This is a genomic window from Bacteroidales bacterium (genome assembly GCA_035647615.1).
Classification (GTDB): domain Bacteria; phylum Bacteroidota; class Bacteroidia; order Bacteroidales; family 4484-276; genus SABY01.
In genome coordinates this window covers 288,358-403,700 of record DASRND010000036.1, presented here as the reverse complement: position 1 = coordinate 403,700, position 115,343 = coordinate 288,358, and the positions used below count along the sequence as shown (strand labels likewise).

At 46.6% G+C, this 115,343-nt stretch carries 91 protein-coding genes and 5 tRNA genes (2 of these 96 only partly in view); 33 read left to right on the top strand and 63 right to left on the bottom strand.

The annotated features are described in order from the left end of the window. Positions 1–2,429: the 3' portion of a TonB-dependent receptor gene (locus VFC92_13750; GenBank protein HZK09243.1), read on the top strand. 142 nt of this gene lie to the left of the window's left edge; only the last 2,429 of its 2,571 coding nucleotides appear in the window; its start codon lies beyond the left edge, outside the window; its stop codon occupies positions 2,427–2,429. A 352-nt stretch (positions 2,430–2,781) separates the two neighbouring features. Here VFC92_13750 and VFC92_13745 read toward each other — a convergent pair whose 3' ends face one another. The 13 genes from VFC92_13745 to VFC92_13685 all read right to left on the bottom strand — a co-directional run bounded on the left by VFC92_13745 (position 2,782) and on the right by VFC92_13685 (position 17,748). Continuing rightward, a complete protein-coding gene (locus VFC92_13745) occupies positions 2,782–3,849 on the bottom strand; it encodes a DUF4340 domain-containing protein (protein HZK09242.1) in 1,068 nt (355 codons plus the stop codon). A 52-nt stretch (positions 3,850–3,901) separates the two neighbouring features. Then, a complete protein-coding gene (locus VFC92_13740; GenBank protein HZK09241.1) occupies positions 3,902–5,950 on the bottom strand; it encodes a tetratricopeptide repeat protein in 2,049 nt (682 codons plus the stop codon). Between the two features lie 39 nt (positions 5,951–5,989). Beyond that, positions 5,990–7,762 carry a gliding motility-associated ABC transporter substrate-binding protein GldG gene (gene gldG, locus VFC92_13735; protein HZK09240.1) on the bottom strand — a complete coding sequence of 591 codons (1,773 nt, stop codon included), beginning with the start codon at positions 7,760–7,762 and terminating at the stop codon, positions 5,990–5,992. Next, entirely contained in the window at positions 7,756–8,487 is a 732-nt protein-coding gene (gldF, locus tag VFC92_13730) for a gliding motility-associated ABC transporter permease subunit GldF (protein HZK09239.1), read from the bottom strand. The genes gldG and gldF overlap by 7 nt, the downstream gene beginning before the upstream one ends. A gap of 517 nt (positions 8,488–9,004) precedes the next feature. Beyond that, complete coding sequence (locus VFC92_13725) at positions 9,005–9,250, bottom strand: hypothetical protein (GenBank protein HZK09238.1); 246 nt, start codon at positions 9,248–9,250, stop codon at positions 9,005–9,007. A gap of 10 nt (positions 9,251–9,260) precedes the next feature. Next, positions 9,261–9,518, bottom strand: coding sequence for a hypothetical protein (locus VFC92_13720; GenBank protein HZK09237.1), 258 nt, complete (start codon positions 9,516–9,518; stop codon positions 9,261–9,263). A 42-nt stretch (positions 9,519–9,560) separates the two neighbouring features. After that, on the bottom strand, positions 9,561–10,988 hold the full coding sequence (hydG, locus tag VFC92_13715) for a [FeFe] hydrogenase H-cluster radical SAM maturase HydG (protein ID HZK09236.1): 1,428 nt from the start codon (positions 10,986–10,988) through the stop codon (positions 9,561–9,563). Positions 10,989–11,206: 218 nt separating this feature from the next. After that, positions 11,207–11,845, bottom strand: a complete 639-nt coding sequence (locus tag VFC92_13710) for a redox-sensing transcriptional repressor Rex (protein HZK09235.1) — start codon at positions 11,843–11,845, stop codon at positions 11,207–11,209. A 10-nt stretch (positions 11,846–11,855) separates the two neighbouring features. Then, positions 11,856–13,025 carry an ATP-binding protein gene (locus VFC92_13705; GenBank protein HZK09234.1) on the bottom strand — a complete coding sequence of 390 codons (1,170 nt, stop codon included), beginning with the start codon at positions 13,023–13,025 and terminating at the stop codon, positions 11,856–11,858. A gap of 5 nt (positions 13,026–13,030) precedes the next feature. Continuing rightward, complete coding sequence (locus tag VFC92_13700; GenBank protein HZK09233.1) at positions 13,031–13,417, bottom strand: response regulator; 387 nt, start codon at positions 13,415–13,417, stop codon at positions 13,031–13,033. Between the two features lie 140 nt (positions 13,418–13,557). Then, a complete protein-coding gene (locus VFC92_13695; protein ID HZK09232.1) occupies positions 13,558–15,279 on the bottom strand; it encodes a [FeFe] hydrogenase, group A in 1,722 nt (573 codons plus the stop codon). 61 nt (positions 15,280–15,340) lie between these two features. Further along, the gene (locus tag VFC92_13690) at positions 15,341–17,284 is read right to left on the bottom strand and encodes an NADH-ubiquinone oxidoreductase-F iron-sulfur binding region domain-containing protein (protein HZK09231.1); all 1,944 of its coding nucleotides are present in this window, start codon (positions 17,282–17,284) and stop codon (positions 15,341–15,343) included. Then, complete coding sequence (locus VFC92_13685; protein HZK09230.1) at positions 17,284–17,748, bottom strand: NAD(P)H-dependent oxidoreductase subunit E; 465 nt, start codon at positions 17,746–17,748, stop codon at positions 17,284–17,286. Before VFC92_13685 ends, VFC92_13690 begins: the two co-directional genes overlap by 1 nt. Positions 17,749–18,143: 395 nt before the next feature. On the opposite strand from VFC92_13685, the gene VFC92_13680 reads away from it, so the two are divergent. Next, on the top strand, positions 18,144–20,009 hold the full coding sequence (locus VFC92_13680; protein HZK09229.1) for a [Fe-Fe] hydrogenase large subunit C-terminal domain-containing protein: 1,866 nt from the start codon (positions 18,144–18,146) through the stop codon (positions 20,007–20,009). Between the two features lie 84 nt (positions 20,010–20,093). Beyond that, positions 20,094–21,278, top strand: coding sequence for a SpoIIE family protein phosphatase (locus VFC92_13675; GenBank protein HZK09228.1), 1,185 nt, complete (start codon positions 20,094–20,096; stop codon positions 21,276–21,278). A gap of 227 nt (positions 21,279–21,505) precedes the next feature. Here VFC92_13675 and VFC92_13670 read toward each other — a convergent pair whose 3' ends face one another. Next, on the bottom strand, positions 21,506–24,544 hold the full coding sequence (locus tag VFC92_13670; protein HZK09227.1) for a S8 family serine peptidase: 3,039 nt from the start codon (positions 24,542–24,544) through the stop codon (positions 21,506–21,508). A 382-nt stretch (positions 24,545–24,926) separates the two neighbouring features. Between VFC92_13670 and VFC92_13665 the strand changes: the two genes are divergently transcribed. The 5 genes from VFC92_13665 (at position 24,927) to VFC92_13645 (ending at position 28,337) form a co-directional block, all read left to right on the top strand. Next, positions 24,927–25,595, top strand: a complete 669-nt coding sequence (locus VFC92_13665; protein HZK09226.1) for a TIGR02594 family protein — start codon at positions 24,927–24,929, stop codon at positions 25,593–25,595. 198 nt (positions 25,596–25,793) lie between these two features. Further along, positions 25,794–26,066: a hypothetical protein gene (locus tag VFC92_13660; protein HZK09225.1), complete on the top strand. Its 273-nt coding sequence runs from the start codon at positions 25,794–25,796 to the stop codon at positions 26,064–26,066. A 68-nt stretch (positions 26,067–26,134) separates the two neighbouring features. Then, positions 26,135–26,857 carry a hypothetical protein gene (locus tag VFC92_13655; protein HZK09224.1) on the top strand — a complete coding sequence of 241 codons (723 nt, stop codon included), beginning with the start codon at positions 26,135–26,137 and terminating at the stop codon, positions 26,855–26,857. After that, positions 26,850–27,284 carry a hypothetical protein gene (locus tag VFC92_13650; GenBank protein HZK09223.1) on the top strand — a complete coding sequence of 145 codons (435 nt, stop codon included), beginning with the start codon at positions 26,850–26,852 and terminating at the stop codon, positions 27,282–27,284. Before VFC92_13655 ends, VFC92_13650 begins: the two co-directional genes overlap by 8 nt. Positions 27,285–27,287: 3 nt before the next feature. Further along, positions 27,288–28,337, top strand: coding sequence for a DUF481 domain-containing protein (locus VFC92_13645; protein ID HZK09222.1), 1,050 nt, complete (start codon positions 27,288–27,290; stop codon positions 28,335–28,337). A gap of 260 nt (positions 28,338–28,597) precedes the next feature. On the opposite strand, the gene VFC92_13640 is transcribed toward VFC92_13645, so the two are convergent. From VFC92_13640 to VFC92_13615, 6 genes are all read right to left on the bottom strand, one after another. After that, entirely contained in the window at positions 28,598–30,574 is a 1,977-nt protein-coding gene (locus VFC92_13640) for an adenylate/guanylate cyclase domain-containing protein (GenBank protein HZK09221.1), read from the bottom strand. Next, the gene (locus VFC92_13635; protein HZK09220.1) at positions 30,564–31,622 is read right to left on the bottom strand and encodes a chemotaxis response regulator protein-glutamate methylesterase; all 1,059 of its coding nucleotides are present in this window, start codon (positions 31,620–31,622) and stop codon (positions 30,564–30,566) included. Before VFC92_13635 ends, VFC92_13640 begins: the two co-directional genes overlap by 11 nt. Before the next feature lie 30 nt (positions 31,623–31,652). After that, positions 31,653–32,108: a chemotaxis protein CheD gene (locus VFC92_13630; protein ID HZK09219.1), complete on the bottom strand. Its 456-nt coding sequence runs from the start codon at positions 32,106–32,108 to the stop codon at positions 31,653–31,655. A gap of 6 nt (positions 32,109–32,114) precedes the next feature. After that, positions 32,115–33,005: a HAMP domain-containing sensor histidine kinase gene (locus VFC92_13625; protein ID HZK09218.1), complete on the bottom strand. Its 891-nt coding sequence runs from the start codon at positions 33,003–33,005 to the stop codon at positions 32,115–32,117. Between the two features lie 309 nt (positions 33,006–33,314). Continuing rightward, positions 33,315–34,172 carry a protein-glutamate O-methyltransferase CheR gene (locus VFC92_13620; GenBank protein ID HZK09217.1) on the bottom strand — a complete coding sequence of 286 codons (858 nt, stop codon included), beginning with the start codon at positions 34,170–34,172 and terminating at the stop codon, positions 33,315–33,317. A 44-nt stretch (positions 34,173–34,216) separates the two neighbouring features. Beyond that, the gene (locus VFC92_13615; protein ID HZK09216.1) at positions 34,217–36,223 is read right to left on the bottom strand and encodes a urocanate hydratase; all 2,007 of its coding nucleotides are present in this window, start codon (positions 36,221–36,223) and stop codon (positions 34,217–34,219) included. Between the two features lie 229 nt (positions 36,224–36,452). On the opposite strand from VFC92_13615, the gene VFC92_13610 reads away from it, so the two are divergent. Continuing rightward, complete coding sequence (locus tag VFC92_13610) at positions 36,453–36,620, top strand: 4Fe-4S binding protein (protein HZK09215.1); 168 nt, start codon at positions 36,453–36,455, stop codon at positions 36,618–36,620. A 326-nt stretch (positions 36,621–36,946) separates the two neighbouring features. On the opposite strand, the gene VFC92_13605 is transcribed toward VFC92_13610, so the two are convergent. From VFC92_13605 to VFC92_13590, 4 genes are all read right to left on the bottom strand, one after another. Further along, on the bottom strand, positions 36,947–38,569 hold the full coding sequence (locus tag VFC92_13605; GenBank protein ID HZK09214.1) for a T9SS type A sorting domain-containing protein: 1,623 nt from the start codon (positions 38,567–38,569) through the stop codon (positions 36,947–36,949). A gap of 92 nt (positions 38,570–38,661) precedes the next feature. After that, positions 38,662–40,209, bottom strand: a complete 1,548-nt coding sequence (gene rny, locus VFC92_13600; protein HZK09213.1) for a ribonuclease Y — start codon at positions 40,207–40,209, stop codon at positions 38,662–38,664. Positions 40,210–40,479: 270 nt separating this feature from the next. Continuing rightward, positions 40,480–40,803, bottom strand: coding sequence for a cell division protein ZapA (locus VFC92_13595; protein HZK09212.1), 324 nt, complete (start codon positions 40,801–40,803; stop codon positions 40,480–40,482). A gap of 24 nt (positions 40,804–40,827) precedes the next feature. Continuing rightward, positions 40,828–41,115 carry a hypothetical protein gene (locus VFC92_13590; GenBank protein HZK09211.1) on the bottom strand — a complete coding sequence of 96 codons (288 nt, stop codon included), beginning with the start codon at positions 41,113–41,115 and terminating at the stop codon, positions 40,828–40,830. A gap of 122 nt (positions 41,116–41,237) precedes the next feature. Between VFC92_13590 and VFC92_13585 the strand changes: the two genes are divergently transcribed. Then, positions 41,238–42,515, top strand: a complete 1,278-nt coding sequence (locus tag VFC92_13585; GenBank protein HZK09210.1) for a DUF2851 family protein — start codon at positions 41,238–41,240, stop codon at positions 42,513–42,515. Positions 42,516–42,519: 4 nt separating this feature from the next. Here the strand turns inward: VFC92_13585 and VFC92_13580 are convergent, their stop codons facing one another. The 6 genes from VFC92_13580 to sucC all read right to left on the bottom strand — a co-directional run bounded on the left by VFC92_13580 (position 42,520) and on the right by sucC (position 49,972). After that, complete coding sequence (locus tag VFC92_13580) at positions 42,520–43,422, bottom strand: DMT family transporter (protein HZK09209.1); 903 nt, start codon at positions 43,420–43,422, stop codon at positions 42,520–42,522. Between the two features lie 260 nt (positions 43,423–43,682). Then, on the bottom strand, positions 43,683–45,287 hold the full coding sequence (locus VFC92_13575; GenBank protein ID HZK09208.1) for a hypothetical protein: 1,605 nt from the start codon (positions 45,285–45,287) through the stop codon (positions 43,683–43,685). A 22-nt stretch (positions 45,288–45,309) separates the two neighbouring features. After that, entirely contained in the window at positions 45,310–46,695 is a 1,386-nt protein-coding gene (locus tag VFC92_13570) for a Mur ligase family protein (GenBank protein HZK09207.1), read from the bottom strand. A 21-nt stretch (positions 46,696–46,716) separates the two neighbouring features. Then, entirely contained in the window at positions 46,717–47,448 is a 732-nt protein-coding gene (locus VFC92_13565; GenBank protein HZK09206.1) for a 2-phosphosulfolactate phosphatase, read from the bottom strand. Positions 47,449–47,514: 66 nt separating this feature from the next. Beyond that, entirely contained in the window at positions 47,515–48,606 is a 1,092-nt protein-coding gene (gcvT, locus tag VFC92_13560; protein ID HZK09205.1) for a glycine cleavage system aminomethyltransferase GcvT, read from the bottom strand. Positions 48,607–48,781: 175 nt separating this feature from the next. Continuing rightward, the gene (sucC, locus tag VFC92_13555; GenBank protein ID HZK09204.1) at positions 48,782–49,972 is read right to left on the bottom strand and encodes an ADP-forming succinate--CoA ligase subunit beta; all 1,191 of its coding nucleotides are present in this window, start codon (positions 49,970–49,972) and stop codon (positions 48,782–48,784) included. A 498-nt stretch (positions 49,973–50,470) separates the two neighbouring features. On the opposite strand from sucC, the gene VFC92_13550 reads away from it, so the two are divergent. The 7 genes from VFC92_13550 to VFC92_13520 all read left to right on the top strand — a co-directional run bounded on the left by VFC92_13550 (position 50,471) and on the right by VFC92_13520 (position 58,378). Next, positions 50,471–51,520 (top strand): lytic transglycosylase domain-containing protein, encoded by a 1,050-nt coding sequence (locus VFC92_13550; GenBank protein ID HZK09203.1) that lies wholly within the window; start codon positions 50,471–50,473, stop codon positions 51,518–51,520. Between the two features lie 160 nt (positions 51,521–51,680). Beyond that, entirely contained in the window at positions 51,681–51,971 is a 291-nt protein-coding gene (locus tag VFC92_13545) for an STAS domain-containing protein (GenBank protein ID HZK09202.1), read from the top strand. A 13-nt stretch (positions 51,972–51,984) separates the two neighbouring features. Then, the gene (locus tag VFC92_13540; protein HZK09201.1) at positions 51,985–52,359 is read left to right on the top strand and encodes a response regulator; all 375 of its coding nucleotides are present in this window, start codon (positions 51,985–51,987) and stop codon (positions 52,357–52,359) included. A 17-nt stretch (positions 52,360–52,376) separates the two neighbouring features. Further along, the gene (locus tag VFC92_13535; GenBank protein ID HZK09200.1) at positions 52,377–54,515 is read left to right on the top strand and encodes a chemotaxis protein CheA; all 2,139 of its coding nucleotides are present in this window, start codon (positions 52,377–52,379) and stop codon (positions 54,513–54,515) included. Further along, on the top strand, positions 54,512–55,045 hold the full coding sequence (locus VFC92_13530; protein ID HZK09199.1) for a chemotaxis protein CheW: 534 nt from the start codon (positions 54,512–54,514) through the stop codon (positions 55,043–55,045). The genes VFC92_13535 and VFC92_13530 overlap by 4 nt, the downstream gene beginning before the upstream one ends. 12 nt (positions 55,046–55,057) lie before the next feature. After that, positions 55,058–57,088, top strand: coding sequence for a methyl-accepting chemotaxis protein (locus VFC92_13525; protein ID HZK09198.1), 2,031 nt, complete (start codon positions 55,058–55,060; stop codon positions 57,086–57,088). Positions 57,089–57,229: 141 nt separating this feature from the next. Next, positions 57,230–58,378 (top strand): DUF4831 family protein, encoded by a 1,149-nt coding sequence (locus tag VFC92_13520; protein ID HZK09197.1) that lies wholly within the window; start codon positions 57,230–57,232, stop codon positions 58,376–58,378. A gap of 145 nt (positions 58,379–58,523) precedes the next feature. Here the strand turns inward: VFC92_13520 and VFC92_13515 are convergent, their stop codons facing one another. The 3 genes from VFC92_13515 to hydF all read right to left on the bottom strand — a co-directional run bounded on the left by VFC92_13515 (position 58,524) and on the right by hydF (position 61,395). After that, positions 58,524–58,949: an energy transducer TonB gene (locus tag VFC92_13515; GenBank protein ID HZK09196.1), complete on the bottom strand. Its 426-nt coding sequence runs from the start codon at positions 58,947–58,949 to the stop codon at positions 58,524–58,526. Positions 58,950–59,059: 110 nt separating this feature from the next. Further along, a complete protein-coding gene (gene hydE / locus VFC92_13510; GenBank protein ID HZK09195.1) occupies positions 59,060–60,136 on the bottom strand; it encodes a [FeFe] hydrogenase H-cluster radical SAM maturase HydE in 1,077 nt (358 codons plus the stop codon). Between the two features lie 44 nt (positions 60,137–60,180). Continuing rightward, a complete protein-coding gene (gene hydF / locus VFC92_13505; GenBank protein HZK09194.1) occupies positions 60,181–61,395 on the bottom strand; it encodes a [FeFe] hydrogenase H-cluster maturation GTPase HydF in 1,215 nt (404 codons plus the stop codon). A gap of 177 nt (positions 61,396–61,572) precedes the next feature. Here hydF and VFC92_13500 point away from each other — a divergent pair, with 177 nt between their 5' ends. The 6 genes from VFC92_13500 to radC all read left to right on the top strand — a co-directional run bounded on the left by VFC92_13500 (position 61,573) and on the right by radC (position 69,191). Continuing rightward, positions 61,573–65,220, top strand: a complete 3,648-nt coding sequence (locus VFC92_13500; protein HZK09193.1) for a S8 family serine peptidase — start codon at positions 61,573–61,575, stop codon at positions 65,218–65,220. A gap of 77 nt (positions 65,221–65,297) precedes the next feature. Further along, positions 65,298–66,455: a porin gene (locus VFC92_13495; protein ID HZK09192.1), complete on the top strand. Its 1,158-nt coding sequence runs from the start codon at positions 65,298–65,300 to the stop codon at positions 66,453–66,455. Continuing rightward, on the top strand, positions 66,455–67,183 hold the full coding sequence (locus VFC92_13490) for a DUF169 domain-containing protein (protein HZK09191.1): 729 nt from the start codon (positions 66,455–66,457) through the stop codon (positions 67,181–67,183). The genes VFC92_13495 and VFC92_13490 overlap by 1 nt, the downstream gene beginning before the upstream one ends. Positions 67,184–67,497: 314 nt before the next feature. Further along, on the top strand, positions 67,498–68,031 hold the full coding sequence (locus VFC92_13485; GenBank protein HZK09190.1) for a TlpA disulfide reductase family protein: 534 nt from the start codon (positions 67,498–67,500) through the stop codon (positions 68,029–68,031). 109 nt (positions 68,032–68,140) lie between these two features. Then, positions 68,141–68,392, top strand: coding sequence for a 30S ribosomal protein S20 (gene rpsT / locus VFC92_13480; GenBank protein ID HZK09189.1), 252 nt, complete (start codon positions 68,141–68,143; stop codon positions 68,390–68,392). A gap of 100 nt (positions 68,393–68,492) precedes the next feature. Further along, positions 68,493–69,191, top strand: a complete 699-nt coding sequence (gene radC / locus VFC92_13475; GenBank protein ID HZK09188.1) for a DNA repair protein RadC — start codon at positions 68,493–68,495, stop codon at positions 69,189–69,191. Positions 69,192–69,278: 87 nt separating this feature from the next. On the opposite strand, the gene VFC92_13470 is transcribed toward radC, so the two are convergent. Then, complete coding sequence (locus VFC92_13470) at positions 69,279–70,586, bottom strand: polysaccharide deacetylase family protein (GenBank protein HZK09187.1); 1,308 nt, start codon at positions 70,584–70,586, stop codon at positions 69,279–69,281. Between the two features lie 146 nt (positions 70,587–70,732). On the opposite strand from VFC92_13470, the gene VFC92_13465 reads away from it, so the two are divergent. The 3 genes from VFC92_13465 to argF all read left to right on the top strand — a co-directional run bounded on the left by VFC92_13465 (position 70,733) and on the right by argF (position 74,805). Beyond that, on the top strand, positions 70,733–72,502 hold the full coding sequence (locus tag VFC92_13465; protein HZK09186.1) for a DNA polymerase III subunit gamma/tau: 1,770 nt from the start codon (positions 70,733–70,735) through the stop codon (positions 72,500–72,502). A 299-nt stretch (positions 72,503–72,801) separates the two neighbouring features. Then, positions 72,802–73,749 (top strand): carbamate kinase, encoded by a 948-nt coding sequence (gene arcC, locus VFC92_13460; protein ID HZK09185.1) that lies wholly within the window; start codon positions 72,802–72,804, stop codon positions 73,747–73,749. A 54-nt stretch (positions 73,750–73,803) separates the two neighbouring features. Further along, positions 73,804–74,805, top strand: a complete 1,002-nt coding sequence (argF, locus tag VFC92_13455; GenBank protein ID HZK09184.1) for an ornithine carbamoyltransferase — start codon at positions 73,804–73,806, stop codon at positions 74,803–74,805. Between the two features lie 78 nt (positions 74,806–74,883). Here argF and VFC92_13450 read toward each other — a convergent pair whose 3' ends face one another. Next, entirely contained in the window at positions 74,884–76,380 is a 1,497-nt protein-coding gene (locus VFC92_13450; GenBank protein ID HZK09183.1) for a T9SS type A sorting domain-containing protein, read from the bottom strand. A gap of 29 nt (positions 76,381–76,409) precedes the next feature. Further along, a complete protein-coding gene (locus VFC92_13445; GenBank protein ID HZK09182.1) occupies positions 76,410–79,685 on the bottom strand; it encodes a T9SS type A sorting domain-containing protein in 3,276 nt (1,091 codons plus the stop codon). A gap of 566 nt (positions 79,686–80,251) precedes the next feature. Between VFC92_13445 and VFC92_13440 the strand changes: the two genes are divergently transcribed. Then, on the top strand, positions 80,252–81,355 hold the full coding sequence (locus tag VFC92_13440) for a hypothetical protein (GenBank protein ID HZK09181.1): 1,104 nt from the start codon (positions 80,252–80,254) through the stop codon (positions 81,353–81,355). Between the two features lie 164 nt (positions 81,356–81,519). On the opposite strand, the gene VFC92_13435 is transcribed toward VFC92_13440, so the two are convergent. The 27 genes from VFC92_13435 to VFC92_13305 all read right to left on the bottom strand — a co-directional run bounded on the left by VFC92_13435 (position 81,520) and on the right by VFC92_13305 (position 109,187). Next, positions 81,520–82,272, bottom strand: a complete 753-nt coding sequence (locus VFC92_13435) for a tetratricopeptide repeat protein (protein ID HZK09180.1) — start codon at positions 82,270–82,272, stop codon at positions 81,520–81,522. A gap of 12 nt (positions 82,273–82,284) precedes the next feature. Continuing rightward, positions 82,285–84,126: a BatD family protein gene (locus VFC92_13430; protein HZK09179.1), complete on the bottom strand. Its 1,842-nt coding sequence runs from the start codon at positions 84,124–84,126 to the stop codon at positions 82,285–82,287. 63 nt (positions 84,127–84,189) lie between these two features. Then, complete coding sequence (locus VFC92_13425) at positions 84,190–84,966, bottom strand: tetratricopeptide repeat protein (GenBank protein ID HZK09178.1); 777 nt, start codon at positions 84,964–84,966, stop codon at positions 84,190–84,192. Between the two features lie 24 nt (positions 84,967–84,990). Continuing rightward, on the bottom strand, positions 84,991–86,034 hold the full coding sequence (locus tag VFC92_13420) for a VWA domain-containing protein (protein HZK09177.1): 1,044 nt from the start codon (positions 86,032–86,034) through the stop codon (positions 84,991–84,993). Positions 86,035–86,206: 172 nt separating this feature from the next. Continuing rightward, positions 86,207–87,190, bottom strand: coding sequence for a VWA domain-containing protein (locus tag VFC92_13415; GenBank protein HZK09176.1), 984 nt, complete (start codon positions 87,188–87,190; stop codon positions 86,207–86,209). 16 nt (positions 87,191–87,206) lie between these two features. Further along, the gene (locus VFC92_13410) at positions 87,207–88,229 is read right to left on the bottom strand and encodes a hypothetical protein (protein ID HZK09175.1); all 1,023 of its coding nucleotides are present in this window, start codon (positions 88,227–88,229) and stop codon (positions 87,207–87,209) included. A gap of 18 nt (positions 88,230–88,247) precedes the next feature. Continuing rightward, the gene (locus tag VFC92_13405) at positions 88,248–89,123 is read right to left on the bottom strand and encodes a DUF58 domain-containing protein (GenBank protein ID HZK09174.1); all 876 of its coding nucleotides are present in this window, start codon (positions 89,121–89,123) and stop codon (positions 88,248–88,250) included. Between the two features lie 64 nt (positions 89,124–89,187). Then, the gene (locus tag VFC92_13400) at positions 89,188–90,180 is read right to left on the bottom strand and encodes an AAA family ATPase (GenBank protein HZK09173.1); all 993 of its coding nucleotides are present in this window, start codon (positions 90,178–90,180) and stop codon (positions 89,188–89,190) included. A gap of 255 nt (positions 90,181–90,435) precedes the next feature. Next, the gene (locus VFC92_13395; protein ID HZK09172.1) at positions 90,436–90,747 is read right to left on the bottom strand and encodes a DUF3467 domain-containing protein; all 312 of its coding nucleotides are present in this window, start codon (positions 90,745–90,747) and stop codon (positions 90,436–90,438) included. Between the two features lie 80 nt (positions 90,748–90,827). Continuing rightward, on the bottom strand, positions 90,828–95,138 hold the full coding sequence (gene rpoC, locus VFC92_13390) for a DNA-directed RNA polymerase subunit beta' (protein HZK09171.1): 4,311 nt from the start codon (positions 95,136–95,138) through the stop codon (positions 90,828–90,830). Between the two features lie 73 nt (positions 95,139–95,211). Then, positions 95,212–99,018 (bottom strand): DNA-directed RNA polymerase subunit beta, encoded by a 3,807-nt coding sequence (gene rpoB / locus VFC92_13385; GenBank protein ID HZK09170.1) that lies wholly within the window; start codon positions 99,016–99,018, stop codon positions 95,212–95,214. Between the two features lie 128 nt (positions 99,019–99,146). Further along, a complete protein-coding gene (rplL, locus tag VFC92_13380; protein HZK09169.1) occupies positions 99,147–99,521 on the bottom strand; it encodes a 50S ribosomal protein L7/L12 in 375 nt (124 codons plus the stop codon). 59 nt (positions 99,522–99,580) lie between these two features. Next, positions 99,581–100,108 carry a 50S ribosomal protein L10 gene (gene rplJ / locus VFC92_13375; protein HZK09168.1) on the bottom strand — a complete coding sequence of 176 codons (528 nt, stop codon included), beginning with the start codon at positions 100,106–100,108 and terminating at the stop codon, positions 99,581–99,583. A 1-nt stretch (position 100,109) separates the two neighbouring features. Beyond that, complete coding sequence (rplA, locus tag VFC92_13370) at positions 100,110–100,829, bottom strand: 50S ribosomal protein L1 (protein ID HZK09167.1); 720 nt, start codon at positions 100,827–100,829, stop codon at positions 100,110–100,112. A 47-nt stretch (positions 100,830–100,876) separates the two neighbouring features. Beyond that, entirely contained in the window at positions 100,877–101,320 is a 444-nt protein-coding gene (gene rplK, locus VFC92_13365) for a 50S ribosomal protein L11 (GenBank protein HZK09166.1), read from the bottom strand. Between the two features lie 70 nt (positions 101,321–101,390). Then, a complete protein-coding gene (gene nusG, locus VFC92_13360; protein ID HZK09165.1) occupies positions 101,391–101,933 on the bottom strand; it encodes a transcription termination/antitermination protein NusG in 543 nt (180 codons plus the stop codon). 69 nt (positions 101,934–102,002) lie between these two features. Further along, positions 102,003–102,200, bottom strand: a complete 198-nt coding sequence (gene secE / locus VFC92_13355) for a preprotein translocase subunit SecE (protein HZK09164.1) — start codon at positions 102,198–102,200, stop codon at positions 102,003–102,005. A 21-nt stretch (positions 102,201–102,221) separates the two neighbouring features. Further along, positions 102,222–102,297, bottom strand: a tRNA-Trp gene (locus tag VFC92_13350). An 88-nt stretch (positions 102,298–102,385) separates the two neighbouring features. Further along, a complete protein-coding gene (tuf, locus tag VFC92_13345) occupies positions 102,386–103,573 on the bottom strand; it encodes an elongation factor Tu (protein HZK09163.1) in 1,188 nt (395 codons plus the stop codon). A gap of 52 nt (positions 103,574–103,625) precedes the next feature. Next, positions 103,626–103,697, bottom strand: a tRNA-Thr gene (locus VFC92_13340). A gap of 10 nt (positions 103,698–103,707) precedes the next feature. After that, positions 103,708–103,780 (bottom strand) — tRNA-Gly (locus tag VFC92_13335). Between the two features lie 94 nt (positions 103,781–103,874). Continuing rightward, positions 103,875–103,959: transfer RNA gene (locus tag VFC92_13330), tRNA-Tyr, on the bottom strand. Positions 103,960–103,986: 27 nt separating this feature from the next. After that, positions 103,987–104,062 (bottom strand) — tRNA-Thr (locus tag VFC92_13325). Positions 104,063–104,197: 135 nt separating this feature from the next. Continuing rightward, positions 104,198–104,497 (bottom strand): ribosome-associated translation inhibitor RaiA, encoded by a 300-nt coding sequence (raiA, locus tag VFC92_13320; protein HZK09162.1) that lies wholly within the window; start codon positions 104,495–104,497, stop codon positions 104,198–104,200. Positions 104,498–104,515: 18 nt separating this feature from the next. Continuing rightward, a complete protein-coding gene (locus VFC92_13315; GenBank protein ID HZK09161.1) occupies positions 104,516–105,406 on the bottom strand; it encodes a tyrosine-type recombinase/integrase in 891 nt (296 codons plus the stop codon). A 101-nt stretch (positions 105,407–105,507) separates the two neighbouring features. Continuing rightward, positions 105,508–105,702 (bottom strand): 30S ribosomal protein S21, encoded by a 195-nt coding sequence (gene rpsU / locus VFC92_13310; GenBank protein ID HZK09160.1) that lies wholly within the window; start codon positions 105,700–105,702, stop codon positions 105,508–105,510. Between the two features lie 167 nt (positions 105,703–105,869). Then, complete coding sequence (locus VFC92_13305) at positions 105,870–109,187, bottom strand: hypothetical protein (protein HZK09159.1); 3,318 nt, start codon at positions 109,185–109,187, stop codon at positions 105,870–105,872. A gap of 172 nt (positions 109,188–109,359) precedes the next feature. Here VFC92_13305 and VFC92_13300 point away from each other — a divergent pair, with 172 nt between their 5' ends. The 6 genes from VFC92_13300 to VFC92_13275 all read left to right on the top strand — a co-directional run. Then, positions 109,360–110,571, top strand: a complete 1,212-nt coding sequence (locus tag VFC92_13300) for a PKD domain-containing protein (protein ID HZK09158.1) — start codon at positions 109,360–109,362, stop codon at positions 110,569–110,571. 52 nt (positions 110,572–110,623) lie between these two features. After that, positions 110,624–111,301, top strand: coding sequence for a hypothetical protein (locus VFC92_13295; protein HZK09157.1), 678 nt, complete (start codon positions 110,624–110,626; stop codon positions 111,299–111,301). 125 nt (positions 111,302–111,426) lie between these two features. Beyond that, positions 111,427–112,011 carry a hypothetical protein gene (locus VFC92_13290; GenBank protein HZK09156.1) on the top strand — a complete coding sequence of 195 codons (585 nt, stop codon included), beginning with the start codon at positions 111,427–111,429 and terminating at the stop codon, positions 112,009–112,011. 100 nt (positions 112,012–112,111) lie between these two features. Next, positions 112,112–113,446 carry a signal recognition particle protein gene (ffh, locus tag VFC92_13285; protein ID HZK09155.1) on the top strand — a complete coding sequence of 445 codons (1,335 nt, stop codon included), beginning with the start codon at positions 112,112–112,114 and terminating at the stop codon, positions 113,444–113,446. 175 nt (positions 113,447–113,621) lie between these two features. Continuing rightward, the gene (locus VFC92_13280) at positions 113,622–114,506 is read left to right on the top strand and encodes a bifunctional 5,10-methylenetetrahydrofolate dehydrogenase/5,10-methenyltetrahydrofolate cyclohydrolase (protein HZK09154.1); all 885 of its coding nucleotides are present in this window, start codon (positions 113,622–113,624) and stop codon (positions 114,504–114,506) included. After that, a protein-coding gene (locus tag VFC92_13275) for a hypothetical protein (GenBank protein ID HZK09153.1) crosses the window boundary here: on the top strand, positions 114,507–115,343 show its 5' portion. The gene runs 387 nt beyond the window's last position; the window shows 837 of its 1,224 coding nt (coding positions 1–837); it begins with the start codon at positions 114,507–114,509; its stop codon lies beyond the right edge, outside the window.

The window sequence follows — 115,343 nt, the reverse complement described above, 5'->3', positions numbered from 1 at the left end:
AAAAGGGTCGGCCACTGGAGCTTGTTAACGTTTCGATATTTGGCTTGCCGGGTGGAACGGCAACCGACCAGCGCGGTGATTACACGCTGCGTGTTCCGGCAAACGAAGAGCTGCGCATCATCTTTTCTTTTGTTGGTTTTGAATCTTCAGAAAAAAAAGCACGTCTTTCGCCCGGTGAAAGCCTGACGATAAATATTACCCTGGTGCCATCGGCCGAGATGCTCCCCGATATCACCATACAGGATGAACGCATCCGCAATACCAATCTGCAACGCATCGATCCCAAAGGAGTAACGGTGATTCCCAGCGTGACAGGCAGTGTGGAGTCGTTGATAAAAACCCTGCCCGGCGTAGCCAGTAACAATGAACTGAGTTCACAGTATTCGGTGCGCGGTGGCAACTTCGACGAAAACCTTGTGTATGTAAATGGTATAGAGATTTACCGCCCTTTTCTTATTCGCTCAGGACAGCAGGAGGGAATGAGTTTCCTTAACTCCGACCTGACGGCTTCCATACTTTTTTCGGCAGGTGGTTTCGATGCCAGGTATGGCGACAAGATGTCGTCGGCGCTGGATATAAAATACAAGCGCCCGCAGGAGTTTGGTGGCTCGGTAACAGCCAGCTTGCTGGGAGCTACGGCACATCTGGAAGGTGTCGATAAGTCAAACCGGTTTTCGTATCTGGCCGGCGTACGGTACAAAAGCAACCAGTATGTGTTGAAAGGCCTGGAGACCAAAGGAGATTACCAGCCTGTGTTTTTTGATGTGCAAACGCTTTTGCGCTATCAGTTGAGCGAAAAGTTGGAGCTGTCATTTTTGGGCAATTATGCCGATAATAAGTTTGAGCTGGTTCCCACTACGCGCGAAACAAATTTCGGAACCATCAGCGAGGCCAAGCGGCTCACGGTTTATTTCGATGGCCGCGAAACTGACCAGTACAAAACCTACATGGGAGCGCTCAAACTTATTTACAATCCCACTAAACAAACCCAACTCAATTTTATCACCTCTGCCTTTAACAGCGACGAAAGCGAGACCTTCGACATCCAGGGACAATACTGGATCGGGCGTGTGCAGTCCGGATTGGGCCAAAGTGACTTTGGCGATGTGGTGAGCACCGATGGGGTTGGGACGTTTCTGAATCATGCCCGCAACTACCTCAACGCAACCGTGATGACTGCCGAGCACCGTGGCTCCTGGGAGTCGGCTTCCAATTATCTTACCTGGGGCGTTAAATACCAGCACGAAATTATCGATGATGCATTGCATGAATGGGAACTCATCGACTCGGCCGGCTTTACTCTGCCGCATCCGCCCAACGATATCGGAGCGCCTTTCCAGCCTTTGACGCCGCTGACGATGAATTTCTTTGCCTCTTCGGATGTAAAATTGTCGTCGAATCGCTACAGCGGATTCATACAAAATACCTGGAATCTGGGCAACAACCGCCGCGACTTTGCCGTCACTGCCGGGGTGCGCAGCCAGTATTGGGACTATAGCGAGGAGTTTTTGGTAAGTCCGAGGGCTTCGCTTTCGTACCATCCCAAATGGACACACGATATTTTGTTCCGGCTGGCTGCCGGATATTATTATCAGCCGGCCTTTTACCGGGAGCTGCGCAATTTTGATGGTCAGATAGTGGAAGGGCAAAAAGCCCAGAAGTCGATCCATCTGGTGGGCGGCGCCGACTGGAACCTTACCATCTGGGGACGCCCGTTTAAGTTTGTTACTGAAGTTTATTATAAATTCCTTGATGATCTGATCCCTTACGAGGTGGACAATGTGCGCATTCGCTATTACGCCAACGAGCGCGCCCGCGGATATGCTACGGGTATTGATGTGAAAATAAACGGGGAGTTTGTGCCCGGCATCGAATCGTGGGCAAGCCTTTCGGTGATGAAGACACAGGAAGATATTTATGGTGATTTTTATTATCAATATTTTAACGCAGAGGGCGAAGAGTCGGGGACAGGCTCGATACCCAACCCTGAAGCGTATGTAAATGAAAAGGTGGAGCCGGGTTATATCCCTCGTCCTACTGACCAGCGCGTAAGGTTCAGTATGTTTTTCCAGGATTACCTGCCAATGAATCCTACCTACAAAATGCATCTGGCTTTATATTTTGGCACCAGCCTGCCGTTTGGACCGCCTAAGTCGCAACGCTACCAGCAGGTATTCCGAATGCCTTCCTATCGCCGTGTCGATATCGGCTTTTCAAAGCAGCTCATCGGCAGTCATACGAGTTTTAAAGAAGGAAATCCGCTGGGGCATCTGAAGTCGATGTGGCTGAGTTTGGAGATTTTTAACCTCCTGCAGGTCAACAATACAATTTCTTATCTCTGGATTACCGACGTTTCGGGGCGCAAATATGCTGTACCTAATTTCCTCACACCTCGCCAGATAAACCTGAAACTTGTTGTGCAGTTTTAGGGAATGCCGCTTGCTTTCTCACCACAAAGCCACAGAGGCGCGGAGAAATACAAGAAATCAGATTTACCGCAGAGACGCGTAGGCGCAGAGAAAAGCCAAATTATTCTTCACCACAGGCAACAGAGGGAAATCAAAAATCTTTTATCGTCATAAAATGGCGGGGAGGAAAATCTACTTTACCTCTGAGGGTTTATTTGGCGAAAGCCGAGAGAAATTTATAACCAACTTTTTTCTACTTTTTCCACGAATTATCACCAATTAAGCGAATTGGCGCCAATTATTTTTCATGCTCGAAAACCGTCCATCGTCATTCATCCATTGTGCATCGTCATTCCTCTCTACTTAATACCTACTACCTACTTTCTTCGTCTTCCCCTCTAAACCAGTCGAGCGGTCTGGTGATGGGATCGAACACGAAATATTGTATGATCACCAGATCGTTGCCTTCGGGCAGCAGGGCATAAAGGCGGTCGATGTCGTAGGGCAGCAGATTGCCGTCGAAGTCTTCCTGCAAATTCAGATTATCGCGACGGTAGGTGGTGATGGTGCGGCTGTTGCCGGTGGTGTCGGTTATGGTAATCCGGTGCACAGGTGGTTGCTGCAGGATGGAATCTTTGTAACTTTTGGTGATGTTTTCGAAGGCTGCCTCGAAACGGATATTGCGAAAAGCATTGAAAAACTCAATGACGCGTGTAGTGTCAAAGTTGTCGAGAGGCTTCCCACTAGCGGCAGGTGTTAATATTACTTCGCTGGCGCTAGGCTTTTCGAGCGTATAAGATTGGTCGGGTTCCTGAAAGAAATCCAGTTTTATCTTACGAATTTCCGCAGGGTTTTTAGCAAAGATGGAGTGGTCGCGCCAGTCGCTGGCAAAGGCGGTATAGCGTGCCGAAACGTAACCTCTGAGCCCTGGCAGGTACACCACAAAAGGCGTGTCGCTGCCTTCTTTGAGCATGAACGATCCCTGGTTGTCGGGCGTGGAACTTCCCACGTAATAGGTACGGACAAGTTTTTCGTGCGGAAACCATTTGATGCGGTTAAAAAGTTTGATGCGATATTTCTGTTGATAAATCTCCACTTTTATCGAGGTGGACGCCAGGCGTTTTATCACCGTGTTGTAACTGGCGCGTGGCACGGGAGCTTTTACAGCCAGCCTTGACATGGTGTTCAGCAGCATTTCTACACCATCAATTCGGGCTGTCATGCTGTCGTTGAGGGTCCAGTGCGATGGCGTTTCTTTTTTCAGCAGCACCTCGTTGCCTTGCATATCGGCCATATAAATTTTCGTCACGCTACTGGTGTCGTTGATGGCAAATTCTACCCGATCCGTTCGCAACGTGTTTCTTCGGTTTTGGAAGATTAATATTATCGCTGCTGCGGCCAGCACCACTGCGATGATGATTAATATCTTGTTTCTTTTCATGCTTATCAGTATCTTTTTTATTAAAATCTTTTCATTATTAATCTGCTGTTTGCTACCTGGACGGACTTTGGCTGTAGTACTGCTGCATTTTTGCGTTGCCAATTAACCCATAAAGATGGCTGAGCTTGCTGCGAGCTTCACTGTTGTCGGGTTCTTGTTGAATTACCTCGCGGAAAGCAATAATGGCATTGTTGTAATCCTGTAGCGCATAATACGTATTTCCCAACTGGATGAGCGCTGCTATGAAATCGGGTTTCAGATCGGCAGCCTGGCGAAATTGCACCAGCGCCTCCGGGTAGTTTTTCATGTCGATGAGCAGGTTGCCCAGCTCGTAATGATGCTGTGGGTCGTCGGAAGGATTTCGTTTGAGCATCTGCAATTTCTGGTCGAAGGCACGCTCCACCAGCGGCAGGTTGCTGCGGGCGGTGCTATTATGTGGGTCAAGCTCCAGCGAGCGGTTCAGCAGCCGCAAAGCCTCGCCATGCTCCCCTTTCATATAATAAGCCAGCGCCATATTCGACAAGTTCATCGAGTTGTTTTGATTTGTCTTTTTATAACAAGAAATCGACTTTTCGTAATCACGTAGCTGATAATACGCATATCCGAGCTTGAACCACGCTTCGCTGAAAGCAGGATTGATTTTTAATGATTGCTCCACCTTTGCAATGCCGCGTTGCATCAACGAGTCTTTCTCTGCCTGATCGGTGGCGGCCACTGACTGGTTGATGAGTTCGCTGCCATAGTGTTTGGTGAGCAAAGCGCTGTTACTTCCGTAACGAACATCATGGGTAAAAAGCGTGAAGTTGTTTTTCCAGTCAGGGTTGCGGGCAATGGTGCGGACGCTGTAAAACACCAGGAGCAGCAACAGCGACGCAGCCATCACTTTGGAAGCCATTGGTCGGAAATCGTAGATAATCGTTTTTGTTTTGGCATCGCGTGGTAAAAGTTTAAACAGCAGATAAGTCACCGCCAACGAAAAGCCCAGCACCGGCGCATACAAAAAACGCTCTGCCATTATGCCGCCGCGCAAGAGCACAAAAGCCAATCCCACCGAAAGGGTGATTCCAAAATAAAAGATGGAGAAGGAGATGATGTTTCTTCGTTTTAATCTTTTAAAAGCAATTACGATTAGCGTTATCGCAATGAGCAAACTCAGCCACACAACAGGACTTGCCCAGGTAGCTGCCGGAATCTGGTTGTACGAATAGTCGTAAAGTAAGCGCACCGGAACGACAAGCCGCCACAGGTACATGCCGAAGATGTAAAGTGTGGTGGGGATACGCACAGCCGTTTCCTGATAAGGATACACGTTGATTTCATTGGGCGGGTTGCCGGACAAAGTGCCGATGAGAGCGTATTTCAAAATTAAGAACAGTCCAGAGACGATCACAAACGACAAGGTGATGCTTGCTATGCGACCGGCTTTTTTGGGTGTGAAAAAATAAATCATAAATGGCACCAGCGCCAGGGTCGTCATGGCGGTTTCTTTGCTCAGGAGTGCCAGGAAATAAAATATCCACGAAAGGATGAGCGCCGGCAAATATTTGTTTTTACTGTAATTAAAAGCAAGCCACAGTGCCAGCGTGCCGTTGAGAAAACTCAGGATTTCGTCGCGGCTTTTGATGTTGGCCACTACTTCGGTATGCACCGGATGCGCCATAAAAAGCAGCGTGGCCACCAGCACAAACCACGGCATGCGCCTAAAGAGTGCCGATAGAAACAAAAATACCACCATCCCCGTAAGGGCATAAAGCAGCACATTGATAAAATGCATGATGTGCGGATTGTTGCCGTGCAAAGCATTTTCGATGGCAAACGAAACGTGCGATAACGGACGGTAATAGCCCAGATTTTCGTTGCTGGCGCTCCAGTAGTTGGTGCTTATCAGCTCGCCGATGCCCGCCCAGCCCTGCTGCACATAGCGATGGGTAGTGATCTGCGGAATGTCGTCGAGAGCAAACTCGTTGTTGATGCTGTTGGCATACAACACAAAAGCAAAAACAAATGGCACCCACACAAGGTATTTGGTGATACGCTTTTGCGGCTCCGGAAGCTTTTGCTGTTGCGCTTGTCGCGATTTGTTCGTTGTCGTGGTTTTCATATTAATAAAAAAAACAGCATTAACAATTCATTTTGCAAACTACTTTGTGTAACGCCTGCGTCTCAGCCATGCCTGCACCAGCCCAAAAATGAGCACCAGCAGGATGGGTAGCCCGATGTTGAGCACCTGCCAGAAGAGGCGTTCGTTTTCTATTTTGGCCTGGTCGAGGAGGCGTATTTTCAGCTCACGCGAACGGATAGAAATCAGCCCTGAGTCGTCGGTGAGATAGTTCATCATGTTGAGCAGCAAATCCTTGTTGCCAAACTGTTGCCCGGTATATTTGTCGTAGCCCAGTGGCAGTGGCAAGTTTTTGCCCGCTGAGCGTTGCATCTGGTTGCGGATCAGATCGCCATCAGCCACCACAATCATCTTGTTGGCGGGGCTTTCCGATTTGAAATCGATCTCTTTGCTTTTCAATATTTCCGGTGGCATCCGTTGGTCGTACATCGATTTAAATTTACCTTCTATCCTTGCTGCCACAGGAATATATTTTTTACTGTAAAGCCTTTCGTCTGCCGGTTTCCCTAGCATTTCCAGTGAAATGAGCACAGGAGTATTTACCGTTCGCGAGTAGCGCGAGCTTGTCAGGAGTACTTCTTTTTGAAGCTCGGCAGTGGTTTCTACAAAATCGATGCTGCTGATAAACTCTGTTTTTATAGCGTTGAGATTTTTTACAATGGGATCATCGGTGGCAGGCGTCAGAATGGGGAAGTAAAACCACGGGAAGAAATCGAACTTGGGCTGCCCGGCAGTTTGCCCTACTTTTACAGGAATGGGCAGGGCGCTCAGATCCATCACCAGGTTGTTGTTGATGCGAAAGCCATAATTGAAAAACAGATCAGTAAGGTTGAGGTCTTTGGCCATGGCAATAAACTCCTGGTTGGTTTGCAGGCTGTCGAGGCTGGCAGCCACCGGATCGATGAGCCACAAAACGCGACCGCCACGCATGATGTGTTGATCGATGATAAATTTGTCTTTGTCAGAAAAAGCTGAGTCGGGTTGTGCGGTGATAAGAGCCTGAAATTTATTGCGGATGCGTGTGTTTAATGTGTCGGAGCCTTCGCGCTCGCTGAGGCTGGTGAGCTTGCCGTCGAGGCGCACGCGTTGCACGCTGTAATATTCGTTCAGTGCCAGATAAGCGTCGGCGGTTTCTTCGGCGGTAAGTTCTCCGTGCCCTTCGATAAAAGCGATCGCAGGGCGCTTATTGCTGATGACCTTGCGAATGGCGTCGGCAAGGGCAAACTCCAGGTTTTGAATGGAGCTGTTCAGTACCTCTTCTGGGCCTACACCACGGCGGGAGGCAAGCAACGAAACTGCCATCTCACGTCCCTGAAATGCAACAATAGCACCCGGAAAAATCATCGTACTGGACGTGCCTTCTTTGGTCTTCACTTGCAGGTCGGTAGGTTCCAGACCTTTTTCGACCAACATGCTGAAGATGCGTTGCCGCTCCGTAGCATTGCTGCTGGCCGTCGGATTTATAAATTCGTATTCTATATTGGAGTTGTAAGCTCTGAATTCATTGAGCATGTCGATGGTTTCGCGCTGCAGTTTCTTAAAGCCTGCTGGAAATTCTCCTTCCAGATAGACCCGGAAATAGACCAGGTCGTCGATTTGCGCAAGCATATCTTTGGTGGCTTCCGACAAAGTGAAACGCTTCTCGCTGGTCAGGTCGAAACGTGTGAAGATGCGCGCGCTGATGATGTTGACAAGTATGATGATGATAAGCCCCAGCGCCAGCGCCGTCAGATTGTTGCGTCGCAATTTGCGGGTATTGGGAACTGATGGGTTGTTATGATTTTCTTTTACCATTTTCTGCTTTCGAGTGAGATGCGCGTGATAAGGATAAAAAAGGTGATGATGCTCACAAAATAAATGAGGTCGCGTGTGTCAATAACGCCGCGGCTCATGGAGATATAATGCGTGTTGATGCCAAGCGATTTTACAAATAAATCAACCGGGCCAAACAATTCGAGCGAGTGGATAAAATCGAAACCAACGTAAAAAAAGAGGCTCAGAAACACAGCGATGATAAACGACACGATGACGTTGCTGGTGAGCGATGATGAAAATAGTCCGATGGCTACGAAGGTGGCACCAAGAAACAACAGTCCGATGTACGAGCCCCACATGCCGCCGGTATCGAGGTTGCCTTTGGGCATGCCCAGTTGATAAACCGACCAGGCATAGATGAGCGTGGGTAAAAGCGAAAAAATTACCAATACCACACCGGCAAAATATTTGGCCAGGATGATGCTGTTGTCGCTCAGCGGACGGGTGAAGAGCAACTCGATGGTGCCGCTACGCTTTTCGTCGGCAAACGACCGCATGGTGATGGCCGGGATGAGAAACAAAAACACAAACGGCGCAATCATAAACAACCCTTCCAGAGTGGCGTAGCCAAAATCAGGGATGTTGAAATCGGAGGCAAAAACCCACAGAAACAAGCCATTGATAAGCAAAAACACTGTGATTACAATGTAGCCGATCAACGAACTTAAAAAGGCACTCACCTCTTTTTTGAGCAATGTGATCATAATTTATCTCTTCTTTTTTCTTTGAAAACGGGTGCCGTTACATTGGCCTGATTAGAATTCAGCCTGAAGAATCGCACACTTTTAATTCGTCTGCGAAAATAATTTTAAAAACGGCACCAGCCTCCACCAATAATCATTGTTCGTCCAACGTCTGTGCTGCAAACCTATGGTTTTCCTATGCCATAGGGCGATGCAGCAACTGCTGATTAAATAATTAATACAGTTGAGCGAACGCGGACACGTGTTCATTATTACAGATAAATAGCAGATGTGGGGAATTTTTGAATGTAACGCGCTTTGCGTCCGGTGGGGTGGAATTACAGAATAGACACTACTTAGGTTGGTGGGCGTAGTTAAAACCAGCCAAAGCTAAATTTAAAAGTATCGCAGGTTGAGCGCAGTCGAAGCCAGATTCTGGATAAAGATTCGGACGAGGGCTTCGACAAGCTCAGCCACCGAAGCCTCGTCCGAAATATTTTTTACAAGCTTCTGCCTGTTTTAATCACAAAAAAACTGATCAGGATTCGAACGACATATTCTGAAGTTGCAAGCCTTCAATTTTTTCGAGGGCAGCTTTCAGGTTTTTTATTTCCGTGCTGTTGCCAAAAAGCTCAAGCAGAATTATGCCGTAAGCACAACTGGTGGCACTAAGCCCCAGCCGGGTGCGGATAATGTGGCCATATTGCGTAAGCACCTGCTGCAGCGGGTTTTTGTCGTCCACTCTTTTGCCGACATATAATCCTAAAATTTCTATCATTTCCATAGTGCTTGTTTTAATATTGAAATAACATTTCCTGAATTTCTATTCCGCTGATGGTTTTCAGCTCCTCTTCCAAAGCCCGCCATTCGTCGGGCATATCGTGAAGTACCAGCGTAATAATGCCGGCTCTGCTGTTCGATGCATCGTCCAGCTCATGAAAACCCAGCCGGGAACGGATGAGGTGGTGATAATTAGAGAGCACTTGCTGTGTGCGGCCTGCCTCCTTGATACGATCCTGTATCAAAAGACCTAAGATCTTAGTTTGCTTCATTACGATTAATGCTGTATTAATAAAAAAGAATCCATTTTAAATTTAAAAATAAAGATCACGTTCACCATTTTTTATGCGTTCGATGCGCTCGTTGAGCTCCTCCAGCCGGTCAAACCCTGCAAGCTCTTTTTTGTTCTCTTCGATCACTTTCCAGCCTTTGGTCACCACTTCGGGTTTGGCGTAATCTTCGAGGTATTCGGCAAGGGTAAGCATGGCGTTGGGGGTGCAGAACCGTTTGATAAATCCAGGCACTGAGAACTCCATAAAATGCTCGCCGGTGCGCCCTTTGCGGTAACAGGCCGTACAAAACGACGGCAGATAGCCATGATCGAGCAGCTCATCCACAACTTCGCCAAGCGAGCGCGGATCGTTTATCTTGAACTGCTCGCGGTTGAGGTTTTGCTCCTCGTTGAGTGAATCGGAGTAGCTGCCTATTTCAAGCTTGGTGCCGCCGTCGATCTGAGATACACCAAACTGCATCACCTCGGTACGAACGTGCTGCGCTTCACGGGCTGTAAGTATCATCCCGGTGTAGGGCACTGCCAGACGGAGGATGGCGATGATGCGCACAAAGTCGTCATCGTTCACCTCATATTTCGGATTGATATCAAATTCGGAAGCGTCCTTAATGCGCGGAAAAGAGATAGTGTGTGGGCCAACATTGTAAACTGCTTCGAGGTGGTTGGTGTGGCGAACCAATCCCATCACTTCAAAGCGCCAGTCGTAGAGGCCAAACAGAGCGCCGATGCCCACGTCATCCACACCGGCTTCCTGAGCACGGTCGAGTGAGGTGAGGCGGTATTCGAAGTTACTCTTGGGGCCGCTGGGATGGTATGTTTTATACTCTTCCGGGTGATAGGTCTCCTGGAAAACCTGGAAGGTGCCGATGCCGGCTTCTTTCACGGTGCGAAAGCCTTCAATTTCAAGTGGCGCTGCGTTGATATTTACACGACGTATTTCTCCATTACCTTTTTTTACTCCATAAACCAGTCGCACGGTATGCGCAATGTATTCGGGGCTGTATTTCGGATGCTCGCCGTAAACCAGGATCAGCCGCTTCTGTCCGTTGTCTTCGAGGGCTTCAGTTTCTTTTATAATTTCCTCGTCGGTGAGCGTTCGCCTTACGGCAAATTTATTAGAAGCTTTAAAGCCACAATATTTACAATTGTTGATGCAATGATTGCCGATGTACAAAGGGGCGAAAAGCACGATGCGGTTGCCGTACACTTTTTTCTTCAGTTCGCGGGCACCATTTTTTATCTCTTCTATCAGTTCCGGCTCATCAGCCAGGATGAGCGCCGCCGTTTCTGCCAGGGTCAGTCGTTCTTTGTTGAGCGATTTGGCAATAATTTCGCGTACACGCGCTGCATCAGGTTTGGGTTGCTGCAGGTGTCCCCACAGCTCGTCAGCATCGATAAAAGGTTTCATCCGTTCATCGGCAATGGCGCATTTTTCTGGATTGAATTTCATTTTGTTAAAACTTAAATTTGCTTTAACAAAGGAACGAACATTAGAGCAAAACTGGGCGAAACGTGTATTACAAAATTGGACGGTGTAACCGGTTATTCCTGCAAAGTAATTTTTAATCCGTCTTAGGCAGGTTGGATGTATGCAGGCAGTCTTTTGCACAAATCGGCATGTTTGCCAATAAAATGGCATCCTTCATCATTTACAATCCATTTCTCAATTTACAACATATTAATATCAAGAAGCGCCTTGGTGTGGTACGCCACTTTTTCGATGGAGGTGAGCATGTCATATTCCTCGAGGTACACATGAGCAGGCACCCTGAGCGGGCACGAGGTGTAGTTAAGGATGCCCGTCACGCCGGCGTTAACGAGTCTTTCGGCTACTTCTTCGGCATTACCCTCAGGTACGGAAATGATGCCGATGGAGATATTTTGTTGTTTGACAATCTCGTTGATTTGCGACATCGGATAGGTTCTGACTCCGGCAAAGAGATGGCCGTATTTTTCCGGGTCGTTGTCGAAGGCAGCGATGATGCGAAGCTTGCTGCGCTTGCCGTTGAAGTGGCTGATGATGGCTTTGCCCAGGTTACCGATTCCTGCAACGGCCACATTTTTCCCGTCGTGGCTGTCAATGATGTTACCGATACGCTCCACCAAATCACCGATATGATAGCCTTTGCGCATGGTGCCGCTATATCCTATCAGCATGATGTCGCGGCGTACTTGCACCGGTGTGGTGTGCATGAGCGCTGCCAGTTGGTGCGAAAAAAGGTATTTGGTGCCGCTATTTATAACAGCCATCAGGTTGCGCCGATACATGCTCAGCCGTTCGATGGTTTTGTCAGGTATGGGCTTCATGGCTCCAGGATTAGGAAGTTGCGCTGGCAGAGGTGGATAAAGGTTTGTCATCTTTCCTGTCGGGTACGGGCAGCCAAATGCTGAAGGTGCTTCCCTGGCCGGGTTGGCTTTCTACCGTGATATGACCTTTATTGAGTTCCACCACCTTTTTCACGATCGACAATCCCAGGCCGCTGCCGGTGATATTTTTGGTTTGACTGGTTTTTATACGGACGAAATCTTTGAAAAGCCTTTCCTGATCTTCCTGGCTGATGCCTATGCCCGTATCCTTTACACTTATCATGGTTTGATGATCTTCGGATCGTAAAGTGATATCTATGGTGCCGCCCTGGTGGTTGTATTTGATGGCGTTAGAAATAAGGTTGTTGAAGATGATTTCTATCTCGTTGGCATCAAACATCATCACGAGCTTTTCGGGAGCGTCCAGGTTTACAGTTACCTCTTTTTGAATGGCGAAAGGCATTATGGTATCGATGGCGTTGCGGGCAATTTCAACCAGGTCAGTATTTTTGGGTCGTTGGCTTCGCACACCCGATTCTATTTTGGAAAGATCCAGCAGATCTAAGATCAGGCTGCGCATTCCATGAAGTCTTTTTAGCGAGCGGTCTATCAGTTCGTTGTAATCGTTAAGATTGGTCCCCAGCTGGCGTTCTTTTACCATGTTCAGATAGCCTTCCACGGCATTGAGCGGGGCTTTAAGCTCGTGCGACAGCACCGAAAGAAACTGAAACCGTACCTGTTTGTCTTTGGGCGCCATCTTGCGCGCCATGCGTTTCAGGTATATTTTTTTGGTAATTGTTTTGAGCGACGACTTGAGCTCCTGTGGTGTAATTGGTTTTTGAATAAAGTCGACAGCATCGTCGTTGGCAATCTTAACGGCCAACTCCGACGAGGCATATTCAGTGATCATCACCACAGAAATATCTAATTTTTTGTTGCGGATGTCTTCGAGTACCATCACGCCCTTTATGCCCGGAAGTTTGTTTTCGAGCAGCATAATGTCGGGCTGCTTCCGGTCGATTTGTTCGATGGCTTCCTCGCCTGTGCCTGCCTCCGAAATTTCAAATTCGTACACCTGATCCATAAAAGGATAATCCACTTTGAAGTTGCGCAGGATGCGTGTCACCCTCGAACGGATGTCCGGCTCATTGTCGACCACCAGGATTTTTAATGTTGCCATAGCAGCTATATCTTCAATAGCTTCTTAATCTCCTTCTCCAATTGATCGCCGCGGAAGCCTTTGTCGAGAAACAGGTCGGCTTTGATCCATTGATGATCGCTCTCTTCACTCAGATCGAACGACATACCGGTTTCGGCTGTAACGCAGCTAGCTATTATTATGGGTACATCGGGATACTTTTTTTTCATCTTGTAGCTGAGTACAAAGCCACTGTCTTCATTTTCCATCATCAGATCAAGAATAGCCAGGTCGGGCTTAAAGGTTTCTATCAACTGCTCGCCTTCGTGCTGGCTGTCGGCGGTGACAACCTCAAAGCCGAAACCTTCTATTTTCAACTTTAGCTGATATAGATAATCCATGTCGTCATCTACAATAAGAATTGTCTTTTTCATGATCAGTTATTTTTGGAATTCATAGTCAAGTTTATTTCAACGTCTCAGGTGCAGGGCAGTTTGATACGGAAAGTAGTTCAGTTTTTAAAAATCAAATCATTTATTAATAAAATAAAAGGCCTGTTGGCAATGATAAAACGCTATCGCATCACTTCGCGCGGGCGGAAAGATGTCTTGAAATTCTCCCGAAACGATTCATATTCGCGCCCCTGATATTTTTCGAGAAGATCGATAACTGATGGATTTTTGTGAGATACCTTGATCGATTCTTTGTCATCGATATCATAAAGTGTTTTTATGCGCGCATTGATGGCATTGGTGTTTTTGGTCAGTGGTTGTCCGCCACCGTTTATGCAACTGCCCGGGCAGGCCATCACCTCGATAAAATGAAGGTCGTCGCGTCCGGCTTTGATTTGTTTTATCAGATCAAAAACATTGGCCAGCCCGTTTACCGCTGCAAAGCCAATTTTGGTATTTCCTATTTTCGCATGCACTTCTTTGATGGCTTTGTTGCCACGCAAAGCAGTGACTTTGAAATTGACCATTTGTTTGCCTGTAAGCTTGAAATATATCGTCCGGTACACGGCTTCTGCCACGCCGCCACTGGCACCCACAATTTTTCCCGCCGAGCTGCGGATTGCAAAAGGCGAGTCGGGCAGCTCGGGGGCAACCTGCTGTATGTCGAGGCCGTAAAGGCGGATAAGTCGCGCCAGCTCGCGGGTGGTGAGTACAGTATCCACATCGGATATGCCGCGGTGGGTATTTTCGTCGCGTTGTGCTTCAAACTTCTTGGCAGTGCAGGGCATCAGCGACACCGAATGGATGGTCTCGGCCTTGATTTTCTGCTGACGTGCAAAGTGATGTTTGATAAGACTGCCGGTAATCTGCTGCGGTGATTTGGATGTGCAAAGGTGATCCAGCAGGTCGTGGTGGTACTCTTCCATGTATTTTACAAAAGCAGGACAGTCGCTCGAAAACATGGGCAGGAGCGTGTTATCTTCGATGCGTTGCATCAGCTCGTCCACAATTTGCAACACCATCATATCAGCGCCAAAAGCTGTTTTAAAAACTTTACGGAAGCCTATTTTTCGCAGTGTGGCTACCAGCAGGCCATCGAGCTCACGGCCGGGTTTTACATTAAACTCTTCGGCCAGTGACACCGATACCGTTGGTGATACTTGCACTACGGTATATTTTTCCGGGTCTTGCAGTGCGTGCTGCACCTGGCTAATGTTGTCCTTTTCGTGCAGTGCTCCCGTGGGGCACATCATGATGCATTGCCCGCAGTTGATGCAATTGGATACGTTTAGCTGGTTGTTGAATGTAGGACCCACAAGGGTTTTCATCCCTTTGCCAATAAAGTCGAGAGTGGAGATGCCGATGCGTTCTTTGCAGAAGCGCACGCAGCGTCCGCACAAAACGCACTTGGCTGAGTCGCGCACTACGCTGGCGCTCGATGGGTCTTGTTTCAAAAAAGTTTTCACCATGGGCAGGCGGCGCTCGCGGATGCCCAGCTGCTCGGCCAGGTCCTGCAGTTCACAGTTTCCGTTGCGGATGCAGTAAAGGCAGTCGTCGGGATGGCTCGACAGCAGCAGCTCCACAATTGTTTTGCGGGCATGGATTACGCGTGGAGAATGGGTATGGATTTTCATCCATTCTTCTACAGGATATGAGCAGGAGGGAACCAGGTCGTTGCGTCCTTCGATCTCTACCACGCAGATGCGACAGGCTCCTGTGGGCGTAAATGTCTCCATGTTGCACAGCGTTGGTACGGTGATACCGTTGCGCCGAAGCGTCTCCAGTATTGTGTCGCCTTTGCGTGCTTTTATCGTCTTTTGGTTTACTTCTATATTAAATATCATGAGCTTTCTGCCTTATTGTTGTGAAGCCGATGGCGTTGAAATTCCGCAATGAATTGTATTTTTATAAAATATCGATAGCTGTAAATTTACAAACGTCGAAGCAGATACCGCAGCTATTGCATTTTTCCTGAATGATAAAATGCGGCTGGTGTGCTGCTCCTACAATAGCATCTTCGGGGCACTTGCGAAGGCAAACCATGCAGCCGGTGCAGCGCTCGGCACTGATGATGAAGGTGCGCAGATCCTTGCATACATTGGCACGACAGCGACGCTCGTAGATATGCTCTTCAAATTCCTCTCTGAACCACTTTAATGCCGTCAACACCGGGTTGGGTGCCGTCTTGCCCAGTCCGCACAGCGAAGTTTCTTTGATTACCGATGCCAGGCTTTCGAGCTGCATAATGCCCTTGAAACGCGACAACGATTCATGTCTGGCGTCCTCTACGGGGCGGTGAGTGATGGCTTCCAGGATTTTAAACATCCGGTTGGTGCCTTCGCGGCAGGGGATGCATTTGCCGCACGATTCCTTTTGCAGGAAGTTGATAAAGTATTTTACGATATCGACAATGCACTTGGTTTCGTCCATTACTACCATGCCTCCCGATCCCATGATGAGGTTTTCTGTGCCGAAACTTTGATAGTCGATGGTGATGTCGGTTTGGCTCTCAGGAATCAAACTTCCCGAGGGTCCACCAATCTGTACTGCTTTTAGTTTTTTGTCTTCTTTTAATCCGCCGCCGATGTTATAAATGATGTCGTGAACAGTTGTGCCAAAGGGCACTTCCACCACTCCGGTATGGAGGGTGTCGCCGCTAAGTGCAAATAGCTTGGTGCCTGTGCTGGTGGCGGTACCCATTTGCCTGAACCACTCCGGGCCATGCAGCAGGATCAGCGGCACATTGGAGAGCGTTTCGACATTGTTGATGGCGGTAGGTTTATTAAAAAGGCCTTTTTCGCTGGGATAGGGAGGCTTGTTGGTGGGAACGCCGCGCCGGCCTTCCAAACTTTTTATCAACGCAGTCTCTTCCCCACACACAAAAGCGCCGGGTCCTTCGCGCAGATAAACCTGCAGACTAAAGCCGCTCTTGCCGATACTGTTGCCCAGGAAACCAAATTTATAGGCTTGTTCGAGGGCAAGCTTCAGGCGTTTTACAGCTATGGTATACTCGCAGCGTATGTAAATGTATGCCTTGCTGGCGCCAATGGCATAGGCAGCAATGGCAATGCCTTCGAGCAGGCGGTGCGGATTTCCTTCTACCAGTGATCTGTCCATGTACGCGCCTGGATCGCTCTCGTCGGCATTACAAATCAAATATTTCTGGTCGTCAGCACTGTTGCGCACTTTTTTCCATTTTTCGCCTGTGGAATATCCCCCACCGCCACGCCCGCGCAGGCCACTGCTCACAAGGATTTCACAAACTTCTTCGGGCGGGTAGTTAAGGATGGCTTTCATAAAGGCTTTGTAGCCATCGCGTGCCAGGTACTCGTCGAGGCTGGAAGGTGCTATCTCACCACAATCGTAAAGCAGGATGCGTTTTTGATGTTTAAAAAACGGCAGGTCGTTAATGATGGGCAGGTCGTGATAATATTCATGGTTTTCGTTGCGAACCTGTCCCAGCACATGGTTACCGGAGAGCTGGTTGTGGAAGCACTCGTCGAGCAGGCCGGGAACGTCGGCAGGGTGAACTTTCTGAAAGCTCACACGTGCTTTTCCAGGCATCTGAAAGTCCATGAGTGGCTCGGCACTGCACAGACCAAAGCATCCAACCTCCACCACCTCGGCGTCAATCCGGTTGTGGGACAGGTATTCTGTTATCGCTGCGAGGGTTTGTTCGGCTCCGGCGGCAATTCCGCAGGTTCCCATCCCGACATAAATTACTGGCTTGCGCAGGTTGTCGTGCAGCAGTAGCTCACGGCGCATATGTACTTCGTCGCTGTATTCGTTGGTAAAGTTGAGTACCAGATTGTCAATCAAAAAGCGGGTGTTGGCAGTGGCGTCTTCCATTATTTCTCCTCCTGATTTTTGATGGAATTGAGTAGTTCAGCAACCTGTTCGATGGTGACACCGGTGTGGAAATCGTTGTTGATCCTTACTACCGGAGCTTTTCCGCAGGCGCCCATGCACGTTGAAGTGTTGAGGCTAAAAAGCTTGTCGCGGGTAATTTGTCCGGTGGTAATGCCCAGTTGTTTTTCAAATTCCTTAATTAATAATCCGGATTTTTCCATGTGACAGGCCGTTCCGTCACACAGACAGATTGCATATTTGGCACCGGGAGCGAACCGGAACCTTTCGTAAAATGCCGATACAGAATAGACTTTACTGGTAGGAATTTTCAGATAGTCGCTGATCATAATTACCGCTTCCGCCGGAATGTAACCTTCGCTGCGTTGCACCTCCTGGAGGATGGGCAACAGCAAGCTGCGATCAGGGGTTGGGTATTTACGTAAAATGTTTTGGATAGTGCTCATGCAGCCGTTTTTATCGTTTTTGTTGAACCACTGCCAAAAATAATATATTTATGTTATTAAATTCACAACGTGATTTTTTTAACGTTAAAAAAATCTTGCGTCGTTTTTTTATGGATATTTGCTCACGCAATTTTTAATAGATTCATGCTACAGAAAACAGAAATCGTAATTTGTTTGGGAAGTTCCTGCTTTGCACGGGGGAATAAGCATTTGGTTCAACTAGTTAAAAGTTATTTGTCCGAGCGCCAGCTTACCCACAAAGTAAATTTCAAAGGGAAACACTGCTTTGGCAATTGCGAAAGCGGACCGGCAATTGAAATCAACCAGCATCGTTACAATAATATTACATCGGAAACCATCATCGACATACTTGATAAAGCTTTATTCAACAAAACATGAACCTTATCCGGATCGATACAGAAAAATGCACCGACTGTCAGCAATGTGCACGGGTATGCCCGGTGCATGCTATTCGCATTGTTGCGGCCAACGAGCCACCGGTAATCGAGCATGAGAGGTGCATAGGTTGCGGCGCCTGTGTGCGCGCCTGTGCCGATGGCGCTATAACTTATCTCGAATCGATTAGCCAGGTGAGACAGTTGCTGCAATCCAACGAAAAAGTGGCCGCTCTGGTCGATCCAAGTATCTCTGGCGAATTTCCCGACATCACCGACTATCGCAAGTTTGTAGAGATGATTCGGCAGCTTGGCTTCGAGGTAGTAGCTGATGCTTCCTTTGGCGTCGATTTGGTGGCACGCGCCTATAAAAATCTTTTTGAACGGACCCGTGGCAAGTTTTATCTTATGGCCAACTGCCCGGCCATGGTGGCTTTCGTTACGAAATTTTATCCGCATCTTACCGACAACCTTGCGCCTATCGTCGCTCCTATGCAGGCCATGGCGGGCGTAATGCGGCAGAAGTTTGGGGAAGAACTTCGTACGGTTTACATTGGTCCGTGTATCGCCGCAAAGGCGCATGCTGGTGCTGACGGCGAAAATGGTGTGGATGCAGTGATCACTTTTACGGAGTTGCGCGCTTTGTTTCAGGAGCATCACATCCATGAAAGTCAGCTTGAATATTCTGATTTTGATCCGCCGCACGGACGCATGGGTTCGTTGTATCCCATCAGCAGCGGTATACTGGAGGCGGGCGGCATCTGCCAGAATCTGATTGATGGTACTGCATTAACGGCGGAAGGTGATCCGGAAGCATTGCAGGCCGTGGCGTCTTTTGGCAAAAACATCGACCAGATCCGGCATCATTTCAATATTTTTTATAACAATGGTTGTGTAATGGGGCCAGGCATGACCGCGGGTGGCGACAAGCATCTGCGCGACGCTCTGGTAACAGGATATTCGCAGCGACGCTTGGCAGGAACCGATGAAGCTGTCTGGCAGCAGGCTATGGAAGAATTTGCCACGCTCGATCTCAGCCGCATCCACGTGCCCGACGACCAACGGCTGCCCGCTCCACCGCAAAAGCGAATTGATGAGGTGCTGGCGCTGCTCGGGAAAACTGGAAAAGCCACTACAACGGAGGCATGTCACGGATGTGGATTCGAAAATTGCTATGCCTTTGCCAAAGGCGTGGCACAAGGGCTTACCCGTACGGATATGTGCCTGGAATTTAATATAAAAAATAAAAATAATTATATCGCCACCCTGCGCGAAAGCAACACGCGTCAGACAGCAGAACAGGAGAAGCTGAAACACGAAATGCTCGAGCTGAGTGCTACTAGTGAGCTGATCAATGATAAGCTGGAAACTTCGCGCGCCATCCTCAACCAGATTCCTTCGGGGGTGGTGATTGTGGATGAAAAGCTGAAGATAGTCTCTTCGAATCGAAGCTTTGTAGAGCTGCTGGGCGACGAGGCACACGAGATCGACGAAATCATTCCCGGACTGCGTGGTGCCAATCTGAAGACACTGGTGCCGGTGCAGTTTTATAAAGTTTTCCAGAATGTGCTCGACACCGGTGAGGATATTTTGAGCCGTGATGTGAAGATTGAAGAGGCTTTTTTAAACCTGAGTGTTTTCTCGATAAAGCCAGGCAAAGTGGCCGGTGGCATTGTGCGCGATATGTTTTCGCCCGAGGTGCGCAACGAACAGATTATCCAGCGCGTGACCGAGGTGATCGATCAAAACCTGGAGATGGTGCAGCAAATCGGGTTTCTGCTGGGCGAAGGCGCTTCCAAGACCGAAGCCATGCTCAACAGCATCATACAGTTGCACCGGAAGAAAAAGGGGGAAGGAAGAGGTTAAAAATTAATAAGTAGCAGGTAGAAAGGGAGAACCTTTTGCTCTTTGCGCCTCGCGCCATGCGTTTTTGGATTTTTTTTTAAAATTATGTCTAAGAATTTCCATATAGAAGTCAACTGCCAGCAGCGCAACCACCATGGCGAGCGCATCTGCGGCGACGTGTTTGTGCACCGTAAGGTTAAAGAAGAAAACAGACTCATCGCAGTATTGAGCGATGGCATGGGACACGGCGTAAAAGCCAACATGCTGGGAACACTCACGGCTACCATGGCGCTCAACTTTACCGAAGAGCACCAGGACTTCAGCAAGATTGCCGAAATCATCATGAATACGCTGCCCGTTTGTAGCGAGCGCAAAATCAGCTATGCCACTTTTACAATTGTCGATATAGAAATAGGTGGCCGCGTGAGCATTCTTGAGTACGATAATCCGCCGACTTTCATCATCCGCGATGGCAGCTTGTTCGATCCCGGGTGGGAGGAAGTAGTGCTCGAAAGCGAAAAAAACCAGGGCAAAGAATTACACGTTTGTTCTTTTCTTCCCGAAAAGGAAGACCGCATCGTATTTTGCTCCGATGGCATTACGCAGTCGGGGATGGGTAGCGAGAAATTTCCTTTTGGATGGGGACGCGACGACTTTTCGGAGTTTATGCTGGGCGAAGTTATCAAGCAGCCTGTTATTTCGGCTTATGAGCTGGGCGAGCGCGCTGTAAAACGCGCCACTCTCAACGACTCATTTACGCTGAAAGACGACACCAGTTGTGCGGTAATTTATTTCCGGGAGCCGCGTAAGATGCTCATCTGCACCGGCCCTCCTTACGAAAAAGATAAAGACGAGGAATATGCCCGGAGGGTAAGAACCTTCAACGGATTGAAAGTGCTCAGCGGCGCCACCACCGCCGACATCATCTCGCGGGAGTGGGGCAAAGAAATCACCGACTCTTTCGAGTTTGAAGATCCCGACCTGCCACCCACCTCCTCCATGGATGGTGTCGATCTGATCACAGAAGGCATCCTTACGCTGACAAAAGTTGCCAACCAGTTACGCCATTACACCAACCAAACGGTGCCGGGCAATGGCCCCGCCGACAGCATCGTGAAGATGATTCTGGAAAGCGACGAGATTAACTTTATCGTCGGCACGCGCATCAACATCGCACATCAGGACCCCAACCTGCCCGTGGAACTCGAGATACGTCGCACCGTAGTGAAACGCATTGCCGCCCTGCTCGAAGACAAATTCCTCAAGACGGTGACGATAGATTATATTTGAGAGAGGCAAGACACAGGGCGCTAGTCGTGTAATGTATGGCGTAAGCAGGATAAAAACGGATGCATTTTTCATATTCATCACAAAAAATTTTCTTTTTGACGGTTATTACATTCCGTCCGGCTTTTATAAAAAAAAGCCCCGATCCATTCCGCTGGTATGGCAGAACGAATCGGGGCTATCAAAAAGTCAGGGTATGACTTTAAGTCATGCCCTGACTAACTTACAATTTATTCAATCACCAGCTTTTTGGTCATTACATTATCCTGTGTGAATATTTTTACAAAATAGATTCCTGAGTCGAATGTTGAAACATTCACATTCAGGATTTTTGAGTTGAATTTGCCTTCGAAAACAAATTGTCCGGCCTGGTTGATTATAGTAAGATGTGTGATCTCAGCTTCGGATTGAATTTCCACCTCATTGCTGGAAGGATTGGGGCTGATTCTTACTTGTGCGTATTGCGCTCCATCAAGGCCGGTGATTAGTTTTGCAGGCTCCAGGTAAAATGTGTGATTTGTAATTTCACCATCAACAATTGCTACATCAGTTATAGTATTTGTTTCGTAACCAGCAGACTCGCAGGAAACTGTATAAAGACCTTCGGGTAGTAACATACTGTAATGTGAACCAAATGGTGTTTCAGCAGTATATAGGTGATCATCTGCATTCGTAGCAGTAATCACGGCAGCATCAATGGACAGGTTGTTTTCGGCATCGCGTACAAAGCCCTGTATTTTACCTTCTGTCAAATTTGTCCCAACCAGAATGGTATAATCTTCCACTTCACCAAAGGAGAAGTTATTTTCGCAGGCACCGGCAGGATCTGAGCCATATTTCAAAAACGCCCGCATTCTTACTGATCCGGGAACTGCATCAGCAGGCACCAACACACTTGCAGTTAGTGTCCCCGGCCCACTGGTTTGTCCTAAGTCATAAATTTCTCCCGGATCATTAAAATCACAGTCCTGATTCCAATCAAAAAACACCCAGATATTCTCCGTCCAGTTTCCTGTTGATCCACAAGATATGGATATATCATGCGTTGATCCTGGTTCAACTTGTGTGGATATGGAAGTGTAATCTGTGTAACCTGGCCCTGCCACCGAAGAATTATCTATAGTATTGAAACTAACATTGCTGATCCACTCATCCGTACCATTATTACTTCCGGCAGGACAATACACACAAGTAATAACATTGATATAATCTTCTTTTGTTTCACTGTCTGACCCGGCAACATTTGATACCTCAAGAGTTACTGTATAGAAGCCAAGTTCAGCAAATTGAACTTCGGGGTTTTGTGAATTTTCATTGGTACCATTAACAAAGGTAAAGGTTTCTGGCGTAATTGTCCATGTCCATGCTGATGGGCCACCGTAAGTGAGGTCAGTAAAAATAACATCTGCATCCGTGACAGGGCTTGTGTTGTCGGCTTCAAAATCAGCAATTGGTGCCGGGATACCAATGTTAAAGTTGCGAATAAAATCATCGCCACCCGTTCCATTTTCATCACCATCCAGGGCTGTACCAAAGGGGTTGCTCAAACCGCCGGAGAAAAAGGTAATACGATGTAAACCATTGATAAAGGGAGGGCCGGAAACTTCAAAAGTCACGTAATTTGTCCCATACATATAAGGAGCAGAAATAGTAAGTGTGTACAAAACATCATCAGCATTTCCAAAGGTATCATCCGGGCCGGCACCTCTCAGCTCGTAATTAGCAATATTATTTACCGTTGCAGGATCCATTACCTGTGAAAAAGCCACGGTAAACTCATCAATCTCATCGGGAGGAACTGTGCTTCCTTCATTTGGCATTCCTTCGGTTGATTTAAGGATAGGGGAGCCAAGCGTAGTTGACATAGCCGAATAGGTGTTAACCCTTCCTGCTCCGAGCAGCCCGGCATAGGCTGGATTTATACCGTCAATATCATCGGCAGTAGCTAAAAGCTGGGCTGCAACCTGATAACTATTCCAGCTCGGGTTGGCACTCCATATCAGAGCTGCTGCACCGGCGGCATTGGGAGTTGACATACTTGTACCTGATTTATATCCATATCCATTGGATGTTATGGTAGAATAGATATCGGTACCCGGAGCAGAAATATCCATACCTGTTCCGTAATTGCTAAAACTACTTTTCGTATCCGAAGCAGTTGTACTCGCAACTAATAACGTCTGGTGAAAAGCCTGACGTGCTGGATTTAATTCGCCGCCATTTCCACCCGAATTAAAGTGTAGCACCCCGGCATCGTGCATATATTGCATGCCGGCAGTAAACACAGGATCGCCCACAAAGCCATTAATATTATAGCTTGTATTAACAATGTGTGCTCCATTGTCGGCAGCATAAGTAAAAGTCTCGTTGCAAACTGTAGCAGTCCAGGCGCCTACACCATAAAACTGTAAAGGTAAGATGGTTGAATGTCCTGAAACACCTGCAATTCCGATTGAATTATTGGTGCGTCCTGCACTAATACCTGCTACGTGTGTTCCATGATCATCGTATGTTGAATTTGGATTGGGGTTATTGTTTCCTGAGGCGAAGTCCCAACCATTCACATCATCAATATATCCGTTATTGTCATCATCAATTCCATTACCGGGTATCTCGCCGGGATTTACCCAAATATTAGGGTTCAAGTCGCTATGCGAAAGTTCTACACCATCGTCAGTAATTCCTATGATGATATCAGGATTGCCATAGGTATAATCCCATGCCAGGTTGTTTTGCATCAAAGGATGGTGGTATTGGGTACCATAACTGGGATCATTGGGGATAACTTCACGGGGATCTCCCTCAAAATAAAAATTTGGGGAACTCCAAAGGATATCGGGCTTTCCATCCAGCATTTGCATGGCTCCAAAAACGTCCATATCCTTGGTGAGGGATAAGTGTACCAGCGACACACTTCTTTGTTCAGTTTGTTGCTTGGTCATCAGATAGGCGATAGGCCTTACATTTTTGTTTCCAAAAAATTGTGACCAATCATATTCCTGAATTTGCAAAATCGCTTCTGCCTTTGAGGCCTTAAGCACTACTGCTACTACAATTTCGCCCTGCATGTATGGATGATATTTGGCACGCTCGATCATGTCCTCAGGCGTAACAGCATGCCTTACAAAAGCATCACTTATCGCTTTCGGGGTGTGCGATTTTACTGCGGATTTTTCCTGTCCAAAAACGGGAATACAAAATAAACTAATTGTTAAATAAAAAATGACTGGCAATGAAGTAATTGCCGCTTTGTAGATATGTCTCATCATAAAATAGAGTTTTTAAGATTTAAATATTAATATAAAATTTTAATTGTTAATGTTTTAAATGGCAATGACAAGGAACAAGAAATTGAAACTATTTGTTTAGCAAGAAGAAAGATTATCCCTGGCACCACAATGTTATTATCTTTTTCATGAGTTTCAGAAAGCGGCTTCCAGGGTCCGGATATGAACCGTAATTAATAATTCTCACTCTTCAGATCATTCCGATCCCGCGTTTCTAAAATGATAATGTTTTGTTAATTTTTTTCTGCCTTTCAAAAATTCTGTACTTTTATTTTTTAAAAAAACAATGCGTTGATCCCAAATCTTTGGGGTGCCATGTGTAGATGTGGAATCACAAACAAAACAATTTAAAAACCTCAACATTATGAAAGATTTATTTCAAATTGCAGCCTCCGAAATCGGGGTGAAAGAAACCAAAGGCGCCGAGCATACGCCCCAAATTGTAAAATATGCGCAGGAGGCAGGCTTCAGGGAAATTACCGACGACGAAACTCCCTGGTGCAGCATTTTTTTAAATTGGTGCAGCATGAAAGCCGGCCTGCAGCGCACCAACAAAGCCAACGCGCAAAGCTGGCTCAGCGTGGGTGTGCCTGTGGACGATCCGCGTCCGGGCGACGTGGTTATATTTTGGCGCGAAAGTCCGAAATCGTGGAAAGGCCATGTAGGAATATTTGTTGGCTTTAGCCGCGACCAAAAACAAGTATTTACCCTGGGTGGAAATCAAAAAGACAGTGTAAGTATCCAGGGCTTCGACGCACAAAAAGTACTGGGCTTTCGCCGACTGAGCAACGAGGGGAATATGGAAATACCTTCGGGAAATCCGCATTTGAAATTGGACAGCATCGGCCAGGAGGTGGTGAAACTGCAGCGCGTTCTCAATGAGCTTGGCTATCATTGCGGCGCAACCGATGGCGCGTTTGGCACACGTACTCAGGAGCAGCTCATGAAATTGCAGAAAGACGAAGGAATAGAACAGGATGGCGTGTACGGCGAACAAACCAAAGCACTCATCGAGAATATCTTTCAGCGATAGATGGTGATAATTTTCAAGTAAAAATGAAACAAGGTTCAAATAAATTTCAATAATTAAATTTCAAAAATCCAAACTTCATACGTATTTGAAATTGTCTGCAACGATTACCGATGGTTGTTTTTTGAGATTTATTTGGTTTTTACGTCGTTTCTTATCAGGAAGTAAAATTATCTATTCATCAATAAAAAAATCAACATTATGACAAAAATTGAAGAAATTCTGCAAAGAATCGAGAATGGCATCATGGACATCACCCAGCTTAAAATTCAAACGGTGATGGGTCGGCTCGAGATCGACGACAAGAACGAAATCGAATTCTCGCCGGGTCAGGAAATTGAAGGCATCATCAGCAAAATAGATTTGCTCGATGGCGATATTACCACCCAGATCACCGAGAAGTTTTACCAGAAATATCCGGAGCTGGTGCAGTTTCATCAGTCGCGCGAGGCACGCGGTCACGAAATTATCTAAGGCAATATGCTTGCGCTTGGCACCATTGTGCGCACCCTGCGCAACATGTACAGCGAGAAACCCACGCCATGAGCGACGACAAAAAGAGTGTGATTGGTAAGTTGCTCGACGATCTGACACATATCGAGATCAACACCATCATAAAAAAAGGAATGACCTCGGCGCCGCAGCCCGACAGTATCGAGGAGAAGCTGCGGGTGCTGCTGTCGGATTATATCGAGAAACTCGCCTCCATTATCAGGCGCAACGACCTGCCGATGGATTTTCAGTTGAAAGGTAAAACGGTTTCGATACGCTGCGCTGAAATAAAGTCGTACGAAAAGCTTTACGCTGATCTGGATGCACTCGATGATTACATGTCGCTGAACCATATCCGCATCGAAGAAAAGGACTATGTGATCATCATCCGCATGAAGTCGTTTTGCAATTACCTGCGTTCGCGAAGCAGCGATATGCTATTTACACAGAGCAAAAATCTGGCTTCCGACGTCAATCTTTATAGCGTTGACATGGATCGTTGTGCTGATTTCAAAATAAAGATCAACGACCGCGACAAGGTGATGATTACGCGGGTTTTTGATCTGGGCACCGAACGCATCGTTATGCAGACGCGCATTGGAATCGACGGCGACATCATCACCAGAATAGAACAGGACTTTGCCGGCATGCCCAAGCAGGTGGTACTCGATGCGCATGACAAGCATACCAATCTGGCGCTGAAATACTGGCAGGACATCATCAATGTGGTGAAGGATATTGTGAGCAGTAAACTGAGTAAAAAAAATGTTTAGGTTCGATTATTTTCCTTTTGTAATGAATCTGTTTCGTCGCGGCTATTACCGCTGGAACACCGAGTGTACAGATAAAGCGCTGGCATTGCAAACTACTTTTTATCTGCAAGGGGATTTTCTCTGTTTCTTCATCCTATCAGAAGGGCACCAGGTGGACGACTTCTCTGATGAGGATTTCCAAAAACATCTTACCAAAATCAATCACGACATGGCGGGGCTTACCACCTTTGTAAGGCAAATCGGATTTTTGATAGTGGCCGCCATTGCCGGAGTTTCCTTTTGGGTTAATCCCGAGCGAGCGGTGTTAAATATTGTCATAACGTCGGTATCGGCAGTGGTGCTGGTGGCTTTTCGCAAATATTTCAAAATGGCCCTAAACAAAGCGCTGGGGGCGTTGTTGGGCTTGTTTATCAGGAAATATTTTTGAAGAATGAAAATCGGAATTTTAAAAAAAGGCATTGTCCCTGCAGCCCTCATCACTTTCTTTTTTTTAATAATAACAACTCAGCAGGTTTTTGCTGCCGCCGACTCGCTGGTGATGCAAAATGGCGAAACGCTCCTGGGCAAGATCAAGTCGTTGGATCGCAATGTGCTGGTGTTTTCTACCGGCTATTCAAGCAGCGACTTTAAAATAAAATGGCAGAAGGTGACCGAAATTTATAGCGACAAGATGTTTCTGGTTACCGATGCTTCGGGCCAACGCTATTATGGCTCCATCAACACCGATTCCCTGAGTCACGATCAAGTACTCTTAGGCAGCGGCAGCGAATCGGTGCTCATTCCGATTGAGAAAGTGGTTTATATCCGACCCATCAAAAAAGACTTTCGAAGCCGTTTCGATGCTTCCCTCAGCGTCGGCTTTAATTTGGCGAAAGCCAACGACCTGCAGCAATTTACTATTCGTAGTAATTTTGGCTATGACGCCGAACGATGGAATTATAAAACGAGTTTTAATATGGTGCGCAGCTCGCAGGAAGATGCCAACAATGTGCGGCGAACGGATGCAACTCTAGGTGTGCAATATTTCCTGCCCAAAGATTGGTTTGTGCTGGCCTCGTCGGATTTCCTGCAAAACGATGAGCAAAATCTAAAGCTGCGAATCACGGCCTCGGGCGGTGTTGGGAAATATCTTATCCATACCAACCGCACAACCTTTACCCTGGCGGCAGGCGTTGCCTGGAACAACGAAACCTATACAGAGGCTGATCTCGGTACACGCAACAGCGCCGAAGGTTACAGCGCCGTCGATTTGAATATGTTCAACATTGGCGACCTGAGCATTCAGAGCTCATTAAGCGTTTTTCCGGGCATCACTGAGCAGGGGCGTGTCCGTGGCGATTTCAAGTTTGACGTGAAATACAATCTGCCGCTTGACTTTTTTATCAAAGCGGGCACCACTTTCAACTACGACAACCGGCCTGTTGCCGGCGCATCCGAAACGGATTATGTGGTGCAAGCAACTTTTGGATGGGAGCTTTAGGGGATGTTTCTTACTGTTGGAAAAATCAACATTCCTGAAACCCTACAAAAATTTTAATGGAGGGCGTGCAGTTTTTCATTTTTTCTGTTGTGAATTTTTGGGATGTGTTTTTCTGATGAAATTATGTTCCGTTGCCCTGCACCGGAGGAAAAATTACCACCCATCAAGGACTGCCGACTGCCAACTGTTGACTGCCGACTGCCAACTGTTGACTGCCGATTGCCGACTGAGAACTGAAGACTGCCAACTGAGAACTGCATTTAATTCTCAACCTCTTCTTCCACAAAATACATCTCAAACGAAAGTCCGTTTTTCACTTCAATCTGTCCGCGTGGGGTGCATTTGAAATCATCTTTCACCAAAAGCCACGTGGCGTGCGAAATATTTACTTTACCCACCTCGCCCCCCGATTCCATGCGTGAGGCAATGTTGACGGTGTCGCCCCAGATGTCGTAGGCAAATTTGCGGTTGCCCACGATGCCCGCTACCACCGGGCCGGTGTGCAATCCGATGCGCGCCTCGAACCACGGCATTCCGGCAGTCTGACGTTGTTGTTTGTAGCCTTCCATAAACCGCCGGATGGCGCAGGCGGCACGCACGGCATCCTGGGGGTTGGTGTCGTTGGCAACAGGCAGTCCGGCAGCGCACATGTAAGAGTCGCCGATGGTCTTGATTTTTTCGACGTGGTACTGCGTTATGATGTCGTCGAAATGTTTGTAGCAATAGTCAATTTCGGCCACCAGCTCTTCGGGAGTCATTTGTCCGGCCATCTGAACAAAACCTTTGAAGTCGGTAAAAAGAACCGTCACCTGATCATATTTGCGTGCCTTGGAGGTGCCGCTGTTTTTGAGTTCCTCGGCGGTCTCTGATGGCAAAATATTCAAAAGCAGGTCGTCGGAGCGTTTGCGTTCGTGCGTGATCACCAGGTTTTTATTTTCCAGCTCGCGACGTGTGCGCTGCACATAGCGGTAGCGGTGCAGCAGCAACAGAGCAACAGCTAAAAACAGTGCTCCGATAAGGATGATCAGGTTACGCAACTGTTTTTGGCGCCGGAGCTGGAGCTTTTGCATTTCAATATTTTTAGTAAAAAGCTCTATTTCCTTATCCGTTTTATTTTTGGCGTAAGCATTTACCCGCATCTGCGACTTGTTCTTTTCGATGTTTTGCAGCGAGTCGCGCAAAGCGATGTATTTTTCGTTGTATTCAAAAGCGTACTTAAAATCGCCCATACCGCGATAGGCTTGGCTCAGTTCTTTGTAAGTATCCACCAGGATGCTCCGATAGTTCATTTCTGATGCCAACCGCTGCGATTCTTTAAGCACCTGAATTGCCTGGGTGTGTTTGTCATTTCGGATGAGCAAAACGCCCCGGGCAATCATTAGACTTAACAAGCCATAGCGGTCGTTTACCTGGTGTGCCAGATCAAATGCTGTGTCGAGGGCGCTCTCGGCAAGGTCTATTTCACTTTTGTCGAGATATAGATACACAAGCGCCTGATAGCCATATTGCATCTTATAGAGGTCGTGATTTTTGCGGTGCAGCGCGATGGCTTTCTGATGGTAATAAAATGCGGAGTCGTAATGTTCGAGCGCCTGAAATGCCACGCCGATATTAGAAAGATTGGTAGCGTATTTGGCTGTGTCGTGGCTCTTCAGGTTGTAATCCATCGCTTTGTGAAAATAATCCAGCGCCACTTCGGGGTTTTTCATTTCGTGGTAACGCAGCCCGATGTTGTTGAGCGCCACGGCCATGCGCATGGTGTCGTTCATGCTTTCGGCCAGCGAGAGCAACTCCAACAGGTAATCTATCGAAACGGAATAGTCGCCCATCTGCGAATAGACAATGCTTAGATTGTTGTAAACAGCGGCAGCAATAAGGCGGAGATTGTTCTCTTTAGCTATCGTAAGGCTTTGCTCATATTTGGCTATCGCTGCAGGATAATCGCTTTGCTCGAGCATCATCCCCTGCAGGTTGAGTGCTGTGGCTATCCCGGGAAAATAATTTGCCTGCCTGGAAAGTTCAAACAACTTTTCTGCATAATACCACGCTGTGTCGGGATGGTAGGTGTTAATATCGTGCACCGCCGCCATCAGGTTCTCGATGCGCGAAGTGTCGCCAGGATGTTGCAGCATTTCTAAATATAAGCTGTCGCAAAGTGTGATTTTCTTTTCGGCCTGCGCATTGGGCAGCAGTACCATCCACAGCAAAAGCACCAGAAAAAGTTTTTTAGCGTGCATTTTTTATTTTATTAATTACAAATTCGGCGATCTGATTTATGGGCAGCACGAATTGAGCAGCGCCGATTTTTTCGGCTTCTTTGGGCATTCCGTACACCGCGCTTGTGGCTTTATCCTGAGCAATGGTTAGCGCTCCGGCCTGTTTCATTTCGAGCAGTCCGGCAGCTCCGTCAGCGCCCATTCCGGTGAGCAAAATACCTGTTGCGTTGCTGCCTGCTGCACGCGCCACCGAACTAAAAAGTACATCCACGGCAGGTCGGTGACGATTTACCAGCGGGCCGCTGTAAGCATGCGTGTACAAACCGGCAGGAGATCGTTTCACGGCGAGATGATATCCACCGGGAGCTATCAGTACTTTGCCCACGGTAAGCTCTTCGTCATTTTCAGCTTCTTTCACCCGAAAGGGGAACAGGCTGTCGAGCCTTTCGGCGAAAGTGCGGGTAAAGCCGGCAGGCATGTGTTGCACGATAATTACCGGCGGCGTGTTGGCGGGCAGTCCGGCCAGGATGGTTTGGATGGCTTCGGTACCGCCGGTAGAAGCGCCGATGGCAATGATTGTTTTGTTATTAAAATCAAAAGCTGGCAATGCCGTAGCCCGGAGAATTGAAGGTTCTGGCCGGGTACTAATATTACGACGCGCCGGTCGTGACATGCTGGCGGCTATCACGGCATCGATGATCTGGATGCTGCTTTCGTCAATATTTTTCTGATTGATGAGGTTGGGTTTGTGAATAACATCCACGGCGCCATATTCCAGCGCTTTGATCACTTCGGGCGAGCCTTTGCGCGTAAGACTCGAAATTACCACCACCGGCACAGGGTATTGTGTCATAAGGCGATGAAGAAACGTGAGGCCATCCATGCGGGGCATGTCCAGATCGAGGGTGATTACATCCGGGATTTCTTTTTTCATGCAGGCCGCCGCCACATAAGGGTCGGAAGCTGTGGCAATAATTTCTATCTGCTCTGAGTGCTCCAGTATTTTGGTAAGCGACTGCCTGATTACAGCGGAATCATCAACTATTAAAACACGAATTTTTTTCCTCATAAAACCGGGCTGTTATCTTTTGCCGGACACTCAAAGGTATTTCTGCATCACCTCGCCGGTATGTGTGTTAAAAAATATTTTACGTCCCCGATTGCCACCGGTGCTGCCTTTGGCTATTTCGATGCCATAGGCTGCATAAATCTCAAAAGCAAGCTCAGTGTTACGCTGACCAATATCAAAAATCCTTGCGTTATCGTCGAGCATTTGCGCACCGCCAAAAAATTTGGCGATAAGATTTTCCATATTACTACCCTGAGCCAGCATTTTTTTTACCAGCAGTTCGTTGGCAATATTTCCATATTTGGGCGAAGCAAATCCCTCACCATTCCAAAGCGGCAACATATAATGGTTCATCCCTCCGGTGGCTCTCTCACTGTCCCACAAGCATACGGCCACGCACGATCCCAAAATAGTATTGAGGATGATGGGCTCATGGGCCACAAAAAGGGCTGATGAGTAAATGTATTTCGCCTGCAGGTTGTTCATTGTTTGTTAAAACAATTCGCTTTGGTCGAAAAGAAAATCCTGTCCGTGCGCTGCTGAGCCGCTGCTGTCGATGGTATGTGTATGATCGGGGATACGGATGGTAAAAGTGCTGCCATGATCGCGCTGGCTTTGCAGTATTATTTCGCCGCCGAGGAGTTCGATGTAGGATTTTATCAGTGGAAGCCCCAGCCCATGCCCCTGGCCGGGTTCAGCCACGTCAGGGCTTATTCGGGTAAACCGGTCGAAGACGCGTTCATGATCGGAACTATCGATACCGGAACCGTGATCGGTCACTGCAAGAGATACTGTTTCTTCTTTGTACGTTAGTGAAATGTGCACCTCGGTACCATGATAAGTGTATTGTACGGCATTCATGATGAGATTTTCGAGGATGAGCTGCAATTTTTGTGGATCGCTGCGAATGATAAGTTTTTCAGGGGAGAAGCCGCTATAGACAAAGCGAACATTTCTATCGGCAGCAATTTTCTTAAACTTTGCAGTAATGTCTTTGACAGCTTGCATGAAATCAAAATCATAAAACTCTATCACCACATCGCCGGCTTCTATTTCGGCAGACGCAAAAATGTTGTGCCATTGAAAATCGAGATGCACCGTCTCCTGATATATCAGCGCCGCCCGGCGACGAATCTCTTCTGCAGTGAGGTTTTCGTTCGCGCCAAGCGATTCCGACAAACTGAGGATCGACGTTAGTGGATTGATGATTTCGTTGCGTGCATTCGACAGGAAGTTCGTTTTCAGTCGCTCCGCTTCAATGAGTTTGTGGTTCACCTGCTGAAGCGTCCGGTTGAGTTTTTCCAGTTCGCGGTAGGCCTCACTGCGCTGCTCGATGCGGTGCCGGAGCTCGTCGATAAGTTGCTGGTCGGTAAGTGGTGTCATGATTTATGGTTTTAACGATGGCAAAAATCCCAAAAAAACAAATTCCAAATCTTAAATCTCATCCGCCGCTAGTCGGAAGGAATATCTCTAGAGCCAGACGATTCAATAACCCCGGACACCAGGCCGAGGCTAACAAGTATCCAAGACATTAGCGGGCTTTAGCCCAAACCTTTTTCAAAAATAAAATCCAAAAAACAAAATCTAAATCTCAAATAAATCCAAAAAAAAATAGTGAAGACATGCAGCGTTTGCTTTTTGATAATTGAGATTTATTTGTGAATTGTTTTATTGTTATTTGCTTTTTGCAGTTTAAATTTTTTGATAAACAGCGGGCGCTACTCTCTTCAGCGGAAGCCACAAGTCGCTGAATAAAGACTCCGAGTGCCCGATAAAAAAATATCCTCCTTTACGTAGTTTGTCAAGCAGCGCCCGAACTACCCGTAATTGCACTACGCGATCAAAATAAATCAGCGTGTTGCGGCAAAAAATGACATCAAAATCACTTTCATGGAATTTGTCGGTGTGCATCAGGTTTTGCCGCTCAAAGTGCACTTTCTGTCGCAGTGCCGAAACGATCCGCACTGTTTTAGCTGTCCGGTCGCAGCTGCGCAACAGGTAGTTCTTGCGCAGGCTCAGCGGGATTACCTGCGTTTTGCTTTCCGGATAAATCGCCGTGGTAGCTTGTCGCAAAGCCGTTGCCGAAACATCGGTAGCTACAATCTCAAACTCGAACTGATGATGCGAAGCTTTGAATTCACTCAGAATGATGGCCATGGTGTAGGCCTCTTCGCCTGTGGAACATCCGGCGCTCCATATTTTGAAAGATCTATTTGTCGAATGTTGGTAATGATCAATAAACACGTTTCTGTATAAAAAATCAAAATGATCGGGCTCGCGGAAGAAGTCGGTTTTATTGGTGGTAACCGCATCGATCATGTGGATAAGCTCAACCTGTTGGCCACGGCTGCTGAAGAGGTAGGCGATATAGGTGGCAAAGTCGAAGCAGCCGTTTATTTTAAGGCGTGAGCGCAGGCGGCTCTGGAGCATAAGCTTCTTGTGTGGCGGCAGGTGGATGCCATACTCGCGAAAGATAAATTCGCTGAGCCGCTCAAAGTCGGAATCGCTCAGCTCTGCCTGATAGAGCTTATGTAGATCGTTGGCTTGCACCGGTTTTAGTTGGTTTCCGAAACTGTTTTATTAAATGATTTGCATCACACTAACTTTTTCAGCATCGACTCGTCGGCTTCGTTGGGAAGTGTCACCTTTAGGTTTGGGTTCTCTTTCATGGCTCGCTTTATAGCGAAAATAGCGCCGGGGTTACGTGCCCAGTTACGGCGGGCAATACCATTATTAACATCCCAATAAAGCATCGATTTCAAACGACGGCCGGCATCTTCGGAGCCGTCGAGCAGCATGCCGAATCCGCCGTTGATTACTTCGCCCCAGCCCACGCCGCCGCCGTTGTGTATCGATACCCAGGTGGCGCCACGGAAAGCGTCGCCGATAACGTTTTGGATGGCCATGTCGGCAGTAAATTGTGAACCGTCGTAGATGTTGGAAGTTTCGCGGTAAGGCGAGTCGGTGCCGGACACGTCGTGGTGGTCGCGCCCCAGCACTACCGGAGCTGATATTTCGCCTGAGCGAATGGCCTGGTTAAAGGTTTCTGCAATGCGGATGCGTCCTTCGGCATCGGCGTAAAGTATCCGTGCCTGCGATCCAACCACCAGCTTGTTTTCTTTGGCTCCTTTTATCCATCTGATGTTGTCGTGCATTTGTTGGGTAATTTCTTTGGGCGCCGTGGCGGCAATTTCTTCGAGCACTTTTATAGCAATTTTATCGGTGGTGTCGAGATCTGCCGGATTGCCCGAAGTGCAAACCCAGCGGAAAGGGCCAAAGCCGTAATCGAAACACATCGGACCCATGATGTCCTGCACATACGACGGATAACGGTAGCCGCCTTTGTTGTCGAAAATGTCGGCTCCGGCGCGCCCCGATTCCAGCAAAAATGCGTTGCCATAATCAAAAAAGTACATGCCCCGGGCAGTCATTGCGTTGATGGCTTTCACCTGCCGGCATAGCGATTTCTTTACCGCTTCGGTAAACTGTTTCGGGTTGTCGACCATCATTTTATTGGATTCTTCAAAAGAAAGACCGGCCGGATAATAGCCACCAGCCCAGGGATTGTGTAGCGAAGTTTGGTCTGATCCCAATTCCACTTTTATATTTTCTGCTAACAGTTTCTCCCACAAGTCCACAATGTTCCCTACATAAGCCAGCGATACTGACTCTTTGTCCTCACGCGTCCGGCGAATGCGCTCTATCAGTTTTGGCAACTCATCATAAAGCTCATCTACCCAGCCCTGTTGGTGACGTTTGCGGGCGGCAGCTTCGTTCACCTCAGCTATCACACCTACAGCTCCGGCTATCACAGCCGCTTTGGCTTGTGCGCCCGACATGCCGCCAAGACCGGAGGTAACAAATAATTTTCCAGCCAGGCCTTCGTCACTTCCATGCGCCAGCATCCTTCCGGCATTGAGCACGGTGATGGTGGTGCCATGAACGATGCCCTGCGGCCCGATGTACATGTACGATCCGGCGGTCATCTGGCCGTATTGTGAAACGCCCAGCGCGTTGAATTTTTCCCAATGGTCGGGGGTGGAGTAGTTAGGAATCACCATGCCGTTGGTTACAACCACACGCGGCGCATCACGGTGCGAGGGGAAAAGCCCCATGGGATGCCCCGAATACATCGTCAATGTTTGCTCATCAGTCATCTCCGCGAGGTATTTCATGGTGAGCAGATATTGCGCCCAGTTTTGAAACACAGCTCCATTGCCGCCATAAGTAATCAGTTCGTGCGGATGCTGCGCTACGGCAGGGTCGAGGTTGTTTTGAATCATTAGCATAATGGAAGCTGCTTGCCGGCTACGTGCAGGATAATCGCCGACAGGGCGGGCATGCATGGAGTAGGTCGGTCGGTAGCGATACATATAAATGCGCCCATACTTTTGCAGTTCGTCGGCGAATTCCGGTGCCAGCTGTGAATGCAACGCAGCAGGAAAATAGCGAAGCGCATTTTTTAGTGCTAACACTTTTTCGTCGGTTGTGAGGATTTCTTTGCGCCGGGGTGCATGCGAAACATTTGTATCCCACTGCGGCATGGTGGGGAGTTCGGCAGGGATGCCTTGCAGAATCTTTTTTTCAAAATCATTCATCATATTCTTCTTTTATAAAACACACTATGTATGTGAAAACGCAAAAGTACATAAAAGCCTCATTCATCGAAATGGCCGTTAAGCTGCTTCTATCGTTGCAAGGCCGATGGCTGTTTGATAATGTCAATTTAAAACAGCCTTAAATGTTCAAACATTTTGATTTTAAAAGTCGTTTGAATGAAAATAATGCAAACTTTGCAGCAATAATTATTAATTCAAAAACCAAAAGAAAATGGCATACGTAATTTCAGATGATTGTACCGCTTGTGGTACTTGCATTGACGAATGTCCTGTAGAGGCAATCTCAGAGGGCGAAATTTACAAAATTGATCCTGATGTATGTACCGATTGTGGTGCATGCGCTGATGTTTGCCCCGTAGAGGCAATTCATCCTGAATAATTCAGGAGAGGATAAAAATCCAATTTTTTAAACCAAGCAAAGGCTCGGGTAGCAGGACTATCCGGGCTTTTTTTATGCTGATAATTGTAAATCTTTAATTCTCAACCCTAAGTTCTCATTAGTCAATCCAGGGTAATCCTTATTGGATTGTTATGACCTCTTTTACTTTTAATTTTTCTGAAGCACTCGTTTTTTGAATATCGAACCGCAGAATATCGAATACAGAATGATGAAGTAAAGGAAAGTCAAGCAGGGTGGGAGCCAAAATTTTTGTGGAGTTTCCTGCTGACTGGTTTCTTCCGGCTGAAAGCTGTGAACTTCTTCTGCTAAAGCACCACCAGCTTAGTCGTGCTCGTGGTTCCATCGCTGAGGCGGATAATTACAAGATAAATCCCCGGGCTTAGGTTATCGCGGGTGAAGCTTGCAGTTTGGCTATTAGTGAAAACTTCTTTTACCAGGGTTCCACTCAGATTACGAATTTGAAAAAGTTGGATACAGGCTGTGGTATTTTCGATGGTTATGGTGGCAACCGCATGCATCGGGTTGGGAAATACTTTTGCACGGGCTCCATTTTGTTGTGGCGTCGGGGTGCCGCCGGTTGTTACCAATTTAATTTTAGCTAGATAAGGGAAAATAAAACTGGTGGCAGAGAGTGTAATATCGTCAAGATAGAGTTGTCCGAAGGCGGTGCCGGTAACATAAATTTCGTCGGGAGAGAAGGCGTCGAGGGTTTGTGCATCGAGGGCGCCAACTGCAGTTTTTACCCAGCGGTAGTCGCCGTCGGGGTTATAAGCCATTACGAAAAGCCCGCGCGCACCCACATCGGTTTGCCATAGTTCCGACCATTCTATCTGTCCGCGTGAGAAGCCGCACAGATAGGGGAATCCATAATAGTCGAGCGAGAGGTGACTGTGTTTTCCTGTTGTAGCGTCGCCATCCGGCACTTGTGGTACCTCACGCACCCATTCAAAAGTGCCTGTTGTATCCATTCTGGCTAAGAAAAAGTCGTAAACCCAGGAAGGGCCATTGGTAGGGATATCACCAAAAGTTAACGGTGCTGAGAGTCGTCCCGAGAGAAAGATTTTATTGATTGGGCTCCATCTTACTTGCGGCCGTATGCAGCTGACATCTTCAACAAATTTAACCCACACCGGCTCACCGGCGCTGTTATAGCGGGCTACATAGATGCTGTAGGTAAAGCCGGAGTTGTAAGGCACGCCGCCAAAAATCGCATTGGCTCCCGGGCAAGAGCCGGCCACATAAATATCGCCGTCGGCGCTTACGTCGACAGAAGAAACTATAGAAACGGAATTTTGCAGGATATCTAGCATTTGCTCCCCCTCCGGCGAAAATTTGCTGATCGTTGAGTTGCCGGTAGCATTTGCCGACCAGGCCACATAAATATTGTCCTCCTCATCCAGCGCCAGACCTTTTATCTGATCAGAATAATTATAAAACGCAGAAAGATTTTTCATCCAGATTACCTGACCTTGTTGTGTGAATTTTACAACAAAAGTATTAGTGCCGTTTCCGGCATAGGTCAATGTATCTCCCACCGCAAAGACCACATCGGTGCGCATCATTCCGGTCATTACAATATTATTTTGGTGGTCGGATGCCAGGTTAGCGATAATGCTTTGGCCAGCCATTAGTTTATGAAACATCTGGCTGCCGTTGGCATCGTACTTAACAAAGAAGCTTTCGCCAAATGCATTACTGCCAAAGGAAGCAGCATAGGTTTTTAATCCGGCATAGTAAACATATCCCCACCCATCGGTGGTAACGGAATAGTTGAGAAACTCAGGATTCAATTCAAATTCGATGTCTTCGGCCACAGCCCATTCAAAAGTTTGAGCCTGTGCGGCAAAAGGCCAAAGCCATGCTGCAAAGAGCAAGGCTGTGAGCAGGCTGCATGGAAACGACTTGAAAAGATGTTTTGACAATTTCATAGGATGTGGTGTGGAGAGAAATGACCCAAAGAAAATTCATGAACTTCCGGTATTCTGAGAGAAAAGTTCATGAATTTTCTAATGTAGTCGGCTTATCGGGCGAAATTGATGGCGCGTGTTTCTCGGATCACCGTAATTTTAATTTGTCCAGGATACGTCATTTCGTCCTGGATTTTCTTCGACAAGTCGTACGAGAGCAATCTTGCTTCTTCGTCCGAAACGGCTTCGGCGCCTACAATTACGCGCAGCTCACGGCCGGCTTGAATAGCATACGTCTTCACTACGCCAGGGTAGGAGAGTGCCAGGGCTTCGAGGTTTTTGAGACGCTGGATGTAAGCTTCCACCACTTCGCGGCGAGCGCCAGGGCGTGCTCCGGATATTGCATCGCAAACCTGCACGATAGGCGCGAGTAGTGTGGTCATCTCTACCTCTTCGTGGTGTGAACCGATGGCATTGCAAACCTCATCGTTTTCTTTGAATTTCTCGGCCAGCTTCATGCCCAAAAGTGCGTGTGGTAATTCCGACTCATTATCAGGCACTTTTCCAATATCGTGCAGCAGTCCGGCACGTTTGGCTTTTTTGGGATTTAACCCCAGTTCGGCTGCCATAGTTGCGCAAAGGTTGGCTACTTCGCGCGAGTGTTGCAGTAGGTTTTGTCCGTAAGAGGAACGATATTTCATCTTTCCTACCAGCCGCACCAATTCGGGGTTCATGTTGTGGATGCCCAGGTCGATACAGGTACGTTTTCCGGTTTCGATAATCTCCTGTTCGACTTGCTTGATCGTTTTTCCCACCACTTCCTCGATGCGTGCGGGGTGTATGCGTCCGTCGGTGACGAGCTTGTGCAGTGAGAGGCGTGCAATTTCGCGACGTACCGGGTCGAAGCCGGATAGGAGGATGGCGTCGGGGCTGTCGTCGATGATGATCTCGATGCCGGTGAGCGCCTCCAGGGTGCGGATGTTGCGCCCTTCGCGACCGATGATGCGGCCTTTGATTTCGTCGTTATCAATATTAAAAACCGAAACAGAATTTTCTACAGCATTTTCTGTCGCTGTACGCTGAATGGTCTCTACGATAATTTCGCGGGCTTTCTGGTTGGCAGTTAGTTTGGCTTCGTCGAGGACGTCCTGTATGTAAACCATAGCTTGGCTTTTGGCTTCGTCCTTGAGTGTTTCAATAATCTGTGCTTTGGCTTCTTCGGCCGTGAGGCCTGAAATAGCCTCAAGTTGCGCTACTTGTTTGGTTACAAATTTGTCGAGCTCTTCCTGTTTTGCGTTGATCACTTCGAGCTGTGAAGTGAGATTTTTGCGTAGGTTGGCGAGTTCTTTTTCTTTTTTGTTGAGTTCTTCAAGTTTCTGTGTGGCTGTGGTTTCTTTTTGCTTAAGCCTGTTTTCGTTTTTGAGCAGGTTGTTGTTGCGTTCGTTTACAACTTGTTCGTGCTCGGTTTTGAGTTCCAAAAACTTCTCTTTGGCCTGAAGGATTTTCTCCTTCTTCATCATTTCAGCCTTCTCTTGTGCATCGAGCAGCAGGATCTGGCTTTTTTTTGTCACTTTCTTACGCAGCACTGTGGAAGAAAGCACTATTCCGAGGGCTATTCCTAGAACCCCCACGAAAATCGCAATCAAGTAAGTATCCATCATTTTTCGTGTTTTAGGTGAGGGCATCAGAAAAAGAAAAAAACCCGCAAGTATTCCAGTGGAGTTTAGTAAACCCCTTTCTTAAAGATTAGGGTCACCGGCAGCATCAAACGTCCACTGACCCGCCGGATGGCGGATTTCCGCCGAAGCGGAATGAGGCCTGCTTTTAACTGCCTGCGTTTTCCCTTGAGTGTAAAATGTTGAGTTTACAAACAAATATGGAACAAATGCGGGTTAAATCATTCCACCGCGGTCAGGGTTTTCTGCCCTGCTTTAGCGGCGTTTTTCAAAGAACGTTGGTTGAATTTCGTCGGTCAAATGTTCGGTTAGTACTCTGTCGATCTCTTCTAATTTCTCGCTCAGCTTATCCTGTTGAAAGTTCAACTGGATATCCATGTGCTTGTTGCCGATGGCGTTTTGAAGCACCACCATGGCAAGCAAATCCTGTGTGTCTTTAAACTCGTAGCTTTCTGCATATTTTCTGAGGTCATCATTGATTTTTTTTACTACTTCCCGCACCAGCGCCTCATGCTTTCTTTCGATGTGCAACCGGTATTCTCTCTCGGCTACCCGTACGGTTATAAAAAATTTATCCATCACAGAGTATTATAAAAATGCGTTTTAATCATTCATCAGGCCGATGCATCTGTCAACTTCCCGCAACAGCCCGTTAACGAGCTGCTTTGCTTCTTTCGATCCTTTTTTTCTTTCTAATGCCTTTGCAATTTTAATTATCTGATTAGTGTATTCTAATTGTTTAACTTTTAATTTTAGTTCATTATTTTCTTCAAGTAATTTTTTGTTGTGGATTTGTAAAGTGTCAATTTGCTTTTCGTAGCTGCGAAGCTGACTTGATAATTGTCGGGTTTTAAATTCAATGCCACTTACCAACGCAACCAAATCCTTCATAATCCACTTCTGTAATTGATCAAATCACAACCTGACAAAATTAGAATATTTTATCAACTAAAAAATATTTCCATGCAGATTTTATGAAATGTTTTTTAGTTTTGTAGTCAAAGCTATGGCAGATGAACGAAAGTTTCCTGAATTTTGTATGGCAATATCGTCTTTATCATCCTGATTTGCGCACCACCGATGGACAGCAGCTTGAGGTGATTCACCCCGGCATTCTCAACAGTGACGCAGGTCCTGATTTTGCCAATGCCCGCATACGCCTCGATGATACTGTGTGGGCCGGCAATATCGAGATTCATCTGAAGTCGGCCGATTGGTACCAGCACAATCACCAGAACGACGAAGCTTTTTCCAATCTTATCCTCCATGTGGTTTTCGACGATGATCGCATCATCCACGACCGCAACGGAATGCCTGTGCCAACGCTCGAGTTGCGCGGCCTCATCAACGAAGATGTCTATCGCCGGTATCAATATTATATCAATAACCACCACTGGATTCCCTGCCAGACGGATATTGGCCGTATCAGGCCACTGACCATGAAAAGCTGGCTGGAGCGGCTGCTGATAGAACGGCTGGCGCGCAAAAATCATGAGCTGGAAACTTTGCTTGCACATAACATAAACAACCTGAGCGAGACTTTTTATCAGATGCTTGCCGGCAACTTTGGCTTTAAAGTGAATGAGCAGCCTTTCCGGATGTTGGCGCGTTTGCTTCCCGCTAATATTCTGGCAAAGCACAAAAATTCGTTGTTTCAGATCGAAGCGATGCTTTTTGGAACTTCAGGTTTGCTCAGCAGCAATTATCACGATGAATATCCGATGGCGCTGCTGCACGAGTATAAATTTTTACAAAAAAAATATGACCTGGTAACGATGGAGACGCATCTGTGGAAATTTCTGCGGCTGCGGCCCGTCAACTTTCCTACCATCCGCATTGCGCAACTGGCTGCATTGGTGCACGAAAGCGAGAGCATGTTTTCACGACTTATCGATACAACCGGAGTGGATGAGCTTCGGGGCTTTTTTGCGGTGGAGGCAAGTGAATATTGGCACACGCATTATAATTTTGATAAAGAAGTGGCCGCCAAACCCAAGCCGCTGGGCCGCAGCGCCACCGACAACATCCTGATGAATACCATCGTTCGGTTTCTGTTTTTCTATGCCGGCCATACCGGTCAAGCTGAATTTCGCGACCGGGCGATAGATTTGCTGCTGGCGCTGCCTGCCGAAAAAAATCAAATCATCAGCCATTGGGGTGAACTGGGCGTGGTGGCTGCCAATGCTTTTGAATCGCAGGCACTCATCGAACTTAAAAACAATTATTGTCGCACCCGTCAATGTTTGCGATGCAGCATCGGGAGTAAGCTGCTGCGCAGTGAGGAAGTGTGATGCATCAACGACGCTTCCACTTTAGCCTTTTCCCAAGCACCAGCAGCATTGCCCCCGAAATAGTGAGCGCACCACCGATAAGTTGATATTCAGCCGGGAAGCGTCCAAAAATAAAATATGCTCCCACCAGAACAAACAGTGCTGTTGTGCTCTGTATGATGGCTGCACGTGAGGCTTCGATGTATTTTAGCGAACTGTATTGGCAGATAGAAGTGATAAATGGCCCGAAAAACGAGCCAAGAGCTATGTTTATCAATGCTGAGGTTGGAATGACAAAACTTTGCCCCATGATTTTGAAAATCAGCAGCGAAAATAAAACTAAAAAAATAGCTCTGTTGATGGCCAGCATAGTGGGAGTAATGGCCTGGATGTTCTTTTTGGCTATGATAGTGCGAGCGCCGTAAAGCAGAGTGGTAGCAAGCATTAGCCCTGATGTTCCTGTAAAGTAGGATGATAACGGGGCGCCTTTCTGGAAGCTGATTACGAAAGCGCCTGTAAACGTGAGAACAATTCCCAGAACTTCAGCACTTGAAAACCTTTCTCTGAGGAAAAAAACGCCGAACAAGGTTACGAAAATATATTCCATGTTGCGCAGAAAAGAAGGTATCGCAGGATTCTCGGTTATTTCGATGGCTCCGTAAAATGAGGAGGTGGCAAGAATTTCTATTCCGCCAAGGATAAGAAGTATTTTAAATGATTTTAAAGGAATACGATGAAAACGCCGATGTTCAGCCGATCGCATTTTGAACAATGTATTCCAGAGTAATGCGCCGGCAAACCAGTAAACTCCGAACTGTGGCAATGTCACCTCCTGAAGGGCGGCCTTGCTAAAAATGTAAACTGTCGATACCGAAACAGTAGCAATCAAAGCCAGGGCATAGCCTTTTATTTTGGGTTGGATGATCATCTATTGTTAGTCGTGTTTCGTCGCGCCAAAGGTCTTATCTTTCACTTTACAAAATCCATATTTTATAAAATGGCGATCAATACATGGCATTTTAAAATCCTCTGATAATGTGCTTATTTTCTTGTAGTACCAATAATCCGGTCAGCCATCGCGTGCATATCTATCCCATCAAAACGCCGGAGCTCATCGTCAAAAGATTGCTGCTGGCATAATTTTGCGAAAGCAAAAATTCCTGCAACTGTTCTTTCCAAGGCGTTTTTTCAATCCTGAGCATCAATAAAGTAGGGGCGTGAATCATAGCCATACGTCCGTCGAAATTTGAAGGGCGGCAAGATCATTACCTCCGTCTTGCCATTACTCACCATTTTAATTTCCGCCTCAGGATCTAAAAATTCTTTCCAGGCATCTTTATTCTTTATGGTGCTCATTACCGCAAAATTAAAAACATGGTCCGGGTGGATATAATTTTGGAGCGAGGTAGCGTGGAAATAAGGAACAAGCCCGTCGTGAGCATGATAAACTTTAAGTCCCTGACGCGAAAAAACCGTGATGGGCTTGGCATACCAAAACGTGGCAAGCCCGTATTGCAAATTTTCTTCCTCAGCAATTTCGTCGAGCTCGCGCACAAAGTCAGGATAATAATTGAAAAAACGATGCAGACCCTCCGAGGATATTTTTGAAATCCCAATGGTAAACATTGTTAGCAGCAGGACAACAGAAATGGCTTTGGCACCAAAGACAAGTCGGGTTTTGTACGCTTTCTTTTCCAGAAAATAGCCCAATAAAAATCCGAGATTAAGAATAACCATAAACATTGCGCCAAAGTTGTACCGCATGGTGGCCAGGCCGGTAAAGGTTCCCGTAAACACAGGCATAAGGAAGACGGCGGGAATAAAGATGATTGAGAAAAGGAGGTAAAAGGCCAGGGGCGAATCGCATTGGTTTTTCACAATCAGCTTAATAGCAATAAATACTTGCAGGATATAAGATGTAAGTGCCGCAATGATAATAAACGAAAAAACAATCCATCGCAAAAAACGCTCCTTCATCAAGTCCATCAAAATAAAAAAGGATTCCCCGATTTTGTCGAAGTTGGTGATTTTGGGTAGATGCAGGACGTGCAGCCAGGTTCTTTCGATCACACCAAGTAGCCACATCCCCAGCAGAAGCGAAATCAATGCCGAGGCCAGGAGGAGGATTGCTGTCCGTTTTCGATACCTCACGGCCATAAACAAGGTAACGATTACCACCGGAATCGAATACATGAGAATATAGAGCCGGTCGGATAATATGCTGAGTATGGAAAGCACAAAGAGGAATACCAATGTGCTGGTTTTTGGCTTATTTAAATAAAGCAGGCTCATGCCAATGGTGAGGATGGTCATCGTAAAAACACCAAAATGCACCGTACTGCTCAAGGTCAAATTAGCATACCAAAAGCTGTTTGCGACCACGGCATCCAAAAAGTACAGAAGCACCATCAAAGCTGCGAAAGTTGCCAAAAACCATTGTTCTTTTTTAAAAATTTGCTTGAAGATTAAAACCATCCCAAACAGGATAATCCAGTTTTGCACAATCCCAAATAAAAACATCGACCATACTGCATCGCCGCTTACAATGCGAAGGATGAAAAACACCACCACATCAGGAATAAATAGTATCGAAGGGTTTAAAGCCCAAAGGCTGAGGCTATGGCCATCAATAAATAAGCTATGGTAAAGTGTGGGTAGATAGAGCGCATCCGAATTGAAAAAATAAGTCCAGCCTTGTTGCGGGCCCGAAAAAATGGCCAGCACCAACACTAAAAGACAGCCGAGTGTCAAAAGAAAAAATGCCTTGTTCCAGCCTTGTTTTATTGCTTTCATAATAAAAGTGCAAATTTATAATTTATTCCGCGCATATTTCTGCTACAATATCCTCGAGTGGCAGTCCGCCGAAATTCCCCGAGCTCATCAGCAAAAGCACGGTCTTATTGTAGTTTTGTTTTTTTAGGAAGTCGGCCAGCTCATCAGTATCAGTCAATACATTTAAGTTCTCCTGGCAGAAACCCTGTTTCACGGCTTCGGAACTTAGCTCGGGCAACTTTTTTAGGTGCAGCGCATGACTGCTGTAAAATACTACGGCCACATCTGCAGGCTGCAAACTACCCCGGTAATGGTGCAGAAAGCTTTGGCTGAGGCTGCTAAAGGTGTGCAGCTCCATCACTGCAATTAGCCTGTGATCGGGATATTGTGTCCGAACGGCATGTACCGTAGCTTTGAGTTTGGAAGGTGCATGGGCAAAATCTTTATAAACGATACAACCATCCGATTCGCCTATTTTCTCGAGCCGCTTTGCCGCACCTTTAAAGGTTGAAATAGCCTTATAAAAATCGTGTGCATCTACACCCAGGTTTTGACAAATCAGTCGGGCTCCTTCAAGGTTTTGCAGGTTATGGTTTCCAAAAACATCCAAGGCTATTTCCGAATGGCATTTGGGAGTAAGGTAGGTTTTCCCATCCACAATCTTAAAATCAGGAAGATGATAGGACTCTGTAGTAGCCGGCACAGCTGCTTTCCTTGCATCCACCACATCCGCAAGTTCGTTATCATCCTTGCAATAGATTAAGGTTCCCCCGGGATCGGTATCGTCAATCAAGAGGTCGAACTGTTTTTTATAGCCTTCGTACTCCGGGAAAACGTTGATATGATCCCAGGCAATGCCGCTTATCAGCGTGATATTGGGTTTGTAATGCAAAAACTTAGGACGCGGATCGGTGGGCGAGGTGAGGTATTCGTCGCCTTCGATGACCATGATTGGAGCGTCGGTGAGTTTTACCATCACATCAAAACCTTCTACTTTGGCGCCTACCAGATAATCGAAATCCTTACCGACGTGTTGCAGCACATGCATCACCATAGAAGTAATGGTGGTTTTGCCGTGACTTCCAGCGATGACCACACGGGTTTTTTGTTTGGAATGTTCGTAGAGATATTCCGGAAAGGAATAAATTTTCAATTCCAAAGCGGTGGCTTTTTCAAGCTCAGGATTGCCTTTTTTGGCGTGCATGCCCAGAATCACTGCATCGATGTCGTGTGTAATTTTTTCGGCAAACCAACCTTGCTTTTTGGGCAATAATCCGTGGCTGGCAAGATTGGATCGGGCGGGTTCGAAAATCTCATCGTCGGAGCCGCTTACCCTGTGCCCTTTGTTGTGAAGGGCAATGGCCATGTTGTGCATCACTGCGCCACCGATGGCGATGAAATGTATCCGTTGGTTTTTATTATCCGACATAAAAATGGGTTAATAATTTTGTTACGAATTCTGGTTTACGTCCACCAATTCGCCATCGCGCATCATGGGCACCACAGCAGAAGTATCGTTACGAAAGGAAAACTCCAGCACGTCATCCACACCCAGCACATGCAGGCGCTGACGGTGGGCGGCCTTTTCGATGTATTGCATCACGTCGGTTTTGGCGATGTTCCAGAGGTCGATGGCGGCGTAGGCTGAGTCGTTGGTAATTTTGTATTCCTTTTGCTCCAGCAGCTTTTCGATGAAGGCGCCGGCAAAGATGGTGTCTTCGAGGCCAAACGTGTTTTTCCAGCCGGCGCACAATATTAGCACATCACTCTCCTGCTTAGCGATCCGTTGGGCAAGTGCGCTGATATTGGAGAAAGCGCCTACTAAAACCGTCTGGCTTTTGCGGCAGGCGGTTTCGATGGCTAAGGTGCCGTTGGTGGTGGTGAAAACGAGTTTTTGATTTTTCACTTCTCCCTTTTGAAAGGCAAAGGCAGAGTTGCCAAAGTTGGCAAAGCTTAGCATTACACCATCGCGCTCGGCAGCAACCGGGAAACCGATTTTTTTTAGCTCCATTGCTTTCTCTATCGACAAAACGGGAATCACCGATCTGGCGCCATGTTCGAGCGCAGAAACCATCGCGGTGGTGGCACGCAAAATATCCACCACCACTATTGCAGTGTTGTTGCTGATGGTGAGGTGTTCGGCCTCCGCAGGCGTAAAACAAACGTCTACATTAAAACTCATTATGTAATTATTAAAAAAAGAAAGGATGGCCTGCTTTGGCAGTACCATCCTTGCTGGTGGAGTTTTTTATCCCTTATAAAAAGGCACCTTTACGATTTTGGCGCGCAGAAGTTTGCCCCTTATGCTGATGAAGATTTCATTGTCAAAACCGGCATGCTCGCTGTCGATGTAACCCAGGCCAACGGGCTTCTTGAGTGAAGGAGCCATGGTTCCGGAAGTTACTTCGCCAATTACGTTTCCTTTCTCGTCGCAGATTTCGTAGTGCTGCCGCGGGATGCCTTTGTCGATCATCTCGAAACCACGCAGTCTGCGTTTTGGGCCTTCTTTTTTGATCTTCTCGTGATATTCGCGAAAGATGAAAGGCTTGTTGTCAACAAATTTAGTGATCCATCCCATACCGGCTTCGATGGGTGAAGTAGTCTCTCCGATGTCGTTGCCGTAAAGGCAAAAACCCATTTCGAGACGCAGTGTGTCGCGTGCACCCAGTCCAATGGGTTTGATGCCAAATTCTTCGCCGGCCTCAAAGAGCGCCTTCCAAAGTTTTTCGGCATCGTCATTACCAAAATAAATCTCAAAACTATTTTTCTCACCTGTGTAGCCGGTAGCTGAAATGATGACGTCGGGTACGCCTGCAACTGCGGCACGGCGGAAGTTGTAGAAGCCGATAGTGCTAAGGTCGGTGTCGGTAAGTTTTTGTAGTGTGGCCATGGCTTTGGGGCCCTGAATGGCAAATAGCGAAGTTTCGTCGGATGCATCGTAAAGAGTGGCGCCATTGGTGTTGTGCTCGTTCATCCATTTCCAGTCTTTTTCGATGTTGGATGCATTCACCACCAGGAGGTAGTTTTCGGCATCGAAACGATACACGATCAGGTCGTCGACGATACCGCCCTGGCTGTTTGGAAAGCAAGAATATTGCGCGTGGCCATCTTCGAGTTTCGTTATGTCATTGGTGGTGATGCGCTGCAGCAGCTCAACGGCTTTGGGGCCTTTCACCCATATTTCGCCCATGTGCGAAACATCAAATACTCCTACGCTGGTGCGCACGGTTTCGTGTTCGGCGTTTACACCTTCGTACTGAATAGGCATGTTGTAGCCTGCAAAAGGAACCATCTTGGCTCCCAGAGATTCATGGATTTTGGTTAATGCTGTATCTTTCATATGGATTACGGATTTTTTGAGTGGCAAAAGTAAGGATTTGGTGATTATCAGCGACGGCAAATTCTTTCATTATTGTACTTATCCCGATCTACATTCGGGAATTGCGTTTTAATACACAACCTTCACAGATGCATAGCCGGCATCTGTGAAGGTTGTGCTTTATAGTGGCTATTCTTTAGGCCAACAGCTCGTTAATGAGTTGTGCGGCGTCATCGAGTGCGATGGCAGAATGAACTTTCAGTCCCGACTGGTCGATGAGTTCTTTGCCTTCGATGGCGTTGGTGCCTTGCAGACGCACGATGATAGGCACTTTGATATTGCCAATGTTTTTATAAGCATCAACGATTCCCTGTGCCACGCGGTCGCAGCGTACGATGCCGCCGAAAATGTTTACAAGAATAGCTTTCACGTTCTCATCTTTAAGGATGATGCGAAAGCCTTCTTCTACGCGCTTGGCGTTGGCTGAGCCTCCTACGTCGAGAAAGTTGGCCGGATCGCCGCCCGACATTTTTATCATATCCATGGTGGCCATGGCCAGGCCGGCGCCATTGACCATACATCCCACGTTGCCATTAAGTTTTACATAGTTCAGATCGTATCGGCTGGCTTCTACCTCCATGGGGTCTTCTTCGGCGAGGTCGCGCATGTGTGCGATGTCAGGATGGCGGAACAAAGCGTTGTTATCGATGGAAACCTTGGCGTCGACAGCAAAAATTCTTTCATCGGAAGTACGTAACACCGGGTTGATCTCGAACAGCGAAGCATCGCTGCCCACATAAGCTTTGTACAATGCTGTTGCAAATTTCACCATATTTTTGAATGAGTTACCGCTCAATCCAAGATTGAAAGCGATGCGGCGTGCCTGATAGGATTGCAGCCCCATGCACGGATCGATTTCTTCGGTAAAAATCTGATCGGGAGTTTCTTCGGCCACCTTCTCGATGTCCATGCCGCCACGTGGCGAGTACATCAGCATATTACGTCCCGTTTTGCGGTTGAGCAGCACACTCATGTAATATTCCTGAATTTCGGCTTCACCGGGGAAGTAGATGTCCTGCTGAATCAGGACTTTGCTCACCAGCTTGCCTTGCGCCGAGGTTTGCGGTGTCACCAGATGCATCCCGATAATTTTATCGGCCAGCTCCTTTACCTCGTCAAGGGATTTAGCCAGCTTGACGCCACCGCCTTTGCCACGCCCACCGGCATGTACCTGTGCTTTGACCACCCACATGGTGGTGCCGGTTTTCTCTTGTAGGGTTTTGGCAGCTTCTATCGCTGCTTCGGGTGAGTCGGCAACGATGCCTTCGGGGACGGCTACTCCGTAAGATTGTAAAATGGATTTGCCTTGGTATTCGTGTAAATTCATGCGTGTAGATTATTAAAGTTTTATTCTGATGTGGCAGCAAAATTATTACTTTTCGCCATAGCGCGCACCGCAGTTTCATACTAAAACCAGCCAATATCAAATATTATTATCTGTGGCTGCTCAGTAGGTGGCTATCTGACCAAACTTTGCGGATTTAAAACAAGCTAAATGCAAGATGCGTTTTTTAACAAAATTTACTGATTGGACTTTTTTGTTGGCTTTTACCGAATGTCGTGACGCTGGAAAATTGGCCGAACCAAAAGCAAAAAGCTTTTTCACTTTGTTGGAAAAACAAAGGCTGTTAATCTGATCGATATGTTGTTGAATAATTTCCATTTTCGGGTTCAAAAACAAACATTTTTTTAAAGCCTGCTGTATGGCATCTATCAAAATAGTACGACTTTTGTCCGTAACCAGATTGCATCAGAGATTGTGCAGGTGCTTTTTTGTTTGTGATTCAGGGTTTTAAAAAGTATTAATCTTCATCGAATCAACTTCATGCTAAAATATATTTCCTGGTTAGCGCTGCTGCTGGCTGTGTTGGCCATTGCATATCAATTATTCACCACTCCTGTTCGGCAGGTTGTGATGCCGTCGCAGCCGCCACCGCCTGCAATGGTTTATGTGGCTGAGCTGCCACCTGTGCCAGAGGAAGAGCCGGAGGTAAAAGAAGTAGTTCGGAAAACGTTGGTGCCAGCCATGAGTGTGAAAATTCCTGTAACAGCTTATTTTGCCGGCGAAAGCGTGCCCCTCGACACCTTTTATGTTCGTGAAGGCTTTGAACGGGAACTCATCGTCAACACTTATTTTCATTCTTCCACGCTTATGCTGATGAAGAAGGCGCACCGCTGGTTTCCGGTCATCGAACCGATTCTGGCAAAGCATAACATCCCGGAAGATTTCAAATTTATAGCACTCATCGAGAGTGGGCTCGAAAATGTGACCTCGCCGGCCGGAGCTTCAGGCTTTTGGCAATTCCTAAAAGGCACTGCCCGCGACTACAACCTGGAGGTAAACGACCACATCGACGAACGCTATCACGTGGAAAAAGCTACCGAAGCTGCATGCCGTTATTTTTTGGATGCTTATGAAACTTTTGGGGATTGGACGCTGGTGGCTGCCGCTTTTAATGCCGGCCCCAGACGCATCAGTGATTTGCTGAAGCGGCAGCATGTTTCTTCTTACTACGATCTGCAAATGCCCGAAGAAACCAACCGGTACGTTTATCGGATACTGGCCGTGAAAACTATTTTTGCCAATCCCACCACCTATGGTTTTCATGTGAAATTTGAAGAGCTTTATCCCCAGGTGCCTACCCGCGATATTGTGGTAAACCATTCGGTGAACGATCTGGTGATTTTTGCACAACAATACGGGATAAGTTATAAAACCCTCCGGATCTTTAATCCATGGATTCGCAAGGATAAATTGCCCAACCAAAGCGGGCGAACCTATACCCTGAAAATTCCTGAAACCGATTACCTTCGTTATTCTACACTTGGTGATGAGCCTCTGCCCGACGCCGCCAAAAGCACCATCAATCCATAATGACGATGGGAAGTAAAACAGAAAAATGTCAGTCAGAACTACAAAAATGTTTATTTTTCTGCCGCCAGATGCTTACTTTTCTGCCGGTAGTTTGTTAGGTAATATTAATAACCGAAAGCGTTAGTATACAATGAATGTGATAAATCAGGCTCATATTCGGATGGAAAGAGAGGGAGATCAGGAGCAGTATCTTTCAGTGGCTCTCGGCGGCACCCTTACTATCGATCACGCCGCAGATCTGCAGCAGCAGTTGTTGCAACATCTCGATGCCGTTCAGGAGGTTCGTTTGTTGATAGATGAAACGGACGAGATGGATCTGCCCTTTTATCAGTTGCTGATTGCGCTTCAGCGGACACTATCGAAGCAGGGAAAAGAATTGAATGCAACAATATTATTGGGCGAAGAAAAGGAAGAGCTTTTCAGGAGAGCTGGTTTTGAGTTTAATTTTTAGATAAATCATAAGTATGAGCCAGGAGAAACGTACTGTTGTTTTTGTTGATGACTCGGAAAGTGTTCGCGAAGCCGTGGGATGCATCCTGCAGCAAAACGGGTACACGGTGCTCAAAGCCGCTGACGGTGAGGAGTCGTTGAAATATTTTGAAGGGACTCCCGTGGATTTGCTTATTACCGACCTGCACATGCCGCGCATGAATGGAATTGCATTGATACAAAAACTGCGTAACAGTTCCTTGTACAAGTATTTGCCCATTCTGGTGCTTACCACCGAATCGCAGTTTGAACAAAAAATGGAAGCCAAACGCGCCGGAGCTACCGGCTGGCTGGTAAAACCCTTCACCCCCGAAAAACTTATGGCAATCATTCGTCGCGTTATTCATTAATAATTCCTTCAAATTTTATGAGCCAGGCTAAAAATTTCCCGAACGACAAATTTGCTATCGACATGGTGGTGTTGAAGCAGAAGTTTACCGAGGAAGCTTATGAGTTGATCAATGACCTGGAAAACGCCGTTTTGCTTCTCGAAAAAAATGCCGGCGACACACAGCAGATAGAGGCGGTGTTCAGAGCTATGCACACCCTCAAAGGCAGTGGTGGCATGTTTGGTTATCATAAAATCAGCGAGTTTACCCACGACCTGGAAACTATCTACGATTTTGTTCGCAGCGGCGACATCGCCGTTACCAAGCCATTGCTCGACATCACCCTGAAGGCCATTGACCATTTAAAGATTTTAATAAAATATGGCGACGACCTCGACGAGCAAAGCACTTTAAAACATCAACAATTCACTGCCGACATAAGGGTTTTTGTACAGCAGCAGGTGGAGCCATTCGATAAAGAGAGTGCAGCAGAGATAGGCAAAGCAGCGCTGAATGATTCTAAACCCATCGTAACCTGGCGCATTCTTTTCAAGCCGCAGCCCGATTTGTTTCGCAATGGCAGCAATCCGCTCTATCTTATCGACGAATTGCATACCTATGGCAATACTGTAACCATTCCACACACCGAGGAGGTGCCGGATTTATCAGAAATCGACACCGAAAAATGTTATGTCTGGTGGGAAATATTTATTGCCACACGGCTATCCAAAGAAGAGCTGAATGATGTTTTTATTTTTGTTGAAGACGATTCGCACATCGAGGTGGAGAAGATCGGTGATGGTGATCTTTTCGACGACAGTAGCTTTCTCGAATATCTCGATAAGCTGTGGATTGAAAAAAAACAAGCTGATTTAGTCGAGCTACATAAAATTGTTTACAGCAGCGATGTTTCAGATCAGCCGGCGCCAGCAGTAAGCCCGTCAGCCGAAAAAGGTGATGAGGAAACGAAGCCGCTGCCCGACAACAATTCTGCAATCATCGCCGATGAAAAGTTTTCGAGTATTCGTGTTGCAACGCCCAAGATTGATTCGCTGATGAATTTGGTGAGCGAGCTGGTAACGCTGCAGGCACAGCTTAATCGTTACGCTGAGCAGCACAAGGACGATGATTTGACCATCCTTACCGAAAACCTTTCTACACTTTCCAAACAGCTTCGCGAAGCTGCTTTTAGCATTTCCCTGGTTCCATTTAGCAGCATTTCCACGCGTTTTCAGCGGCTTGTACGCGACCTTTCCGATGATCTTAATAAAAAAACGGAGCTGGTGGTGGAAGGACAAAACATTGAGCTCGATAAAACGATGGTGGAAAATATCACCGATCCGTTGATGCACATCATCCGCAACTGCATCGATCATGGCATCGAAAGCCCGGAAGAGCGAGTGCGCAATGGGAAATCCGAAACCGGCACCATCCATCTGCGGGCGCTCCATGTGGGAAATACCATCCATATCGAAATAAACGACGATGGTGCAGGCGTCGATGCTGAAGCGCTGATGCGCAAAGCCATCGAGCGAAAAGTGATACCAGCCGAAGCTAAATTGACACATGAGGAGAAACTTCAGCTTATCTTTTCTCCGGGTCTTACTACTGCTAAAACTGTGACTGATGTATCTGGTCGTGGAGTGGGTATGGACGTGGTGCAGCAGCGTATTGCCGGTCTGCGTGGTGAAATCCGGATAGATTCACAGCCCGGCACCGGAACCCGCATCACTCTGGTGGTGCCGCTTACCCTGAGCATCATCGACGGCATGCACGTGCAAATAGGGGAGGTGAGTTACATCATTCCTATCAATGTGGTGCAGCAGATACATTCGGTGCAAACGCAAATGCTGAGCAATGCCTTCGACAACGTGTTGGTGATTGAGGGTGAGCAAATACCTTTTCTCTTACTGCGCAAACATTTTGGGATCGAAAGTCCGGCGCCTGAACGTTGTGAAATGGTAACGGTTCGCTACGGCCAGCAGAAGGCGGGGTTGATAGTTGATAATGTAATAGGGGAGGTGCAAGCAGTACTTAAGTCGCTGGGGCGCACCTACCGCCGACAGAAGTTTATATCGGGAGCTACAGTGATGGGCGATGGGACAGTGGCGCTGGTATTGGATACAAATGAAATAATTTCGCGATTTTTGCCCGTAAAATCAATAACTGTTAAATGAGCATTTACTACAATAGCAGTGATCCGTCGTATCTGACTTTTCAGTTGGCAAACGAAACCTTCGCTATCCATGTTAGCAGCGTCATTAAAATACTGGAGATGCAAAAAATCACCGAAATCCCGCGGACACCTTCCTTTATGAAAGGCGTGATTAATTTGCGTGGTGATGTGTTGCCGGTAATTGATACGCGTGAGAAGTTTGGGATGAAAGCTGCTGCGTATGGCCCGCGTACCTGCATACTCGTGCTGAAAGTTTTTTCTGAAAACGAAACGCTGCAGATTGGTGCCATCGTCGATGCCGTGCTGGATGTGGTAAGACATCCTGATGATCAAATTAAAAAGGCTCCCACCTTCGGCAGCCGATATCCTTCGGAGGTAGTGGCCGGAGTGATGAAAACAGAAGAAGATTTTATTATAATTTTAAATGTTGACCATGTTTTTTCGACTGATGAAATCATCAGCATGAACGAAAACATACAGTCACAAACCGAAAATATATCCTCATCAGATCAAACAAAAACAAAAGAATAACAGGAGGCAACTATGGCATGGAAAGACCTTAAACTCTCAGCAAAACTGGGCGTTGGTTTCGGCATCATCATCATTATTTTAGTCACGGTGGGAGCTACCTCATTGCTCGAGTTTCGCAAAATCGAAAAAGATTCCAAACGGATTGCCGAGCGAAGCCTTCCACAGGTGATCATCGCCAACAGCCTGGAGCGGCAGGCCATGAAGATTACCAATAATCTCAACACCTTTGCCCTGACCAACGATCCGCGCCTGCTCGAAATAGCGGCTGTCCTCATCAGGCAGGTTGAAGATGTGCTTCACAATGCTGATCAACAATACAGCGGCTATGGCTTGTCGTCGGGTTTTGTTGAGCAACTTAATAAAGTTAGAAATTCATTGCCCGAATTTGAGGCGCTGATGCAGGATATGAAACTGCAAAGCGAAAAGCTGCTCATCGACCGAAGCCTGATGGATGGAGCATCCGCCACTCTTTTCGACAACTGCCACAGCTATGCCGGAAATCAACAGGCAATTATGGCCAGACAAATCGATAATCGCAATACGCAGCATCGCCAGCTCGACAACATTGTTCTCATCAACAGCTTAATCAATCGTGCCAACCAAATGCGCATCGAAAACTTTAAAGCACAGGCAAAGCTAACGCTTTCGCAGATGGCAGGTTTTAATAAACATTTCGAAGAAATCGACCAGTTGATCACCAGCCTCGAAGCGCGTACAAAGGATAATCAAAGTGTGCTCCTGCTCGGAAATATTCGCAACTCGTCACAGCGCTATCACGATGTTACCAGTGATTTTGTAGAAAATTACAACCAGTTGCAAAAATCCAATGTTAAGGTTACTAATATCGGTACCGAACTGGAAACAGCTTTCAGCGACCTGGCCGCCAGCAGCCTTCGTGAGTCGCTCGATTTTACCAGCAAAACCATCGTCAAATCGCAGTCGTCGCTGCGCATACTTTTTATCGGACTTCTGGGCGCTATTATTGTCAGCATGTTGCTTGGATGGCAGATATCGCGCAACATCACCCGCTCTCTGCAAAAAGGTGTCGCTTTTGCGCGAGAAATTGCTGATGGTAATCTGCTGGCCAATATCGACATCGATCAGAAAGATGAGCTTGGCGAGCTGGCCGAAACGCTTCGGCAGATGAAAGACAAACTTAGCGAGGTGATCGTCTCGGTGCAGGCTGCTGCCGGATACATTGCCGAAGCCAGCAATCAGATGAGTCTGACCTCGCAAAGCGTATCGCACGGCAGTACACGCCAGGCTTCGTCGGCAGAACAGATTTCGGCATCGATGCAACAGATGTCGGCCAGCATTTCCCACAACACTTCTAATGCCCAGCGCACCGAGCAGATTGCGGATGTGGCTACCGGAAAAATGAAACAGGGCTCCGAGACTGTGTATCAATTGGCGCAGGCGATTCGCGAAATTGCAGAGCGCATCACCATCATTGGCGATATTGCCTATCAAACAAACATCCTCTCGTTGAACGCAGCCGTTGAAGCAGCGCGTGCCGGAGAGCAGGGACGCGGCTTTGCAGTGGTGGCCGACGAGGTGAAAAGACTTGCCGAGCGCAGCCAGAAAGCAGCCACGGAGATCAACCGTGTGTCGGGAGCCGGAGTGAAACTTGCCGAACATTCGCAGCAGCTCTTTGGCGAAATTATGCCACGGATTGACGAAACCCTTCGCCTTGTGCAACAGATTACCGTTTCGAGCCTGGAGCAGGATTCGGGAGCCTCATTGGTGAATGATTCGGTTCAGCAGTTTAATCAGGTGATACAGCAAAATGCTGCCGCTGCCGAAGAGATGGCCACCAACAGCGAAGAACTTGCCAGCCAGGCGCAGAAGATGAAAGACATCATGAGCTTTTTTAAAACCGGAAAAGAATACCGCCAACAGCATCTGTACGAACAGGATTTTCAAAGATACGATAGTCACTACCCGCGGCCAAATCATCCGCTTACCATCGAAAGCAGCCAAAAAAGAGGCGTCAACCTCCGCCTCGACGATGATGAATTGGATAAGGATTTCGAGCGCTATTAATATCTTAGGAATTTACAGATACACGATGTATTTAATACACCAAAGCTTTGCTTACGCTGATATTTGTGTTGATGTCGTTTCGGCTTCCGTTTATCCTGCGGGATTATTTACTTTTGCGCTTTATCAGTTTATAATTTCATTATGAAAAAGAATATTTTTCTTCTTATGATAATCCTGGGGATGCTCAATGCAGCAGCCATCGGCCAGATAAATGTTTTTCATGTTGGTGAATTTAGTGGTACCCCAACGCGCAACGGCGCCATGTACGTGCTGCCCCGCACCGTGCTCAAAGTTGATGTGGTGGTGCGTGTGGCCAATAAATATAAAGGTCCTTACAGCGAATATGCCCGTTTTCTGGGTATCAATGATCCGATCAATTACGACGTCGAAAATTATTATTTGCAGGATGTGGCAGTCAACTCCATCGCTGAACCCGATCCGGCACACATATATTTTGTCGAACCCGCCAGTCGCGATGCCAAAGATTACAAGCCCCTGCAGCTTGAAATTGATGCACAAGGTTTTCTTTTGGCGGCGGGCACTTCCGGTTCGCTTACCCCTGCAGCTACCCATTTGGACCGACAGGTGATTTGGCTTGAGGCCGAAGATGGCGTCGGGATGCAACAGATTTTTCAGCCCGTCAGGAAAGTCAATTCTACCGTCGACACCATCGTGCGGCGTGTAACAGTTGATACAGCCGTAGCGCAACGAAATTTTTACCGAATCAGAGCTTCCGATAAATCCACAGAAGAAATGGCACTGGAGGCGCTGCAAAAAATTGAAGACATCCGTACCTCACGGCTCAACCTGCTGGTGGGATTTCATGAAACAGCCTATCAGGCCGACGCACTCAAATACATGGATGCCAGTCTGCAAAAACTCGAAAATGAATATCTCGACCTTTTCCGTGGGAAAACCATCGAACGCATGGAGCATCACACTTTTTACTATACGCCATCGGGCGGAGGCAATACTGCATTGTTCAAATTTTCGGAACAGGCAGGCATCGGAAGTGTGCGTGGCTCCGCAGGAACGCCTGTCGAGTTGCAGCTCACTGCCGGCGAGGCGGGTCAGCAGACCGCGAAGTTTGCCGATGCTCCCGTCGCCAACCGCCTCGCGTATCGCGTGCCCGGCGCTGCCTGGGTGAAAGTGGTTTATAATCAGGACGAACTTTTTTATCAGCCGATGACCATCACACAATTTGGCGCCATCCGCTACTTGCCCGCTCAGCCATTCGACGCCACCTTCGATCCCGAAACAGGAGCTTTACGAAAACTAAGACTGGAGTAAAATACAAACGCGAGGCGCAGGGCGCAGGGCGCGCTGGCAGGTTTTTCAGTGGCCTTGGTTATCAAGGAATTTATTTATTTAAAAAAACCGGACTGCCTCAGGCAATTCGGTTTTTTTGATTTATCAAACAGGAAAACAAGAGTTTTTAAAAATTGATGGTGTAGCCATAGCCGGTGCTGGCAGGTGGCTTAGGCGTTGATGGCTCCTCTTTTGTTTTTTTGGTGTAGGAATAGGTGATGCCGGATTGCATCGGAAGTTTAAAGGCGATCTGTGTGCGGATGGTAGCCGTAACGCGAAGTCCGCGGTTCTTGGCTTTGCCATATTTCAGCAAATTCACCAGCCGCAGCGCTTCTTCATCGCATCCATAGCCGATGCTACGCGTTACCTCGGCAAAAACTACCTTGCCATTGCCATCCACCCTGAACCGCACGTAAACCCTGCCCTCTATCTTATTTTCCAGCGCCTGTGCCGGATATTGAAGATGCTTTTGTATGAACTCCCGGAAGGCTTTTTTGCCTCCGGGATATTCGGGCATATCGATAAATCTTCTCTCTTTTCCGCCTTCTCTCATAAATACAAAAATACGAAAATACCTTCCGGCGCAACCCTAGCTTTTTAGCTCCGAACAGTGTTTATTTATTTGGAACTTGTTTTATTGCGATTTGGATTTATTAAAAAACATCACTCCTCTCTCTCATTCTGTTGCCGGTTGAAATAATGTAGCGGGTCGCCCCACTCGGCCATTGCTACCCGGCAGCCGGCGCTTTCGATGGAAACTTTAAGGTCGGCCAGATGATTTTCGGTCTCTTCGTGCAGGTTGGGTTTATTTGCGTAAAGCTGATAACCTTCGCGGTATTTGAGTGGCGTAATGTTGGGCATGATCACATTGGCGCCCACGGTGAGTGCCTTTTCCCGGCCTTTGGGATGCAGCGTTTGCATGGCGGTGGTAGCGGCAATGTTGATGTCGGGCATCATGATGCGCAGCAGTGCCACCATTTTCATCGACAGCTCAAAGCGCTCGTCAGCAGGCAGCAGCAGGTGACGATATTTATACAATGGGGTTTCCTCATGTTCGATGTAGGGTCCCATTCCTACCATGTCGATGTTGTTGTTCCGGATAAAAAGCAGGTCGTCGGCAAGATGGCTGATGGTTTGAAAAGGAAGTCCGATCATCACGCCGGTGCCGGTTTGGTAATCACAATCCTGCAAAAGTTTCAGTGCACCAAGACGGTTGTCGAAGCTGTGCAGCGAATCGTTGGGATGCATCTTTTGGTAGAGCTCGCGGTTGGACGTTTCGATGCGCAAAAGATAACGATGCGCTCCGTTGCGACGCCAGAGATTTAATGTTTCTGCAGTTTGCTCGCCCAGCGACAGCGTTACGTGGAGTTCGCCATGTGTCGCGCTGCTTATCTGCGAAAGCAAAAAAGCAATTTTTTCTACAAACATTTTGTCGCTGCGTTCGCCGGACTGAATAACCAACGAGCCAAAACCGTTGCGATGCGCCAGCATAGCAGCTTCCAGCACTTCATCATCGGTGAGGGTGTAACGTTTTACGTTTTTATTGCCACAGCGAACGCCACAGTACAAGCAGTTTTTCGTGCAGCGATTCGAATATTCGATCAGGCCGCGGTAGTAAACTTTGTTGCCAACAGCCTGCTCTTTTACTTGCTGTGCACACCGGTACAATTCTTCCAGTTCGGCACCCTGGCTCATCAAAAGCCGGGAGAGATTATCGTTATTAAAATTATCTAATGTCATGGTTCTTCAATAAAATCCTTTCTGCTGGTGGTCAGCAGAGGCGATTATGCTTTATAAATTTCTAAAAAGGGAGCAACGGAGCGCTCGTAAATTCCGTGCAGCCATGCGATGGTCATGCCATAATTGGTTACCGGTATGCCTGCTTCCACGGCAGGTCGCAGGCGGCTGGCGATTTGCTTGCGGGTGATCATGCAACCGCCGCATTGCACCACCAGCGCATAGTCAAGGATGTCGTGCGGCAGATTGTCGAGGCCTGCAACGACGTCGAATTCGAGCTTTTTCCCAGTTTCTTTTCTCATCCAGTTGGGGATTTTTACCCTTCCGATGTCGTCGCAGGAAACATGATGCGTACACGATTCAAGAATCAACACCCGGTCGCCATCCTTCAAGTCGCCAATTTTGGGAGTACCTTTCAGATAATTGCCGAAGTCGCCCTTGTGATGCGCCAGCATGATGCTGAAGCTGGTGAGCGGAATGCTGCGCGGGATAATCTTGCTTACCATGCCAAATGCCTGGCTGTCGGTGATGACGAGCGTTGGCTGTGGTTTGGCGCGTTTCAGATAATGCGCCAACTGGTTTTCCCGAAGGAGAATGGCCACGGCATAATTATCGAGAATGTCTCGCACGGCTTGCATCTGCGGCAAAATTATCCGACCGACGGGTGCCTCGCTGTCGATGGGCGTTACCAACAGCACCACATCATCAGGAGCAAGCAGATCGCCAAGCATCGACTTGGTTTTGTATGCTGATTCCGGCACCAGCCGTTGCATGGCCTTTACCACTTCAGGCAGGGCATCGGTTTGTACGGCGCTAAAGTCGACAATAGTGTAAGGCTCGGTAGCCGTAATCTTTTCGCGTGCTATTTCCGAAAGGGACTCGAGATCACTTTTGTTGTGGAGGATGAAAAAAGGAATGTCGAAAGATTTGAATTCCTCAATCAAATCTTTTTCGTACTCGCCAAACATGTTGTTGGTAATGACAAGGATCGCTAAATCGATGGTTTTGATGACGGCACGGGTGCGGGCAATACGTTTGTTGCCCAGGTCGCCTCTGTCGTCGATGCCGGCAGTATCGACCAATACAGAGGCGCCAATGCCGGGAATCTCAATCGACTTTCTCACCGGATCGGTAGTGGTGCCGGGCGTATCGCTTACAATGGCCACTTCCTGCCCCGCCAGCGCATTGATGATGGAGCTCTTGCCGTTGTTGCGCCGTCCGAAAATCCCGATATGGGGTTTAGCATCTTTTCCTTTGGTCATGGTTGGTTTTTCTATTATTCTCTAATTAAATCTCAGTATTTACTAAGTTTCCTTAGCTTGTCGTATTTTGGCAAAATTACAGAAAACCATAGGGCGGTTAGCCGCTTACCTTGTTCCTGAATTTTATTTTTACTTTATTTGCAATTACAAATTCTATCAACGCAAAAGACGATTACTATGAAACTACTACGTACTACACTGTTGCCGCTTCTTTTGACGGCAATTTTTTTATCTGCCAGCTTTGCTTTGCTGGCACAGCCGGCTGCATCTGCCGGACTGCATTTTAAAAACCTGACTATTGAGCCACAAGCCAATGCAAACCATTATTTGGCTACAGCCAATATTGCCGGCGAACAAACCTTTAACGGAAGTTTTTATAAAATCGTTCAGTTCAGTCAAATTCCTACTGCCGATCAGCGGCGCGAATTGGTTGAAGCAGGTATCCGTTTGCTCGATTACATTCCTGAGAAGGGATATTTTGCTGCTTTTCGCAATGACTTTAGCCGGGTGGATGCCGAAGCTTTTTCGCTGCGCAGCATCATCGACATAACGCCGGACATAAAACTGGCGCCGATGCTTTACTCCGAAAGCTATCCCGACCATGCGCTTCGTGCCAACGGAAAAATCGGGTTGCTTGTGAGTATCTTCCCCGATGTTGATGCTGAAGCCGCTTATCGTGCGCTGTTGTCACAAAATGTAGAAGTGAGCGCTCCGGCTGAAGGGAATGAGTTTTTCAGTGTGACAGCCGATATCGATCAGATACAAAATCTTGCTTCGTTGCCTTTTGTGGTTTATCTGGAGCCGATGTATCCCGATCCTGAACCTGAAAACTTTACCGGACGCACCCTGCATCGTGGCAACGCCATCGCCACTGGCATGTCAGCTGGCCGTCATTATGATGGTACAGGTGTAAATGTGATGCTTCAGGACGACGGTGATGTCGGGCCGCACATCGATTTTGCGGGACGAATCGCCGCTCAGTACGTAGGCTATTACGGTGGAGATCATGGCGATCACTGCGCAGGGATCATTGCTGCTGCCGGCAACATCAATCCGCTGGCGAGAGGCAACGCTTTTGGTGCAACGCTTTATATTTATAGTGCTGCGCCTCAATATCCCGGGTTTACACAGATACCTTCTCACTATTTTAGTAACGAGATACGTGTTACTTCCACATCCTATAGCAATGGTTGCAATGCCGGCTATACTTCGCTTGCGCGGATGCTCGACGTCCAGCTCAATATTTATCCTGCCCTGGTGCATGTGTTTTCGGCGGGAAACGACGGCACCAGCAATTGCGGCTATGGCGCAGGCCCCGGATGGGGAAACATTACCGGTGGCCACAAGGTGGGGAAAAATGTGATAACAGTAGCCAACCTGAACGAGACAGATGGTCTTTCCAACTCGAGCAGCCGTGGTCCTGCTCACGACGGACGCATCAAACCCGATATTTCCGCTAAGGGGACTGACGTTTACAGCACCCTGCCCGACAATGGCTATGGTTTTAAAACCGGCACTTCCATGTCGTGTCCTGGTTTGGCCGGTGTAATGACGCAGCTCTTCGACGCCTATCGTCAACTTAACGGTGGCTCCGACCCTACGGGCGGGCTGCTCAAAGCGGTGGTGCTGAATACAGCTGAAGACCTGGGAAATGCAGGCCCCGACTTTCGATTTGGATGGGGGCGCATCAATGCGCTGCGTGCCGCGAAGGTACTCGAAGAAAACCGCTACGACTCAGCAACCATCGAAACCGGACAAACATTCATCCATACTTTTGAAGTACCGGAAAATACAGCTCAGATGCGTGTGATGGTTTATTGGACGGATTATCAGGCATCTGTCAATGCCAACGTGGCGTTGGTCAACAATCTCGACATCACGGTGACCGATCCCGATAATAATGTTTGGCAACCCTGGGTGCTCAATCATTTTCCGGATCCTGATAGCCTTAACAAGCCTGCCATTCGTGGCATCGACGATCGCAACAATATGGAACAGGTTAGCCTGGATATGCCTGCAGCCGGAACTTACAGTCTCTCTGTGGAAGGAACCAGTGTGCCGCAGGGTCCACAGAAATATTATATCGTTTACGAATTTATCCCTGAAGCTGTTGTTTTGACTTTTCCGGTTGGAGGAGAACAACTGGCGCCAGGCACCGAAGAGTTGATTCGCTGGGATGCCATGGGCGATGATGAGCCTTTCAGTATTGAGCTTTCAATGGATAATGGGGAAACCTGGGAAGTGGTGAAAGAAAACATAAATGGTAAGGATCGCCATTTTAGGTGGGGAGTTTCCAATGCTGCCAACGGAAATGTATGGATGCGCATTACGCGCGGAGAATATGTTTCGCAGACAGAAGGAGCCTTTACCATTATGACGCCACCACGCAACCTCACCATCGACTGGGCGTGCGACAATGCGCTGCATCTTAGTTGGACAGAGGTGCCTGAAGCTACAGAATATACCATCTACCAGCTGGGCGAAAAATACATGGAGCCTTTCGCCACCACTACCATCAACTCTTTTATTGTTGATAACATCAATTCATCCAACACATACTGGTACGCCGTAAGTGCCGGTACCACTGCCGGTGCCGAAAGCATGCGCACCAATGCGGTGAAGAAAAGTCCCGGCACTTTCCAATGTCATCAGAGCGATGCCTGGCTTACGGCTGCTCCTTCGGTCGATTGGGGCCTTTTCCAGGCGTGCATGGAATTGGAAGCGCTTGATGTAACGGTAGAGATGAAAAATTTTGGCGTCGAGCCGATCACAAATCCTGAGTTTGGCTACCAGCTTGATGCAGGAGTTATTTATACGGAAACCTATTTTGGAACTATCCAACCCGACTCTACAATTTTGTTCACCTTTAGCGATCCTGTAAGCATTATCGAAATAGGCGATTACGTGCTCAAGACCTGGGTGGACTATGCTCCCGACAATAATCCTGATAACGACCTGCTCATCACCAATCTTGAAGTGATTGAAGGCGCTTTTTTCTTGCCAGGTAACATTCAGACTTTCGATAATTTCGAAACTTGTATTCCTGCACCCCTTTGCGAGTTGCTCAACTGCGAGTTGGCAGAAAACTGGATCAACCTGCCCAATCTCGAAAAAGATGATGTCGACTGGCGCGTCTGGCATGGTAGTACCAGCACGTACAATACCGGCCCATCGGCCGATCATACCACTGGTACCAGTGAAGGGATATATCTTTACACAGAGCCATCGGTTATCTGTTTTGATAAGGAAGCCATCATGATGTCGCCATGCATCGACCTTACTGGTGGCGTGAGTCCGGCGCTCGATTTTTGGGTACATGCCTACGGGGCTGATATTGGCCGGCTGCATGTGGATCTTTTCGATGGTTCTACCATTCACCGCGACATTATGCCGCCAATCATTGGCAACCAGGGCGACGAATGGAAAAATGTAGTGGCCGATCTGACCGAATACAACGGCAAAAAGATAGGTCTCCGTTTCAGAGTTTTTACCGCTGGTGGGCAGCGTGGCGACCTGGCAATCGACGACATAGCAATCACTGACGTCACTGCAATTAAAAATCTCAACGTCGGCCCGGGAGTTTTGAATCTTTATCCAAACCCAACCAATGGCCTGGTGAATATTACTTTAGAAAATGCCGGAACGGAACGTTTTGCCCTCGACATTTACGATATTTATGGCCGGGCAGTTTACACGAAAGCGATAGCTCCGGTTGACGGGAAAATTGTGCATGCTACGGATTTGTCACGTTTGCCCGGCGGTGTTTATTTTGTCAGGCTCACCTCGCAAAGCAATTCTTATAATACCAAGCTGACCATCAAGTAAAGTAAACTTCATGGAGAGAAAGTGTGGGCGGCAAAACAGCCTGATCATAACTAAAGATTTATTACTATAAAGTGGTGATGAAAATTACTTTTTTCCGTACTAATTTGTATGACGTTTTATTCCTTGTTGTGGTTTCGCAATTTTTAATTCTCTTTGCAAATCCGGTGAAAGCACAAACCAGTCTGGCAATCGACAGCACGGTAAGTGTCTCTAATTTTTCTTCAAAACTTGATGCTTTAATAGATGTTTATGGCAGTCTGCGTTTTAAAGCCGGCGCTTCCTTTGGAGGCGAGTTTGGTATCCGCGATCAGTCGAGCAGGCTAGGTTTGAAACTCCATACCAATATTACCAAAGGCATCGACGCCATCGGGCAATTGGAGGTGGGTGTAAATATGGTGGGTACCAAGACAAAAGTAGTATTTAATGCTGACCCGGGCGGTGCCGTTGGTGAGATTGATAACATTTTTACGTCGCGCATAGGCTGGGTGGGAATCAATACGAAATTTGGTCAATTAACCTGGGGTAAACAATGGTCGGTTTATTACGACATTGCTCAATTTACCGATGCTTTTTATGCGTTTGGCGGCGATGCTTCAGGGGCTTTTGCCGCCGGAACGGATGGCTCCATTTCAGGCACCGGACGCCCCGCAAACTCCTTTCAGTATCGTTTCATTCACGATTATTTCAACGTTGGCCTTCAGGTGCAAAACAGATCAATTTCGCCAAACAGCCAAAACTATGCTGATGCCTATGCTGTTTCATTAATAATAAAACCTGTGGAAAACATCCGGTTTGGCGGCGCCTACAGCAAAGTGCGCGACGGTATTGCAATGCCCGATAAGACCGAACCTCACCTCGGCGACGAATCGATGATTGCCGGTGTGAAATATGATAATCAGCGCCTCAACGTGAGTGTTAGTGCCAGCTCATTCACCAAACACGAAATCAACGAGGATCGCGTTTATTTTAACGGCTATGGGATTGAATTTTATACCCGGTATCGCTTTCTCGAAAGGTGGTCGGTCTATTCCGGCTTCAACTTCCTGAAACCTAAAAGCGACCAGGCTGTTGGCGATTACAGCATCCGATATGTAGATGTAGGCGGAAGTTATTCCTTTACCGATGATAGCCTGGTTTTTATAGAAATTAAACTCAACGACAGCAAAAACAGTGATGGTACCGACGCCCAGAGAAGCATTATTTCTTTTGGTTTATATCTTAATTTTAGTTACTGATGAAACATATTACACCAGATTATTTAATAGAAAAAACGAACTATAACAAACCTGTGGTGGTAGTTTACGATGCTCCTTCCGACAATCCTTTTGGCGAGGTCCTGGAGCTGAAAGCACAATCACAGGTATGCATTTTTGCCCATTACAAAAATTGGATGAATGGTAAAACGCTTCGACTGACAGCCACCAATTTTGGCTGTGGCGGTTGTGGAACCTGGTTTTTTGGTGTGCAGGGGCAAAGCCGCGATAACTACATCAGTTTTCTGGCCGACGACGAAGGCCTGAAAGCAAACCACCAACTGATGGGTGAGTGGTTCGATGACGCAAAACGTTATCAGCCCGAGCACGATTCTCTTTTCGTGGGGCCGTATCACGCCGATGCAGTGGCTTTCGCCAAAACCTTTACCTTTTTTGTAAATGCTGATCAACTCAGTATTTTTATTACGGCTGCCAACTACTTCGCCTCGCCTTCCACGCCCGATCCGGTGAAAGTGCAGTTTGGCTCAGGCTGCTCCGAATTACTTCCCCATATTTCTGAAGCTACGCATCCGCTGGCTACCATCGGCAGCACCGATCTGGCCATGCGCAAATTCCTACCGCCCCACATCATGGCCTTTACGGTAAACAAAGCCATGTTCGACAACTTGTGCCAGCTCGACGAAACCAGCTTCCTGAACAAGCCTTTTCTGGCAGGTTTGAAAAAAGCACGCGGGGGTGGCTTGGTTTAATGGCTGCGGTGGCAGGGCTTTAAATCAAACATGGGTAAAAACGATTTATGGATTGCAGCTACTGCTTCTGTATTAGAAGCCAAACTATTAACACTCGATAATGACTTTTTTTTTGTCTTTTGATAAAAAATGAAATGTAAGAAAATGGCAAATTTATGAAAATGAAATCTTCTGAAAATACCGTCGTTACCCGTTTACAAAGGGTTAACATAACCGTTAAACTTAGTTAATTGAGAATGTTAATTTTTCCGATCATAAACTAAAATTCTATTTTTGCGTTCCACAAATGTACTAAAAACTAAAAGTTAATATTTATGAAACGATTACTTACAACCACAGGAATTTTATTGTTCTCGATGCTGATGCTGCAAACTGTTGCGCAGAATGGCGGTGAGGTAGTTACCGGAAACGAAATAGGCAACGACATTGGTGATTTTGAAGCCGTAGGCACCGATGGTAATTTTAAAAAACTTTCGGATTTGCATGGCAACATGGTGCTGCTTGTACTTTGGAACTCCAAATGCGGCCATTGTGTTACTGAGAACGTACTTTATAAGGATGCCTACAATCAGTTTCACGACAAGCAATTTACCCGAGGCAAAGGTTTCGAGGTTTATCAGATTGGTCTTGACAAAGAAGAAGCCACCTGGAAAGAATACATCGAGGCTAATAACTTTCCCTACAAAAATCATGTGTATGTGCTCGATAGCTGGAAAGACGCCGATGTGCGCTTCTTTGGCGTAAGAAATCTGCCTGGAACTTTTCTTATCGATGGCGATGGTATTATCCTCGAAAAAGGCTTTGGCGGCAAAGAGTTACCGACTTTGTTAGAAAAATACCAGAAATAATAGCGAATTATTCTTCAGAGATTTGTGTAGCTGAAAAATATTTGTACTTTTGCAGCCCTAAAATTTAGGGCTGTATTATTTTACTGAAGCATAAAAAATTTATTGGATAATGGCAAATCATAAATCGGCGTTAAAACGCATCAGAGCAACCAGAGCAAAAAGAATCGGTAACAGTTATTATGCAAAGACGATGCGTAACCAGATTAAGAGATTCAGAAGTCTGGAAGACAAAGCAGCAGCACAGGAACAATATCCCAAGCTGGTTTCGATTATCGACAAAAACGCTAAGCGTACGATCATTCATCGCAACAAAGCTGCAAACCTCAAGTCGAAGCTTGCAAAGCAAATGGCTGCTTTGTAGAAAGTAGTCGTTTTTTTCGAAAAAAATATGATAGCCTCTCTGCCTTTGCGCAAGGGGCTTTTTTCGTATATTCGCGTTTCCATCGTAACACCCGAAAATTATGGAATCCGACAATGGTCATAGCGCCATAACCCAATGGGATGAAAGCGACCGCCCGCGCGAAAAGCTCCTGCTCAAAGGCAAAGCAGCCCTCACCGATGCCGAATTATTAGCCATTCTCATCCGATCGGGAACGCCCAAACAATCGGCCATCGATCTGGCCAAACAAATCCTCAGCTCTGTAAGCAACAATCTTGTAGGCCTCTCCAGGCTTACAGTTTCTGATCTAATACAATTTAAAGGTATTGGTGATGCCAAAGCCATCACTGTGATAGCTGCATTGGAGCTGGGTCGCCGCCGGAGGGGCGCCGAAGCTATGCAGCGAAAAACGATCACTTCCAGCGCCGATGCTTACGAGGTATTGCAGATGCACATTGGCGACATCGACTATGAGCAGTTTGCCATCGTAATGCTCAACCAGGCTAACCAGGTGCTGAAAGTCGAAAACATAAGCGAGGGTGGAATAACCGGGACGGTGGTTGACCCCAAGCGTGTGTTCCGGACAGCCATTAATAACAACGCCATCAACATTATCCTGGCGCACAACCATCCCTCGGGCAGCCTCAAGCCCAGCAAAAATGATCTCGATCTGACGCAGAAACTCAAAAAGGCAGGGGAATATTTACAAATAATGGTGCTCGACCACCTCATTCTGGGCGATAATAAATACCTTTCGATGGCTGATGAAGGGTATCTTTGATGATGGCAGAACAATTAAAAACTCTGGAACGAAAGTTCCAATTTACAAAGCGTAAATGACAAATTAACTCCAAACATCAAATTTCCCTTACGGCACCGCGTAGGCAATCATTTCTTCATACACATATCGCCAGCCCTCCCAGCGCTTTTGATTGCTCAGCGATTCGTTGTGCCACAAGCTGATGAAGGTTCCATCCACAGCCTTCACCTCATCAATCAGTAATTTAATAATGTCCAGCGACTGCTCCGGTGTTTTGTACATATAATCTTTGAGGGTTCCTTCCATCACCTGAAAAGGGTGAATCAGCAGTTTGGTGACTGTCTCCATGTCGAGATCATAAAAATAAAAAGGGTCGCAGATGCCGGCGCGAAAGCCTGGCGCTGAGGCGTAGCCCATGGTGTAATCGTCGGTAATGTCGAGCTGGATGAGATTACGATAGGTAGTCGGGAAGTTGAGCCGGAGGAAATGCTGCCGGCTTTGGGTGATCTCGCGATTCAGGATGCGGTTGAGGCGGTCGATCTCGATTTTTAGTTTAGAAAAATTTTCACCTGACACCACCGACGGATGGATTCCTACCTGTGCATAATCGGCAAGCGACTTTATGAGCACCTGAAAATGCCGGCTGGTTACCGGCAGATTTTTGTCGAGCGTGCCATAATCGGCCAGAAGTATAAAATAGATTGGCTGAAGCTGATATCTCTTTTGAAGCCATAGTTGAAAGGTGTAGGTATCAAAGGGGTCTTTGCGGAGTCCAAGAATTACCTGCAGGCGTTCAATAATTTCCCGAAACTCAAATCTGGAAAGTGCCGAAACGATACCGCCGACAGTGCGCACAGCTCCTTTATATTTATAGGCGTAGGCCGAGTCGATGTCGATGGTGGGAATAAATTCGTAGTGGCGTTTTTCAAATGACAGCTCCGGAAATCGTTTGGTTAAAATGGCTTTAATTTTTTGTGCCCATATGTTGACCACAGGCTTGCGCAAAAACTCCTTTTGGCCGGCAAAGCTCTCTGCCGCCTCAAAACGCCCAAAACGGTCGCGCATGTAGGGCAAATATTCTTCGTAGCGCGTCACCAGATAAAAGGCTGCTGCAAAAGGGTCGAACGGCAATGCCGATTTTTTTTGATACACCGGATAAAAAGCAGCATTTTTATCAAAAAGAAAATAATTTAATTCCTGTCCTTCAATACCGGTTTTGAAAAGCAAATCAACAGATTGGAAAAACAACTCCTGGCCAAAAGGATTGGAGGCATAGCTGAACTTAGCTTCGGTCCAGGCTTTGAAACGCTCGGCACTGCTGGTTAGCTCAAAAGGAGTTGCCAACAACTGTTCAAAAAACAAGTTGAAAATGTAGTTGATCCTTTTGGTGATTTTTGGCGTGTAAATTAGCAGCATACCTGTAGGTTTGATTTTTCAGACGTCAAAAATAGCAAATAACCACCAGAAGGCAGCAATAGCTCTTGCTGGCATTGTGAATAAAAACTGGTTAGCTTTAGCGTATTAAAGCATTACTTTTGGGTTTTGATCTTTTGGAGATAAATATGGATAATTTTTTGGTTTCAGCACGTAAGTATCGGCCTGATACTTTTGCCTCCATGGTGGGGCAGGATCACATAACACGAACACTCAAAAACGCTATTCGCAACGGTCAGTTGGCGCAGTCGTTTTTGTTTACCGGCCCCCGTGGCATTGGCAAAACTACCTGTGCACGCATTTTGGCCAAAACTATCAACTGCGAAAATCTCACCGACGACATCGAGCCATGTAACCAATGTGAGTCGTGTGTTTCTTTTAATAAAAATACCTCTTTTAATATTCATGAGCTTGATGCTGCTTCCAACAACTCGGTGGCCGATATCCGTAGTTTAATCGATCAGGTGCGCATACCACCACATCATGGAAAATACAAGATTTACATCATCGACGAGGTGCACATGCTTTCTTCTCAGGCTTTCAATGCATTCCTGAAAACACTGGAAGAGCCGCCGGCTTACGCCAAATTTATCCTCGCCACCACTGAGCGCCACAAAATTATCCCTACCATTTTATCGCGTTGTCAGATTTATGATTTCAAACGCATCTCTGTAGGCGATATCGCTCGCCATCTGCGTTTTGTAGCTGATAGCGAAAAGGTGCAGGCCGAAGATGAGGCGTTGCAGATCATCGCCCAAAAAGCCGATGGTGCTTTGCGCGATGCACTCTCTATCTTCGACCAGTTGGTAAGCTTTACCGGAATGGATTTGAAATATAGTATGGTGGTCGAAAGTCTGAATGTGCTCGATTACGATTATTATTTTACCATCACCAGCCAACTGATGCACGGGCAATTGCACGACGCTTTGCTGGTGCTGGATAAGATTATTGGTTCGGGTTTCGACGGGCAGCATTTTCTTTCGGGGCTGGGCAGCCATCTGCGCGATCTGCTGATATGCCAGGATGAGCGTACGATCCGTTTGCTTGAGGTAGGCGAAAAAACAAAAGCACGTTACCGCGAACAAGCCATTGCCACCGATCCTGCTTTTCTTTTGCGTGCTCTCAACATCATTCAGAAAACCGATTTTAACTACAAAACCGTCAACAACAAACGATTGCATCTGGAGATTGCGCTGATGCAGATAGCCTCTCCGGCAATGGTTGCGGCAGCGCCTGATACCATTGCTGACGGAGCAGCATCACCTGGTACGGTGGAAAAAAAAACAGTAGTCGCTTCTGAACAAAAGATAGCTACACCAACGCCACAGGTCAGGCCGGTTGAGCCACCTGCACCAGCTGCCGCTCAACAGAAAATCCCGGAAACGGTTGAGGCAGCGCCACCAAAACGTCAGATGCCAGCCAATGGTTTTATCCCCGGCTCTATATCTATCAAAGATGATATTGAGCCAGCCGTTGATGAGGAAGAAGACGAAGAACAGCAATTCGACTTTGACTCCGATGAATTTCGGTTGGCTCCAAAATTTGAAAAAGAAGAGTTGGTGGCTGCCTGGCACGAAATGATAAATAATATTTCGGACGACAAACCAGACTTACGATCAACATTGCTGGCTGCCGAGCCTGAATCTGCCGATAATTTCGTTGTAACTTTTGAGGTGAGTAATCCCATTCAGCAGGGTAAGATAGGTGAGAACAAGCACGATATCGTTCCTTTTTTGCGCGATCAGCTCAACAACCGCTTTGTTACGCTCGATGTAATCGTATCCGAAGTGCCAGCCACTGATGCACCGCCGGTAACTTCTGAAGAGAAATTCCGGCACATGGCTCTAAAAAACGAGTCATTGCTCTATCTGAAAAAAAAGTTTGACCTTGAACCGTAGGCTGCGTCTGTAATTCTTAAAATCCCAAAAGTATCGTTCTCTCTTAAAAATCAGCTATAGAGATTTCGGGCGCGTACGGAAAATTTATCTGAAATATTCGTGAAAACGGAAGGTGACAGTGGAGTCACGAGAAAATATTTGTAAAATAGTGTTAGCCGGCTATATTTTTCAATAGCCGGAAATTGGTTTATTAATGTTTAGTTTTGCTGCACTTTATGGCATCATGTTGCTGATTACTTATTATTTGGCAGCAGCCGTTTGATCTTTTCATTTATTAAAAACGAAATCAAAAAACACGCATGAAAAAATTGGTAGTAGTAGCTTTGGGAGGTAATGCTTTGTTGCGTGGCGACCAAAAAGGCACCATCGAGGAGCAGGAACAAAATGCATTGGAAACCAGCGAAAAGCTGCTGGTGCTGATACGCGAGAACGACTACAACATGGTAATTACCCATGGCAACGGTCCGCAGGTAGGCAACCTGCTGTTGAACAATGCCGCTGGCAACAAACTGTACGGTTTGCCCGAGATGCCGCTTGATATTTGTGTGGCTTACTCGCAAGGCTTTATCGGATATGTTATTGAGCAGCAGATGCGCAATTTGCTGCTTCAGCAAAATCTCGACCGCGACATCCTTACCATTATCACGCAGGTGTTGGTAAACAAAGATGATCCTGCGTTTACCAATCCCACCAAGCCCATCGGGCCCTATTATACCAAAGAGGAAGCTGACAGGATTACTGCCGACAACGGGTCGGTGTTTGCCAAGGATCCACGGGACAGGGGATGGCGCAAAGTGGTTGCTTCGCCCAAGCCATTGGAGGTTTACAACACTAAATCTGTCGAGAAATTAGCACGCGAAGGAATCATTGTTGTTGCTGTAGGCGGTGGCGGTATTCCGGTGTTTTACAAAAAAGAAAACCTGCTGCAGGGTATCGATGCCGTGATTGATAAAGATCTGGCTTCAGCAATGCTGGCTGCACAAATCAATGCCGACAAGCTCTTTATCCTTACCGATATTCCGAAAGTTTGTATTAATTACAACACACCGCAGGAAAAAGCAATCGACCGTATGACCGTCGCCGAAGCCAAACAGTATCTCGCCGAAGGACATTTTGCCGAAGGCAGCATGGCACCCAAAATCAGGGCAGCCATATATTTTGTCGAAAATAGCGGCAAAGATGCCATCATTACCCAAACTACCAGAATCGGTATCGACGATGGCGGCACCCGGGTGGTAATGGCTTAATAAAAAGAATTTATAAAATAGTTATTGATAAAAACGCTTTAAATCTTATTCATTATGGCTTTTAATTTAAGAAACCGAAACTTCCTGAAGCTGCTGGATTTTACTCCGCAGGAGATCAAATTTATGCTCGACCTTGCCGCCGACCTGAAAAAGGCAAAATATACCGGAACCGAGCAAAAGCGGCTGAAAGATAAAAACGTAGTATTGCTTTTCGCAAAAGATAGCACCCGAACACGCTGTGCTTTTGAGGTGGCTGCTCTGGATCAGGGAGCGCATGTAACCTACATCGGCCCTTCCGGTTCGCAGATTGGTAAAAAAGAATCGATGAAAGATACCGCCCGCGTGCTTGGACGCATGTACGATGGCATCGAGTATCGTGGCTATGGTCAGGAGATCGTGGAAGAGCTTGGGAAATATGCCGGCGTGCCCGTATGGAATGGCCTTACCAACGAATTCCATCCTACCCAAATCCTGGCCGACTTCCTCACTATGCAAGAGCATTCGGACAAACCATTGCACAAAATCTCTTTTGCTTACCTGGGCGATGCACGCAATAACATGGGCAACTCGCTGATGGTGGGCGCTGCCAAAATGGGAATGGATTTTAGAGCCGTAGCTCCCAAACAGTTCCTCCCCGATCAGAAACTGGTGGATACCTGCAACGAGATTGCAAAAACCACAGGCGCCAAAATCACCCTTACCGACAATGTAGAAGAAGGTGTGAAAGGTGTCGATTTTCTGTACACAGACGTTTGGGTGTCGATGGGAGAGGCCGAAGAAGCCTGGAAAACACGCATCGAACTCATGAAGCCTTATCAGATAAATATGGATATGGTAAAGAAAACAGGTAACAATGCTGTGAAATTTATGCACTGCCTGCCTGCTTTCCACGATCGCAAAACTGCAGTGGGTGAGGAAATTTTCCAGAAATTTGGAATCGACTCGATGGAGGTGTCCGATGAAGTTTTCGAGTCGGATATGTCGATCGTTTTCGATGAGGCCGAAAATCGCTTGCATACCATCAAAGCTGTGATGGTAGCTACGCTGGGCAGCTAAAGTTTATCCTGTCTAAAAAAAAGCCGCTTTCCATCAGGGAAAGCGGCTTTTTTTAATAGCCTTTTTTAGCAGCCAAAATTATCTAATCACCAGCTTGGTGTTGTAGATGCTTTTTTGGTTGGTAAGATTAAGAAGATAAACGCCTCGTGCCATATTTTTCAGATCGATGCGAACGGCATTATTTCCGGTGTTTAGCTTCACGGCTTCCGTGCGGAGTACTTTTCCGGTAAGGTCGGTGATGCTCCAGGTGGCTTCCGAAGGTGTATCAACCATCATTTGTAGTGTGGTGCTTTCGGTAGCCGGGTTAGGATACATTGTTACATTGGTGTTGTTGAAATAATCGTTGATGCCGGTGGCGTCAACTGTTGTAAACGAAAACACTTCGCTATAGTCGCTTGTGTCATATGAAGTGGTAGCGCGAATCCGCCAGAAATACTCTGTGTTGTGTTCCAATGTTTCGATGAGGTAATAGTAAGGTGTCGTCTCATTATCGTTGGTAGGCTTGTAAGTATGGTAAGGATCAGAAAAATCAGCGTCTTTACTGTATTCAATTCTGTAGGAAGTAGAACCTTTTATCTGGCTCCATTTCAATTGAGGTTTGGTAGGTACGCTGTCTATGCCATTTTCAGGGGATTTGAGATCTACAGCTGAGGCGGTCGTAAATGTTCGTGTTTCTGACCAGCCGCTTGTGTCGCGAATATTCTGACCGCGTACATGCCAGTAATAGGTAGTGCCGTATTTCAACGGTGGTGTCGGAACTCTTACGGAGTCCACGAAATACATCAGCGCGTTAGTCCAGTTCTCGTTGATGTGGATCTGATAATCGTAGGTTTGGGTACCTTTAAACTCCGTCCAACGTAGTTCGTGATTCAATCTTGAATTGACTTCACCATTGTCGGGCTTTTTCAGAACTATGGCATTATCGGTTGTGAAGCTGCGCACTTCGGTCCATTCCGAGCTATCGGTATCGTGAACGGCACGCATGCGCCAGTAATGTTTTTGTCCGTAGTATACATATTTTATCAGGTACTCTTTCTGGCCTTTTTGTGGTGCAAAGATGTTCCATATCGGACTGGTGCCATTAAAAGGAACGGTGTCTACCTGTATCTGATAATATGTGAAGCCGGACAGTTTATTGGCGTTTCCGGGCATTTTTTCTTTCCATTTTAGCGCTACGTTGGCTTTTTCACCGGTAGCATTATCACCGGGTTTGTCCAGCTCGAAAAAATCGAAGGTGGTAAAGCTGCGTGTTTCAGTCCATCCCGAAACGTCTTCGCCATCAATGGCGCGTGCTCTCCAGAAATACTGCGTATGGAACATCAGGCAGCAGGTTTGAAATGCCGAGTAGGGAGTAAATTCATTCACCACCACATCGGTAAAGTTTTCGTCGAGTGCTATTACTATTTCATAGCTGGTAGCGTTTACCACTGCCGTCCAGTCGAGAATAACATTGGGCATTTGTTTTACGGCTTCATCGGCAGGAGCTACTGCTACGGGAGTATCCACGCGCATCTGTGCCTGAAGAAGCGTAGTGGTAAAGAATATTGCAAATGCTAATAATAATATCTTTTTCATGTTGTATGCTTTTTATTGATTTAACAAAACTACTTAACAATGAATTTGCTGTTGAACGACTGACCCTGAGCATGCACGCTGACCATGTAGATGCCGCTCGTCAATTGGCTACAGTCGATGCTGAAAGTGTTGTTGCCCCTGGTTTGATTGCTCAGTGCAAATTGTCTTACAACCTTTCCGGTGATGTCGAATACCTGAACGGTAACATTTTCCGACTGTTGGCTGAGCTGGTAGCTGATGTTTGCCTCGTTCATTACGGGGTTGGGGAAAATCGTAAGATTATTTTCCGATGCAACGGGATCTGTATATTTATCATCATCAATACCAACATAATGATAGGTATCGTCGCGGAAAACGCCACGTCCAAAGGTTGCACAGTAGATGTCGCCATAGTTATTAATGGCAGGATACACTGCTGGTGGAACCAGTGGGTCAGGACCTGGCAGGATAAACTCATCTGTATAGGTAGTCTGCTGTTCAAGTTTTACTACCATGGCTTTGCCTATTCCGTTGCTGTTAAAGCTCCATTCCGGCGTTCCACTGGTGAGATCTTCGGTGGTGTAAATGCCAAATTCAGTTCCGACAATCCCATGCGAATTTATCATTTCGATTACAGAAGAATAAACCGGAGCTTTGGGCAGGTTGCCGGTGATATTGGTAAAAGTCATAGAGCCGTTGCTTGACAGAGCGTTCATCGATTGATACACATAATCTTCATTGCCATAGTTGCCTAAAGTAATGAGGATATGTTGTGGATTTTGCTGATCGACAGATAAAGAGGTTATGTAGCGGCCGCTAAATTCAGAGGGTTCTATTTCGGCCACTGCCAGCACGCAGAAGGGGCTGTCGATGTCGCCGGAGCGCTTATCGTAAGCATCTTTAATATTTGATACACGATAGATGCGTCCGTTTTCGGTGCCTACAAAAAGATGATTGGCATCACTCGATAGTGCCATGCACGAGGGCTTAGAGAAGTTGTCGCTGGTTTGCAGTACTTTCCACATGTTGTAGCGGCCATCGTAAACAGGATTAAAGGTGACGGTGCTGTCGAATTTGATCCAATCATTGGTCATGTAAACAGCAGTATGATTGGAAATGAAAAGTTTGGACTGCACGATGTCCTGAACCATAATTGAATCGCCTGCAACCAGTGAATCCTGTTCAAGTGTCGAGTAAAACGGATAACCTTTTCCTCCTTCAAATCCTTTGTTAACACTGCGTACTAAAATCGTTTCGCCCTGGTGGTATGTTTTGTCGGCTATAAATTTTGTGAAATATTTTGAACCATAATCATCAAAACTTTCCCACAAGGCAAAAGGTGAAATAAAAAGGTTGGTGGTAGGAGGTGAAAAGTTCAGTGAAAAACTTTCGCCTTTGTCGCCTGTACGAGCCATATTTCCATTGTTATCACTTACCATAAAGGCTGCCGGATAAATAAGCGAAACTTTGGCTGATCCGCCCGATACTCCTAACCCGCCATAAACGCGCTCTCCGGTTTCGGGAGTATTGCCGGTTCCGGTTACATATTGTACACCGTTGCCTTGTATTCCGGCCAGGAAGGTATGCTTACGACCCGAAAGGCCAAGCGTATAAACTTGCGCCGTTGAAAGGCCACGGATAATCTGGGTGAATTCTACACCGTTTGCACTAAAGCTGCCAAAGGATACGCCCTGATTGGTTGCAATGGCAAACTTGGAGTTGCTGTTTGGGAAGAAAACATAATCGTGATGATAATAGGGCAGATAGTTGTCGAACCCCGGGAAAGCTCCCGAAGAGATAGCTCCAGCGCCCCAGTCGTAGAAACCGCCATAAGGGGTTTCCTTTCCGTACCAAAGGTTGTCGCCACCCAGCAGCACTTTGTAAGGATCGTTGGGGAATATTGTGATAACGCTGTTGTAGCATGCTGTTCCGTCAAAAACTTTCATCGTAGAGCTGGAGCCGCCTGGGAAGATCAACTTCCAGGTAAGTCCTTTGTCGGTGGAGACGTAGAAGTTCTCCATGTATCCATTGCTCACTGTGCTGGTGACGTACATCACATTTTCGTCAGAGGGCGCGATGGCAACCTGCGAGCGACCGTTGGCATTGGTAGAATATGGGCTTACGGGTACCTTTACGTTATCATACGGAGTTTGGATGTTATAATTGAGTGCACCACGTTCGTACATCTGGTTGTTGGTGTCGATCACAATAAGCTTTGATGTGTAACTCTTGTTTTCTTGTTCGAACATATCGAAGTTCATGGGATTGCTCGAAACGTTGCGGAACACAGGATCGGCGCCGCCATCGGATACATACACTATGTTATCAAAAGAAGCGATAAGAGATCCGTTTGGACCTACATCCACAGCGTCGCATTTTACCTTGCCAAATGTCTTTTCAGCGTTGATGCGGGCTGTTTCGGTTTTGTTGTAAAGCAATGTATCGATAATTGTTTCCAGCAGGCCTTCAATTACCACCTTGCCGGTAATCTCATCGATGTACCAACTGTTGACCATTTTGGTTGTATCCACATGAATATTTACACCATAGGTAATGGAGTCGCTTTCGTGACGGGTTACTTTTTGCCAGCTCTCACCTTTGTCGTTGGTGTAAAATAAGCCAGTATTGGTGGCGGTGTAAATGCGGTCGTTCGTTACGTCGTACCCCATGTCGTAAACATAGGCCCATTCAACGGTATCGTTGTCCTGAGTTACTTGCGGTTGTGTGGCCGGAAGCAGTGTAAAATTATTTTGGTCAGTCGATTTGTAAACGCCTGTGCCGACAATACCGCTGTAATAGAGGTTGTTCTGTGAATACTGCACGTTGTCGGTACAAAAGGCATCTCCGGTGCCGGCGTAGATGTTGCCGTCTTTGTCCTGCACCATACTGGTAACCTTCAGGTTTTGGTTGGCCTGATTGAGTTTCGTCCAGGTAGCACCCTGATTGGTGGTGCGCCATATTCCACCGGCTACGCTTGCCAAAATTAATGAATTGTTGCTTGCTTTATTGTCGAAAAGCATGGCTCGTACCACACCGGGAGCGTTGTCGGGACCCATACTTTTCCAATCCAGGTTTAAATTGCTGCCTGCTTTGAGTGCAATCATAGCATCGGCAGTAGCTTGAGCTTGCAACTCGTCGTTGGGGTTCACACGAAGTGTTACCTGATTTTGGCGAATCTTGTTTAAATAGTCTGCCGCATTTTTGGTGGCCTGGGTTGTATCGCTCTGTGGCACTGCCGGCTCACCAGTGAGACCGCCGGCCAGAATAATTGTGGCTAGTCCTAAAATGAGGGTAAATAAACTAAGTGGTAAAAGTTTACTTTTCATGTTGTGTTATTTTGATTAGTATGTATTGTTTCAATATTTATTGCATTAATAAAGTTCCAAATGTAGCTTCAGCCCTGATTTTGACGTCTTTCTAATCAGTGTGCGGCCAACTGAAATCAGTTATCGGCTCCTTTTTTTATGTCCGTTTTTGTTCGGTTTTCACATAAAAAACCTTAATTTTTGAACCAACAAAATTGGAAAAAAAAATCCAACCAGCCATGCTTTTTCTCCAATTCAAATCCATTTTAAATAAAAAGAACCTGTAACAAGCTCTACAAAGGTATGTAATACTTGTTACATACGGCATTTTTAGTCGTTTGTATGTTCGCCAATGAAAAATACAAAAGTACTGTTTCAGCAATGGGGAACCCATTTTTGTTTGAATTTATTTTGGCTTTCTTCACAAATTTCACCTCCACATACCAAATCCTGATTTTTCAGCATTATTAATAAATCAAAATTTATAGCACAGAATTTGTAAGCTAACAAAGCTTTTTAATACATTTGCCTACTTTTCTTTGAAACCCGAAATTAACGTTATTATTAATAAAAATTGAAAATCGCATATGAAAAGAATTAATTTCCTCACCTGGTGCTTCATAGCTGCTTTTGGCTTGACTACATTTGGTGCAACAGCACAGAAAACCGACGTCGAGCTTAAATCCGTCAAAAGTGTAAAGACCAACAATACCAAAGCCCTCAAACGTCAAAGCTCCTGCTGGAGTAATGCGGGTACTTCATTACTTGAGGCCGAATGGCTGCGCAACGGAAAACCCGAAGTCGAAATTTCGGTAATAGATTTTGTGCACAATGCCTATCTGCTCAAAGCTCAGGCTTACCTCGATACGGATGGTAAAATTAAGGTAAACGAAATGTCGCCTGCCATCGACGTAATGAAACTCGCCAAAGTGTATGGTTTCGTTCCTGAAACCGCTTACATGTATCCGCAACAAGATCTCATGGATCCCAACACCGCAGAGATGGATGCCATTTTGCGCGGCACCCTGCGCATGGTGCAGGAGAAAGAAAAAGGGGAGTTTACCGAAAGATGGCAAAACACATACAACACCACCCTGATGCGCTATATCGGCGAAAGCCAGATCAGCTTCGATTACAACGGTACGAAACACACCCCGGTGAGTTTTGCCGAATCTTCAGGCCTCAACTTTGACGATTACATTATGGTAACCTCTGATATGCGCAGCGATAAAAACGCAAAATGCGATCTGCAGATGGCACAAAACTGGGGCGATTATAAATTTTATAACGTCGCCTTCAACGATTTGAGCCAAACAATAAATAATGCTATCGAAAATAATTACAGCGTTCTTTGGTATGGTAATCTGGACAAAGACGCCATGATTGGCGATCAGGTGGCTATCGTTTCGGAAGGTGACAAAGAAAAGCCTACTGCCGAAAAACGAATAGATGCTGACCTGCGTCAGAAGGCTTTTGAGAAAAATATTATTGCCAAAGGCCTGGATTACCTCCTGATTTTTGGAATTGCAAAAGATGAAGAGGGAAAGACTTACTTTCAGGCAAAAAAGGCTTGTGAAGCCGGCGACAAAGTCGTCAATTTGTCGGAAGCCTACGTTGGTCTCAATACCATTTATCTTACGCTTAACAAAAATGCAGTACCGGCAGCACTTCGCTCAACTCTTGGTCTGTAAAAAAATTGTGTTTTAATAAAAGGAAAAATCCTGCTCCGGTTTCGGGGCAGGATTTTTTTGTGGTTGTATGATCAATCGGTTGATTAATCCGAGTCATAGCAAAAAATAGGGTAATAAGGTTTCACCTTTCAACTGCTACTGCAGACTGCCGACTGAGGACTGCATTATATCTTCCTGATGTCTTCTTCTTTGAGCCACCCTACACTGCCGTTGGCAATTGTTATTTCGTACCAGTCGCCCACATGGTCGGTGAGCTGCACTTTGGTGCCTTCGTGAATTACAAAAAGATCGATGCTGGATTCCGTTGGGGAACTTTTTATGGTGACAGTAGGTGTAAAAACGATGGCCTGGTGATCGCGGCTGAAAGAGGTGTGTTTTTGTTGGGCAAGCAGAAACGACAATCCAAACAAGATAAGAAAGATGATACCGCTCCAGAAGCTGGTTTTTCTGAGCCAAACGATATTCGACAGTAAAAAAATCAGCAGCATTAGAATGGTTAGGGCAAAGGCTGTCAGGCTCATCCAGCCCCATAAGTCGAGCGAGAATGCATGCACCAGATCTTTCCACCAGCGTGCGTAAAATGCTTCAGGGACAGTTTCGATCTTGTCGACAATGCGGTTGTTGGCAATGCTGAGGTTGAACAAAATATTATCATCAGCGGGTGCGAGCTTGAGGGCTTTTTCGTAATAAAGGATAGCCTGCGGCATGCTGTTAAGCTTAAAATAGGTGTTCCCCAAATTGTAATACAATTCGGACGACTCGTAGCCATTTTCGATCACTTTCTGATAAAGTGTTGCAGCCTGCTCATAATCGTTTTGGTTATAAAGATTGTTGGCTTCTTCCATCAGAAGCTGGTTGTCATCGGCCCACGCGAATGTTGCGCTAAGCAAAAAAAGCATGACAAGGAGTTTTCTCATTTTTCTTTTCGGTTATTTAAGTTCTCGTTCTATTTTGGTAATCACGTCGAGCGCCTCGTGATAAACTTTGTCCATCACTTCCGATTTTTCGCCAGGGGCAAAGCGGGCGTATTCCGTGCTGTTAAGGGTTTCGATAAATTGATCGGCAATTTCGGGATTCACGTTGCGGCGGCTAAGTATTTCGCGCACGTTGTCCATCGATAGCTCGGCAGGGGGGATGTTTAATTTATCGCTCATGTAGCCCCAGAGTGCTCTTGAGATTTCATTGTAAAAAACAATTTCTTTTTTCTCTTTCAGATACGTAGCTGCCAGCTTCAGTCGGCGGCGCGACACTTTGGTAGCTTTTCGGGTGCGCATCATGGCCACATCGCTACGTCGGCGAACGGTTCGGCGCCACACGATGAGGATGACGATTGAGATAATAGCGATTGCCAGCATCAGCAGGTTGTAAAGGGACGATCTGAAAAAATAAGTGCCGATGGGTCGCAGCTGGTAGGGTGGTAGCTTAATGTGGCGAATGTCGCGGCCAATGTATTGGATGTCCGTTTGGTTGGTGCCTCCCTGATAGTTGATTTGTGTGGTCTGACCGTCGCCTTTGCTCACGGAGATATCGTAGGGCGGTGTGTTGAGGCTTACGTACTTTTGGCTGCTCACGTCGAAGTAGGAGAAAGGTACAGATTTGATGGTGTAACTGCCGGGGTTGCGTGGGATGATAAGATATTCGAATGTTCGCGTGCCCGAAACGCCGCTTAGGTTTACCTGTATGTTGTTGCTGATTTCCGGATCGTAAACTTCAAAGTCGGGCGGGAAGGCCACCTTAGGTGCATCGATGAGCTCGATGTTGCCGCGGCCTTTGAGCTTAAAGCGCAGGGTGACGGGCTCGTTGGTTTTTACTTCGCCGCTGGTTAGCTCCGACTCAAAAGTGAAGCTGCCCACAGCTCCGCTGAAATCAGCTGGTTTGTTTTGTGTGGGTAAAGGTTTAACATCAATTTTCAGGCTGTTGGAAGTGAGCTTTTTTTCGACATTTTGGTAGCGACTGTTGAAAAAAGGATCGTTGAAGAAGCTGTCGAAGAAAGGATCGGAGCTGTTGCGGCGTGAGGCCGAGCGTATCTGTGCCACGCATTCCAGCATGCCTGGCTCAATCACTATCTGGCCGCTGCGTTGGGGAAATAGTGCGAGTTTTTTTACCTCTGCCACTACAAATTCCTGCCCGTTGATTACTTCGCGACTTTGCGGATATTCTTTGATATTCTGAAAAAGGTCTTTACTCCAGAAGCCGGGAAAGGAGTTTATTTCGGAGGTATTGATGTTGGAAATGGGAAGGCTGGTGTAAAGTTTATAGGTGATAACTACCTGCTCGCCCTGATAGGGTGTGCTGTTGCTGATTTGCGCACGCAGAAAAAGGTCGTCGGTGCTGGTAGTAGCTTCTCCACTTTTTTGTTGACCGCTGCCTTGCTGAGCAGCAGCATTTTTCGTCACCTTTACCTGGATGCTGTTGGAGGTGTAGCTTTTGCCATCTACTACAATAGTGGCTGGTGGAATAGTAAAAGTACCATCGGTAACGGCTTGCAGGATGTACGAAAAAACGTACTCGCTCTTGCGGCTCACCTGTCCGTTGACGATTTGCACGCTGCTGCTGGTGGAGGTGTTTGGGCCGCTGAGCATCTGAAAGTCGGTGATGTTGGGTCCACGAAAATTTGCCCCTTCCGCATTGATTTTATAATTGAGCTGAAAGCGCTCGCCCGCAGTAACTACAGGTTTTGCAGTGGCCGTAAATTTCACCTCGTCGGCACGCACGCTGCCAGCGCCAAGCATCAGCCAGGCGGCAAAAAGCCATAGCATCGTCTTTGCCATCCGGCTTTGTGAAACAAAACTTCTTTTGGTTTTATTCATCATCTCATTACTAAACATAGGGTGCTACCAATCTTTTTCTGACTTCACGCGCTTGGCCGACTTGAGCTTCTCGAGCTTGAGTTTTTCCAGGGTCTTCTTTTCGTTATCTTTTAAAGCTTGCAGCATCCGCTCGGCGTCTTCTTTGGAGATTTGCTTGGGCTGCGGTTGTCCTTGTTGTTGTTGCTGGTCACCCTGGTTTTGCTGTTGGTCCTGCTGCTGCTGATCATTTTGCTGTTGATCATTTTGCTCTTGATCCTGATTTTGTTGATCGTCCTGCTTATCCTGATCATTTTTCTGATCATCATTCTTGTCCTGATCGTTTTGCTGATTCTGATCCTGATCTTGCTGCTGTTGTTGCAACATCTGGCGGGCGTATTCAAGATTGTATTTGCTGTCGGTATCGCCAGGGTTGATGCGCAATGCATTTTTGTACGCCTCAATAGCAGGCTGGTATTGCTGTGTCTGCACCATCGAGTTGCCCAAATTATGATAGGCTCCGGCTCTGGCTTCGGGGGTTTGCAGGCTGCTGGCAAGTTTCTCATAAATTTTTAGAGACTCTTCGTAGTCTTCCTGCTGATAGAGGGAGGTGCCAAGGTTAAACTCTCCTTTGGCGGAATTCTGGTTTTTTTCGAGTGCTTTGCGAAAATCGATTTCGGCTTTTTTAAAATCCAAATCAGCATAGGCGTTATTGCCACGCCGGATGAATTTATTTTCATTTTGCGCCTCTGCCTGCAGGCCAAAAGCCATTATTAGCGTAAGCGCAATAATTAGGTTTCGTATGATGTGAAGTCTGTTTTTCATTTTTTTAATTTCCACTACTTACATTCATTTTTTCTCACCAAAAAGGTTGACATTGCGAAAGCGTCTTCCCCGCCGGTCGAAAACGGAGAACTCTATTAGCAACAATATTAACGCAACTGCAAGAAAATATTGGAAACGGTTTTCGTAATCGGAGAAAACACGCGACTCAAATTTGGTTTTTTCTAATTTATTGATCTCATCAAAAATAACATCCAAACCTGCCTGCGTATTATTGGCGCGAACATATTCTCCTTTTCCGGCATCGGCAATTTGCCGCAGCATATCTTCGTTGAGGCGCGTAATGACGGTGTTGTTGTTGCGGTCTTTTCTAAATCCGCTTTGATTTCCATACCGGTCGTAAACCGGAATGGGTGCTCCTTCGGGCAAGCCCATGCCGATGGTGTAAACTAGGATGCCATTTTCGGCTACCTTTTTGGCCGCTATGATAGCATCGCCCTCGTGGTCTTCGCCATCGGTAATGATGATGATAGCTTTTTGATGTTCGCTTTCGCCAAAAGCTTCAGCCGAGAGTTTAATTGCTTCAGCGATGGCCGTGCCTTGTATGGGTACAATATCGGTATTAATGGTGGAAAGGAAAAGACGTGCAGCTGCATAGTCGGTGGTGATGGGTAGTTGAGTGTAGGCCTTGCCGGCAAAAACCACGATTCCAATGCGGTCGTTTTTGAGTTTATCAAGTAGTCGCGAAATGGCTTGCCTTGCGCTGAGCAACCTGCTGGGCTTAATATCTTCGGCGAGCATGCTGTTGGATACGTCGATGGCAATAACGATGTCGATTCCTTTGCGCTCCACCGTTTCGAGTTTGGAGCCTACCTGCAGATTGGCCAGGCCTACGGCAATAAAAGCAAACGCCAGGATAAGCAGGATAAACTTCAGCACCGGCCTGCTACGGCTTATGTTGGGCGTCAGGCGCTTTACCAAAGGCTGCTCACCAAAACGGCGCATGGCGCGTCTTCTCCAGGTGCGCATCACCACAAAAAGGATGATGAACAAAGGGATGAGCAGCAAAGCATAGAAATAATCTGGTTCGGCGAATTTTAAAATTTGCATGCCTTTATTCTTTTCTTAGTTGTCAAGTTGTCAATTTTTTGATGTTCAGATTTCTTTGAAATCTATCGTATTTCAGTAATTTATAAGAACTTGTCATTGTTATCCACCAGCTGGCAGAGAAAAATCTATTGGTTTTAAATTACCATCAATGCTATCTAATATTTAAAACCAATTACGGTGTACTTCTGAACAATGTATTTTTTAATAAAATCTCTAAACCAAAAAGCACGAGCGCCAGCAATGCCAGCGGATAGAACTCTTCGGTTTTTTTATGAAATTCAGTGACGTCAATTTTGGATTTCTCCATCTGATCGATTTCCTGATAAACGTCTTCGAGTGTTCTATTGCTGGTAGCCCTGAAATATTTCCCGTTGGTCATGGAAGCAATTTGCTTCAGCAGCTCCTCATCGATTTTCACTTCCATGTTTTGATAACGCATCCCAAAAGGTGTTTGCACGGGATAGGGTGCCGTACCTATACTTCCTATGCCAACGGTGTAAACGCGGAGGCCGTAAAGTTTGGCGATTTCGGCTGCAGACAGTGGGTCAACAGCTCCCATATTATTTACACCATCGGTAAGCAGGATGATTACTTTGCTGATGGCTTTGCTGTCGCGCAGTCGTGTGATGGCTGTAGCCAGTCCGTCGCCCAGCGCTGTTCCGTCTTCAATCATTCCACTCTTGAGCTGGCTAAACATTTCTGTAAGCACCTGATGGTCGGTGGTGAGAGGAACTTGCGTAAAAGTTTCGCCGGCAAATACTACCAATCCCATTCGGTCATTCGGTCGGTTTTTGATGAAGTCGATGGCTACTTTTTTAGCAGCTTCAATGCGGTTGGGCTTCAGGTCTTCGGCAAGCATACTCCCCGAAATGTCCATAGCTATCATGATGTCGATGCCTTCGATGGTGATATCCTGCGTGCTCGAACTGCTTTGAGGACGGGCAATGGCCACAATGAGCAACGCAACAGCGAGGATACGAAGCAAAAAAAGTGCGTGATACAACCATTGCTTCCACGACCACCGTGTCAGGGCAAAAAAGCTGGTACCCGAAATCTGTATCTCTGCTTTGCTACGGCGGGTTTTGTACCAATACCAAATCCCCATGAGCGGGATTACCAGCAAAAGATAAAAATATTCAGGATTGGCAAATTCGATATTATTCAGCATAGCTTTATTTGCGTGTTACTACAGGATCTACCTCTGCGGTGATTTCCTTTGTATTTTCGTTTGAACCATTCGTCTTTTCTAATTTGTTTCCGGATACCGGCGTGGTATCCTTCACAAAGTCTGCTGCCTGCTGCATGCTTTGGGTGTGTTCGCCGGGTTCCGGTGTGTATTTGGCGAATTTTACCAGATCGGCCAGCTCGAGAATTTGCTGTAGCTCGCGCAGATTTTTATCCGAAAAATTAATATAGTACGCTGCCTGCATTATCTCCTGAGAGGTCATTTCGGGAGCCATAATATTAAATTGATCGTCGAGGTACTGTCTGACAATATCCGTAAGGCGCGAATGATATAGCTTAATCAGGCTTTTTTGCCATAGCTTTTCGTTGCGCAGCTTTTCGAGTTCCTCGAGTGCCCAACGGTGGGGAGGGACTTTTGGTTTGGGGCGGGCCAGAACAATAGGTTCTTTTTTCTTTCTTTTTTTATTAAAATAAATAAGACCAGCGGTGATAAGCAGCAAGGCCAATACCAGCAAAATCCAGGGGAACATTTCTGCAAAAGTCAGGGGCGCTCCAATGGGGCCTTTGATAGGTTTGATAGCTTGTTCAGTATCTACAGCCACCGTAAAAACAGTCAGCAGGAAAGGCTCCGTTTCTGCCATGGTATCCAACTCAGCGCCCACGGCAAAACCAATAGGAGGAATCACATAATATCCCGAGTCGAAAGCGGTGATGGTCAGCTTTTGATCGATGCGCAGCATTCCGTTGGCCATGCGCGTTGTGTCGACAGTTCCGCGGTTTACAATCTCGATGTCGGCGGTGAGCGTATCGGCAAAAACAGGCCACCGGAAAGGAGTGTTTTGCGGAAGCTGCAACTGCAGGTTGAAATCGACCTGGTCGCCGATGAGCATGCTGTTGGTATCCAGTGAAGCGCTTGCCACAGGCTGCTGAGCTTGCGCTGCCATCTGAAATACCAGCAGCAAAGCCAGTAGTATTTTATTAATATTTCTGTTCATCATTCTATTCATCATATCTATGCCACTGGTTGCTTAGGCTCGGGCTTCCCGTCGTTTGAAGAGTCCGAGAAGTTGCCTTACGTAATCCTGATCAGTTCGGATATTCGCTACATCTACACCGCTTTTCAAGAACACTCGGCGCAGGTATTTTTCATTTTCGATATGCCATTGCCGGTATTGTCGGCGCACCGAGCTGCTCGAAGTGTCAATCCAGCGGGTTTTGCCGGTCTCGGCATCTTTAAATTTTGTCAATCCTATGTCGGGTAGCTCCGTTTCGCGCTCATCAAATACGCGAATTGCAATCACGTCGTGTTTGTTGTTTGCAATTTGCAGTGCTTCATCAAAACCTTTATCCATAAAGTCGGAAAGCACAAAAGCGGTACATCGTTTTTTGATGGCATTAGTAAGATAACGCAGCGATTCCGAAACTTTGGTTTGCTGGTTTTCAGTTCTGAAATCTACCAACTCACGGATGATGCGCAGGATGTGGGTGCTGCCCTTTTTGGGTGGAATAAATTTCTCTATTTGATTACTAAAAAAGATCACCCCTACTTTATCATTATTTTGTATTGCCGAAAAGGCCAAAACAGCAGCTATCTCAGTGATCATGTCTTCTTTGAGCATGCCGCGGGTACCAAACTCATTGGAGCCGCTTACGTCGATGAGCAGCATAACGGTGAGTTCGCGTTCTTCTTCAAAAATCTTGATAAAAGGATGATTAAAACGCGCCGTCACATTCCAGTCGATGCTGCGTATGTCGTCGCCGTATTGATATTCGCGCACCTCGCTGAAAGCCATACCTCGCCCTTTAAAGGCACTGTGGTATTGTCCGGAAAATATCTGGTTGGACAATCCGCGTGTTTTTATCTCTATCTTTCTTACTTTTTTGAATATCTCCGATGCGTCCATAACCTGGTCTTAAATGATAGGCGGGAAAAAATGTAAACTTCGATTGCTGATTTTTCTCAACCGACTACGGCACCTCTATGGTGTTAAGGATTTCGTTGATGATGTCCTCGGAGGTAATATTTTCGGCTTCGGCTTCGTAGGTTAGGCCAATGCGGTGGCGCAGCACGTCGTGCGCTATGGCGCGAATATCCTCGGGAATCACATAGCCGCGTCGTTTGATAAAAGCAAGGGCTTTGGCAGCCAGCGCAAGATTTATCGAAGCACGGGGAGAAGCGCCGTAGTTGATCATGCCATCGAATTTTTCGAGTTTGTATTGCGATGGATAGCGCGTAGCAAAAACGATGTCGGTGATGTAGTTTTCAATTTTTTCGTCGAGATATACTTCGCGCGTCACGGCACGGGCACGCAGAATGCTCTCGGTACTCACCACTTTGTTGAGCGGAGCCCGGTGCAGACTGTTGTTTTGCCGCAGGATCATTTTCTCTTCTTCCTTTTGCGGATACGAGATTACCACCTTGAGCATAAACCTGTCCACCTGTGCCTCGGGTAGGGGATAGGTGCCCTCTTGTTCGATTGGGTTTTGGGTGGCCAATACCAGGAAAGGTTCGGGCAGCATGAAGGTGCTGTCGCCAATGGTAACCTGACGCTCCTGCATAGCTTCGAGCAGTGCGCTTTGTACTTTGGCAGGCGAGCGGTTGATCTCATCGGCCAGGATAAAGTTGCTGAAAATGGGCCCCTGACGAACTACAAATTCTTCATTTTTCTGGCTGTAGATTAGTGTGCCGATGAGGTCGGCAGGCAGCAGGTCGGGCGTAAACTGTATACGGCTAAAACCTGCATCGATGGCACCGGCCAGCGATTTTATTGCCAGCGTCTTGGCCAGACCGGGTACCCCTTCGAGCAGGATGTGTCCATCGGCAAGCAGCCCGATAAGCAGGCGCTCAAGCATGTGCTTTTGGCCTATTATCACCTTGCTGAGCTCCAAATTGATAAGGTCGATAAAGGAGCTTTCCTGTTGAATCTTTTCGTTGAGTTCTCTGATACTTGTTTCGATCATTTGATAGTCAATTTTTGTAGTAGGCAAAGATAACTCCAGCCTTTTTTTATAATTATTGGCTGAAGGTTAAAAGATGTTAATGGGACATGGATTGTAAAATAACACGCAGGAATCCAACGTGGTGAACGTTCGGATTTCATCGGTATAGCTAATAGATTTGTTTTTTAAAACAACAAAAACGGCAATGTGATGCAGTGCCGTTCTTATTGAGCTATCCTTTTCCGATACGCTCATTGGTATAATAAAGCGCTTACATCATGCTTGCGCAGTAGGCCCGCCCAGGTTGAAAGGCATGTCGGTATCGGCTTCTTTGATGGAGCCATGCATGCTCTCAAATTTCTTGATGTTCTCCTGCAATGCTCTCGCCAGTCGCTTGGCATGCTGCGGGGTGAGGATGATGCGCGATTTTACTTTTGCTTTGGGGATTCCCGGAAGCATTTTTATGAAATCTATAACAAACTCCGAGCGCGAATGCTGGATAATGGCCAGGTTGGCATAGATGCCTTCGGCTATATCTTCGGGGAGATCGATGTTGATTTGTCCTTTGTTAGGTTTATTTTGATCCATAGTATTTTGTTTTTTATTAAAAAAGAAAAACCAAAAGTAGAACACTTCTGGTTTTTCCTTTTTGTTATGATCATTAAAAATTATTTCACAGCCTGTTCGGTTTTTGCGTAGCGTGGATGAGTCAGCGTTTCGTACTCTTCTTTCGAGCCTACAATCAGGTCTTCATATTCTCTGAGCCCTGTGCCGGCAGGAATCTTATGTCCGACGATCACGTTTTCTTTCAATCCGTTAAGCGTATCACTTTTGGCCATGATAGCGGCGTTGGTGAGCACTTTGGTCGTTTCCTGGAAGGAAGCGGCAGAAATGAAGCTTGCTGTTTGCAGCGAGGCACGGGTGATTCCCTGCAGCACCTGACGTGCGGTAGAGGTCTGTGCATCGCGGGATTCAACCAGACGTTTGTCTTTACGCTTGAGCTGTGAGTTTTCGTCGCGTAGCTTTCGTGCAGAGACGATTTGGCCCGACTTGAACATGGTAGAATCGCCCGGATCGCCAACTACTTTTTTACCAAATATCCAATCATTTTCTTCCTGGAAGTCGATTTTGTTCACCAGTTCGTTTTCGAGGAATTTTGTATCGCCCGGGTCGTCCACCTCTACTTTACGCATCATCTGGCGTACGATAACCTCAAAGTGTTTGTCGTTAATTTTAACACCCTGCAAACGATAAACTTCCTGAATCTCAGTAACGATATACTCCTGCACTTTCATCGGGCCTTTGATAGCCAGAATGTCGGCTGGAGTAAGAGCGCCTTCTGAGAGCGGCGTGCCGGCTTTTACAAAGTCGTTCTCCTGTGCAAGTATCTGTTTTGTAGTGGGAACAAGATAGCTTTTCTCTTCGCCGGTTTTGGAGGTGATGATAATCTCCTTATTGCCACGTTTGAGTTTTTTGCCAAAAGATACCACACCGTCAATCTCCGATACTCTGGCCGGATCGGAAGGATTTCGTGCTTCGAAAAGCTCGGTAACACGTGGCAAACCACCGGTGATGTCGCCCGATTTGCCAATGGCACGTGGGATTTTCACCAACACGTCGCCGCGTTTTACTGTCTGGCCATCATCAACCGAAATGTGTGCTCCTACCGGGAGGTCGTAAACTTTAACTTCAACGTTTTCATCGTTCATTACGCTGATAGAAGGGTTTTTCATCTTCTGGCGCGATTCGACGATAACTTTTTCGTAGTAGCCGGTTTGTTCGTCAGATTCAATACGGAAAGTTTTGTTTTCGATCACATTGTTGAAAGCAAGTTTTCCGCCGAGTTCCGAAATGATTACGGCATTGTATGGGTCCCAAACGCAGATTACATCACCTTTTTTCACTTTGTCGCCAGCTTTGAAAAACAGGTTGGATCCGTAAGGAATGTTATGGGAAGCCAAAGAAATTCCTCTGGTTTCGTCGATAATCCGCATCTCAGCAGAGCGGCCTATGACTACCTGATATTCTTTGCCTTCGAAATTTTTGTAAGGTACACTTCTCAGCTCGTCGATTTGCAGGATGCCGTCGAAACGTGCTTCGATGCGCGATTGCGACGAAATGTTGCCGCCAGCTACACCACCCACGTGGAAAGTACGCAGGGTAAGCTGTGTTCCCGGTTCACCGATCGACTGTGCAGCTATAACGCCCACGGCCTCACCTTTTTGAACCATGCGTCCGGTAGCCAGATTTCGGCCATAACATTTGGTACATACACCTTGCTTTGATTCGCAGGTTAATACCGATCTGATTTCAAGCGATTCGATGGGCGACTCTTCTATCTGGAGGCTAAGCTCTTCGGTGAGCTGTTCGCCGGCAGAAATAATCAGTTGGTTGGTTTGTGGATGATAAACATCGTGGAGCGCGGTACGTCCCAGAATACGATCGTACAGGGTCTCGACTACCTCTTCGTTTTTCTTTAGTGTCGAAATAGTCAGTCCGCGCAAGGTTCCGCAATCTTCTTCGGAAATAATAACATCCTGAGCCACATCCACCAAACGACGGGTAAGATAACCGGCGTCAGCGGTTTTCAGCGCTGTGTCGGCCAAACCCTTACGAGCACCGTGCGTAGAGATAAAATATTCGAGTACCGTCAGGCCTTCTTTAAAGTTGGCGAGAATCGGGTTCTCGATGATTTCACCACCGCTCGCACCTGATTTCTGTGGTTTGGCCATCAGACCACGCATTCCAGACAGCTGACGAATCTGTTCCTTGCTGCCCCGCGCGCCGGAGTCGAGCATCATATACACTGGGTTAAAACCCTGCTGATCCTGGGCGAGTTGTTCCATCAGCGTACGTGTGAGTTTGCTGTTGGTATGAGTCCAGATGTCGATGATTTGGTTGTAACGTTCGTTATTTGTAATGAAACCATTGCTATAGTTCTGCAGCACTTCGTCCACCTCGGTATTGGCCTCAGCTATGAGCGTTCCTTTAATTTCAGGAATGATAACATCGCCCAGGTTGAAGGAGAGCCCGCCGCGGAAAGCCATCTTAAATCCAAGATTTTTTATATCGTCGAGGAATTTAGATGTGGTGGCAGTATCGGTTTTTTTCAGGATGTCGCCAATGATATCGCGAAGCGCTTTCTTAGTAAGCAGTTGGTTGATGTATCCATATTCTTCGGGCACCAACCGGTTAAAAAGTACACGTCCCACACTGGTTTCGGTGAGCACTTGCTTTATAGAGCCATCTTCCTGTTTGTAAGGAAGGCGTACGTGAATAATGGCATGTAAATCGACTTTTCCTTCATTGTGAGCAATGATAACTTCTTCGGGCGAATAAAATTTATAACCTTCGCCTTTGATGGGTAACTCGGGTGTGCTCTTTCTCGACTTAGTAATGTAGTAAAGCCCGAGTACCATGTCCTGCGAGGGCACCGTAATAGGGGCGCCGTTGGCGGGATTAAGAATGTTGTGCGAAGCCAGCATCAGGATTTGTGCTTCCAGAATGGCAGCATTTCCCAGCGGGACGTGCACAGCCATTTGGTCACCGTCGAAGTCAGCGTTGAACGCCGTACATGCCAGCGGGTGGAGCTGAATTGCTTTACCTTCGATTAGTTTGGGCTGGAAGGCCTGAATACCCAAACGGTGCAACGTAGGCGCACGGTTGAGCAATACAGGATGTCCTTTCAGAATATTTTCAAGAATATCCCAAACAACAGGGTCTTTGCGATCGACAATCTTTTTAGCAGATTTTACCGTTTTCACAATGCCGCGTTCGAGCATCTTGCGGATGATAAAAGGCTTGAATAGCTCCGAAGCCATGCCTTTGGGCAAACCACATTCGTTGAGTTTGAGTTCAGGACCCACTACGATTACCGAACGACCTGAATAGTCGACACGTTTGCCCAGCAGGTTTTGACGAAAACGTCCCTGCTTGCCTTTTAGGCTATCGCTAAGGGATTTAAGGGCGCGGTTCGATTCAGTTTTAACAGCATTTGCTTTGCGCGAATTATCAAACAACGAATCTACAGCTTCCTGAAGCATACGCTTTTCGTTGCGCATAATTACATCGGGCGCTTTTATCTCTATCAATCGCTTGAGGCGGTTGTTGCGGATAATCACACGTCGATACAGGTCGTTCAGGTCAGAGGTGGCAAAGCGTCCGCCATCGAGCGGTACCAATGGACGCAGTTCGGGTGGAATTACCGGCACTACTTTTACAATCATCCACTCGGGGCGGTTTTCGATGCGGTTGCGGGCATCTCTGAAAGCTTCTACCACTTGCAGGCGCTTTAAAGCATCGGCTTTACGCTGCTGCGAAGTTTCGGTGTTGGCTTTGTGCCGCAGGTCATAAGATAGCTCGTCAAGATCGATGCGCGCCAGCAAATCGTGCAATGCTTCAGCACCCATCTTGGCAATAAATTTATTGGGATCGCTGTCGTCGAGGTATTGGTTTTCGGGTGGAATAGTTTCCATGATATCGAAATACTCCTCCTCAGCAAGAAAGTCGAGATAGGCAATGCCATCGTCGGCTTTGATGCCAGGGTTGATCACCACATAACGCTCGTAATAAATAATGGTGTCGAGTTTTTTGGTTTGAAGTCCGAGCAGTGCTCCAATTTTGTTGGGCAACGAACGGAAGAACCAGATATGTGCAACGGGTACCACCAGTTGAATATGTCCGGTGCGTTCGCGGCGAACCTTTTTCTCGGTAACTTCCACGCCGCAACGGTCGCAAACGATTCCTTTGTAACGGATACGTTTATATTTTCCGCAATGGCACTCCCAGTCTTTTACAGGCCCGAAAATCCGCTCGCAAAACAAGCCGTCGCGTTCTGGCTTGTAAGTACGGTAGTTGATTGTCTCGGGCTTGAGCACTTCGCCATGCGAGCGCTCGAGTATCGTTTCCGGGGAGGCCAGGCTAATAGTTATTTGTGAAAATTCATTTTTAACAATTACACTATCTCTTCTAAAAGCCATTTATGGGTTGTATTTGAATGATTATTTAAAAACAAAATCTTTAAAGAAAACCCGAAGGTTTTTGGTCTTATCGTTAGTCGAACGAAATATTCAAACCGAGGCCACGAAGTTCGTGCACAAGCACGTTGAACGATTCGGGGATGCCTGGTTTGGGCATCGGATCGCCTTTTACGATTGCTTCGTAGGCTTTGGCTCTTCCGATTACGTCGTCTGACTTTACAGTAAGTATTTCTTGTAGGATGTTTGAAGCGCCATAGGCCTCAAGTGCCCACACCTCCATCTCACCAAAACGCTGGCCACCAAATTGTGCTTTACCTCCAAGAGGTTGCTGTGTGATAAGCGAATAAGGTCCGATGGAACGGGCGTGCATCTTGTCGTCGACCATGTGATGCAGCTTCAGCATATAGATGTAACCAACGGTGGCTGGCTGATGGAACCGTTCGCCGGTGCCGCCGTCGTAAAGGAATGTTTTGCCATTTTCGGGCAAACCGGCTTTTTCGAGATAATGGTTTATCTCTTCCACTTCGGCGCCATCAAAGATAGGTGTAGCAAAATTTAATCCGAGCTTCTTGCCGGCCCAACCCAGCACGGTTTCGTATATCTGCCCAAGGTTCATTCGGGAAGGCACGCCCAGCGGGTTGAGTACAATATCTACGGCTGTGCCGTCTTTGAGGAAAGGCATATCTTCTTCGCGTACTATCTTGGCAACGATACCTTTGTTACCGTGACGTCCGGCCATTTTATCGCCTACTTTGAGCTTGCGTTTTTTAGCAACGTAAACTTTGGCCATTTTTACAATGCCGTGGGGCAGATCGTCGCCAACGGTAGCTACAAATTTCTTACGGTTGAAAATACCGAGGAACTCTTTGTATTTGATCACATAATTATTGATCAACTGCGAGATAAGTGCATTTTTGTCTTTATCGGTGGTCCAGCGGTTGGGATTCACCGTAAGGTAATCGATGCCCTGCAACATTTTCTGCGTAAACTTTGATTTGCGCGGAATGATTTCCTCTCTGAAGTTGTTGTTAACGCCTTGCGAAACTTTGCCGCTGACCAGTATCATCAGTTTATCGACAAGTTTAATCTTGAGCTCAGCAGTGTCTTTCGTAAACTCTTTTTCGAGTTCGGCAATTTCGTCTTTCTCTTTGCCTTTCGATTTGCGATCTTTGATGATGCGTGAAAAGAGTTTCTTTTGGATAACCACACCCTGCATCGAAGGTGGCGCTTTGAGTGAAGCATCTTTCACGTCGCCGGCTTTGTCGCCAAAGATGGCGCGCAGCAGTTTTTCTTCGGGTGTGGGATCCGATTCTCCTTTTGGTGTAATTTTCCCGATAAGGATATCGCCTTCGTTTACTTCGGCGCCAATGCGGATCAAGCCATTTTCGTCAAGGTTTTTCGTAGCATCGGAGCTTACGTTGGGGATGTCGTTGGTAAGTTCTTCCACACCACGGCGGGTGTCGCGAACTTCGAGCACAAACTCTTCGATGTGTACTGAGGTAAAGATGTCTTCTTTTACAACCTTTTCGGAAATCACAATAGCATCCTCAAAGTTGTAACCTTTCCACGGCATAAATGCCACCATAAGATTGCGCCCCAGCGCCAGCTCGCCATTTTGCGTTCCATAACCTTCGCAAAGAGCCTGTCCTTTGTTAACCTTTTGTCCTTTTTTGACGATAGGACGCAGGTTGATTGAAGTATTCTGATTGGTACGCTGGAATTTGGTAAGCGTGTAAGTTTTCATGTCATCATCAAAACTTACCAGCTTTTCATTCTCCAGGCGGGTATAATGAATTGTAATTTCGTCGGCATCCACGTATTCTACAATACCGTCGCCTTCGGCCGTCAGTAGCACACGTGAGTCGCGGGCTACAGGTTTTTCTATGCCGGTTCCCACGATGGGAGCTTCGGCGCGCAACAAAGGCACTGCCTGCCGCATCATGTTCGATCCCATCAAAGCGCGGTTGGCATCGTCGTGCTCGAGGAAGGGGATAAGCGATGCTGCTACCGAGGCTATCTGGTTAGGAGCCATATCGATAAAGTCGACATTGATAGGCTCTTCGATAGGATAGTCGGCCTGGAAACGAACCTTCACTTTTTCGCGGATAAAGTTGCCCTTTTCGTCGATCAGTGAGTTGGCCTGAGCGATAATTTTGTTTTCCTCTTCTTCAGCGCTCAGATAGGTTTCTTCTTCGTCGATCTGCACTCTGCCTGCATCCACACGCTTGTAAGGTGTTTCGATAAAGCCAAGTTTGTTGATTTTAGCAAACACGCAAAGCGATGAAATCAAACCAATGTTTGGTCCTTCAGGGGTTTCGATGGTGCAAAGGCGCCCGTAGTGGGTATAATGCACGTCGCGTACCTCAAAGCCGGCTCTTTCGCGCGACAAACCGCCGGGTCCCAGTGCCGATACCCTGCGTTTGTGGGTGAGCTCGGAGAGCGGGTTGGTTTGATCCATAAATTGAGAAAGCGCATTGGTACCAAAAAATGAGTTGATTACCGATGACAACGTTTTGGCGTTGATCAGATCGGTGGGTGTAAATACCTCGTTATCGCGCACATTCATACGTTCACGAATGGTGCGAGACATGCGTGCCAGACCTACGCCAAATTGTGTAAAAAGCTGCTCGCCAACAGTACGTACACGGCGGTTGCTCAGGTGGTCGATATCGTCGATATCGCGTTTGGCGTTCACCATTTCGATCAGGTAAACGATGATGGAGATGATGTCTTCTTTGGTAAGTACCTTGGTTTCCATGGGCACGTTAAGATTCAGCTTTTTGTTGATTCTGTAGCGGCCAACATCACCCAGGTCGTAACGTTTGTCGGAGAAAAAGAGTCTATCGATAATACCACGTGCTGTTTCCTCATCGGGAGGCTCGGCGTTGCGCAACTGCCGATAGATAAATTCTACAGCTTCTTTTTCGGTATTGGTGGTGTCTTTTTGTAGTGTATTGAAAATAATCGAGTAGTCGATGTTATCGACCTCCTCTTTGTGAATGAGGATATTCTCGACACCTGACTCGATGATCTGGTCAATATGCTCCGCAGTAAGTATTGTTTCGCGGTCGATGATCACCTCGGTGCGTTCGATAGAAACTACTTCGCCTGTATCTTCGTCCACAAAGTCTTCTATCCAGCTACGGACTACACGTGCCGCAAGGCGCCGGTCGACAAATTTCTTGAGATTTGCTTTAGTTGCTTTTACTTCCTGTGCCAGGTCGAAAATTTCAAGGATGTCCTTGTCGCTTTCGAATCCGATGGCGCGGAGCAGGGTTGTAACGGGGAGTTTCTTTTTGCGGTCGATGTAAGCATACATCACCTGGTTGATGTCGGTTGTAAATTCCATCCAGGAACCTTTGAAGGGGATGATCCTTGCCGAGAAGAGCTGCGTGCCGTTGGCATGGAAGCTTGTTCCGAAGAAAGCTCCCGGGGAGCGATGCAGCTGCGACACTACCACACGTTCGGCACCATTGACGCAGAAGGTGCCGCGTGGAGTCATGTAAGGCATTTGTCCCAGGTACACATCCTGGATGATGGTTTCAAAGTCTTCGTGCTCAGGGTCGGTACAGTATAGCTTTAATTTTGCTTTAAGTGGTACGCTGTAGGTTAGTCCCCTTTCCATGCATTCTTCGATGGAATATCGTGGCGGGTCAACAAAATAATCCAAAAACTCGAGCACGAAGTTGTTGCGTGCATCAGTAATCGGAAAATTTTCGCTAAAAACTTTATAGAGACCCTCGTTCACCCGGTCATCAGGATTGGTTTCCAGTTGGAAGAAATCCTGAAATGATTTCAACTGTATGTCAAGAAAATCCGGATAGTGAGATTTTATTTTCGTTTTTGAGAAACTGATTCTTTCAGTATTTTCCTGAGCCAATGTCGTAAAGTTTTGGTTATGAATAAGATAAAATAAATAAAGAACAAGGCGGTGTAATACAAAGAAATATAGACTCTGCACAGCGCGGCTGGCAGAAGTCTATATCTCTTTTAAGCGTGCTTTAGAAGCTATTTGATTTCTACTTCGGCACCAACTTCTTCGAGCTGTGATTTTAGTGCTTCAGCTTCGTCTCTCGAAACACCTTCTTTGATGGGCTTTGGAGCAGCATCCACAAGTGCTTTTGATTCTTTAAGACCCAGGCTGGTCAATTCTTTAACCAGTTTTACTACTGCAAGTTTGCTCTGTCCGGCTGCTTTGATGATAACATCAAATTCGGTTTGTTCGGCTTCGCCTGCATCGGCTGCGGCTGCCGGGCCTGCTACTGCTACTGCTGCAGCTGCCGGCTCAATGCCGTACTCGTCTTTGAGAATCTGAGCAAGCTCATTTACTTCTTTTACCGTCAGATTGACTAATTGTTCTGCAAAAGATTTTAAATCTGCCATTTTATTGTTTGTTTTTAAAAGATTATTCGTGAAAACTAATTGTGTAATTTGAAAACTTGTTATACTTCTTTTTCTGAAAGTGTCTGGAGTATGCCCGAAATCTTGTGACCCCCTGACTGCAGTGCGCCAATAACATTTTTGACGGGTGATTGCAGCAGAGCAATGATCTCAGCAATAACTTCATTTTTGCTTTTAATGCTTTCCAGAGCGTCCAGTTGATGGTTGCCCAGGTAGGTGGATTCTTCAGCATATGCTCCTTTGAGCACTGGTTTGTCCGTTTTGTACTTTTTACGAAACTCTATGATAAGCTTTGCCGGAGCATTGCTAACTTCGGTAAACATTACCGAGGTGGTTCCTTTGAGTGTATCGAAAAGACCATGCAGGTCTTTATCAGATTTCTCCATGGCTTTGCGAAGCAGTGTGTTTTTCACCACCAACAGGTCGATTTTGCGGGTGTAGCAAAGTCTTCTCAATTCGCTGGTAACAGCAGAATTGAGGCCGCTGGTGCTGGTGATATAAAAATGAGATGCCTCGTTAAGCTTTTGTGATAACGCTTCTATCGTTTGATTTTTTTCCTCTCTGGTCATTTTAAATCTCCTTATTTTTAACGAATTCGGCGCTTACTGATTTAGGTTCAATCTGGATACCGTAGCTCATCGTACTCGACATGTAGATGCTTTTTACGTATGTGCCTTTGCTGGAAGTAGGTTTTAGTTTCAGCACGGTGGTGATAAGTGTACGCGCGTTTTCCACAATTTTCTGGTTGTCGAAAGATGACTTTGCAACCGAAGCATGGATGATGCCCGTTTTGTCTACTTTAAAATCTATCTTACCTGCTTTCACGTCGTTAACAGCTTTCTCGATGTCCATTGTCACGGTACCCGTTTTTGGATTGGGCATCAGACCTCGGGGTCCGAGGATACGGCCTAACGGGCCAACTTTGGGCATTACGTTAGGTGTGGTAATGATAACATCGACGTCAGTCCAGCCGCCTTTAATTTTCTCGACATACTCGTCGAGACCATAGTAATCGGCACCGGCTGCTTTGGCTTCTTCTTCCTTATCGGGCGAACAAAGCACAAGCACGCGCATGGTTTTTCCGGTTCCGTGTGGCAGGGTTACCGAGCCACGAACCATTTGGTTGGCCTTACGCGGGTCGACACCCAGACGGATGTCCAGGTCGATGGATGCGTCAAACTTGGTCAGGGTAATATCCTTGACGGTTTGCACTGCATCCGCGAGAGCGTATGTAGCACTTCTATCGATTTTCGCCAATGCTTCTCTACGTTTTTTTGTCAGTTTTGCCATTTTTTTAAAATGTTACTTAAATTTTTAAATGCTCGTAGATTTCACTGTTAGTTGCTGAAGGGTGCATTACCTTTAACAGTAATGCCCATGCTGCGGGCAGTACCCGCAACCATGCGCATTGCCGAGTCGGATGTAAAACAATTGAGGTCTTTCATCTTCAATTCGGCGATGGTTTGCACCTGCTCCCAGGTTACCGCTGCAACCTTTTTACGGTTGGATTCGGCGGAGCCTTTTTTCTGCTTCGATGCTTCTAACAGTTGAACTGCAACCGGCGGAGATTTTATGATGAAATCAAAAGATTTGTCCCTGTAGACGGTGATGATCACGGGCAATATTTTGCCGGCTTGATCTTGCGTACGTCCGTTGAACTGCTTGCAAAATTCCATAATATTCACCCCTTTGGCTCCTAATGCAGGACCTACCGGAGGTGATGGATTTGCTGCGCCACCTTTGATTTGCAGTTTGATTAATCCGCTAACTTCTTTTGCCATTTTATCGTTCTACTTAATTAGATGTGCCGGATGCAACAGCTTGTTGCTCCGGTTAATGAGTTTGAAAATTCTATTCTTTCTCTACCTGCATAAATCCCAGTTCAAGCGGTGTTTTACGCCCGAAGATCTTCACCATCACTTTCAGTTTCTTCTTCTCTTCGTTAATCTCTTCGATCATTCCACTAAAACTATTAAAAGGTCCATCAATAACGGTAACGGATTCACCAACAATAAACGGCACGTTGACTTCCTCGCCTAGTTCGGCCAGTTCGTCAACTTTTCCGAGTATTCTTTTCACTTCCGACTCGCGCATCGGATCAGCTTCACCGCGCGTGCCCAGAAATCCCAGAACATCAGGTACGTTTTTTACAATATGAGGCACTTCGCCTATTAGGGCGGCCTCTATCAAAACGTACCCAGGGAAAAAGTTGCGTTCCTTGCTGATTTTTTTACCTTTCCGTACCTGATAAACTTTCTCAGTAGGAATGAGTACCTGCGAGATGTAATCCTGGAGGTTAAGACGATTGATCTCGCTTTCGAGATACTCTTTCACCTTCTTTTCTTTCCCAGAAATCGCTCTTATAACGTACCATTTTTTCTCGTGATTACTCATACCAAAGGTTTACTTAAGGTTTGTAAAAGAATAAAGTAACCTGTCGGCCACATTTGTACCCGGCTGTAACTAAAGCCAGGTATAAAAACCTTTAAGCAGGCTGCTGAATGCAATATCCATCAGATAAACGACAAATGCGATTATCAGGGAAGCAATGGATACTACCACAGCGCTACTCTGCAGTTCACTCCATGAAGGCCAGGAAACTTTGTGTAACAGCTCATCATAACTTTCCTTGGCGTAATTTATTATTTTCAATTTTGCCATTGTTCTTACTTAAAATGTAATTGGCACGGGTGGTAGGAATCGAACCCACAGCCTATGGTTTTGGAGACCATCGCTCTACCAATTGAGCTACACCCGTATCATGTGTGTTTTAACAAAAGGAGTTCCGGAAGTAATAATTCTTACTCCGGAACGCCTTTGTATTTATAACCAAACACCTATTAAAATTATTCAAGAATCTCGGTTACCTGACCAGCGCCCACGGTACGTCCGCCTTCGCGGATAGCGAAACGTAGGTTCTTGCTCATAGCGATTTCCGCAATGAGTTCAACCTCGATTGTAAGGTTATCTCCGGGCATCACCATTTCTACGCCCTCGGGCATCGTGATCTCACCAGTAACGTCGGTAGTTCTGAAATAAAACTGAGGACGATATTTGTTGTGGAAAGGAGTATGACGTCCACCTTCTTCTTTCTTCAGAATATAAACCTCTGCTTTAAATTTTTTGTGTGGTTTAACTGAACCGGGGGCAGCAATAACCATCCCACGGGTAATTTGTGTTTTTTCAATACCACGCAACAGCAAACCAGCATTGTCGCCAGCTTGTCCCCGGTCGAGAATTTTGCGGAACATTTCAACACCGGTAACAACACTCTTAAGTTTTGCGGCACCCATTCCAATGATATCAACAGGATTGCCTGTGTTGATGATGCCGGTTTCGATACGACCGGTAGCAACGGTGCCACGTCCGGTGATAGAGAAAACGTCCTCAACAGGCATCAGGAATGGTTTGTCCTGATCGCGTTCTGGCAATGGAATCCAATCGTCACAAGCTGCCATCAGTTCCATTACTTTTTCAATCCATTGTGGCTCTTTGTTCAAAGCACCAAGTGCAGAACCCTGGATAACTGGTGTGTTGTCGCCATCGAATTCGTAGAAGCTCAGCAGGTCGCGGATTTCCATCTCAACGAGCTCCAGGAGTTCTTCGTCATCTACCAGGTCGACTTTGTTCATAAAAACAACCAGTCTGGGAACGCCTACCTGACGTGCCAGCAGGATGTGCTCGCGCGTTTGGGGCATAGGGCCGTCAGTAGCAGCTACTACAATGATAGCACCGTCCATCTGGGCAGCACCCGTAACCATGTTCTTCACATAGTCAGCGTGGCCGGGGCAGTCGACGTGTGCGTAGTGTCTGTTTTCAGTCTGATATTCGATGTGCGCAGTATTAATGGTAATACCTCTTTCTTTTTCTTCAGGAGCGTTGTCGATCGAGTCGAAAGTTGCGAAAGTGGCCAGACCTTTATCTGCTAAGGTTTGTGTGATGGCGGCTGTCAAGGTGGTCTTTCCGTGGTCGACATGCCCAATGGTTCCAATGTTCACGTGTGGTTTGGAACGATCAAATTTTTCTTTTGCCATTTTAAAAGTTATTTAATTAGGTGTTACAAAAAGGTTATTAAATTTAATTTAGAGCCAATGATGAGATTTGAACTCATGACCCCTTCCTTACCAAGGAAGTGCTCTACCCCTGAGCTACATCGGCTAATATGTAGAGCGGAAGACGGGTCTCGAACCCGCTACCTACAGCTTGGAAGGCTGTCGCTCTACCAAATGAGCTACTTCCGCAATAGCATCTCATAAAAAAGGATTCCGTATTACTGAAATCCTTCCGTATGCCTTTTGTTTACAATACGTGATGAACTCTGCACTATTAATAATATGGTGGGGAGGGGAGGATTCGAACCTCCGAAGGCTTCGCCAACAGATTTACAGTCTGCCCCATTTGACCGCTCTGGTACCTCCCCATATTATTATTTACTCCAACTTTTTGGTGGAGCCGATGGACGGACTCGAACCGCCGGCCGGCTGATTACAAATCAGCTGCTCTACCAACTGAGCTACATCGGCCTGTAAACATGATGATTAAAGAACTAAATAATGCTGTTAGGTTAATAAAAAACAGCCCTTTATTTTAAAAAGGACTGCAAAAGTATAATAGTATTTTGAATTACCAAAACTTTTCTTTCGGCAAAGTGAAGAAAATTAAACTTTTCTCACTTTTTCCTTGTGCCTGATGAGTTGTTTGCGCAAGGCATCAACGGCTCCATCGGTGGCTTCTTCAAAGGATCTGCTCTGCTTGCTGGCATACAAATCGTTGCCTGGAATGGCTAATTTTATTTCTGCAATTTTATTTTCCCCTCCTTCGATGTTGGCCAGCTTCAAGGCAATTTCGGCTGCTAATACCCCATCGTAGTATTGCGCGAGTTTCGAGACTTTTTCGTTGATAAAATCATCCAGCTTTTTGTCTGTTTTGAAATGAATTGAGCGAATGTCTATTTGCATAATGTACCTCCTTTAAAATTAGGCTCGTGGATGAGCGTGTTTGTAAATACTTTTTATTTTATCAATAGTAGTGTGTGTGTAAACTTGTGTAGCTGCCAGGTTTGCATGTCCCAGCAGGTCTTTTACAGCATTTAGTTCAGCACCATGGTTCATCAGTGCTGTTGCAAAGCTATGCCTCAGCATGTGAGGGCTTTTGCGGTGATTCGTAGACACCAGTGTCAAATGATTGTGAACAACACGATAAACCATCCGAGGATAGATATCATTGCCCTTAATGGTAGTGAAGAGCGCTGTTTGCGCAGCGTCTGTGTTTTGTAAAGCTTTATCGCGGAGTGGCAGATAGTTTTGCAAGCTGGTTGCCAGCCGTCCGACAACGGGAACCATCCGCTGCTTGTTACCTTTTCCGTTGATCTTTATCAGTTTTCGATTCAGGTCGATGTCGTTCACGGTAATTGCTGTTAGTTCTGATACACGAATGCCGGTTAAGTAAAGTGTTTCGATGATTAATTTATTGCGCATAGCAGCGAATCCTTCGCCAAAATTAACGTCGTTTAACAAAATCTCCATATCAGTTTCTTTGATGAAACCAGGAAGGTCTTTGGAGGTTTTTGGTGCTGTAACTTTTAACATCGGATTGGCAGCGATAAGCTCCCGGCTGAGTAAGAATTTGTAAAATTTTTTTAGCGCAGCAATTTTGCGATTGATGGTTCGGGGGGTGTCACCAGCTTCAAGCAATGAAACTAACCAGGCACGAATCAGGTGGTGGTTAGCCTTTGCGGGATCAGTGATTTGGTAAAAGGAAGATAAAAAGTCTTGGAACTGCCCCAAATCGCTGCTATAGGCTTTGATGGTATGGGCAGAGTACCTTTTATTATTAGAAGCCAGATATTTGATAAAAGTGTGCAGCATGAAAATAAAACAGGTAAACTTTCGTCCAAAGATACGATTAAATTATCGACCCGAACAAAAACTTACCTGTTTATTTCTATCGAAAAATTATGGTGGGCTGGCTATGCGTCTTCAGCGTCACGCAGTTGCTGGATATAGATAGCTTTCATGCGCGCCTGACGTTTTTTTATGGAAGGTTTTGTGAATTTTTGGCGTTCTCTTACTTCTTTAACTACGCCAGTTTTCTCAAATTTTCTCTTGTACTTCTTGAGCGCTCTTTCTATGTTTTCGCCCTCTTTTACAGGAACAATAATCATAATTATTTACCTCTGTTTTAAAAGATTTATTATTAGTTACTTATCAATTCGAAGCTTAAATCGGGGCGCAAAGGTATACAGATGTTTTTGTTTACCAAAATTATTTTTAATAAAAAAAGCTGCCCCTTGGTTGGAACAGCTTTGTGATGGGCATTATGGTGCCATAATTATTTTTTCAAATCAGGAATTCTTCCGGGTGTTGGGGGCACTTCATATTGTCCCATTTTCTGCTCAAGAATTTTAATACGGCTGTCGAGGGCTTTAATCGCATCAACAACTCCCGGTACTTCTTCCATTAATATCTGGTACTGTGTAAGATGTGTTTTTGTTGGCGCCGAAGTAGATGCGTAGTGCGACCAACCGATAACGCCATAACGCTGGTTGAGCGAAACCTCTGTCGGTGGTGTTTCTTCCGAGCTTGGTCCAGTTTGTACTCCGTTAAATCGAACTTCGAGATCATTTAGTTCGTTTGCAATGTCGCGCGCTACTGTGCTAAGATCTTTGGGGACTCCCGGCGTGTTGTGTAACGCCTGGCGTATTGACTCTGTTTTATTAATCAAATCGCCAAGATAGTTTTCGGCTCCGCTCAGGGTTCTCCCAAGCTCAGCTACGTTGTCCTGATAGGTTACCAAACCAGCGATGTCGTCGGCAGGTAAAGTAGTGTTGTCGAGCATTTTCACAGTAAAAGCAACCGGGGCGGCCAACGGCGTTATTTCACCATCATGGTCAAGCGCCAGCTCCACAGTGTATTTTCCGGGCATTACCATCATGCCTGAGTTACCATCTTTTTTAGGATCAAACTTTTTGTCGCGCAGATTTATCGGGTATTTGCCCTGATAACGTAAATTCCAGGTGAGCCGGTTGATCCCTTTTGATGGCGATTTATAGAGGTTTCTTATCGTTTTTCCCTGCTGGTCTTTTATTGTAAAAACTAGAACCGGCGGCAGCTCGCGCTCTTCTTCGCGCATTTGCTCTATGGATGGCTGCGGAATTGGCTTGCTATCTTTAAATAACCTCTTCTCCTCTTTGAGCCGTTTTTGTTTTGTGGTTTCCGGTACTTCTTTAATATAATAGGTAAAGGTGGCGCCAAAATCAGGATTGCCAGCCGAGAAATAGGTGGAGCCTTGTCCGTAGCGGCCACCTTCCTGTATGTAAAGTAATGCATCTTTTACCGGGAAGAGTTTTGCCTGGTTTTCCAAAGTGTCTTTGCTGATCTGACGCAGTGCGGAATAATCGTCCAAAACATAAAAACCGCGACCAAAAGTAGCTGCAACCAGATCGCCTTCGCGTTCCTGAATAGCCAGATCATAAACCGCTACATCGGGAATGCCCGACGTGAGTTGTGTCCAGGTTGCACCGCCATCGATCGTGAAAAACACACTGAACTCTGTACCGACAAAAAGCAATTCCGGCACTTTGTAATCCTGTTCGATGGTGTGTATCGTTTCGTCTTCGGGCAGGTTGCCGGCAATGGATGCCCAGGTGGCGCCTTTGTCGTTGCTGCGCAGTAGGTAGGGCTTGAAGTCGTCGCTCTTGATGTTGTCAAAGGAGGCATACACCACATTTTCGTTGAAGCGCGAAGGCATGATGTCGCTCACGTAAGTAAATTCCGGTACGCCCGGGAAGGAGGTGATTTTTCGCCAGTTTTTGCCAGCATCTTCAGTTACCTGAATCACACCATCGTCGCTGCCAACGTAGAGCAGATCTTCTTTTACAGGCGATTCGGCCAGCGAAACGATGGTTCCCCACAGCGATGTTGACATATCTTTGGCTACTGCATTGGAAGGCCAGTATTTGCCCATTACACTAAATTGGTTGCGGTCTTCGTCTCGCGTAAGGTCGTCGCTGATTACCTGCCAGCTGTTGCCACGATCGTCGCTGCGAAACACTTTGTTGGCAGCAATGTAAAGTCGGGTGCCTGAGTGGGGGCTGAGGAAAAATGGGGCGTTCCAGTTCCAGCGATAGGTAAGCTCATCTTTGCCAGGTTCTGGTTTTATGTCGATGCGTTGGCCGGATTTTTTATCATATCTGTAAATATTTCCATATTGATAAGCCGAATAAACAATGTTTGGATTGCCAGGCTCAATGGCCTGGAAGAAGCCGTCGCCACCAAGTGTTACGATCCACTCGTCGTTGGTAACGCCCTGTGACTTGGTGTTGCGCGAAGGGCCTCCTACGCTGTTGTTATCCTGCGTGCCGCCATAAACCCAGTAGAAAGGTTCGCTGCCGTCGAGGGTGACGCGGTAAAACTGGGTTACAGGCAGGTTACTTTTAAAAATAAAATTACTACCATTATCGTACGATTCGTAAATGCCGCCATCGCCGCCAATCATAAAATGGTCAGTATCCTGCGGGTCGATCCACATGGCGTGATCATCCACATGACGACCTTTATTACCAACAGATTTCCATGTTTTACCACCGTCGACAGTAACTTTCGTTATTGTTTCGAGCGAATACACTTTTTCGGGGTCTTTAGGGTCGGCAACGATTTCATTATAGTATTGTCCGCTGGAATGGTAGCTGCTGCGTTTTTGCCAGGAGGCGCCGCCGTTGGTAGTTCTGAAGAAGCCACCTTTGTCGTCCTGGGCTTCCATGATGAGGTACAGATAATCAGGGTTGGCAGGTGAAATGGCCATCCCCATGCCGCCGATGTGTACGCCAGGCAATCCTTTCATGATCTTGTTCCAGGTTTCACCACCGTCGGTCGATTTGTAAACTGCTGACTCAGGGCCACCACCAATCTTGGTGTACACATGGCGCCGACGTTGTTCGGAGGTAGCATACAAAATATCGGGATTACGCGGATCCATTACAATATCATTCACGCCGGTATTCTCGCTTATCTCAAGCACCTTATTCCAGTTTTTGCCACCATCAGTAGTTTTATAAAGACCACGTTCGCCGCCCGATCCCCAGGCCGAACCTTCTGCAGCTACAAAAACAATTTCAGGGTTGGTGGGATGGATCACAATTTTTCCAATTTGCCGCGACGCCTCCAGCCCCATGTGTTCCCAGGAGCTGCCGCCATCGGCTGATTTATAAACGCCATTACCATAGCCCAGCGCCCGCTGGTGATTGTTTTCGCCGGTGCCAAGCCATATCAGGTTGTGATTGGAGGGAGCCATGGTTACAACGCCCATCGAGTAGGCTTTGTGGTTATCGAATATGGGACTGAAAGTAGTGCCGTTGTTGGTAGTTTTCCAAACATGCCCCGAAGCCACGGCAACATAATACTCGCTGTGATTGTCAGGATTTACAGCGAAATCGGCAATACGTCCGGAGGTGAACGCCGGTCCGATGCTTCGCCATTTTAAACCTGAAAACACCGACGATTTCAAGGTGTCGGCAGCCTCATTTTTGTCTTTGTTCTTTTTGGCAATTAAATCTGCCGAACCAAACAGAAAGCAAATCATCAGTAGGATTATGCCTGTGTGGTGGAGCAATGAGCGATGTGGGTGATTGGAGTGACGCGATAGATACATAGTTCAAATTTTTGGTTGATGAATAAAAATTTTTGAGGAGCCAAAGATAATTTTAAAAACCTCAATTGGGAATGGTTTGTACCCAGTTTATTTAGAAATTGTAAGTTTTTAATGGTAAGGATCTGGAGAATGAGGATTTAGTCTATTTTCGCAAATCAAAATATTTCTCATTATGAAAAAAATCCAACTGTTTTTAATGCTGATCTTTGCTGTGTTTTATGCCTCAGCGCAGCGGTCAGTTACGGCAACCTCTTTTGCAATAACCATTAATAACTGCGACAACACCGGGGTGGCTGACGACAAATCTGAACTGGATTTGATCGCCAATTTTAAGGCCGATAAAACGTACGGTGGAGTTCCTCTAACCGTCCAATTTACCGATCGTAGCCAGGGCGCAGTAACAAAATACGAATGGCGTTTTGGCGATGGCTCTGTCGATACAGCAAAAAATCCGGTGCATGTGTATCAGCAGCCAGGGATTTACACCGTAAAGCTACGTATTTGGGGTGCCGATTCTACCACCAGTCTGGCCTCGAAACCTGATTTTATTCGCGCATCTGGTTACGGGTCGTGCGATTCGCTCAACTACCGGATTCCCGGAAGCTATTATTTGTATCGCGTAGCTTCACCCGATCATGGCTATCTTTCGGGCAACAACTCGCGAGGCGATCTGGCGAAAGCCACACTTTATCAGGTGAACGAAGACAAAGGTTTGCTCATGGGCGGCGTGTTCGATTTTGCCTGGGCGACACAATCTTTGTCCAACGATGTGCCGGTAGTTTTTAAAATATGGGATAACGATGGCGCTGATAATAGTCCCGGAACCGTTCTCGATCAGGCTACGGTGCCGCTCTCTCATATTGTTTTTGATGTCGAAAATCATTTATCCACGGTTGTCTTCTTCGATCAATGGGCGCATATCCAAAAAGATTTTTTTATGGGCTTCGAGATGCCGCAGATTGCCGGCGATACGATTGCTTTGTTTACCAATAAAATAACGGCAGTTAACCACAGCGATTCCTGGGAGCAAACTTCCGCCGGAGCCTGGCGCACCTACCAGCAGGGCAATCCTGGTTTGGATGTAAATCACGCCATGTATCCAATTATTTGTAAAGCCACCGGCATTGCTAATGATCTGCTTTTGCAGGATATTCTGGTTTACCCTGTGCCTGCAAAAGATCAGGTTTACGTTTCCATTCTTAATCCCAACATCAAAAACCTGAACCTGCAGCTACTCGATGTTTCGGGAAGAATAGCAAATTGTAAACTAACGCCGATTTCTGCCGGCTATGTAATCGATGTGCAGCAGCTCACCCGCGGAATGTATTTTCTTAGAATACAAACAGGTGATGATATTACCACCCGAAAAATAGTGATAGAGTAGGGGATGTGATGCTCTAAAGGTATAGAACCGTCAACACTTTAAATTTTTGCGCATGAAAAAGAAGTTGTTGATAATTCCTTTGTTAATGCTCACAATCGTTTCGTCTGCGCAGGACGATACGACGAGGCTGTCAAAAATTTCCCGAAATCGCTATGCATTTGCGCTGATTCCTTCCGGAGCCAGAAACATCTACGGAATTGCCATCGGACCGGTGGGTTCGGAAGCCATTTGTAATCTGGCTTACACCAAATATTCGTATGGCCTAAACCTGCAAATTCCCGGACAAGGTTTCCTGCAGGTTTTTTATATTAATACATCCAACTTCAGAGAGATAGAGCAGTCAAGTCCAAATGACACAGTGTCCGAACAAGACACGTTGCCGCTGAGAGCGGTGCACAACGGGTTGATCCTTTCTCCATTTGGAACTTTTACGCCCAAGGTAAACGGTGTTTCTTTTTCATTATTCATGAGTTTGGGGCAAACAGTAAATGGTGTTTCGATCAATGCGCTCTGGAATCTTTACGATAAAGTCAATGGAGTTGCCATAGGCGCAGTGAATACTATTAAAACAGCAAAAGGTGTTCAGATAGGTATCGTTAATAAAACAGCCCATCTTCATGGCGTTCAATTTGGACTTTGGAACAAAAACCAAAAAAGGTCGCTACCAATTCTCAATTGGAATTTTAAAAAAGATGAAAAGCGAAAGCTGGCAGCAGAGGCTGGCTTTTGATAAAATTCCTGAGATTTTATTCCGTGATTTTCCCACAAGACCCACATCAATAACAATTTGCAATCATTGATTATCACAATCTTTAATTGTACTTTTGAGTTTTCTTATTCAATAATAATTGCACCATGGAAAATGATAATGTAAACGAACCCGTTCAGCCTTATGGTCAGCCAGTGACCTTCGACCAGGTGTGGAAACTGTTTCAGGAAACCGGAAAACAAATTCAGGAAAATGACCGGATTCTTACTGAAAAGTTTAAAGAGACTGATAAAAGTATCAAAAAACTTTCGGCTTTATTTACGACGCAATGGGGCAAGTTGATTGAAACACTTGTTGAGGGTGATCTGATTAAATTGCTCAACGAGAAAAACATTCAGGTTACGCAAACCACCGAACGCGTAAAAGGAATCCATCAGGGGCAGAATTATGAATATGATATTGTTGCTATAAATGGCAAGGAGGTCGTAATTGTAGAAGTAAAAACCACCTTGCGTGCTGAAGATGTTAAAGAATTTCACCAAAAGCTCTGGAAAGCCAAAGAGTATTTATCCCAATACAAAAACAACATCATTTACGGTTGCATGGCTTTTCTGAAAGCCGAAGAAGCCAGCGCACGGATGGCTGAGAAAATGGGCTTTTTTGTTATAAAAGCTACCGGCGGCAGCGCCTCTATTATCAATCACAAAGCGTTTGTGCCAAAGGCTTTTTAGAACAGCCCGGTCCGGCAAAGCCATTCCACGTGCCCGCTTTGAATTACACCCCGTTTAGGAAAAAATCCTACTTTTGCAATCCTGAAAAAATCAGTAGATTATGTTTGAAAATTTAAGCGAAAAACTCGAACGATCCTTCCAGATATTGAAGGGCCACGGGCATATTACCGAAATAAACGTTGCAGAAACACTTAAGGAAGTTCGCAAGGCATTGCTCGATGCCGACGTCAGCTATAAGATTGCTAAAGATTTTACTGAGGATGTGAAAGCCAAGGCGCTTGGTCAAAACGTGCTCACTGCCGTTTCGCCGGGTCAGTTGATGGTGAAAATCGTGCATGAAAGCCTGGTGGAGCTGATGGGCGGCACCCACGAAGAACTCAACATCAAAGGTACTCCCGCCATCATACTCATCGCCGGATTACAAGGTAGCGGTAAAACGACTTTTGCCGCTAAGCTGGCCAATTATCTGAAACAAAAAAAAGGGAAACAGCCGCTTTTGGTCGCAGGCGACGTTTACCGTCCCGCTGCTATCAATCAGCTACAGGTGCTGGGCGAGCAAATTGGCGTGCAGGTTTACACCGAAGAGGGCAATAAAAACCCTGTTGAAATTGCTAAAAACGCAATAAAACACGCCAAAAATTTCGGGCATAATGTAGTGATCGTTGATACCGCAGGCCGCTTGGCCATTGATGCGGAGATGATGGATGAGATCAGCAACGTGAAGAAAAGCATCAATCCACAGGAAACACTTTTTGTGGTGGATGCCATGACTGGTCAGGATGCTGTGAATACTGCCAAAGCTTTCCACGACCGCCTGGATTACGAAGGGGTGGTTTTGACAAAGCTCGATGGCGACACACGTGGCGGTGCGGCCCTCACGGTTCGTTCGGTAGTGGAGAAGCCTATCAAATTTGTGGGAATCGGCGAAAAGATTGACGCACTCGACGTGTTTTATCCCAGTCGTATGGCCGACCGAATTCTGGGGATGGGCGACATTGTTTCGTTGGTGGAGAAAGCACAGGAGCAATTCGACGAAGAAGAAGCCAAAGTTCTGCAACGCAAGATCGCCAGAAATCAATTCAACTTTAATGACTTCCTGCAGCAAATCAAGCAAATCAAAAAGATGGGCAACGTCAAGGATTTGATGAGCATGATCCCGGGCATGGGCAAGGCCATCAAAAATCTCGACATCGACGACGACTCATTTAAAGAAATTGAAGCCATCATTTATTCGATGACGCCCACCGAACGCGAAGATCCCAAGATCATCAACGGCAGCCGCCGTCGCAGAATTGCCGGTGGCTCCGGAGCGGACATTCAGGAAGTAAACCGGCTCATCAAGCAGTTTGAAGAAACCCGCAAAATGATGCAAATGATGACAAAAGGCGGTGGTAAGAATATGATGAAAATGATGCAGCGCATGAAAGCACGATAAGGGCTAAGCGCAAGTTCCAAAATACAAATGTTAAAATTACAAATAAATTCCAAACCACAAATTTCAAACAGTTTCACGGTTTGATTTTTCTCAATTTAGAAATTGAGATTTATTTGGTTTTTGTTTTTTTTGGTTTTGAGATTCTTCAGGGCATTTACACCAAAATAAATTTACTATGAAACTTATTGATGGCAAAAAAACGGCAGCGGAGATCAAATTAGAGATCAAAGCAGAGGTAGCCGGATACATCGACAAAAACGATATCGCGCCTCATTTGGCTGCTATTATGGTGGGAGAGGATGCTGCCAGCGAAACTTATGTGGCTCACAAAGAGTCGGATTGCAAAAGTGTAGGCATGGTTTCTTCCATTTACCGACTGAGCAAAGACGTTTCGGAACTCAAGCTGCTCGAGACCATCGACTTTATCAACAATGACGACGACATCCACGGACTCATCGTGCAGTTGCCGCTACCACGCCACATTAACGTCGATCACGTTATCGATAAAATTAATCCTGCCAAAGACGTCGACGGTTTTCATCCCGTGAATATCGGCAGGATGGTGCTTGGGCAGCCTACCTATTTGCCAGCCACACCTTTCGGAATTATGGAGCTGCTGAAGCGATACAAAATCGAAACTTCCGGGAAAAACGTTGTAGTGCTCGGCCGCAGCAATATCGTAGGAACTCCACTCAGCATTATGCTTTCGCGCAAAGCAAATCCCGGCAACGCAACGGTTACCATGTGTCACAGCAAGTCGGCAGGGCTTAAAGAAATTGCGGCCAACGCTGATATCCTCATAGCGGCCATCGGTCAGCCTGGGTTTGTTACCGAAGACATGGTAAAAGATGGTGCTACAGTCATCGACGTTGGCATCCATCGGGTGGCTTCGCCGGATACCAAATCCGGTTTCAAGCTCGTTGGTGATGTCGATTTCGAAAAGGTTGCACGCAAGGCTGCTTACATTACTCCCGTTCCGGGCGGAGTAGGTCCGATGACCCGCGTAGCGCTTTTGCTAAACACACTCAAAGCTTTCAAATTAAAAACAGGGATTTCTTAAATGAAGCACCTTCGATTTTTGTGTTTTTACACCTTATTATATAGCACAACATTTTTTGGCCTTTCGGCAATGGCGCAACAAAGTATGATTAGTCCGGATGCGTCTGCCGATGTTGTCATCACAGTACAGGTTGCTCCGTCTATTTCACCGCTTCCGGAAGAGGTGCATGAAAGTTCGGGATTGATCTTTTTCGATGGCATGTACTGGACGCTCAACGACAGCGGAAATCTTCCGTGTCTTTATGCCCTCGACGTCGACGATGGACACCTTCTGCGAACCGTGTGTCTGGAAGGGATTTCCAATTACGACTGGGAGGAGCTTACGCAGGATGAAGGTCATCTTTATGTTGGCGACTTTGGCAACAACCGCGGCAATCGCAAGGATTTGCGTATTTATAAAATCAACAAAAAAGATATTCCTGCCGGCGATATCGTGACGGTATCACGCTTCGACACAATTATGTTTTCGTATGCCAATCAGACGAATTTCGAGAAACGTACACATCAGCACAATTTCGATTGTGAAGCCATGATTGCCTTCAACGACAGCCTTTTTTTGTTTACTAAAAATTGGGGAGATCAGCGCACTGTGCTATACGCAATGCCTGCCCGTGCCGGTAATTACCGGTTGCAGCCGCGTGGTGGTTTTGATGCCGGCGGGCTAATTACCGGGGCTGCTTTGAGCGACGATCATCAGAAGATTGCTTTGATAGGTTATGTGGATTTTGAATCATTTGCCTGGTATTTTACGGGTTTCGACGGCGTTGATTTCTTCCCGGCCTCTCGTGTGCGCATCAATTTTCCGGATTTGGTATTTGTACAAACCGAGGCCATTTGT

Excerpts from the sequence above, each read along its gene's own strand:
- VFC92_13595 (HZK09212.1), bottom strand. The coding sequence starts at position 40,803 with ATGGATAAATTTTTTATAACCGTACGGGTAGCCGAGAGAGAATACCGG.
- VFC92_13500 (HZK09193.1), top strand. The coding sequence starts at position 61,573 with ATGAAACTACTACGTACTACACTGTTGCCGCTTCTTTTGACGGCAATT.
- rpsU (HZK09160.1), bottom strand. The coding sequence starts at position 105,702 with ATGATTATTGTTCCTGTAAAAGAGGGCGAAAACATAGAAAGAGCGCTC.
- VFC92_13300 (HZK09158.1), top strand. The coding sequence starts at position 109,360 with ATGAAAAAAATCCAACTGTTTTTAATGCTGATCTTTGCTGTGTTTTAT.
- VFC92_13575 (HZK09208.1), bottom strand. The coding sequence starts at position 45,287 with ATGAAAGCAATAAAACAAGGCTGGAACAAGGCATTTTTTCTTTTGACA.
- VFC92_13410 (HZK09175.1), bottom strand. The coding sequence starts at position 88,229 with ATGATGAATAGAATGATGAACAGAAATATTAATAAAATACTACTGGCT.
- VFC92_13585 (HZK09210.1), top strand. The coding sequence starts at position 41,238 with ATGAACGAAAGTTTCCTGAATTTTGTATGGCAATATCGTCTTTATCAT.
- gcvT (HZK09205.1), bottom strand. The coding sequence starts at position 48,606 with ATGAAAGATACAGCATTAACCAAAATCCATGAATCTCTGGGAGCCAAG.
- rny (HZK09213.1), bottom strand. The coding sequence starts at position 40,209 with ATGATGGATACTTACTTGATTGCGATTTTCGTGGGGGTTCTAGGAATA.
- VFC92_13315 (HZK09161.1), bottom strand. The coding sequence starts at position 105,406 with ATGCTGCACACTTTTATCAAATATCTGGCTTCTAATAATAAAAGGTAC.
- VFC92_13535 (HZK09200.1), top strand. The coding sequence starts at position 52,377 with ATGAGCCAGGCTAAAAATTTCCCGAACGACAAATTTGCTATCGACATG.
- VFC92_13670 (HZK09227.1), bottom strand. The coding sequence starts at position 24,544 with ATGATGAGACATATCTACAAAGCGGCAATTACTTCATTGCCAGTCATT.
- VFC92_13525 (HZK09198.1), top strand. The coding sequence starts at position 55,058 with ATGGCATGGAAAGACCTTAAACTCTCAGCAAAACTGGGCGTTGGTTTC.
- VFC92_13440 (HZK09181.1), top strand. The coding sequence starts at position 80,252 with ATGAAAAGAATTAATTTCCTCACCTGGTGCTTCATAGCTGCTTTTGGC.
- VFC92_13720 (HZK09237.1), bottom strand. The coding sequence starts at position 9,518 with ATGAAGCAAACTAAGATCTTAGGTCTTTTGATACAGGATCGTATCAAG.
- radC (HZK09188.1), top strand. The coding sequence starts at position 68,493 with ATGGAATCCGACAATGGTCATAGCGCCATAACCCAATGGGATGAAAGC.
- ffh (HZK09155.1), top strand. The coding sequence starts at position 112,112 with ATGTTTGAAAATTTAAGCGAAAAACTCGAACGATCCTTCCAGATATTG.
- VFC92_13465 (HZK09186.1), top strand. The coding sequence starts at position 70,733 with ATGGATAATTTTTTGGTTTCAGCACGTAAGTATCGGCCTGATACTTTT.
- VFC92_13725 (HZK09238.1), bottom strand. The coding sequence starts at position 9,250 with ATGGAAATGATAGAAATTTTAGGATTATATGTCGGCAAAAGAGTGGAC.
- VFC92_13685 (HZK09230.1), bottom strand. The coding sequence starts at position 17,748 with ATGAGCACTATCCAAAACATTTTACGTAAATACCCAACCCCTGATCGC.
- VFC92_13660 (HZK09225.1), top strand. The coding sequence starts at position 25,794 with ATGACAAAAATTGAAGAAATTCTGCAAAGAATCGAGAATGGCATCATG.
- rpsT (HZK09189.1), top strand. The coding sequence starts at position 68,141 with ATGGCAAATCATAAATCGGCGTTAAAACGCATCAGAGCAACCAGAGCA.
- VFC92_13430 (HZK09179.1), bottom strand. The coding sequence starts at position 84,126 with ATGGCAAAGACGATGCTATGGCTTTTTGCCGCCTGGCTGATGCTTGGC.
- VFC92_13295 (HZK09157.1), top strand. The coding sequence starts at position 110,624 with ATGAAAAAGAAGTTGTTGATAATTCCTTTGTTAATGCTCACAATCGTT.
- VFC92_13495 (HZK09192.1), top strand. The coding sequence starts at position 65,298 with ATGAAAATTACTTTTTTCCGTACTAATTTGTATGACGTTTTATTCCTT.
- nusG (HZK09165.1), bottom strand. The coding sequence starts at position 101,933 with ATGAGTAATCACGAGAAAAAATGGTACGTTATAAGAGCGATTTCTGGG.
- VFC92_13690 (HZK09231.1), bottom strand. The coding sequence starts at position 17,284 with ATGGAAGACGCCACTGCCAACACCCGCTTTTTGATTGACAATCTGGTA.
- VFC92_13590 (HZK09211.1), bottom strand. The coding sequence starts at position 41,115 with ATGAAGGATTTGGTTGCGTTGGTAAGTGGCATTGAATTTAAAACCCGA.
- VFC92_13650 (HZK09223.1), top strand. The coding sequence starts at position 26,850 with ATGTTTAGGTTCGATTATTTTCCTTTTGTAATGAATCTGTTTCGTCGC.
- VFC92_13745 (HZK09242.1), bottom strand. The coding sequence starts at position 3,849 with ATGAAAAGAAACAAGATATTAATCATCATCGCAGTGGTGCTGGCCGCA.
- VFC92_13305 (HZK09159.1), bottom strand. The coding sequence starts at position 109,187 with ATGTATCTATCGCGTCACTCCAATCACCCACATCGCTCATTGCTCCAC.
- rplL (HZK09169.1), bottom strand. The coding sequence starts at position 99,521 with ATGGCAGATTTAAAATCTTTTGCAGAACAATTAGTCAATCTGACGGTA.
- VFC92_13630 (HZK09219.1), bottom strand. The coding sequence starts at position 32,108 with ATGAACAACCTGCAGGCGAAATACATTTACTCATCAGCCCTTTTTGTG.
- VFC92_13470 (HZK09187.1), bottom strand. The coding sequence starts at position 70,586 with ATGCTGCTAATTTACACGCCAAAAATCACCAAAAGGATCAACTACATT.
- VFC92_13490 (HZK09191.1), top strand. The coding sequence starts at position 66,455 with ATGAAACATATTACACCAGATTATTTAATAGAAAAAACGAACTATAAC.
- VFC92_13450 (HZK09183.1), bottom strand. The coding sequence starts at position 76,380 with ATGAAAAAGATATTATTATTAGCATTTGCAATATTCTTTACCACTACG.
- gldG (HZK09240.1), bottom strand. The coding sequence starts at position 7,762 with ATGGTAAAAGAAAATCATAACAACCCATCAGTTCCCAATACCCGCAAA.
- argF (HZK09184.1), top strand. The coding sequence starts at position 73,804 with ATGGCTTTTAATTTAAGAAACCGAAACTTCCTGAAGCTGCTGGATTTT.
- VFC92_13740 (HZK09241.1), bottom strand. The coding sequence starts at position 5,950 with ATGAAAACCACGACAACGAACAAATCGCGACAAGCGCAACAGCAAAAG.
- hydE (HZK09195.1), bottom strand. The coding sequence starts at position 60,136 with ATGACATTAGATAATTTTAATAACGATAATCTCTCCCGGCTTTTGATG.
- VFC92_13445 (HZK09182.1), bottom strand. The coding sequence starts at position 79,685 with ATGAAAAGTAAACTTTTACCACTTAGTTTATTTACCCTCATTTTAGGA.
- VFC92_13570 (HZK09207.1), bottom strand. The coding sequence starts at position 46,695 with ATGTCGGATAATAAAAACCAACGGATACATTTCATCGCCATCGGTGGC.
- VFC92_13520 (HZK09197.1), top strand. The coding sequence starts at position 57,230 with ATGAAAAAGAATATTTTTCTTCTTATGATAATCCTGGGGATGCTCAAT.
- VFC92_13695 (HZK09232.1), bottom strand. The coding sequence starts at position 15,279 with ATGATATTTAATATAGAAGTAAACCAAAAGACGATAAAAGCACGCAAA.
- sucC (HZK09204.1), bottom strand. The coding sequence starts at position 49,972 with ATGAATTTACACGAATACCAAGGCAAATCCATTTTACAATCTTACGGA.
- VFC92_13675 (HZK09228.1), top strand. The coding sequence starts at position 20,094 with ATGTCTAAGAATTTCCATATAGAAGTCAACTGCCAGCAGCGCAACCAC.
- VFC92_13550 (HZK09203.1), top strand. The coding sequence starts at position 50,471 with ATGCTAAAATATATTTCCTGGTTAGCGCTGCTGCTGGCTGTGTTGGCC.
- VFC92_13400 (HZK09173.1), bottom strand. The coding sequence starts at position 90,180 with ATGATCGAAACAAGTATCAGAGAACTCAACGAAAAGATTCAACAGGAA.
- VFC92_13435 (HZK09180.1), bottom strand. The coding sequence starts at position 82,272 with ATGAGAAAACTCCTTGTCATGCTTTTTTTGCTTAGCGCAACATTCGCG.
- VFC92_13580 (HZK09209.1), bottom strand. The coding sequence starts at position 43,422 with ATGATCATCCAACCCAAAATAAAAGGCTATGCCCTGGCTTTGATTGCT.
- VFC92_13420 (HZK09177.1), bottom strand. The coding sequence starts at position 86,034 with ATGCAAATTTTAAAATTCGCCGAACCAGATTATTTCTATGCTTTGCTG.
- rpoC (HZK09171.1), bottom strand. The coding sequence starts at position 95,138 with ATGGCTTTTAGAAGAGATAGTGTAATTGTTAAAAATGAATTTTCACAA.
- VFC92_13540 (HZK09201.1), top strand. The coding sequence starts at position 51,985 with ATGAGCCAGGAGAAACGTACTGTTGTTTTTGTTGATGACTCGGAAAGT.
- VFC92_13710 (HZK09235.1), bottom strand. The coding sequence starts at position 11,845 with ATGAAGCCCATACCTGACAAAACCATCGAACGGCTGAGCATGTATCGG.
- rplA (HZK09167.1), bottom strand. The coding sequence starts at position 100,829 with ATGGCAAAACTGACAAAAAAACGTAGAGAAGCATTGGCGAAAATCGAT.
- gldF (HZK09239.1), bottom strand. The coding sequence starts at position 8,487 with ATGATCACATTGCTCAAAAAAGAGGTGAGTGCCTTTTTAAGTTCGTTG.
- VFC92_13425 (HZK09178.1), bottom strand. The coding sequence starts at position 84,966 with ATGAAAAACAGACTTCACATCATACGAAACCTAATTATTGCGCTTACG.
- VFC92_13625 (HZK09218.1), bottom strand. The coding sequence starts at position 33,005 with ATGACACCACTTACCGACCAGCAACTTATCGACGAGCTCCGGCACCGC.
- rplJ (HZK09168.1), bottom strand. The coding sequence starts at position 100,108 with ATGACCAGAGAGGAAAAAAATCAAACGATAGAAGCGTTATCACAAAAG.
- hydF (HZK09194.1), bottom strand. The coding sequence starts at position 61,395 with ATGACCAAAGGAAAAGATGCTAAACCCCATATCGGGATTTTCGGACGG.
- VFC92_13545 (HZK09202.1), top strand. The coding sequence starts at position 51,681 with ATGGAAAGAGAGGGAGATCAGGAGCAGTATCTTTCAGTGGCTCTCGGC.
- arcC (HZK09185.1), top strand. The coding sequence starts at position 72,802 with ATGAAAAAATTGGTAGTAGTAGCTTTGGGAGGTAATGCTTTGTTGCGT.
- VFC92_13645 (HZK09222.1), top strand. The coding sequence starts at position 27,288 with ATGAAAATCGGAATTTTAAAAAAAGGCATTGTCCCTGCAGCCCTCATC.
- VFC92_13680 (HZK09229.1), top strand. The coding sequence starts at position 18,144 with ATGAACCTTATCCGGATCGATACAGAAAAATGCACCGACTGTCAGCAA.
- VFC92_13605 (HZK09214.1), bottom strand. The coding sequence starts at position 38,569 with ATGAAATTGTCAAAACATCTTTTCAAGTCGTTTCCATGCAGCCTGCTC.
- VFC92_13530 (HZK09199.1), top strand. The coding sequence starts at position 54,512 with ATGAGCATTTACTACAATAGCAGTGATCCGTCGTATCTGACTTTTCAG.
- VFC92_13515 (HZK09196.1), bottom strand. The coding sequence starts at position 58,949 with ATGAGAGAAGGCGGAAAAGAGAGAAGATTTATCGATATGCCCGAATAT.
- secE (HZK09164.1), bottom strand. The coding sequence starts at position 102,200 with ATGGCAAAATTGAAAATAATAAATTACGCCAAGGAAAGTTATGATGAG.
- VFC92_13655 (HZK09224.1), top strand. The coding sequence starts at position 26,135 with ATGAGCGACGACAAAAAGAGTGTGATTGGTAAGTTGCTCGACGATCTG.
- VFC92_13640 (HZK09221.1), bottom strand. The coding sequence starts at position 30,574 with ATGCACGCTAAAAAACTTTTTCTGGTGCTTTTGCTGTGGATGGTACTG.
- VFC92_13665 (HZK09226.1), top strand. The coding sequence starts at position 24,927 with ATGAAAGATTTATTTCAAATTGCAGCCTCCGAAATCGGGGTGAAAGAA.
- VFC92_13565 (HZK09206.1), bottom strand. The coding sequence starts at position 47,448 with ATGAGTTTTAATGTAGACGTTTGTTTTACGCCTGCGGAGGCCGAACAC.
- VFC92_13280 (HZK09154.1), top strand. The coding sequence starts at position 113,622 with ATGAAACTTATTGATGGCAAAAAAACGGCAGCGGAGATCAAATTAGAG.
- tuf (HZK09163.1), bottom strand. The coding sequence starts at position 103,573 with ATGGCAAAAGAAAAATTTGATCGTTCCAAACCACACGTGAACATTGGA.
- VFC92_13705 (HZK09234.1), bottom strand. The coding sequence starts at position 13,025 with ATGGCAACATTAAAAATCCTGGTGGTCGACAATGAGCCGGACATCCGT.
- rplK (HZK09166.1), bottom strand. The coding sequence starts at position 101,320 with ATGGCAAAAGAAGTTAGCGGATTAATCAAACTGCAAATCAAAGGTGGC.
- VFC92_13290 (HZK09156.1), top strand. The coding sequence starts at position 111,427 with ATGGAAAATGATAATGTAAACGAACCCGTTCAGCCTTATGGTCAGCCA.
- VFC92_13485 (HZK09190.1), top strand. The coding sequence starts at position 67,498 with ATGAAACGATTACTTACAACCACAGGAATTTTATTGTTCTCGATGCTG.
- VFC92_13615 (HZK09216.1), bottom strand. The coding sequence starts at position 36,223 with ATGATGAATGATTTTGAAAAAAAGATTCTGCAAGGCATCCCTGCCGAA.
- hydG (HZK09236.1), bottom strand. The coding sequence starts at position 10,988 with ATGAAATTCAATCCAGAAAAATGCGCCATTGCCGATGAACGGATGAAA.
- raiA (HZK09162.1), bottom strand. The coding sequence starts at position 104,497 with ATGCAAATAGACATTCGCTCAATTCATTTCAAAACAGACAAAAAGCTG.
- VFC92_13405 (HZK09174.1), bottom strand. The coding sequence starts at position 89,123 with ATGGACGCATCGGAGATATTCAAAAAAGTAAGAAAGATAGAGATAAAA.
- VFC92_13395 (HZK09172.1), bottom strand. The coding sequence starts at position 90,747 with ATGGATCAAAATAAACCTAACAAAGGACAAATCAACATCGATCTCCCC.
- VFC92_13610 (HZK09215.1), top strand. The coding sequence starts at position 36,453 with ATGGCATACGTAATTTCAGATGATTGTACCGCTTGTGGTACTTGCATT.
- VFC92_13635 (HZK09220.1), bottom strand. The coding sequence starts at position 31,622 with ATGAGGAAAAAAATTCGTGTTTTAATAGTTGATGATTCCGCTGTAATC.
- VFC92_13700 (HZK09233.1), bottom strand. The coding sequence starts at position 13,417 with ATGAAAAAGACAATTCTTATTGTAGATGACGACATGGATTATCTATAT.